Here is an 88,434-nt window from a genome sequence, read left to right as displayed (position 1 = left end):
CCTGTCTTCTTATCGTCCCCGATGTGATAACCCCCGCGCACCGCTATCAGATCATTGTAAAGGTATTCGGCCCCAAGACCAACATTCACGCCGCTGTAATCGGAAGGCATCAGACGGTAAGCCAGCTCCGCATGACCCGTCAGACGGTGCCGGTCAGAAAAGGTATGCCAGTAAGCCCCGCCCGCTTTCAGGCTGGCAGGAAGCTCATAGCTGTCGTAACCGTAATCGATCTTTGAACCCAGGTTCGTTACGGAAAGACCCGCATTCCACGACGGCGCATGATACATCGCACCCAGATCCGCTGCAAAGGCCGAACCCTTCTTCGCTCCGGAGAAATCCCCCAGATCCGAACTGATGTAATGAAGCACGGCCGAAACAGACCAGTGGTCACAAAGCCGGTAAGCATAACCCAGGTCTATCGAAAATTCTTTCGGGGTAAAGCTCCCCGAAGTATTGCCCTCACCGTCCGTTACGACGATATCGCCGTGCGTAAAATAACGGAACCCGGCCAAAAGACCGCTTTTGTTCCCCAGACGGTAATATCCCGAAAGGATATGCAGATTACTGCCGTCTGTCAGCTCCCGCTGCCACGGCAGATACGAATAAGCCACAGCCCCCTTCGAATCCCCGAAAACCGTAGCCGAAGGATTGAGATACAAAGAAAAAGCATTGCTTCCGAGAGCTACACCACCGTCTCCCATACCCGCAGAACGGACATCGGGATTGATATTCAGAAATGAGGCGCTCTGGCCCTGTGCCCCAAAGAAAGAGCACAAAAGAAAGGCCAATAATATATTTGTTCTTTTCATCATTACAGTTTCACTATGTTATTCTTGTATTCTTTACCGTTGTATTTCACTACCACCACATAACTGCCCCCCGGTAATCTGCTCAGATCCACCTGTGCCGGTACGACATACCTTCCATCCAAAACTTTTACGCCTGCCGTATTGTATAAAATAATTTCAACACTCTCTCCTTCTTTCGTGAGAATATTCAATTTATCTTTTACCGGATTCGGATACAAACTGACTTCCTGATCACCTCCACCTCCAACCGAAATTCTGAAAGCGACCGAAGCCGATTCTCCTAAAGCATCTTTAGCCGTTAAAGTTACATCCGTCGCACCTACAGCCAAAGCTGTAATATATAAGTTACCTCTGTTAGGACTCAAATGGGCAACCCGGGAGTCAGAAACCACCGTTGAATAACTGAGCGGTTCCCCATCTTCATCCACAAAATAATCGGCTAACGTCAATGCTATCTGTTCTCCCACCCGCGAAAACACAACATCCTCAGGTTGAAGAATAACATGGGGTGCATGATTCGGTTCCACAACATAAGTAAAACTCAAACCGGTAGATGCTCCGTAAACATCGCTCACATTCAACCGTCCCTGATAAGTTCCGGGAGCCAATTTCGTCGCATTTATAGTCAATGTGATCGTCTTATCATTAAGTATTCCGGTAATTGCCTCTGACGGATTTTCCAAAGCCCATGTCATATCGTGCCCATCGGGATCTGAGATAATAAATGCTAATGACTTGGTCTCAAATCCACGCAAAGTAATGCTATTTCCATTCACCGGAGTAATGACAGGAACTCCGTTCGAACCCGTTTGAAAAGAGAAACGGGGAGAAAGCGCGGAGCGATTACCGGAAGCATCATAAGCATCGACAAAAACATTATAGTTGGTTTCAAATTCCAGTCCGGGCAATACAGCCGTCATCGTGTCACCGACATTCAAATCTCCGGTTGCAAATCCCCGCACACCGACATGCGACGGCAAATTATCCGGATTTAATGAACTGATATCTTCCTGCGTATAATATACAGAAAAACCGGCTGCTTTCACATCGTCCGGATCAGCAGGAACCAACCACTGCAAAGAAGCAATATTGGATGAAACCGTACCCCATAATTTCGTCACTTTCTGAGGCGGTACTGTACTCGTTACAGCCAGGGCAGCCGCAGCATCTATAAGCCCGATACCCAGTTTACTCTGATAACCGCGATTATAGGCATAGATATCTTTAGCCGTATTGAACAAACGTTCTTTTAATTTTTCAGGTGTATATCCCTGTCCGCCGAATTTAGAAACGACCAAAGCAGCTACGCCCGATACATGCGGACAAGCCATGGAAGTACCTTGTAAATAACCGTAGGTATTTCCGGGAGTAGTACTGTATATCCGAACCCCCGGAGCTGAAATATCCACCCATTCGCCGTAATTGGAAAAATCAGCTTTTCTATAATCGCTTGTGAGCGCAGCGACAGCAACAACCTTCTCATAACAGGCCGGATAAGCAAGAGGAAGATTATCATTACCGGCAGCAAAAATTACAATACCTCCTTTCATCGGCCCTTCCTGATTTCCGTGTTCATCCACCCCTGCATAAGTTACAAAATAATCTATAGCAGCCTTTAAAGAGGCCGGAAGTGCAGAACCACCCTTTTCATACCCCCAACTGTTCTGACTGATAACCGCTCCATTGTCGGCACCATATTTGATCGCAGGAGCTCCATCCGCACTAATATCCTTACCACTGGCATCAGTTCCAAAAATCTGACACGACATCAATCTGACACCATTCCCGGAACCGTCCCCTCCGGCAACACCGCAAACCCCTTTCCCATTATTGTTCACAGCGGCAACTGTTCCGGCGACATGTGTTCCATGCTTGCCCGGCTTGATTGTCCCGACCTGATCTACAAAATTGAAACCGTACACATCATCCTTATAACCGTTGTCATCATCGTCTTTATTACGAACTCCGTTCACTTCTGCTTCATTCATCCACATATTGGCAGCTAAATCCTCATGTTCAAAATCAATTCCTCCATCAACCACCGATACAATCACTTCTTTCTTACCTGTTTCTGTTTTCCAGGCTTCAAAAAGATTTATATCAGCCCCGGCAATAGAACCACTGAGAGAACCGTCGTTGTAATAATGCCATTGCTTATCCAACTCGGGATCATTGAAAGGCAATGTCAATTGAACCGTTTTACGGATCGGCTCCACGATTTCAACACCCGGAAACTGCAAGAAATCAGCGGAAGCCCGGGAAACCGGCTTGTCCTCATCAAAAACAATATCGTACCACAAATGCAAGCCTGCAGCACGGGTACGAGCCTCAAAACGACCGGCCGGCGGGAATGTCCGCCGCATAGAACTAGCCCCTAAAGCCGTTAAAACATGATCCATACCGCTTACCCGGGTACGAATACCGACAGAATCTACCGATATTTCGAGAGAATTGGCTAACTCCTGGGATAACTTGATCCGCAACCGCCCTTTTACACTCATCATATCCATTTCTGTCTCGGAAAATTCCCTTTTATCCGGATCGCTTTGTAATTCATCATCCGGATGACATCCGCCTGCTAAGACACATATCATCAAAAATAATAATACTCTCCTTTTCATAACTATTGTGGCATTTCGTCTTTAAAAAAATCCAGCAGCTCATACAGACTGTCCGGATTTTTCCATTTTATTTTATGCTTTTTCAGAAAATTTTTAAAGGCCTGCTGTCGTTCTGTGGATAATTTTTTCTCAATATCTTTTTTGGAAGCCGGATAACATTCACCCTTTACAATAAGCACATACTCCCGAATAGCGGAGAGTGCCTTCCCTCCATCCTTGCTTTCTTTTAAAAACATATGGTTCATATTACTAATCCCACCGATTTCCAAAGAAGACATTTTTTGTACAGATTGAGTATTGGAAGAAGCACCATAAGCCCCGCTGTTATCAAGCAAACTTTCAAAATCTCCCAACACCAGTTCTCCGACAAAACCGCCCTTTTTGGCTTTCAGTAAACGAATGATTCGCCCATCGATTTCCAGATAATTTACTCCATTAATTTCAACCCGGTCAATTTTACCCGGCTCTGCTTCCATAATTTGTTCTCCTTTCAAAAAGTGTAAATGAGATTTTAATAAATGGATATTCAATTGCAAGGCACTCTTCCCTCCATCCTTATAAAATACCGTTCCCGGTTGGAATTCAGAAAAAAGATAAGGCCAATTAGTTGTATATTCCTGTGCAGACACCAAACAAGATATACCCAAACACAAAAAAAACAATAATCTTTTCATAATATTCAGATTTAGCCAAAAAGAGGGAAACCCACGGGTCTCCCTCTCTTCATGTGTTAATATTCAAAATATGGACGTATCTCGTTCATACTTACTTTTTGGGAGCCAACTGCAATGGACGAGTATCAATTTTATAACGAACAGCTTTTGCAGAGATCGCAGCAGGAACACTGTTACTGGTTTTTATAAAAGTAATATCTCCATAAAATAAATTATAGAATCTATCCCCCTCAAAAGCACCCCAGGCATTCGGCATATTCAACCAACCGTTCTCTTGTACATCCATAATCATATCCACATTCATCATTGCATCCGGGTCATCCGGGTCTGCTTTTGAGAATCCAAACACAACAACATCACCATAACCAACCCGTTGTGCCGCAGGAAGTACAATTTGTGTTTCGTCGGCATTTAACATCCCATAAAAATAATTGCCTCTGGGAGCACTAACTCCACCGCTTAAAAAATAAGGTTCTAAATTACTAACCCACACTTTTTTCGGATCATCGGCATCTCTTTTGACTATAATATCCCAATCAAAAGAGCCTCTATTGGCAAAATAAGATTTGGCAGATGCATGATATACACCTTCAATACCCGTACTTTCCAAAAAACGAATATATTTACCATCCAAGGTTAAACCTTTCGTTTCATTACCGTATTTATCCTGAAAAGATTTTTCAGCAATAATAACGTCGATAGAAACATTAAAATCAGGTTCCTCAGGAAGCCCGACAATCAGTGTCGTATCATCGGCAAATCCGAAATGCTGCCTGTATTTCAAATCAATCAAGGTACTCCGGCCCTCTTCATTGTAACGAAGTTGAATTTTACAATTGTCACCGACCTTCACAAGAGTCGCCTTAGAAAAGAATGTCATTTCCAAATTTTCCCAGTCTGTATAATAAGTTATAGTATCACTGGCAGAAACCAAACCGATCGTTTCTGTTGCCATCCGGTAGCTTATACCTTTGAATTTTTTAGTCGCCGCATCATAGCCTTTATTTGTAAAAGCCCCGCTCAGATTGCCTTTCAAATCAGTAAACGCACCCTCATCCCAGGTAATACAAACATTAGCCCCGGCATGGACTTCCGGTGTTGTAAACGTAACATCCGCCCCCTTAATTACAATCGTACTATCCGGCATTTCGAACTCAACGGGCTCTTCATTCAAAGCATTAATAGCATAAACGGTAGCATACACTTTACCTTCGCCTCTCTGTAACTTTTCAGAGAAAGTCACAGCCACAGAAGATGCCCCTGCTTTAAAAGTTAGCGGGGAAGGACGCAAACCGTCGGTCGTTGTCACACTGAACTGTGCCACCTTACCCACCATACCTTGTTCGCTGGCAGCTACGGCATATATCTGATAAGCCGTGTTCGGCATTGCCGCCATTTTTAAAGTATAACTTTGCTCATCTTTATAGTTGACCGTCTTAGCTACACCTTTATCCTTATAAACACACTTCAATATATTCGAAGCACTGTATTCTTTAACTTCATCACTCGTTTCGATAAAGAAAGAATAATAACTCGCCGCTGCCGCGGGAGCAAATGTCACAGTAAAAGAACTGTCGGCTGCCGCATCCAGCGTAATCGCCATCGCAGGTCCCTCTTCCATCGGAATGGAATTGTAAGACTCAAAATCCGTACAGCTAAACAACAAGGCTGTCGCTGCCAGAAATCCATATATCAGTTTTTTCATAATCAATCTTTTTAATTATATGACAATCAATTACTTTTTAGTCATCTTAGCTCCGGCTAATACCAATTCAAACCAACCGGCCGTATCATTAGAACCTAAATCATTATAGACCAATGCTCCGAATATATCCTGAAAGGTCAACGTTCCGTCTGCTGCAATATCGACGGTTAATTTTCCTCCACTTGGGATCCGGCTCTCGTCTCCACCGTAATATCCTTCCAAAAGGACGGCATCATAAGAAGCATGCTCCATCAACGTTTGTTTAATCGGAATAATCAGTTGTGTTTTTTCTTCATTGACAACTCCATACACCGGATTTTTAACACTGGAACCTCCGGGCACCAAATTGGTGATCCAAACTTTGGTGATATCATCGGCGTCTTTAGCAATGGAAACGTCCCATGCCAAACCTCCTCCGAAATTACTTTCTCCGACAGCCGCAAATGTCCCTAAAATGAAACTCAACGGATGATCTTTATCCAAAATGGTAACTTCACATTTAGAAATACTTCCCATATTGACATTTCCGGCATTAGCCAATTCAATTGTAAATACCAGGTCACCGGTATAAGCATCGTTGTTTATCACCTCGATTTCAATGTTTTGTACCGGATTTTCTTTGGTAAAAGAAAGCGTTCCAGTTCCGTTCACGTTGAAATTTGTTCCCTCTTTGGCTGTCCCGTCTTTTACCGTATAGGTTACGACGGAAGAAAGACCGCCTAAAGAAGATAAGGTAACAGGAATAGATAAGGTTCCTTTATTTTCGGCGACATCCAGCGAAGAGCCGCTGAAACCGACAAAAGCATCTCCATCGCTGAATTTAGGACTCTCATTCAAATCACATCCGCTCAGTAATAAGGATGCAATCATCATGGTAAAAATATAATTTAATAATTTCATAATGTTCAGATTTTAAAACGTTAATCAGGGATTCTGTACCATATTCGGGTTAGCATCGCATTCCCCTTTCGGAATCGGCATCGCCCACTTATTGTCCGGGAAATTGATCGTCTTGTTGTCCGTTCCGTCATAATCCACCCGGGTCAGGCTTTTTTTCAGACGTGCATAGTCAAACACGATGTGACCTTCGAAAGCCAGTTCTTTTCTTCTTTCGTTGAAAATTTTTTCAGCATCCGGGGTATCGTAGGGAGAAGCGCCTCTTATCTCTGCAATGGCGTTCAGATCATCAAGCGCCGTAACACCTGTAATCGTAGCCCCCTTATAGATCGCTTCAGCGCGATTCAAATACATTTCAGAAAGCCGTAATACGACGATATTATTTGCATCGGGAGAAGACAAGCCCTTACCCGGATATTTCAATGTCCAGAAATGATCCTGTGCATTTTCATGAGATATAAACAATTTACCGCGTACATCGTCATCTTCATACAAATCACGTAAATCAGAAGTCGAAACCACATCCGCATATCCTTCCGGATTGACAATCCATGAAATTTCTTCAAAACCGGGATAATAAGAGTTACCATTATTACCGTTTATACAGAAAATAATTTCACCGCCTTTGGTTACATCCTCTCCCCATACAGATTTATACTCGTCTTTTTCCCACAGGGAATAACCGGCGTTTTTTATTACCAGCGTGGCATAATCGGCAGCCTTTTGCCAGTTACCCATATACAAATAAACCCGGGACAACAGAGCTTGTATGGCAGGTTTTGTTACAGTGCCTTTCGGATCGGTAACGCCCGAACGCACATATTTATCCGCCATGATCCTTTCCGCCTCCAACAAATCTTCAATGATAGATTCATATACCACGTTTACTTTATCACGGGCAGGTTTAACACCGGATACCGTATGCTTTATATAAGGTACACCCAAATCCGTTTCCGGGTTACGGGAATAAGGTTGTGCATAAACACGAACCAGATCGAAATGCCCTAACGCCCGTAAAAACAAACATTCTGCTTTCAGATTATCGAGATCCTGTTTTGTGATACCTCCGACATCTTTCCCGTCCAGATTATCGATAACGTTATTCGCCGCTGAAATAACATAATAGGCATAATTCCACAATCCGGAAGTTGAACTCGGACTGAAATTCCAGAAATATTCATTTTTATAACGTCCGGATTCAAAATCTGCATTGGTAGAACGCTTGGCATTCCCTCCCCGGAGATCGGCGGAAAGATTGAATTGAGCTCCGTACCAGGATTGTGCATATAAGGGAGAATAAGCCCCGGCAGTCGCTTTATTCAAACCGTCATAGTTTGAAAGTGTCAGCTCGTTACTTTGAGTCAGCTTCGGCTCCTCCGTCAGGAAACCCTCGCATCCGCAAAGTGCCGTAGCCGCAAATAATATATAGAATAATGACTTTTTCATATTTTTCTCTTTTATCATCGTTAGAATGCTATTTCAATACCTCCTACAAAAGTTTTGGTCATCGGATGGATACCGGCTCCGACACCGTCAACACCCCGTTCCGGATCAAAGAAATTCACATCGTGGAACGTATACAAATTCAATGCACTGACATAGAATTTAACATTTGAAATCCCCACCGGTTTGATAATATGGGCAGGCAATGTGTAAGACAAGGTAACGTCTTTTATCCTCAAATAATCCCCTTTTTCAATCCAACGTGTCGAATAAGCTTCATTGGATTTCGTACTGTTACCGGCAATGGGCTTCGGATTACAGCCGGTATCACCCGGTTTCTTCCAATAGTTGGTAGCGCTGGCAAACTGATTGGTTCCCATCTGCGAACCGTCCGATTGCAAATAATAATTTTCATTGATCAGCATCACCTTATTTCCCCCCTTCATTTCAAAGAATGCACTCAATGCTAATCCTTTCCAGGAAAAAGTAGTATTGAAACCTCCGGTATACTTGGGCTCCGGACTACCGGCATACACATAACGGGCATCGTCATAGTTATTGGTAAGTAAGCCCTGCTCATCTCTCCACAAAGCTTCTCCGTTTACAGGATTTACACCGTAGTAATCTTTCAAATAAAAAGTAAATAATCTCTCTCCTTTAATATATTTCAATACCGAACTGTGATTAATCATTTGATCGCCGTCCAGGCTGATCACTTTCGATTTGTTGAAAGCGATATTAAATCCTAAATCCCAATTGAAATCTCCCGATTTCAAAACCGTTCCTTCGATTTGGAATTCAATACCTTTATTCTCCAATTCTCCGACATTTTTCAGGTTGGAAGTAAAACCGGTCGTTCCCGATACCGGCCTGTTCAACAACATATCGGTCGTATTACGTTTATACAAATCGATACTGCCGGAAAAACGATTAAAAAAACCGAAATCCACACCCAGGTTCCAGGATTTATTCTTTTCCCAGGATAATTCATTGTTTGCCGGGGAACTCGGTAACATACCGGTTGTTCCGTTTATCGTTGTCGAACCGTATACACCGTACTGTCTATAAGCTGAGATATCGTTATTACCGTTTACACCGTAGCTGAGACGCAGTTTCAACACATCCAGATAGGCTGTGTTTTCCATAAATTTTTCATTATGCATATTCCAGGAACCACCCACAGACCAGAACATACCCCATTGATTACCTTCGGCAAAAAGAGAACTCCCGTCATAACGCAAAGAAGCCTGTAAATAATACCGGGAAGCATAACTATAATCCAGAATACCGAAGAAAGACATCAACGACCGCGTATTCATTCCATAATCATAAAGACCGTCTTTCGCATCTGTAGATGTAGGTGGATAAGGGATGTTCGGATCTACATCATAAGATTTCCATTGTTCCATATTGTAATCCCTCTTCATCGCTTCCTGACCGGCCAATACACGCAGCGAATGGTCTCCGAATGTATTATTATAAGTAATCGTATTGGAAGTCGTCAGAGTCTGATACTTTACATGTGAGGTCCACAAACGGGCAGAAGCATTCGTATGCAAAGATTGATAAGAACGCCCTTCACCGAAAGTCAGTTCCGCAGCATTCGTCGTTTTTACACTCAAGCCTTTTATCGGTTTCCATTCCAGATACATATTCCCGATAAACCGGTATTGCTTTTCCCAGTTATCATCGTATTTAGCCGTTGCCCTTGGATTACTGTTCGAGTTCTCAGAAATATTCACATTGTGATCCCCGTTTGCATCATAAGCCGGAGTCCAGGGTAAAATCTGTAAGCCCGCCCAGGCCGGATTTACATAATACAGACTTTGCATGGCCACATCACTGCTCTTTATATAAGCGACATTGATACGGGCGCCAAAATCCAACTTTTCATGCAGCTTCTGATCGACATTCACACGGGCAGTCAGCTTATCGTATTCGATACCATAGAAAACACCTTCATTTTTTTGGTATGAAAGCGAACTGTAAAATTTCGTCTTAGCAGATCCTCCCTGAGCCGTAACTTCATATTCCTGCATATTACCCAAGCGTGAAAAATGATCCATCCAATTGGTTTGCGGACGGTTCAACAACTCATACGGACGATAATAAGTACCGGTAGGATCATCCGGATCTACTCCGGCGTTAATAGCTGCCGTACGCTGATAATCTAACAATTCTGCACCGCTCATCACCCGGAAGTTATTGTCATTCGCCAACCAGGACACACCGTATTTGGCCCGGGCTGTAAACTGACTTTTTCCTTCTTTACCTGCCTTTGTCGTAATCAAAATAACACCATTGGAAGCACGGGAACCATAAATAGAAGCAGCGGCGGCATCTTTTAGCACCGTAATCGATTCGATATCGTTCGGATTAAAAGCAGCAATAGCATTACTGGTATTGTTCATCACGCTCTGATCCCCACTTTCAATCGGAATTCCATCGACCACATATAACGGTTCGTTACCGGCATTAATTGAGCTCGTACCCCGGATTCGAATCTGAGAGCTGGCTCCCGGTTGCCCTGAATTAGTGGTAATCATCACACCTGCCATTTTACCTGCCAACATCTTATCAACAGAAATAACAGGTACTTCGGCCAATTTTTCTCCCCCGACGGAAGTAATAGAACCGGTCTTGGCTTCTCTACGCACCGTTCCATACCCAACTACCACCACTTCCTCCAAGGACTCTGTTGCCGGAACCAACTCAACATCGATAACATTCTTACCTGCAACTGCAATCTCCTGATCCTTCATCCCCACAAAAGTGAAAATCAAAACATCATTCTCATTTACTTTAATTGAATACTTACCATTGATGTTAGTCGCAGTCCCAACGGCCCGATTGTTTTTAATAATTACAGACACACCGGGTAGCGGCGACTTGTCACTTTTGTCGACCACCGTACCGGTCACTTCACGCGTCTGCGCAAAACATATCTGCACTCCCCATAACGTGAGAAGGACAAACAGTCCGATTAATTTTCTCATACATTTTAATTTTAAGTTAGACATATTTAGGCTGTTTTTAATTAAATCGTTAATTTTTGTTCCCCACCTCCTAAATTCAAGTTAAAATCCTCATCTATTGTGATTTTCAGGCAAGCTGCACATGCTTAGTAAGCGTGGTATGTCAAGGGAAGCGAAAGGAAGAAAGATGTATGAGAAGGAGAGAAAAAGGTACTATCGGATACGACGAAGATGGTTACATAATATTAAAAAACATCTCATCTGTTTTGCAGCGAAAAAATAGGGTAAAAAGAATTCGTTTTGAAGGGAAGTATAAAGAAATAAAAAAGCCGGTCCATTTCTGAACCGACTTCCAGTCACATTATGATTGTTTGTTTAAAAGCTCCATCCGGCAGAGAGACAGAACGTTCCCTTCACCGGCGAATCACTGCCAGCCAGCCAGTAAGCAAAGTTCACTTCTGCTCCGCGGTACATCAGACCGCAACCCAGAGTGGCGTAACCGGGCCCTGTCTTCTTATCGTCCCCGATGTGATAACCCCCGCGCACCGCTATCAGATCGTTGTAAAGGTATTCGGCCCCAAGACCAACATTCACGCCGCTGTAATCGGAAGGCATCAGACGGTAAGCCAGCTCCGCATGACCCGTCAGACGGTGCCGGTCAGAAAAGGTATGCCAGTAAGCCCCGCCCGCTTTCAGGCTGGCCGGAAGCTCATAGCTGTCGTAACCGTAATCGATCTTTGAACCCAGGTTCGTTACGGAAAGGCCCGCATTCCACGACGGCGCATGATACATCGCACCCAGATCCGCTGCAAAGGCCGAACCCTTCTTCGCTCCCGAGAAATCCCCCAGATCCGAACTGATGTAATGAAGCACGGCCGAAACAGACCAGCGGTCACAAAGCCGGTAAGCATAACCCAGGTCTATCGAAAATTCTTTCGGGGTAAAGCTCCCCGAAGTATTGCCCTCACCGTCCGTTACGACGATATCGCCGTGCGTAAAATAACGGAACCCGGCCAAAAGGCCGCTTTTGTTCCCCAGACGGTAATATCCCGAAAGGGCATGCAGATTACTGCCGTCTGTCAGCTCCCGCTGCCACGGCAGATACGAATAAGCCACAGCCCCCTTCGAATCCCCGAAAACCGTAGCCGAAGGATTGAGATACAAAGAAAAAGCATTGCTTCCGAGAGCTACACCACCGTCTCCCATACCCGCAGAACGGACATCGGGATTGATATTCAGAAATGAGGCGCTCTGGCCCTGTGCCCCAAAGAAAGAGCACAAAAGCAGGGCCAATAATATATTTGTTCTTTTCATCATTACAGTTTCACTATGTTATTCTTGTATTCTTTACCGTTGTATTTCACTACCACCACATAACTGCCCCCCGGTAATCTGCTCAGATCCACCTGTGCCGGACCGAACGGAGAGATCGTCTCTGCCGATTCCCATACCTGTGTCCCTCCTGTATTGTAAAGGGTAACGCCGATCTTCCCCTGTACCTCTTTGCCCATGCGGATATTCATCCTGTCCTTTACCGGATTGGGATAAAGGTCGACAGGCACGCGGTTGTCCCTCGACATCACTACAAATTCGCGGCTGCATGTCTTTCCGAAATAATCGCCGGCAGTAACCGTGACTGTGGCCATCCCGTTTTTGAGGGAAGTAATGGTCAGCTGCCCGTTCTCTACGTCCGTTCTTATAAGTCCGGTGACGGAACTGGTGATATCGTAACTGAGGGCTTCCCCGTCTGCATCCGTAAAGTAGTCCTCCAGGGGGATAACCTGCTTTTCCCCGTTGCGCTCAAAGTACATGTTTTCCCAGGATGCCTGGGTGATAACGGGGGCGTTGTTTTTCTCTATGGCGAACGGGATGCCGACAACCGTTGCAGCTCCGGCTTCATCCGTGACGGTCAGTACGGCCGTACCGCTGTATGCTTCCCCTGCCGAAACTTCCGGGGCTTTGATGGTAACGACAACCGCATTGCCTTCCAGGGCAGCCGAAACGCCTTTCATATCGTTCAGGGTGAATGTATACCCCTGTCCTTCCGGCTCTGTCACGTCGAAGTATTCCTTCCTTGTCTGATAGGCTTTAAGCAGGATGTCCCCTGAATTCCTGCGCGTTACAACCGGGGGTTGGTTGCTCAGAGTTTCACCGCTTTCGAAGGCGGCAGACGAACGGTTTCCGAACATGTCGACGCCAACGACCGCGATATAGTAAACGGTTTTTGGGGTCAGATTGCTGAGCGTGGCAGCCACGCCTTCTCCGGCAGCCTTGTTTCCGACATCCACCCTCCCGGTTACGTCAAGGGTACTGAGGTCCGTGTTCCCGAACGGCTGTGTGCTCAGGTAAATGTCATAGTGGTCAGCCGTCCCGTTGTCCTGGTCGGCCGTAACACTCCAGGCAAGCTCTGCAGAATTTGATTTCCAGACAACCTGCAGGTCATTCACCGGTTCGGGAGCAATCCCAGCATCGGTCTGTACGGCGCGGGCGGCATCAATGTAGCCGACGCCGAGCTTTCCGGCGAACTCCGGATTGTGGGCATCGATATCCCTTGCGGTATTGAGGATGCGCTTGCGCAGGTCCTCCGGGGTAAAGCCGGGATGTCCCACGCCGTATTCGGAAACGATCAGCGCCGCAACCCCGGAGACATGGGGACAGGCCATGGAGGTGCCCTGCATGTATCCGTAGTTGTTGTCGGGCAGGGTGCTCAGGATGGCACAGTTGTCGTTGTATTTGCCGCCGTAGCGGAAACTTCCTCCGGGAGCGGTTATATCAACCCAGTCTGCATAATTGGAATAATAGGCCTTTTTGAAATCCGGAGCCATGGAGGCTACTGAAAGGACTTTATCATACTGGGCGGGATATTCGAGGTAGTCCCGGTTGCTGTTGCCGGCAGAGAAGATCACGATACCGCCCTTCATGGGGCCGGTCTGTATGCCTGTTTCATCTATTCCCGCATAAGTGATAAAATAATCGATGGCTTCTTTGGTAGCCCTGGGGAAGGTCGGGGTAACCCCTTCGTCAAATGTATAGGACCAGCTGTTCTGGCTGATGACGGCCCCGTTGTTGGCTCCGTAAACAATGGCAGAGGGAATTTGCTGGGTGCCGTCGTCCTTGTCTGGGTCCTGTGCATTGGGGGCGAAAATCTGGCAGCTCATGACACGTACTCCGTCGTTGTTCCCGCTTCCTCCTGCAACGCCGCACACGCCGATGCCGTTGTTATTGACGGCGGCAATCGTTCCCGCAACGTGGGTACCGTGTGCGTGAGCCACGATGTTCGGGCTGTCGTGTACGAAGTTCCATCCGTATACATCCCCGTCATAGCCGTTGTTATCGTTGTCGTCCAGGCCTTCCTGCTCGTCTTCGTTTCTCCATACGTTGTCCCGGAGGTCTTCGTGGTTGATATCGATTCCCCCGTCAACGACGGCGACGATCACTTCGCGGGAACCGGCGGTGACGTCCCAGGCCCTTTGCAGGTTGATGTCAGCCCCTTCTACGGAGTACTGGATGCTTCCGTTGTTGTTGTAATGCCATTGTTTTGACAGAAGGGGGTCGTTGAAGGTCCCCGTGGCAGCCGGTTTTACAAGGGCTGCGGCATCAACGGGGACGATGCGGTCGCCGCCTGTGCGGACGGCCCGGCGGACAGGTTCTATGATGTCGATGCCCGCTACGGACGAAAGATCGGCGGCGGCCCTTGTCAGGGGAACATCCTGATTGAAGCGGATGTCATACCACAGGTCAAGTCCGGCGGCGTGTTGCCGGGCTTCGAACTTTCCGGCAGGCGGGAATACCCTCTTGATCTGTGAGGCCCCGAGTTCGGCGGCGATGCGGTCGATTTCGGAAATCCCCATCTGTGCCGTCCCGGCGGCAGAAGAAAGGCGTACTTTTTCAGAACTTCCGGATTGCAGTTTTATCCGGATGACGCCGGGAAGGAAGTTTGTCCGGCTTTCCCGGGTCCATCCGGGTTGCTCCTTGCTTTTATCCTCGTTTCCGAGTTTATCATCCTGACAGCCCAGAAAAAGAAGGCCGAGCAGGAGAAAGAATAGTTTATGGTTCATTGTATGGGGTAGATTAAATTAGCTATAAATATATGCTTTTATTTTATTTCATCATAATAAGTAAAGACTTTTATCAGGTCTTCCGGTTTCATTTTCAGCTTATTGTCTTTGAAATACTTTCCGATAAGATTCGCTTTGTCGCCGAAAACGGATAAGAATTCTTTTTTAGAGCGGGGCAATACCGATGCTTCCTGCTCATCCAGTTGATAATACAAAACTTCTTTGTGCTGGAACTTATCCTTTTCTTTTTCCTGATATCCGTTAGCCGGACGCCCTTTTTCAAGCTGGCAGGTATGGAGATTCAAAAGCTTGCAGCCCGCTCCGTTATACATCACTTCCAGTATACCTGTTCCGGACCTGTTCCCGGTCACATAATCAGTGTAGATAAAATGTCTATTCCCAATCGTTATCCCCGCGATTTTATCCGAAAGATTCAGAGTATAGGTCGAATCGGCTTCATTCTTCAGCCAAATCTGCTCTCCATATACAAAATATCTCATAGAGTATTTTTTTATTTCTCCGGAAATTAGGGTCACACTTCCGGGTTGCCATTCCTTTTCCAGGAAAGGGGTGCCGTCATAGGTTGCTGCAAATTTAGGGGAATCGACATCCATGATATCCGGTAACATACTCAACCGGAAATTGTTCATCGTCGAATTGACACTATTTACATCCTGAGCCTTTAACAAAGGCACGGATAGAAATAGGCATAAAATAAAGATTAATTTTTTCATGGTTGCAGGTTTAGTGAGAAAAAGAAGAGGATGCTGATTTGCATCCTCTCCCGATAAGTTCATCCTAAGAGGATCATTCCTCTTTGACCATTACAGTTATATAAGGAAACCATCCTGAGTACGATGCATTCAAAACACCATAGGATCCGGTTGTTATTCCCCTGAAATTAATATCACAAACAATAGGCTTATTATACAAACTACTTCCGACAACATTAAAAATAAAATAATCAGCTCCTCCCTGAGAAAACATATATTGCTGCATAGGAATTTGTATCTGAGCATTATCGTAGTCAACGATACCCTTGATTAAGGAAGGTGTTCCGAATAATCCGCCTATAGCAATCGTATCTCCATTAATTTGCTCTATGGTCATGTCGTAAGGATCTCCGTCATTGGCTCCATTTTTTGTATCCTGAGCCAACCAGTTGCCTTCCAGCCAGTCCATGGTAATCTCAAAGAAACGACTTAGATTTACGACAACACTTGTGGTTGTTCCTTCCTGTAACATAGACTGATCAGCTACTAAATTAAGAGTTAACTTAACAGCCTCAGGAGTCAGATTGTCATAATTGCCTTTTACTTTAATTACTCCGGTATATTTTCCGGCAGGGATCGTAACGGTTTTATTCACAAACTCATAATCCTGACCTTCTACTGCAGTCGTATTGGCTGCGTCGACAACGACACTGAAAGTACGATCTGCATTGCTTGTTTTGGAAACTCCCAGTGTAATCTCTAAAATTCCGTCTTCGTTCTCTTTAACAACTTTGTTTATAGCTCCTTCGTTGAATGATACGAAGTCAGGACCGCTATAGTGAATGGGATCATTTTCACATCCCATTAAGAAAAATGCGGATAACGCAATAAATAAAATGTATATCTTTTTCATAATTAATCCTTTTTAGTATCCTTCGTTTTGTTGATCTTTCATTTGTGGATTAGCATTGATCTCATGTGTCGGAATCGGCCATACAAAACGGAAATCACTGGCTTCTTTACTGATTTCTGTTGAATTTGCACCACCGTTCTGGTATACATAAGTTCCGTCCTGAGGAGTACGTCCGCTAAGACCTATTCCATAACGCTTCAGATCCCACAAACGGTAACCTTCCATATAAAGTTCTCTTTGACGTTCCTTACGAATTTCATTAGTCAACGCTGTTCCACTATATGTTTGGTCTGTATAACCGGCGATACGTTTTGAACGCAAAGCGTTCAAATAACTCAACGCATTGGTTTCATCATTGGATTCTTTATATGCTTCAGCTAAAATCAGATACATTTCTGCAATACGAAGTATTTTCGGAGCATTTATAAACTGGGTATTACCCGTACAATAAAGCGGATTACCCGGATATTTGGAACAATAATAAAGCTGAGGAGAACCTGAAGAAAAATTCATCGATCCTTTTTTAAAGTAAGCAGCAAAGCGAAGGTCATTCGTTTGATCATATAAATCCAATACTGTTTTCGTCGGAAGAAAATCCGGATTAACTTTGGTATTACTTCCTGATTTATCAATTAAGACCGTACCGGTAGCACTACCCAATTGGCCTGATATGAATATGGGCTGAAAAATAACCTCCGTAGACTTATCGTTTGTCCACATGTCTCTCATAGCAACAGCCGTCGTGACTAATGGATACTTGTCACCATCTACCAATGGTTTTGCAGCATTGATAGCTGCTGTGTAATCTTTCATCTGTAAAGCAACCCGTGCTTTTAGTGCAGCAACAGCATCTTCTGTCAGATAACCGGAGTTTTGTGTTCCGGGTGTCGTTATATATTTGGCTGCTGAGTCAAGATCTGCAGTAATAAGCTCATATGTCTTTGCCAATGACGAGCGTGCCGGATAAGTAGAAGACTGGCTGGAAGGTGCATATTTTGTTACTAAAGCAACACCTAAATCATTTGCTGCCGTAGATGCATTATACGGTTTACAGAAACGGATAGCCAATTCTTCATATGCCAATGCCCGCATAAAATAGGCTTCACCTAAATAATGCTTTAATGTGATTTGATCCGCGTCAGAAAAAGTATGCATCAGTGATACCCCTTTTTCCAATACCAAATTACAATTACTGATCAATGCATAGAAACCGGACCATTGTCCGCCACTCTCTGCTGTGTGCTGCCAGCGGTACCAAGCGCCATAAGTATTAGTAAAGTCAATAACTGCATTTAAACCGTCAGCTTGAACTTCGGGTTGGATAACATAATCACCTGTAAACAGGACCTGTGTATATTCATAAAATCCATTCCGAAAATTTTTAAAGTCACTTACTGTCTGTAAAGCTTCGTCGGTAGGGATTTTATCATACGGGTATTTGTCCATATCGCATGAAGCAAGGGAAAGACCCGTAATACCTATCAAAGTATATAATATCTTTTTCATCTGATTAAATTTAAAATTAGAAGTTCAACTCTACACCGATTTCATACTGTCTGGTATTCGGATATTTACCCATGGACAAGTTAGAGTCAATTTCCGGGTCATATCCTGAATAATCCGTAAATGTCAACAAGTTACGTCCGATAGCATAGATTCGGGCTCCTTCCATAAATCCGGTTTTCTTCAATAATTGTCTGGGGAATGTATAAGACAATGTTACGTTTTTCAAACGAACGAAAGAGGCGTTTTCCACAAAACGGGAATCGAATTGCGGAGCTTCTCCTGCTTTTGGAATATCCGTAATCTGTCCCGGAGTTGTCCACATGTTCAACATCTTTTTCGCTTGATTTTGATCGGCTGCAAACGTTGAATTTTCAACAAAGAAACGGTCGTTGTTCAACATGTATTTTTGAGCTACCCATGTAAAGTCTGCACTCAGAGAAATGCCTTTCCAGGCCACTGTTGTTGCAAAACCTCCGGCCCAAGGAGCAAAACGGGTTTTTCCCATAAATTGCTTCAGATCATCAGAGTAGTTTTCAGTAACACCACCTTCCGGAGTATACCACAACTGTTTACCGTTAGCAGGATTTACACCGGCATATTTTGCATAGAAAAATTCACCGAAAGCATGTCCTTCTGCATATTTAATTCCGGTACCGGCTTGTACGAAATTCTCAAAACCTTCATACAATTTTACAATCTCATTCTTATTGTAGTTGAAGTTAGCACTAACATTCCAATAGAAATCACCTTTACTGAAAATATCGTAATTTACAGATACGTCAATACCGGTATTCGTCATCTTACCAACGTTACCATTAGCAGAAGAGTGTCCTGTCGTATAAGAGAAAGGTACGCTCATCAACATATCTGTCGTCGTCTTTTTGTAAAATTCAATATCCAGGTTTAAAGCATTCATTAAACGGCCGGAAACACCCACATTCCACGATTTCACAGTTTCCCAGGTCAAACCGTCGTTCTGTACTCCGCTGATTGTCCAGCTCGCTTCATTGTTATATTGTCCGTTTCCAATTGAACCGATATATACATAATCGCTGATTCCAGAGTTACCTGTAGAACCGTAACTTACTTTCAAACGTAAATCATCAATCAGATCGACATTCTCCAGGAACGCTTCTTTCTTCATATTCCACATGGCTCCCACTGAATAGAATGTACCCCAACGTTCATCTTTCGGGAAAAGAGAAGAACCGTCCCGGCGGACAGAAGCATCAAAGTAGTATTTGTTCATAAAGTCGTAGTTGAATCTTGCAAAGTAAGAGTTGAATACGGTCTCTGTTAATGAAGAACCGAAAGGATCTGTTGCATATGGAGTCTGGCTGGCAGAAAGCAACATCAAGCGGCTGTCGGAATGTCCCTGAGTACGGGCATTAAATGCCTCATCTTTTTGAATGATAGATTCTTGTCCGATTAAGAAGCTAAGGTGATGATCGTTCTGTATATCGAATTTATATTCGGCTGTATTGGTAAAAGTAAATGAGTAAAAGCGTTGGAAAGCTTCTCTTACATTACCGACATTTTTATTCATTTCATTCAGAGGGTCCGGATAAGCCTTCAATGTTGAACGGTAGTCATAAGCATCTGCCGATTGTTGAGCCCGGACAGTTAAGCCTTTAAGCGGAGTCAACTGAATAAAGGTATTACCCATGATTCGGGTTGTTTTCTGTACTTGTGGTTGCATTTCCATAACACGGGAACAGTTTATCAAACCTCCCATTTCATTATTTATCGTCCACGGTTTTCCCCAATGAATTTTACCATTGTTATCAATAGTATAGGTATAGGGAGAATAAGAAGGATCGGCCCATCTTGCGAAGTTAACCGGATTGTACCAACCATTTGTCGTAGAGAAAGTCGTCCGGTATTTTTCATGAGACAAACCTAAATTAACGCCTACTTTTAACCAATCGGCTATTTTAGTATCTACATTGGAACGTAAAGTCATACGTTTGTAGTCCGAGTGATGAACGATACCGTCCTGACTGAAATAACCGGCTGAGAAATAATAGTTACTTTTTTCTGAAGCTCCCGTTACAGAACCATCCAATTGATAAGTAGGAGAACTACTTTTAAAAAGATAATCTTTCCAGTCTGTATCTACATTGTATTTGGTTGCCCAAGCCTTATGTTCCTGAAAAGTTGAATTGGTAATTAAAGTCGGGTCTACCATTTCACGGAATTTCAGATATTCCTGAGCATTCATCATATCTAAATTATCCATAGCCATTTGTGACCAACCATATTGAGCACGAACCTGCATCTTCGGTTTCTCGCCCATTTTACCACGTTTTGTAGAAATCACCAATACACCGTTGGCTGCACGGGAACCATAGATAGCTGTTGAAGAAGCATCCTTCAGTAATACTACGTTTTCAATATCGTTGCTGTTGATGGCCCGGAAAGCAGAAGCTGTTACCGGTGTTCCGTCTACAATTAACAACGGAGTATTACTTGCATTCATGGAGTTTACACCACGCAAACGCATTGAAAAACTGGCACTCGGCTCACCGGAAGCAGTATATACCTGCAAACCGGCAACTTGTCCCTGTAAAGCATCAGCGACATTAGCAACAGGGCGGTCTCTCAACTTTTCCTCTTTCACCGTTGCGACACTACCTGTAATTGAACCCAATTTTTGAGTACCGTACATACCTTCGACAACGACCTCATCCAACATTTCTGCATCAGGTTCCATTTCCACAGTAAGGTTCGTTTTTCCTGCAACCGCAATTTCCTGCGATTTCATACCGATAAAAGAAAATACTAAAACGTCTCCGTCGTTTACTTTTAATGTAAATTTCCCGTTTACATCTGTTGCTGTTCCCTGGGATGGATTACTTTTTAAAGTGACGGATACTCCCGGGAGAGGCATCTTGTCACTTTTGTCAATAACCGTACCGGTTATCTCCCGCGTTTGAGCAAAACATATCTGCATTCCGACAAAAGTCAGGAAAACAAATAGTCCAATTAATTTTCTCATACATTTTAATTTTAAGTTAGACATATCTAGGCTGTTTTTGATCCAGTTGTTAAATTCTGTTTCCCCTTATTAAATTCAACTTGAGTTCAACTTATAAATGCAACTTTTTGGGTGCGGATAATAAGCAATAAAAACATTTATTTTTCAGAGAGGAAAGAGAGACAATGTCCCCCTTTCTCTCACTCTGAATGGATAAAGTTTGCTATCTTTGCTTTAATTGTCCGTCCAAAGAAAAAAAAGTTGCAGATGAGCAAACATATAACCGAGGAACAAAGGTATGCAATTTCTATGATGTTGCAAATACCGATGAGCAAAAAAGCAATAGCGGAAGCTATCGGAGTAGATAAAAGCACTGTTTACAGGGAGATAAAGCGCAATTGCGACGCCCGAAGTGGTAGCTATAGCATGGAGCTTGCCCAGCGAAAAGCAGACAGGCGCAAGCAGCAAAAACATCGCAAGGAAGTGCTTACACCGGCAATGAGAAAACGGATAATAAAGCTGTTGAAGAAAGGATTCAGCCCGGAGCAGATTGTCGGCAGGAGCCGCTTGGAGGGAATTGCGATGGTATCTCACGAAACGATATATCGCTGGATTTGGGAGGATAAGCGGCGGGGTGGCAAACTGCACAAATATCTTCGCAGACAAGGTCGCAGGTATGCCAAACGTGGTTCTAAAAATGCAGGGCGAGGATTTATCCCAGGCAGGGTGGATATTGATGAGCGTCCCGAGATAGTGGAACTGAAGGAGAGATTTGGTGATTTAGAGATAGATACAATTATTGGTAAGAACCACAAAGGTGCCATTCTTACCATTAACGACAGAGCAACAAGCAGGGTCTGGATACGCAAGTTGTCGGGAAAAGAAGCCATCCCGGTAGCTAAGATTGCAGTATGGGCACTGCGGAAAGTGAAAAACTTAATACACACAATTACGGCTGACAATGGAAAGGAGTTTGCAAAGCACGAGGAAATTGCGCAAAAATTGGAAATAAAATTCTATTTTTGCAAACCATACCACTCATGGGAACGTGGTGCCAATGAAAACACCAACGGGCTTATCAGGCAGTATATCCCAAAGGGTAAGGACTTTAGTGAAGTAACCAACAAACAGATTAAGTGGATTGAAAATAAACTCAATAATCGACCTCGTAAAAGACTTGGATACCTCACGCCAAACGAAAAATTTAAACAAATTATTAATCAGAATTCTGTTGCATTTGCAAGTTGAATTCAGCCAAGTTAAAGTCGAAATATTTTTCTCCTTTTTTGAATTACGCACTCGCTTAGTAAGCGTGGTATGTCAAGGGAAGCGAAAGAATGGGGTAGGTATGAGAAGGAGAGAAAAAGGTACTATCGGATACGGCGAAGATGGTTACATAATATTAAAAAACATCTCATCTGTTTTGCAGCGAAAAAATAGGGTAAAAAAGAATTCGTTTTGAAAGGAAGTATAAAGAAATAAAAAAGCCGGTCCATTTCTGAACCGACTTCCAGTCACATTATGATTGTTTGTTTAAAAGCTCCATCCGGCAGAGAGACAGAACGTTCCCTTCACCGGGGAATCACTACTTGCCAGTAGGTGAAATTTAATTCTGCATAATAGAAAATTGAGGGTATCCAAAAAATATTTGGTACCCTCAATTTATTTGTATCTCTTATCGGAGACTGAAGTCAAATATCCGATTCTACATGGGGAGGATTTTTACTTTTTGAGCTCCCTCTGGTTGTAAAAACGATCGGAATAGACTATCTTTTAAGTGTTAATCTAAGTCTTAATTTGGCATCTCCAAAATCTCATTCATAACTCCAAAAGTACCAATGCTTACGGTAAATTCCAAGCCGAAAGTAATCATTTTACCTTCACGTTTCCAAGAGGCTAATGTAGCAGAAACCATACCATAATCCGCATGTTCGTAACCGGTCTGTTGGGTTTTGAATTCAACTACATTACCGGCATCATCTAAATTGAATATAATACTATAACCTTCAACATAACAGTCAGGTAATTTGTACACATTTGCTTCTTTAGCTTTTTGTACTTCCTGATTCCAGCTTTCTCCGAAGAATTCACTCGTAAATTTCCCAATACCGATTGACTCGAAAGTATAGGTCCGATTCAATACAATATTGGTTTCTTTAAACCCTCCTACAGTAATATTTTCTGCCTCTAAAGCTAAAGTCACAGTATATTCCGGTCCGATCTGTAATTTCTGTATATTTGAAATTTGAATTTTAGCAGAAGCTTCTCCGTCCTTGAATGTCACTGTTTCTGAAATAACCAGTAAACCACTAGGATCTGTCACTGTAAAAGGCATTGTTAATTCTCCTTTCTTACCCGAACGGGTTACAAGTATTTCGAAACTGTTCTGATCAGCAGTTAGTTCCCGTTTCACGTTTTTGGTTAAAAAACCGACCTCTTCGGTTACAGGACTATAAACAGTCCCTTTATTATCGGTATCACAGGCCGTAAGCAGGCAAATAAATATACCGATAAAACTACCATATATTATTTTTTTCATTATTCTCATGAATTATGTAGTTATTAAATACCATCTCCTACTGGATTTTGATCTTTTGATGCATCCATATTTACATTTCCGTCAAATTCAGCCTGTGGGATAGTTAACACCCAAGCATATGTTTCGGGATTTTGAGTATTTGTACCATTCAACAAGGCTGGGATAGGCCATCCCATGTCTTGTGTCCGAGTAAATCCTTGTTTCAAACGCTTAATATCATAAATACGTCCATATTCACCCCACAATTCGATACGGCGTTGTATCAAAATTTCTTCAAGTAAAGAGCCGGTTTCGTCAGAAGTTAGTGCCCCTAAAGTTTTACCAGTCTTGGATGTCTGATAATTAGGATCTCGATACGACATAAATTCCCGAAGTATTGATTGAGCTTTAGCGTCATTATTCATCCTGCATTCAGCTTCCGCTTCTGTCAAATACATTTCTTCCATACGCATCCATATTTTGTCACCCAAATCTGTAATAGGATCTGAAAATCTAAATTTTACTTGAATGTAATTTGAAAGAACATTGCCAGCGTCGTCTTTTATAGTATTATTATTAGGCTCCCACCAGGCTCTACGTACATCATTTTCTCCCATTTTCTTGTATAAGTTTACATTTATGCATTTAGGGGCCTTAAAAGCATAAACCTGAGTACCGTCTATATTGTATTTAGAAAAAGCATCCATGTGAAATAAAAACGGTCCCCAACCTGGCGTCTGATCAGTAATGATTGTGGCTCCCCACATAACATTTCCCAAGTTGACACTATTAAGGCCTCCGGTAAGTTCTTTCCCTGTCCCCGGAGTATAATTGGAACGAGCAATGCGAGCAGCTTTTGCCGCTTCAGACCATTCATTGGTTGTCAGGCAAATCCGGGCTTTAATACCGTTGGCAACATAGTAATCAATATGAGTTTTATCTTTCTGTGTAGGTGCATTTTCCAGTAAATTAACAGCAGTATCTATATCCGCACGAACTTGTTTATAAACTTCACTTAAGCTCGCCCTCGCTTTTCCTGGAGTTCCTGCAGAGGTAGGTTCTGTATACAAGGGTACGCCTGGTTCATTCTCATGTCCTATATACGTACGAGCAAATGTCATAGCTAGATAGTGGTAGGCATATGCTCTGATCGCATACGCCTGTCCTACGACATAATTAACATCTGAAGTGTTGCCTGCCATCGTATTTTGAGCAGCAATGATGTAATTAGCGTTTGCTATTAATTTATAATAGCCGTTCCATGTGTCATAAGAACGCCATCTGCTGGATGTATAATTAGATTTCACATTGTAAATACAATCATACCAATACCATCCACTTCCAGCAGCTTTCATTACCATGTCTTCCCCCATTACATCCCCCATTAGGTTCCAGGCTGTTAAACCGTCGCATTGTTGTGTATTACCTGTTGTTGACCATCCCTGAGTATACATCATACGATAAATTCCATTGAGCGGAACTAAAGCAGCAGTTGCATTACTGAACATCCCTTCGCCGGAGACAGAATCGGTTGGAAGTGTGTTCAAACTTTCATCACTACAAGCTAGCATAAAATTAGATAAGATTATGGCAGCAAGTATATATATAAAATATTTTTTCATATAATTCTTTATTTAAAAATTTATATCTACACCAACAGAAATTGTTTTATTCGGAGCATATTTGTAATCTGTTCCTCCTGAAAAATTGTATTGTGGGTCCATACCATCTAAATGAGTAAATAAAGCAAGGTTATCCAAAGTACAAAAAACTCTTAAGGATTCAATACCAGCTCTATTGAGAATCCGGTTTGGTAATGTATAACCGACAGTGATATTTTTTATGGCAAAATAAGATGCATCCACCAAAAATCGGTCAGTTGGTGTGTTTTTCGGGTTAAGACCAACACGTGGGACATCTGTTATGTCTCCTGGTTTGCTCCAGCGTCTCATAGAATGCTTGTTCCACGTATCACCGGCATACTGAATATTCATACTTCCCTGATACAAGCCATCATACACTTTTCCTCCCACAGAATAGGTTGACAATACAGATACATCAAAATTTTTCAAAAAATTGAATTCCATATTAATACTACCGAAAAGATCAGGAATGCGATTTCCTAAATAATATTTACAATTGGCCGCTACAGAATAATCACTAGTAATGTATTCACCGCTGGCATGACCATTCGCATCCATAGCTTCATAAGCCCAGTAAAGTTGTGCTCCTGTAGCAGGGTCTACTCCTGCCGATTTAGCTATATAGAATGTGTTTATTGCTTTACCCACTTTAATGCTGTATATTCCATTAATCATTTCGTCCGAACTATCCGTTAATTTTTTTACTTCATTTTTTACAGTAGATACCATTAAAGTTGTCTTCCATCTGAAATCAGTCTTGTCAATAATTGTTCCCCCTAGTGTAAATTCGAATCCCTGATTTACCATTTCTCCTACATTGGCAGAATATCCACCAAATCCTGTAGAAAGAGCCATCGGAAATGATAATAACATATCAGTAGTTTTTTTGTTATAATATTCCATCGCAAATTCAAGACGTCCATTAAAAAAGCGGGAATCTAAACCAATATTTAGGTTTTTATTTTTTTCCCAGGTAATATCCTTGTTTTCCAATGAAGAAATAGCTCCTCCTGCATTATTTGCATTTGGCCACGTTAAATCATAAAAACTTTGCCAAGCATAATAGATGGAATATCCCTGAGAATCAAGTAAGTCATCATTCCCTTGTACGCCATAACTTACTTTTAAGGCTAAATTATCTAACCAATCTGTGTTGTGTAAAAAGTCTTCTTGAGAAACTCTCCAATTAGCTCCAACTGACCAAAAATTACCCCAACGATTATCCTGATGGAATCTAGAAGAACCATCTGTACGGAAACTTCCTGATAAATAATATTTTTCTTTATAATTGTAATTCAAACGAGCTAACCATGATTCAATCCTGTAGTCTTGCTGATAAGAACTAGTTCCATTAACTGTAGTTGCGGGAGCCAATTCAAAAATTCCATCAACTAATCCGGTTTTACTCCCATACAAATAATTGTATCTATAATCATAATATTCATGTCCGAGCATCACGTCAAAACTATGATCAGCAAAAGAACGATTATAAGTAAGCAATTGATTAAATGTATAACTTTGGGTACGGGTATTATATTTAGATAACAAGCCTTTACTGGAAGAAAAATTTCCATGATACATATTGTAATAATTCATTTGATTTTGGTTCAAATAATCTACTCCGAAATTCATTGTAAATTTTAATCCTTTTAGTATTCCAGCTTTCTCGTCATCTGATCCCAAAGTAAGATATGTTCTTGCACTTAAGTTATCGTTTTTTAAATCCGATTTATCATCCTCCAATGTAGCGATCGAATTAAAATTACTTAGTTTTGGACGGTTTTTTCCGTAGTCCAATTGTTTTTTACCATTTTCATCTAAAAGATCATTTCCTTTACTGTCTTTCATATATACAGGATAGATTGGAGCCATAAATTGGGCTGTATACCAAACATTGGAATTTGAACTTCCGGTATACATAGAATAATTTTGCTTAGAATGTGAAAATGCTATATTTAAACCGGCTTTTAGCCAAAACTTGGGTTGATTATCCAAATTTAAACGTGCATTGTAACGTTCAAACTTTGTCGTTTCCAAAACACCATCTTCATTTAAATAACCCAATGAAAACAATGTCTGTGTTTTTTCTGTACCTCCGGAAATAGAAAACTGGTATTCCTGTCGTAAAGCATTTTTCCGGTTAATCCGATCCATCCAACTTTCATCCCAAGCTGCTTTGGCATCATCCTGAATTTGCTCTGTACTGGGATCAATAATTGTTTCCCAAGTATAATTTTTAAAAGGGTTATAACTCTCTCCTCCTAATGTGGATGACAAACTATTCATTGCCAATACCTTGGCCGTTTCCCAGTCATAATTACTGTTAAAAATATAATCATTTCGAAGAGCTTCATAGGTTAACTGTACAAATTCTTTTTGGTTTACAAGATTGTAGTTTTTAATTCCTCTGGATGACCATCCCCAGGAGGCTTTCAGATTGACATTCGTCTTTTCAGCTTTTCCTTTTTTGGTATTAATGATTACGACACCATTAGCTCCACGAGCTCCATACAACGCTCCAGCGGAAGCATCTTTTAAAATCGTCATAGATTCAATATCATTCGGGTTGATAGCACTAAGTGTTCCGTCATAAGGAATTCCATCAACTACATACAAAGGATTACTGGATGCATTGATGGAACCATATCCACGTATACGGATTGAAGCGCCGTCTCCCGGTTGTCCTCCTCCAGAAGTAGCTACGACACCTGTTGTCTGACCATCAATAGCTTTAGAAATATTGGCTACCGTTCGCTTTGATAATTTTTTATTATCCACAACTGCGGCAGAACCTGTAAATGATTCTTTTTTTGCTGTTCCATAAGCAACCACCATAACTTCATCCAAAGCTTCTGTTTTCGAAACCATTTTAACATTAATAACATTCTTGCCTGTAACTGCAATCTCCTGATCCTTCATTCCTACAAATGAAAATACCAATACTGCATTCTGAGGAACTTTTAATGAATAATTTCCTTCTATATCGGTAGCTGTCCCGATAGAAGAACCTTTTACCATAATTGTAACTCCAGGAAGCGGCAGACCATCTGTGGCATCCGTAACCTTACCGGTCACTTGCTTTTCCTGAGCCATACTAAATTGTATTCCCAAAAACATTAGGAAAACAAATAGTCCGATTAATTTTCTCATACATTTTAATTTTAAGTTAGACATATTTAGGCTGTTTGTATTATTGTTAAATCTTGTCTCATTCTATTAAATTACACTTAAAATAATGTTTTATAAGTCTTTATTCTAAGTGTAAACCTGCTTAGTAAGCGTGGTATGTCAAGGGAAGCGAAAGAATGGGGTAGGTATGAGAAGGAGAGAAAAAGGCATTATCGGATATGACGAAGATGGTTACATAATTTTATATATTATACAGTACAGTATGATAATCATAGGTATAAAAAAAGGAACGATTTCAAACCGTTCCTTTTTTAATGACGAAATATATTATAGTGTTGAATAATAGTGAAACAGTTTAATTATGTCCTCCTCCTTTCTGTATTTTAATTTATTGATCTTACAGTACGCTCCTACAATAGAGGATTTATCTCCGAATATTTTAAAGAAATCATCTTTTTTTGTAGAAATCGAATATAAGTGTCCTTTTTTATCTTGATAATAAAGTTGCTCTCGAATTTGAAATTTATCTCTTTTTTTTGACTCATAGCCGGTAGATTCAGCTTCTTCTCGTAAAAAAATACACGTATATAATTTGAATAATGGATATTTATCGTTCGTTATTATCTGTAACAATCCCTCTTTTATGTCTTTTCCCAAAGGATATGTTTTTCTGACAAATTTTTTATTATCAAATTCAACATGATCGACATCTTCTGTAAATAATAATAATTTTATTCCTTCTTCCTTTTTTATCCAAAACTCATTTTTAAACACATTGTATAATAGATCATAATTTATTTTTTCTCCGCTTTTTAAGATTACAGAAGAATTTTTCCATTCTTGTAATAAGAAAGGGCTACCTTCAAATCTATTTTGAAAAAGGGAAAAAATTTGGTTGGCTTCAATATTCTGATTATTTCTGAAAGCATCGAACAAATTATTAAGGGAAGAATAATCAACACTGATTTCTCGGTCTATTATATTAAATGGATTGCTGTCTATAAATTCAGCACCAACCGGAGGTTGCGTATATCCGATACAAGGACATAAAGTCAGGAAAAATATGAATATTTTTTTCATGGATTGAAATTTTAGCATTGTATGAAATAACAAAATCGTGCAAATGAAAGCAGAACTCCATTTGCACGATAATGGCAATTAAACTGATCTAGAAAAATATTAAAATCTAGATTTTATTATGCCGGATTCTGATCCTCTTCATTAATATTTTGATTGGCTTCAATTTCTTTTTTAGGAATCTGGAATACCCAGCGATTGTCATTTGGTCCAAATTGCAACTGCGCATCTACACGATGGTTGGTCGCAACACCATTAATTGTATTTTTTCTCTCAATGCTTCCTCCGATACGTTTCAAATCAAACCAAGAACGACCTTCTCCCCACATTTCAATACGTTTTTGAAATAAAATCTCTTCAATTAAATCATTACCTGTTTTTGTTGATTTTGTTGCTTGCGGATCACGATTTTTCACTAATTCGTATAAAACATTTTGAGCAAGACCGTCATTTCCAGCACGCGCCTGGGCTTCGGCTTCAATCAGATACATCTCAGCAATTCTAATGTAGCAAATATCGCCTGTAAAATCTCCGGGAGTCTGATATTTCATACTAATGTATTGATTGTTTGGCAGCGCACATTGGCGTCTTACATCGGTTTGAGGGATTTGTTCATAAAGACGTGCATCCCAGGCTTTGTATACTCCAATACCACAATATCCGTCAATTGTATTATCAAGGTGAGAGTATAAAGAAGCATATAAATTGGTATTTTCACCATTTATATCCATACCCCATATCCATTCACTGGCATTGAGATTACCTTTAAATTGACTCATATAAGTATCTATTGTAGATAAAGTCGCAGATCCTTTACGAGCTTCCTGTGCATATTTTACAGCATCTCCCCAATTATTTATTGTCAATGATACATCCGCTAAAATTGCACATGCAGTATAATAATCCACATTATTGATGCTTTCGCGAGGTTGGCCTTCCAGCAATTTAATCGCGTCTTCCAGATCTTGGACAATTCGTGTATATACAGCACTGATTTTAGCTCTTGGTTGATGATCTGCCGCATCTGTCTCTGCTAACCAAATCGGGACACCCGGCCCATCTTCATTTCCTTTATAGTTTTTAGCAAATAGACGTACCAAATAATAGTAACTATTAGCACGAATTGCTAGTGCCTGACCCGCTAAAATTTTTGCATCATTTGACAAATTATCATATCCTTCACGTGGATAAGATTTCAATACAAGGTTACAATTATAAATCAATGGATAATACAGTTTCGTCCAATAATGACTTGAAGAACGGTAATTGGCCATCCGATTATCATTTTGATAATAACTGTAGAACCAATGATTTGCAAGTTGAACCATGTCATTGGCCATTAAATCTGTAGCTAAAAATACAGTGGGATGTCCGAATTCATCATGCTGACTATAATAACCTACCATTGAATTATACAATCCGGATATGATGGGAGAAAACGCTTTGATAGGGTCTTCTATGGCAACCTCATCCTGCTGATCCTGGGATAAGGATCCTGTAGGTTTTGTATCCAAAAAATCAGAACTACAAGCTCCCGACATGACTAAGATCACAGGAACAATTAAATAGTTTATAAATGTCTTCTTCATAATGTTTACTTTTAGAATTTCATATTAATACCAAACGATACTGTTCTGATTGGGGCAAAATTATAACCTGTCGCACCGGAGATATACTGTCTGGGATCCATCCCCTGACGTTTTGAGAATAATGCCACATTATCTGCCACAGCATAAATTCTAAGGTTTTCAATATGTAATTTGTTGCATATATGTTTCGGGAATGTATATCCCAGCATAATATTCTTTATGGCCAGGAAAGAGGCATCTGTCAAAAACCTATCCGACCGTCCTGTAGCATCCTGGTAATTTTGTTGATGAATTGGAACATTGGTATTAACATTGGTTGGAGTCCATGCTTTTAAAACATCCTTATGGAATCCGCTACCTAAATCATTCCCCATATAAGCAGCATAATTACTATCGTACAGTTTACCTCCAATCTGATAATTCATCATAAAGGAAAGATCGAATCCTTTATATGCCCAATTACTGGTGAAAGCACCGTATACATCCGGAATTGCAGAATCTCCGGTGTATTCTTGTGTCGCATTGGAATTGATATAAGTGAACATCTTACCATTTGCCAAAGTTCCGTTTGCAACTTCTGCATTATTGGTATAATACATCGCTTTACCGTTTGCCGGATCAACGCCTAAATATCTTTCTAAATAGAAATCATAAATGGAATGTCCTTCCATATATTTCTTGTTACCGGATATAATACCCGATTCTTTAAATTCAGGCGGTAATTTGGTAATCTCATTCGTATAGTGTGTTAAATTCAAATTGACAGACCATTTAAATTCGGTTTGTTTGAAAATATTAAAAGTCAAGTCAAATTCTACTCCCTGATTTTTCATAGAACCAATATTGTCTGGATAGGAAGTAAAGCCGGAAGATGGGGGAAGCGGCCGATTAAAAAGTAAATCGTCTGATTTACGGATAAAATATTCTGCATCTAATGAAAACCAGTCAAAAAGGTCTGTTTCAATACCGACATTGAAGTTTTTAGACTTTTCCCAGGTCAGACTCCGGTTGCCTTTATAATAAGAAGGATTCAGACCAAGGTTCGTTCCGTCAGAAGTGATCCCATACTGATCTTGCCAAGCATACCATTGTTCGTATCCAGCTGGATCCAATATGTTCTCAACCCCATTGGTTCCATAACTGGCTTTCAATTTCAGATTTTGTATCCAACTTACATTTTGCATGAAATTTTCCTGAGAAACTCTCCAAGAAGCGCCTATTGCCCAGAAATTACCCCATCTGTTGTCTTTATGGAAACGTGATGAAGCATCTCGCCGGAAAGACAAAGAAGCATAATAACGGTTATCAAAACTATAATCGGCCTTTGCGAAATAGGACTCGATTCTTCTTGAATTCTTGTAAGATGTTGCTCCGGTAATTTTTGCAGCATTTGCCAATTCCGGATTACCTGGATAGTAAAAATTTTCTTTCGATACTTCTAGATAATAGTAATCTTCTTTATAAGCTTCATGGCCGGCTAAAGCACTGATGTTGTGTCTTCCAAAATCCCGATTCCATGATAAAATCTGGTTAAAAGTCATAACATCTCTCTTGTACTGATAATGATATGCACGTCCTCCTACATTTTTAGCATCGCCATATAAAGCATTTTGATAATCGATGTCTTTCCGGTTTGAATTGTTGTAGGCAAAATTAGCCCGGAATTTGAAGTCTTTTAAGAAAGATACTTCCATATATGTGTTCCCGTCAAAAGCATCTGTTTTATAATCATGGATATCTAATATCTGAGTTGCTATCGGATTAGAATTGGATGCATATTTACGAGAGTAACCGAACTCTGATGCTGTTCCGTAATCATATATTACATTTCCGTCTTTATCGTATTGTCTATTCCCTTCACGATCATATAAATATACAGGATAAATAGGAGCAATACCTTGTGAAAACATAAATTGATTTGCATATGCACTTGTACCGGAGTTAGGAAAATTCTGCAATGTATTGGCATACGCTAAATTTGCACCAGCTTTAAACCATGACGTTAATTCCTGGTCCAGATTTACACGAGCTGTATATCTTCTGAATCCTGAATTTTCAACATAACCTTTATCATCCAGAAAGCCCAATGACATGTAATATTTTGTTTTATCACTACCTCCTTGATATGAAAATTGGTATTCCTGACGTAATTTATTTGAAAAAGCTTCATCAGCCCAATCGTCATGATATAATAATTTAGCTGCAGGATTCAATTTCCCATTTATGACCAACTGGTCGTCGGGTACATTATAATTATTATATCCTCCCAGTTCATTTACCAATGTACGGGTTGCTTCTGCATCAGCCTCTGCAGCAGACAATTCCCCATTGTATTGTAAATTATTACGAAGAGCCGTCCATGCTGCTTCATAATATTTTCCAGGATTCTTAATCATATCGTATGATGGAATTCCCCGACTGTTAATTCCCCATTTCATATCCAAAGAGACAATAGGTTTCCCTGCTTTTCCTTTTTTAGTCGTAATTACAATTACACCATTTGCGGCACGAGAACCATAAAGAGAGTTAGCTGCAGCATCTTTTAAAATAGTCATACTTTCAATATCCGCAGGATTGATTGAGTTTAAATAACCAGAAAAAGGAACACCATCAACTACATATAGTGGCGTATTGGAAGCATTAATGGAGCCGACACCACGGATACGAATCGTTGCATTCTCACCCGGTTGTCCGGAAGCACTTACAACCTGTACTCCAGGAGATGCCCCCTCCAATGCCTTTGTAATGCTGGAGGTCTGGATTTTTGCCAGTTTTTCACTACTTACCACTTTAGCAGAACCGGTAAAACTTGAATTTTTAGCCGTACCATAAGCAACAACCATTACTTCATCCAGAGTCTCTGCAGATGGCGTTAATTCAATGGTTAGATTTGTTTTGCCGGCAACACTGACTTCTTGGGTTTGCATACCAATAAAACTTATTACCAAAATGGCATTTTCTTTTATTTTTAATGCAAATTTACCATTGATGTCCGTTGCAGTCCCATTACCCGGTTCACCTTTGACCATGACGGTAACACCCGGCAACGGCATTCGGTCACTTTTATTGATAACCGTACCGGTTATCTCACGCGTTTGAGCAAAACATATCTGCATTCCGACAAAAGTCAGGAAAACAAATAGTCCGATTAATTTTCTCATACATTTTAATTTTAAGTTAGACATATTTAGGCTGTTTGTATTATTGTTAAATCTTGTCTCATTCTATTAAATTGCTCTTAAAATAATGTTTTATAAGTCTTTATTCTAAGTGTAAACCTGCTTAGTAAGCGTGAGATGGGAAATAATGAAGATAGTTGAGGAAATTATGGGAATTGAATTTTAAGAAGATGTTTATCTATTAAACGAATAGTTGTGCACACTGATTTTCATATTAGATTGGAAAAGCGGATATAATGTATTAAATAGATATTTTGATTAAAGTATAATAGGATTTCAATAGGACATTCTATCCCAGAATATGAAAGATTTTCTAAAATTTAGAGATGGGTTTTGAGAGAACAATTACAAAATTACTTACATAATAAAAATAATAGGGCTTGATGTTGCAACTTATAATATTTTACATATATTTGCATTATTGTATTTTTATTGAGTTAAGGTATTCTTAAAAACTCAATTTTTATAGGAAACACAATTTAGCAATTAGGGTTAAAGTGCTGAACAACAAAAATTTAATATGGTGTCACATGCTTACTAAGCATGTGCATTTTCCTTGGAAATGACAAACAGGGAATGATTTTAACCTGAATTTAAGAAGGTGAAAACAAAAATTAACGATAAAATCAAAAACAGCCTAAATATGTCTAACTTAAAATTAAAATGTATGAGAAAATTAATCGGACTATTTGTTTTCCTGACTTTCGTCGGAATGCAGATATGTTTTGCACAGACGCGGGAGATAACCGGTACGGTTATTGACAAAAGCGACAAGTCACCGCTACCCGGTGTATCTGTAATTATTAAAAACAATCGGGCCGTTGGAACTGCAACTAACGTTGACGGTAAATACTCAATTAAAGTGAATGAGAATGATATTTTGATTTTCACTTTCGTGGGTATGAAGGATCAGGAAATTGCGGTTGCAGGTAAAAATGTAATCAATGTAGAAATGGTTCCGGCAACCGAAGCTTTGGATGAAGTTGTTGTGATGGGGTATGGAGCACAAAAAAAAGGTACAGTTACCGGTGCAGTCGGGGTCGTAGACGGTAATAAAATCAAAGAAGTACCAACTGCCAGTTTCGACCAGATTCTTCAGGGTAAGGCAACAGGTATGCAGGTTGTTGCTTCCAGCGGTCGTCCCGGGGCAGGTGCTATTGTGAAAATGAGGGGTATCTCCTCTATTAATGCCAGTTCCTCTCCTTTATATGTAATCGATAATGTGCCCGTTGCTTCGGCAGATTTCAATGCATTGAATCCCGGTGACATTGAAAGTGTATCTGTATTAAAGGACGCATCGGCAACTTCTATTTACGGATCACGCGGAGCAAACGGTGTTATCATGATTACGACTAAAAGAGGACGGATGGGAAAAACGATATTCAATGTAAAAGGCCAATGGGGATTCTCTACCCGTACCCGGGATAAAAATCAAATGATGAACACCAAAGAAAAATTGACTTACGAGCGTCAATTAGGTGTAGGCTATGGAGCAAGCAGCCCCACGACAGGCAAACCCATGACGGATGAAGAGATCAATAACTATCCAATCAATACGGACTGGATGAAGGAAGTTTTCAGAACAGGTAAAACCCAATTGTATGAATTGAGTGCTTCAGGCGGTTCGGAATCCACTAAATTTTATCTGTCGGGACAATATTTTGACCAGGAAGCTATTGCTCCGGGCTCTTACCTGAAGAGATATACATTCCGGGTAAATCTGGATCATAAAATCAGCAGAAAATTAAAATTCGGAATGACAGCTTCTGTAGGTACTTCCAAAGAGGGTAATTTACGTAGCGACCGGAATGTATTGAATCCGTTCAACTATGTATACAGTGTCAACCCGTATACAAAACCATTCAATGAAGACGGTAGCTGGGCATCTGACCCGACATGGGATTACGGCCTGAATATTTTCGAAAACATCGCGATGAACCCGAGTTATTCGAATCTGATAAAAGGGATCGGATCTTTTACACTGGAATACAACATTATAGATGATTTGCGGTTCGTATCGACAGCCGGTGTAGATTATTCACAAGTATTGGACTACCAATATAACAAACCGGAATCAAAATTATCGCAGGTTCTTCAAAGTCCGGGATTCAGAGCCGATAGTTATGCACATCGGGCTACTTTCATTTGGACTAATATGTTAAAATATGCCAAAACATTTAATGATGTCCACAATCTGAGCGCAACTGTCGGTACGGAAGCACAAAAGAGTCAATGGAAAGGCTTTGGTGCTCAAGGAGAGGGATTCTCTTCCGGCAGAATAGATGCTTTGGACAAAGCAGCAAAACCTTTGAAAGTCACCGGCAATGTATCGGACTGGAGACTTTTATCATTCTTTGCCCTGGCAGCTTATGACTTTGATTCCCGCTATTTCGTAGATGCTTCTGTTCGAAGCGACGGTTCTTCACGTTTCGGTAAAGACAATCAGTACGGTACTTTCTGGTCTGCCGGTGCAGGCTGGAATATTCACAATGAAAGTTTTGCAGAAAATTCCGGCTGGCTGAACCAGTTCAAATTACGCGGAAGTGTCGGAACCTCCGGAAACAACAATATCGGGGATTACGATGCACTCGGACTATTCAGTACGGGCTCTTATAACGGAACATCTACAATTTACCCGTCACGTTTGCCCAATAACCAACTGACATGGGAAAAGAATTTCCAGGCATCAGTCGGATTTGATAGTAAATTTTTCAATGAAAGACTGACGGTTGTTTTCGACTGGTATAACAGAAAAACAATAGATATGTTATTGGCAGCCAATCTTTCACTGACCTCAGGATTTGCCAGCCGGAAAGAAAATATCGGAGAAATGAGAAACCGGGGTATAGAGGTTTCTGTAAGTGGGGATGTATACAGATCTTCCGACTTTTTTGTCAATCTTTATGCAATGGTTTCTCACAACAAAAATGAAGTGTTGAAACTGTACAAAGGAAATGACATCAAAAACGGCTGGAACAATGTTATCAGTGAAGGAAAAGAATTGAATGTCTATAAAATGGTACGCTGGGCCGGTGTTAACCCTGTTAACGGAGATGCCTTGTATTATACCAAAGACGGTCAATTAACCAATAAATATTCAGAAGATGATGCTGTTATACTGGATGGAAAATCTCCGTATCCGGATTTCTACGGTTCTTTCGGAACAAATATCAGCTATAAAGGTTTAGACTTCTCGGCAGATTTTTATTTTTCACACGGTAATTACATCTACAACCATGTTGCTTTCTTCAATTTGAGTGACGGAGCCAATGCAAACTCCAATCAGGATAAACGGTTATTGTATGATCAATGGATGAAGCCGGGCGATATAACAAATATTCCGAGACAGGACAAAGGAAATTCCCAGGTTATGAGTACACGCTATTTGGAAGATGCTTCTTATCTCCGTTTGCGTAACGTAAGCCTAGGTTACAGTTTCCCGAAACATTTACTCGACAAAGTTAAACTGTCTAAGTTAAGAGTGTATGCACAAGGCTTGAATTTAGTGACCTGGACCGGTTTTACAGGAATCGATCCGGAAGTCGGAAATGTTACCAGCGGTACTGGCCCTGCAAGCAGTAATGCGGACTTCCAATTCCCGGCATCTCGTACAATTATGTTCGGACTGGAAATAGGCTTCTAATATGTTAAATTTGAAATGACAAGAAATATGAAAACAATAAATACAATTCTAAAATCAGTAGGATTAAGTGTATTGCTTACATTTACTTCCTGCAGTGGTTTTCTGGATGTAACCCCGCATGATGCTACAGATGATAAAAACTCACTGGAAACAATCAGTGACTATGATATGCTTATGAAAGACCCGTATGCAAGCATGCGGGATGTAATGGGAAGCTATTATATTCTGCTGCCGGATATTATGTCTGACAATCTCACGCTTTGTTATGCTGGACGTTTATCGTTCAACGAGTTTTTCAACTTCAATTTCAATTCCACTACCTTCGGTGTCTCTGCCATGTGGAGCGGTGCCTATAATGGAATCATGGCAACCAATAAAATCATCAACACCCTGGAAGGAGAAACGAATAAGTTCACCGGGACGGCAGATGAAGCACAAGCCAAGAATATATTGGCCGAGGCCTTGGCCATGCGTGCCTTTTTACACTTTCAACTGGTACGTCTGTATGGAAAAGACTACAAGGCAGCTTCCGAAACAGACCTGGGAGTTCCTTACAAGACCCTGGCTGATGTGACCTTACCTTCCCGTAATACGGTAAAGGATGTGTATGACAATCACATTGTTAAAGATCTGGAAAAAGCCAAAACTTTAATGACGGCTGAGTACAATCAAAAAGACAATACCCGGCTTAACCGTAAATCACTTTGTGCGATTATGGCAAAAGTATATTTAACAATGGGAAAATATCAGGAGGCCGCCAATAATGCTGCAGCCGCTATCGCCGGAGACGGATCGGATATTGCAACCATCGAACAGTTCCAGAAATTATGGACTTCTCCCATGACCAATGTTTCAGAAATACTTTTGAGATATCCGGTATTGAGCACGGATGATGTCATACCGGGAAATAACTGGGGACAGGGCGAGAGCAAAACTTCGTATAAAGCAGAGTATGTCGCATCGGCAGCATTTGTCGATCTGGTAAAAAACACGGATGTACGTATCACGACATTAACCGGAGTATCGTCAGGGGGTAAAAATTACGTTGCTGTCTGGAAATGGAACGGCCGTCCCGGAGAAGCTGCCGGAAATGTCGATATTACAGCCATTCGCACTTCAGAAATGTATCTTACTCTGGCAGAAGCCCTGACAGAATTGAATGACGATCCCAATGCATTAAAAACCTTAAACTATCTGAGAAGTAACCGTTATGTAAATTTCACCAGCCCGAACGAGACGGGAACAGCTCTGAAAAATGCAATAGCTTTAGAAAGACGACTGGAATTGTCATTTGAAGGAGACCGCTTCTTTGAACTGAAAAGAAAGGGCCTGGACATTGTACGGGATGAAAGAGGCGATGAGGCAAACGGTGGTGGAGTCGCACCTTCTCTTCTGCATCTATCTGCTAACAGTCCTTATTTCTTATTGCCTATTCCACAAAGTGAAATGGATGCCAATAAGAATATGGAGCAGAATAAATATTAATATTTTCTTTAAAATAATCACATTATGAAAAAGTTATATATATTATTAATTTTTCTTTTAAGTATTGGCTTATGGGGGTGTGACGATCATGAAGCAGGCGTATATAAAGGAAATGATTTCGTTACATTCTTGAATAAAACGGAGAACAAAATAATCCGGGAAAACGAAGACGGAATTACTGAAATAAAAATAGGAGTCGCCAAAAAAAGTAATACAGATCGCACTTTCAGCGTAACTGTCGATGCTGCCAATACGACAGCAGTAGAAGGCCAGGATTATGATTTTATCAATAAGAACGTTACCATTCCTGCCGGAGAATTTGTAGGAGTCATAAAAATAAAAGGATATTATGACAACCTGACTCCCGAAGGTGTAAAATTAACCCTCAAGCTGAATGCTGATGAAGCGCTGATTCAAGCCGGTACGACAATTACCACAACCACTGTAAATTTAAGCAGATTCTTTGAAATTACCATGGATTGGCTGGAAGGAGTTTGGGTTTGGACCGATTATGATTATTCAACAGGAGAAACAACTGATGATGATACTTATCTGGTCGAAATAACAAAAGTTTCAGATAACAAAATTACAATTTACAATGTATGGGCTGGAGGTAAGACTATAAATGCGACCGTTGATTTAGAAGAAGGACAGATTATTATTGATCCTGATCAGGTGATATACGTACACAGTTCGTACGGAGACATTACAATGGATTATTTTGACGGACAAACTGTTAAGGATAAGGATATTATCGGACAATGTACTTTCCGTGGTATTTCTATTGCTGGATGGACCGCATATACATGGAGTGGCGGAGGTTATTTCGGAAGATACAAATCAAATATTGTAAAACAAGAATAATCCGTTCTACTTAATTTTAAAGAGGGTGTCTCATTCACAGGGCACCCTCTTTGTCTCTTTTCTATCAAAAATCCAGCACAAGAAGTTTTGTATTATCAACTGGATGAGCAGGAAGCATCGGTATTGCCCCGCTCTAAAAAAGAATTCTTATCCGTTTTCGGCGACAAAGCGAATCTTATCGGAAAGTATTTCAAAGACAATAAGCTGAAAATGAAACCGGAAGACCTGATAAAAGTCTTTACTTATTATGATGAAATAAAATAAAAGCATATATTTATAGCTAATTTAATCTACCCCATACAATGAACCATAAACTATTCTTTCTCCTGCTCGGCCTTCTTTTTCTGGGCTGTCAGGATGATAAACTCGGAAACGAGGATAAAAGCAAGGAGCAACCCGGGTGGACCCGGGAAAGCCGGACAAACTTCCTTCCCGGTGTCATCCGGATAAAACTGCAATCCGGAAGTTCTGAAAAAGTACGCCTTTCTTCTGCCGCCGGGACGGCACAGATGGGGATTTCCGAAATCGACCGCATCGCCGCCGAACTCGGGGCCTCACAGATCAAGAGGGTATTCCCGCCAGCCGGAAAGTTCGAAGCCCGGCAGCACGCCGCCGGACTCGACCTGTGGTATGACATCCGCTTCAATCAGGATGTTCCCCTGACAAGGGCCGCCGCCGGTCTTTCATCCGTAGCGGGCATCGACATCATAGAACCTGTCCGCCGGGCCGTCCGCACAGGCGGCGACCGCATTGTCCCCGCTGATGCCGCAGCGCTTGCAAAACCGGCTGCCACGGGTACCTTCAACGACCCCCTTCTGTCAAAACAATGGCATTACAACAACAACGGAAGCATCCAGTACTCCGTAGAGGGGGCTGACATCAACCTGCAAAGGGCCTGGGACGTCACCGCCGGTTCCCGCGAAGTGATCGTCGCCGTCGTTGACGGGGGAATCGATATCAACCACGAAGACCTCCGGGACAACGTATGGAGAAACGAAGACGAGCAGGAAGGCCTGGACGACAACGATAACAACGGCTATGACGGGGATGTATACGGATGGAACTTCGTACACGACAGCCCGAACATCGTGGCTCACGCACACGGTACCCACGTTGCGGGAACGATTGCCGCCGTCAATAACAACGGCATCGGCGTGTGCGGCGTTGCAGGAGGAAGCGGGAACAACGACGGAGTACGTGTCATGAGCTGCCAGATTTTCGCCCCCAATGCACAGGACCCAAACAAGGACGACGGCACCCAGCAAATTCCCTCTGCCATTGTTTACGGAGCCAACAACGGGGCCGTCATCAGCCAGAACAGCTGGTCCTATACATTTGACGAAGGGGTTACCCCGACCTTCCCCAGGGCTACCAAAGAAGCCATCGATTATTTTATCACTTATGCGGGAATAGATGAAACAGGTATACAGACCGGCCCCATGAAGGGCGGTATCGTGATCTTCTCTGCCGGCAACAGCAACCGGGACTACCTCGAATATCCCGCCCAGTATGATAAAGTCCTTTCAGTAGCCTCCATGGCTCCGGATTTCAAAAAGGCCTATTATTCCAATTATGCAGACTGGGTTGATATAACCGCTCCCGGAGGAAGTTTCCGCTACGGCGGCAAATACAACGACAACTGTGCCATCCTGAGCACCCTGCCCGACAACAACTACGGATACATGCAGGGCACCTCCATGGCCTGTCCCCATGTCTCCGGGGTTGCGGCGCTGATCGTTTCCGAATACGGCGTGGGACATCCCGGCTTTACCCCGGAGGACCTGCGCAAGCGCATCCTCAATACGGCAAGGGATATTGATGCCCACAATCCGGAGTTCGCCGGAAAGCTCGGCGTCGGCTACATTGATGCCGCCCGCGCCGTACAGACCGATGCTGGGATTGCTCCCGAACCGGTGAATGACCTGCAGGTTGTCTGGAAATCAAATTCTGCAGAGCTTGCCTGGAGTGTTACGGCCGACCAGGACAACGGGACGGCTGACCACTATGACATTTACCTGAGCACACAGCCGTTCGGGAACACGGACCTCAGTACCCTTGACGTAACCGGGAGGGTGGATGTCGGAAACAAGGCTGCCGGAGAAGGCGTGGCTGCCACGCTCAGCAATCTGACCCCAAAAACCGTTTACTATATCGCGGTCGTTGGCGTCGACATGTTCGGAAACCGTTCGTCTGCCGCCTTCGAAAGCGGTGAAACTCTGAGCAACCAACCCCCGGTTGTAACGCGCAGGAATTCAGGGGACATCCTGCTTAAAGCCTATCAGACAAGGAAGGAATACTTCGACGTGACAGAGCCGGAAGGACAGGGGTATACATTCACCCTGAACGATATGAAAGGCGTTTCGGCTGCCCTGGAAGGCAATGCGGTTGTCGTTACCATCAAAGCCCCGGAAGTTTCGGCAGGGGAAGCATACAGCGGTACGGCCGTACTGACCGTCACGGATGAAGCCGGAGCTGCAACGGTTGTCGGCATCCCGTTCGCCATAGAGAAAAACAACGCCCCCGTTATCACCCAGGCATCCTGGGAAAACATGTACTTTGAGCGCAACGGGGAAAAGCAGGTTATCCCCCTGGAGGACTACTTTACGGATGCAGACGGGGAAGCCCTCAGTTACGATATCACCAGTTCCGTCACCGGACTTATAAGAACGGACGTAGAGAACGGGCAGCTGACCATTACTTCCCTCAAAAACGGGATGGCCACAGTCACGGTTACTGCCGGCGATTATTTCGGAAAGACATGCAGCCGCGAATTTGTAGTGATGTCGAGGGACAACCGCGTGCCTGTCGACCTTTATCCCAATCCGGTAAAGGACAGGATGAATATCCGCATGGGCAAAGAGGTACAGGGGAAGATCGGCGTTACCCTTTACAATACAGGAGGGACACAGGTATGGGAATCGGCAGAGACGATCTCTCCGTTCGGTCCGGCACAGGTGGATCTGAGCAGATTACCGGGGGGCAGTTATGTGGTGGTAGTGAAATACAACGGTAAAGAATACAAGAATAACATAGTGAAACTGTAATGATGAAAAGAACAAATATATTATTGGCCCTGCTTTTGTGCTCTTTCTTTGGGGCACAGGGCCAGAGCGCCTCATTTCTGAATATCAATCCCGATGTCCGTTCTGCGGGTATGGGAGACGGTGGTGTAGCTCTCGGAAGCAATGCTTTTTCTTTGTATCTCAATCCTTCGGCTACGGTTTTCGGGGATTCGAAGGGGGCTGTGGCTTATTCGTATCTGCCGTGGCAGCGGGAGCTGACAGACGGCAGTAATCTGCATACCCTTTCGGGATATTACCGTCTGGGGAACAAAAGCGGTCTTTTGGCCGGGTTCCGTTATTTTACGCACGGCGATATCGTCGTAACGGACGGTGAGGGCAATACTTCGGGGAGCTTTACCCCGAAAGAATTTTCGATAGACCTGGGTTATGCTTACCGGCTTTGTGACCGTTGGTCTGTTTCGGCCGTGCTTCATTACATCAGTTCGGATCTGGGGGACTTCTCCGGAGCGAAGAAGGGTTCTGCCTTTGCAGCGGATCTGGGTGCGATGTATCATGCGCCGTCGTGGAATGCGGGCCTTTCCGTAACGAACCTGGGTTCAAAGATCGATTACGGTTACGACAGCTATGAGCTTCCGGCCAGCCTGAAAGCGGGCGGGGCTTACTGGCATACCTTTTCTGACCGGCACCGTCTGACGGGTCATGCGGAGCTGGCTTACCGTCTGATGCCTTCCGATTACAGCGGCGTGAATGTTGGTCTTGGGGCCGAATACCTTTACAACGATCTGATAGCGGTGCGCGGGGGTTATCACATCGGGGACGATAAGAAGACAGGGCCCAGTTACGCCACTCTGGGTTGCGGTCTGATGTACCGCGGAGCAGAAGTGAACTTTGCTTACTGGCTGGCAGGCAGTGATTCGCCGGTGAAGGGAACGTTCTGTCTCTCTGCCGGATGGAGCTTTTAAACGAATAGATATCCTGTAATAAAAGAAACCGTCTGACTTTATCAGACGGTTTTTTACATTCCATACAACCCTCTATCTATCAGACAACAAAGAACATGTAGCAATAAATTTTAAAACGATTGTAAAATATTTATCCTCTTTAATAATTTTTTTATTAAGTTTTTTTACTTTTGTAATGGAAATTTGGAAAATAAACAGAAATGCAACTAACTAACAAAAACTCGTTACCAGGTTTAAAAGAAAAAAGATACCAACAAAAAAAGGATATCATTGGTTTCCTTTATAAAATGGGCGAATTATCTAAACCTGAAATATGCAGATTAACGAATATGACCACTCCTACAATCAGTAGGATTATCGAAGAGTTAATCGAGGAAGGCTGGGTCACAGACAGGGGGCAAGGCATGTCTATCGGAGGAAAAAGACCCCATATATTTTCCTTAAATCCGGATGCGGCATACATTATGGGAGTCGATGTAGGACGGGAACATTTGAAAATAGCGATCTTTAATTTACGCAAAGAAATTATCGGAGAAATCAAAGTATACCATTCTATTTTGGAAGAAGGTAGAACAAATGAAGAAAATCTTCAATATATCAAAGACAAGATATATTTAACTTTAAGCGAATTAAATATTCCTTACAACAAGATAAAGGTAGCAGGATTCGCTATTCCCGGACTTATTGATAGTGATGGAAATGCTTTCACTTACTTTGTTTACGAAGATACGAACATAAAGAAAGTGCTTGAAAAAATGTTAGGTATGCCGGTATTTATCGACAATGACTCTAAGACAATGGCATTGGCAGAGCACACATTTGGTGTTGCCAAAGGCATTCCGGATGCTTTATGTATCAGCGTAAACGAATGTATCGGTTTGGGAATGATTCTCAACTCACAGCCCTATACCGGTTATAAAGGTATGGCCGGAGAATTCGGACATATCCGGATTTCCGGGCTTAACGGACAGTGCTATTGCGGTAAAGCCGGTTGTCTGGAAACCGTCGCTTCAGGGCGGGCTATTGTAAAAAGTGCCAATGAAGCAATTAAAAAAGGAGTAAAAACCTCTGTCCAAACCCTGGCAGGAGATAATGAAATTACGTTAAGTATAATCATAAAAGCGGCGAAACAAGATGATATTTTTGCAATCGATCTTTTACAAAAAGCCGGTGAAAAAATCGGGGAAGGTATTTCCACATTAATCCATTTATTTAATCCGCAGGTATTGGTTATCGGAGGTGAAATTGCCGATTCCGGCGACCTTATCATCGCTCCTATACAGCAAATTCTCAACAAATATACACTTACCCGCTTAAAAAATCAATGTGAAATAAAATTGAGTGACTTAAATTCTCATTCCACCATTATGGGAACTTTGATGGTCGTTATGAAAAATTTATATTACGATTCTGAAAGCAACTTTTCCTTATACTAACCGGGATTGTTTGGTTTCCGTAAACGTTTTGAAATTAATTGATAAAAAATATATACGCTATGTTAATGACAACTTATATCGCCAAAGGCGAAGGGGCTGACAGGTTTGAAAAAATACCTGTACAAATATACGAAGCTCCGGCAACTGCTGTTAAGGCTGTTGCTAAAGAGATTGCAGAACTGATTCGCAAGAAGGCTGCAAAAAGTGAAAAGTGTGTATTAGGTTTAGCTACAGGCTCATCTCCCATCAAACTATATGATGAACTGATCCGGATGCATAAAGAAGAAGGTTTGTCTTTTAAAAATGTAATCACTTTCAATCTGGATGAATATTATCCGATGGCGAAAGAATCACAACAGAGCTACCATTATTTCATGCACCATCATTTATTTGATCACATCGACATCGATCCGAAAAATATTCACATTCCGGATGGTACTCTTAAATCGGATAAGGTTGAAGGATTCTGTAAAGAATACGACAAGCAGATTGATGAAGCAGGAGGTATAGATATTCAGGTATTAGGAATCGGCCGTACAGGACATATCGGCTTTAACGAACCGGGTTCCTTACTGACGTCCAAAACCCGGATGGTATATTTGAACGACATCACCATTAATGATGCAGCCGGAGATTTCGGAGGTAAAGATAAAGTTCCGACCCGGGCAATCACTATGGGAGTCGGTATCATTATGAAAGCCAAAAGAATTGTTTTACTGGCATGGGGAGAGAAAAAAGCATCTATTATACAAGAAACAGTAGAAGGCAGTATCAGTGACAAGGTTCCTGCCACATTCCTGCAAACCCACCCGAACGTACAATTTTTTATCGACGACAAAGCCGCAGAAGAATTGACGAGAGCCAATCATCCCTGGTTGGTAAGCAAAGTAGAGTGGAACGATAAACTGATCCGCAAAGCTGTTATCTGGTTGTGTCAGAAAGTCAATAAGCCCATCCTGAAAATTGAAAACAAGGACTATATGGACTACGGCATGAGCGATCTGATCAAAACTTTCGGTTCTGCCAATAAAGTAAATATCCAAGTTTTCAATGACCTGCAACATACAATTACCGGATGGCCGGGAGGAAAACCGAATGCAGATGACTCTACCCGTCCGGAAAGGGCAAATCCATATCCGAAACGGGTGTTGATTTTCAGTCCGCATCCGGACGATGACGTTATTTCCATGGGAGGTACCTTTGCCCGTCTGGTAGAGCAAGGCCATGATGTACATGTAGCTTATGAAACATCCGGAAATATTGCCGTTTTGGATGATTATATCTATCAGCAAATGGATATTGCGGCATCGTTCACCCGTTTGGTCGGCGGAGATACAAAAACCATGGATGCTGCTTTTGAAAAAGTAAAACAGATTATTGCCAACCGGAAGCCGGAAGATGACGAACCGGCAGAACTCCTTCCCTTTAAAGGAGCTCTTCGCCGTGCAGAGGCCCGTGGAGCAGACCGTTACCTGGGTATTCCCGAGAATCATGTACATTTCTTAAATTTACCGTTTTATGAAACCGGTTCTGTAAAAAAGAATCCGTTAGGACAAGCAGATGTCGATATTATTGTCAAATTATTACGTGAAGTAAAACCACATCAGATATACGCAGCCGGAGACTTAGCCGACCCACACGGAACACATGGCGTTTGCCTGGATGCCATTTTACGGGCTTACGATGTTGTATGCAACGATGAATGGTTTAAAGACTGTTACACCTGGTGGTATCGCGGAGCCTGGATGGAATGGGAAATCGAAAAAGTAGATATGGCAGTACCCATCAGTCCGTCGGAACTTTCCATCAAACGGAAATCCATTTACAAGCACGGCTCACAAAATAACGGTCCAGCATTCCCCGGAGACGACCCACGGGAATTCTGGCAAAGAGCAGAGGACCGCAATCGCAATACGGCAAATATATACAATAAATTAGGTATGGCAGAATACGAAGCCATGGAAGTATTTGCCCGTTATATTCACAAGAAAAAATAATTTAAGCACAGGCTTGAAGTAAACGATTCGACGACTTCAAGCCTGTATCTTTAAATACATCTGATATGAAAAATAAAACTACACTTTTAATCATGGCCGCAGGCATGGGGTCACGTTTCGGAAGCTTGAAGCAAATTACTCCGTTGGGGCCTCACAAGAAAGCATTATTACATTATACCATTTACGATGCTGTTCATGCCGGATTTGACAAGATTGTATTTATCATTCGTGAGAGTTTTGCAGAAGAGTTCAAAAACTTCGTAGGAAAATATGCTGAAAATCTGGTAGAAACCGTTTATTGTTATCAGGATATGAATAAGCTTCCCGGTGGCATGCCTCCCATTGACAGAGAGAAACCCTGGGGAACGGCTCATGCGATCTGGTGTGCCAAAGACGCCATTAACGAGCCATTCGCAGCATTGAACGCTGACGATTTTTACGGAAGCGATGCTTTTATCAAAGCGCATGACTTTTTAGCCAATAATCAGGACCCGAAAGAATTCTGCCTGATCGGTTATCGTCTGGCTTCAACTCTATCAGAAAACGGTACCGTTTCCAGAGGTGTATGTGAAGTAGATAAAGACCGATTTTTGACAGCTGTTACAGAATGTACGAAGATCGGAACACAAGCCGACGGTACGATTAAAGATGAAGCGTTAGGTAAAGTACTGCATGCAGATGATGTTGTATCTATGAATTTCTGGGGCTTTACACCAACTGTTTTCGCAGAGATCGAAAAACAATTCGTAGATTTCTATCCGTTAAACAAAGACAACCTGAAATCAGAATTTTATATTCCGAAAGTGGTGGATCAAATGTTAAAGGAAAAAGCCGCTAAGGTTAAAGTAATCCCAACGGATGCAAAATGGTTCGGCGTAACTTACAAAGAAGATACCCCGGGAGTTAATGCAGCATTGGCCGCTTTTGATAAAGAAGGTAAATACCTGGATTTATAATATCCGAATGCTAAAAATAATGCCCGTATCGTTTCCGGTACGGGCATTTCCATTTAATCTATATTATTACTTTTTCCCGTCTTTCTTCTTCCCATCAGTAGCTGCTTTTGAAGGTTCGTCGATCGTCTGACTTCCTGTCACTTTAAATCCGAGTTTCTCAATCGCTTTCTGGATACCTTCTGTTGTATTTTTATCTCCTCTGAAGGTCACTTTCACCGTCTTGGCTTCCAGGTTGACATCCAGATCTTTTACTCCTTTTTCATAAGGGATATTCTTCTCCACTTTTGCTTTACAAGTGGCACAATGTAAATCCACCTGATACAAAACAGTTTTAACTTCTTTTTTCTCAGCTTTCACTGTCGAGGCAAGTCCTAAAACCATTGCCATTACTAAAAATAATTTAAACGCTTTCATAGTTTATTGTATTAATGTTATAAATAGAGTTTCAATCTCTGTCAAAACCGAACCGCAGTCCGACATAAAACTTACGACCGTGGATAGGTCCCCAAATCCGGGACGCATCAAAATCAACACTCCAGGGTGCATCTGCTGCAATTATGGGATGCTTTTGGGTAAAGTCTCCTATATTTTCACAACCGGCATAAATACTCCATTTCCGGAAAAATTTCGTTACCTGAGCATTCATAAGCTGAAACGATTCAAATTGCTGATTGCCTCCAGGCAAACGTCCCGGTCCATTAAATTGTGTCGTAAAGTCAAACTGCCATTTTTTCATATTTGTATAATAAGACAAATTGATCAAGCCTTTATAACGGCTCTGTAACGGAGTCCGGACACGACGCAATCCTTCCGGTGCAGAATAAGTTATCCTGGCATCATTGTAGCGATATGCTCCCATAATATCGAACCGGGGAATCAATTCATACCGAATTTCTACCTGATAACAATTGGAATAGGAATCGCCGTCCAGATTGTAAAAATTTATCATTCCCGGCCTGGTTTCATTGTCGGCAACGACCTGATGTGAAAAATCCGTACGATAATAATCCAGATTTATATTCAGCAACCTATCAAAAAGTAAAAACTTCCGATTTAACAAAACGCCGAAATTCCAGGCCTCTTCCATATCCAAATTCTTTAATGCTCCGGGACGACCGGACAGCAATTGTCCGGCTACATTCACAGACCGGCCGGATGCTAATAAATAAGCATTTTCAGCCAGGACGGCTGCATACCGCCGTCCTTTTCCACCGGAAAACTTCAAGGTCGTCATTTCATCCGGCATATAAGCTATATGAAAACGGGGCGTCACAAAACCTCCGGCCAGATTGTGATAATCATAACGTAAACCGGCCATCAATGTCAGTTTGGTCCAAAATGTACCGGTATACTGGAAAAATACACCTCCTACCCGTTCTTCCCTTTGGGGATTCACAGGTGTATTTTTTACCAATCCGTTCTCGGTACGCTTGTAATCACCGAATATCTCATCGTAATTATCATAATTGAAGGAAGCTCCTGCGGAGAATTTCTGATTCGGATTGTTACCGAAAATCGACTGATAAATATAATTCATAAACAACGAACGTTGTCTGGCATCGTATTCATAGCCACCATAATAAGATTCCTGGTCATGATCCGTATAATTGACAAGCAAGGCCATACTGGTATTTTCATATTGCGGCATTAAATAGCCGACTTTTAAAAAACCTTCATACCGGCGGGTGTTTATACTAATGCCGTATAAATTTCCCTCTCCGATTTGATGCCGCATTTCTTCCCGGAACCCTTTTTGTCCTCCCAAACGATTCTCATCCAAAAATTTACCTCCGAATTGAACAAACCAGGCGTCTGTTTTATAAGCCCAACGGTTCATTAGATTATACTGTGCTTTTTTCGGCATATCCAGGAAACCGTTATGATGCATGCTATGTTCTTTTTCCATCCAGTCTCCGTGTACTAAAAGCGCTGTACTCCATTTGTCATTCAGATGAATACTTCCATTCATATTGAATTCGAACATTTCCTCGTCGCTGCCGTACAAGTTCACATAAAATTTCTCACTGCCCTGGGGTTTTTTATAATCGACACTGATCTGTCCGGCTATGGCTTCATAGCCATTCGTCACAGAACCGACACCTTTCGACACAGAAATAGCACTCATCCAAGGACCGGGCACATAGTTCAAACCATAGAGTACAGACACCCCCCTGAAATTAGGCATATTTTCCGTCATCATCTGCACATATTTCCCATTCAGGCCCAGCAATTGTATCTGTTTGGCACCGGTAACGGCATCCGCATAAGAAACATCAACCGAGGCATTGGTTGTAAAACTTTCTCCCAGATTACAGCAAGCAGCCTTACACAATTCCTCGCCTGTAATCACTTGTTCTATAACAGGACTCTTCGTATTCATGATCGTCGTCTGTCCCCTTTTGAAGACTTTTGCTTCGTCTAATTGATGTCCTGCTTTCAAGACCACTTCTATATAGTGATCTTTCTCCCCTATTTCTAAAGTATCCGAAGCATAACCGACAAAACTAATGATCAACCGTCCGTTCGGTCTTTTCTCTATTGCAAAATTTCCATCCACGTCCGTCGCAACTCCTCCCGGGATTCCAAGCCAATATACATTCGCTCCGGGTAAACCGACATTTCCGTCTTTACCGGCTTCCAATACACGCCCTTTCAGTTGTTGTGCAGACAATGTCCCGGCTAACCACCAGCACAACACAAAAAAAATATATTTCATTTCATTCGAAAATTTAAAGATTAACTATTTGAAAATTCCCCCATTTTCAAATAAACAGACCATGCAAATGTCTCTGACGGACACAGCATATCCTTTTCCGGGCCACACCCGGATTCAACCGTACAAAATGAAATAAATCAACAAAGATAGGTACACAACCACTCCAAAGGAGGAGCTTTAGAAGAAACAATATTCCGATGGTCCGGCATAAAAACGGTAAGAATATCGAAATGCAGGACCTGAAACTCAGTATCTTCAGGCAAAACCGCGACAAAATGGATATCCAGAACAGGTTCTGTCTGAAAAACATCGGTTATTTTATAAAATACATGATCGCAAGCCGAATGGCTATGTGCCTGTTTTTTATGACAGGCGCAACAGCCCTCTACGCTCTTGTTTTTGCAACATTTATCAATGGCCGTGCAGTCTCCCTGCCGGCAAACGTCACAATAACATTTGCCCGGCTGCGGAAAAGTATTGACCAAAATATATTCATGTCCACAAGGCGTACAATAGAAACGACAAACATTCACCCCTGTCAAAGCTACAGCAAGGATGAACAAGACAAAGAAATTCAATATTTTGGCCATTTTCTTTCTCATCTATTGCAAAAATATCTTTTAATTCGCAATTCGCAAAATTTATAGAAAAAATCAAATAAATTTCAATAGAATCATTTGATTAAAATCACAAATCTAAAGCCCGAATGAAAGAATATTTCTCCTATTTTTTTAACTTTGCGCATCGGGATATCCATTCGGGGAAAAATAAGTTACATCAATCCGGAATGATTCTCTGTAAACAGCAAATAAATAATACCGTCATGATTAAACATATTTTCGGAGCCGCTATTGTCATCTTTCTGCTCGCTTCCTGTCAAAGCCACAATGTTGAAATTAAAGGTACGATTAAAGAAGCGGATAAGCAAAAAGTTTATCTGGAACAACTGAATGTCGATAAAACCGTTGTTTCCGATTCGGCCAAAACGAATCGAAAGGGTGAGTTTTCTTTTAAAATCAATGTTACCGAACCGACTTTTTACAACATACGTGTCGGTCAGAAAGAACATATCACATTATTGGCTGAACCCGACAAAAAAATCGAATTAAGCGGTACTTACAATAATTTGAGTAATAATTATTGGGTAGAAGGTTCGGAAGGTTCCCAATGGATAAAATTATTAAATTTTCAATTGAACAGGACCCAAAGGGCTTTGGATTCTTTGAGAAAAATTTATGAAGCTCTTCCTGACGAAAAGGCTAACTTAGCTCAACGTACTGCCATTGCCGCAGAATGGGACTCTGTATTTATGAAGCAATTCCGTTTCTCTAAGGATTTTATCATCAAACATGCTGTTTCTCCGGCATCCTATTACGCATTGTATCAAACAATAGGCAAAGACAATTTTATTCTTACTCCGGAAAACGATCTACAATCCTACAAAATCGTAGCTTCGTCTATGATGGCTATGTATCCGGAATCGCAATACACAAAAGCATTGCTTGCCCATTATGAACAAATCAAAAAGAATATTCAAGCGATGAAAATGCGGGAACTGATTGTAAATTCTGAAAATGATTTACCGGCCATTGATTTACCGGATATCAACGGTACCAATATTTCACTCAAATCATTAAAGGGCAAGTTTATTATACTTGATTTCATTGTATTGGGGACTCCGGAAAGTCAGGCTCATATCAACGAATTAAAAACCATCTACAACAAATATCGCAACAAAGGCGTAGAAATCTATCAGGTTTGCCTGGATCAGAACCAACTCCTTTGGGAAGAATACGTACGTTTATACGATATCAAATGGAAATGTGTCCGGGACCCGCAGGCTCTGAAGAGTTACGTCGCTTCGATCTGGAATGTCCAGAGTATTCCGGCCAATTACATTATCGACCCTAAATTCGATATTGTCGGGAAAAATTTATACGGGCAACGTTTAAGCGACAGATTACAGGATGTCTTAAAATAAATACAGGGTTCCATCCGGCGGCACCTTAATTATTCCGTACCATGAGGTTAGACAAATCGACAATTCAGACTGACGGGAAAAAGATTTACTTTGTCTCGGATGCTCATTTGGGAGCCTCTGCCTTAAACAATAACCGGGAAAGGGAGAAACGCCTGATCGATTGGCTGGAGTCGATAAAAAACGAGTGCGGAACTCTATTTTTACTAGGTGATATTTTTGATTTCTGGTTCGAATATAAACGGGTTGTACCTAAAGGTTTCGTCCGGTTTCTGGCGAAAATCTGCGAATTCACGGATGGAGGCATACCTGTACATTTTTTCACAGGCAATCATGATGTTTGGGTTTTCGATTATTTAACCCAGGAATGTGGTGTAATTGTTCATACCCACGACGAAATATTTGAAATTGACGGTAAAAAATTCTATATCGGCCACGGAGACGGATTGGACCCGAAGGACAAAGGTTACCTTTTTATCCGAAAAATTTTCCACAATCGTTTTTTACAAAAATGTTTCCGTCTCATCCACCCCGATTGGGGAATTGCGCTCGCCCATAAATGGTCATCCCATTCCCGTCTGAAAGGCAACGGGAAGGTCGAAGCAGACAAATACCGGGGAGCCGAACAAGAAGATATCGAACTATTTGCCCGCCAACAATTACAAAAAGAGCATTACGACTATTTTATCTTTGGTCACCGTCATTTACCATTGGACATATCTCTCGGCGGTAACAGCCATTATATCAATACCGGCGACTGGATTACCTGGTACAGTTATGCCGTATTCGACGGAGAAAAAGTCGTATTAATTTCAAATCAAGCCTAAAAGCCCGCCCGGCCCTGAAGAACCGCGATTTCAGATCAGAAGAAAAATCATCATTTCAGCTATTGACAGCACCTATCCCTTGATTTTCTTCTAAAAAAGTGTTAACTTATTCTCGCGTAAATACAATTTCAGGCCTATGTTAGTTAAAATTTTCGGAGGAGCCATTAATGGTATCGAAGCGACTACCATTACAATCGAGGTAAATATTCTCTGGGGGGCAAAATTCATCATTGTCGGCCTTCCTGATAATGCTGTAAAAGAAAGCCAGCAAAGGGTAGATTCAGCCTTACGTGAAATCGGGTCCCGTATACCGGGTAAGCGTATCATTGTAAATATGGCTCCCGCCGACGTAAAAAAAGAAGGTTCTGCCTATGATCTTCCCCTGGCTATCGGCATTTTAGCTGCTAATGAAGAAATACCGACAGAGGGTTTGGAGCAGTTTGTCATCATGGGAGAATTGTCATTGGACGGAACACTTCTTCCGGTAAAAGGAGTACTTCCGATTAGCATCAATGCCCAGACGGCCGGTTTTACAAATATGATCGTGCCTTACGAAAATGCCAATGAGGCATCTGTTGTAAAAGGATTAAAAGTCTACGGGTTCCATCATCTCCGGGAAGTGATCTCATTCCTCAACGGAAAGGACAAAGGCATCCCTTTTATTTTCGATCCCGCACAAACAAATATCGGCGATACAGAACTGACAGCCTGCGATTTCAAAGACGTCAAGGGACAGGAAAACGTAAAACGTGCCATGGAAATAGCAGCAGCAGGAGGTCACAATATGCTTATGATAGGGCCTCCCGGAAGCGGAAAAACAATGCTGGCACGCAGACTTCCCGGTATTTTACCGCCGATGACGACAGAAGAATCTCTGGAAACGACCAAAATACATTCGGTTGCCGGTAAGTTAAAACGCAACAGCGCTCTTATTTCTACACGTCCGTTCCGGTCGCCTCATCATACTATTTCGGACATTGCCTTGATCGGTGGCGGCTCTTTTCCACGTCCGGGAGAAATTTCTCTGGCTTGTAACGGAGTGCTTTTTCTTGATGAACTTCCGGAATTCAAAAGATCTGCGCTCGAGGTGATGAGACAGCCGCTGGAAGACCGGAAGATCAGTGTCAGCCGGGCAAAATTCAGCGTAGAATATCCGGCTAATTTCATGCTGATAGCTTCCATGAATCCATGTCCATGCGGTTATTATACACATCCGACAAAAGAATGTAGCTGTACCGGTCAAACCATTCAACGTTATTTATCGAAGATTTCCGGGCCTTTACTCGACCGTATCGACATACACATTGAGGTCATTCCTGTCGAACTGGAAAAGATCACAGGCACACAGCAAGGCGAACCGACAAAAGACATCCGGGAGCGTGTTATCCGGGCACGTAATATTCAAAACGAACGCTTCAGTCCCTACCCGGGTATTCATAGCAATGCACAGATGAACTCTGCCTTATTGAGAAAATTCTGTCCTTTAGATACGCAATGTATTTCACTTTTAAAAATAGCAATGCAAAAATTCGGATTATCGGCAAGAGCTTATGACCGGATTATTAAATTGTCCCGCACCATTGCCGATCTGGCCGGTACGGGACAAATTACCCCCCATCACATTGCAGAAGCCATCCAATACCGGTGTCTTGACCGCGAAGCTTGGGGAAGCCGGATATCATACCCGACTTAAGATATCTTCCAACCCTTCAAAATGGTTTTTGTAATCTTCCAAACTACGGCGAATGACTTCATGGGCTTCTTCTTTTCCGTATACCCCTACGATCTCAACTTTTTTCTGTCCGTCTTCACCCGGCATATCCTTATAAGTAAGGAAGTAATGTTTCAAACGGTCAACCACAACGTGGGGTAATTCGCTGATATCGTTGTAACCGTGATACGTAGCATCGTGCCTCAATACCGCAATAATTTTGTCGTCTGCCTCATTACCGTCAAGCATACGGAAACCTCCGATAGGTCTTACCCGGGCGATAATATCGCCATGAGCGATCGTTCTTTCAGTCAAGACACAAATATCCAACGGATCGCTGTCTCCGATAATCTCGGTACGGTTCGTTTGTTGCATACAGTATTCTGCCACTAAATCCCCGCAATAACTTTGCGGAATAAAACCGTATAAAGCCGGCACAACATTCGAATATTTTTGCGGACGATCGATTTTTATATATCCGCTTACCTTATCCAATTCATACTTCACGGTATCCGTCGGCACCATCTCAATAAAAGCTGTCAATACTTCCGGAGCATCCTCTCCTACCTCCAAACCATGCCACGGATGAGACTTATATCTCAAACCCATTAATCTGGCTATCGGGTCATTAATTTTATTTCCCATAATTTAAACAATTAAGCCGGGAGTTATCTCCCGGACTTTATAAGACAAAAATATTATAAATGACAATCAATGATTTTTCCATTCTACGATACGTCCTCTCTCTTTATTCAGCATTTGAGGAGGTATGACAGAACAGATTTCTTCACTCAACAAATCAATAAGTTTATGTTTGATATAATAACGGGAGTAAATGACACTGACTTCCCGTAACGGAACATTTTCCTCAAATCTCCTTATTTGTTGCCGATGTTCTTCACTCATATATTGCAAAGCCAATTCAGGTATAAGTGTAAAACCACCCTCCTTGTCTACAATTTTCATCAAGGTTTCCAAGGAATTACTTTCGAAATCAAAAGGCAGGTTACGGTGTTGAAAATTTTTCATCTCACACAAATTGACAACCTGGTCCCGGAAGCAATGTCCATCCCCCAGCATCCATATATCCGGTGTTGCGATATCTCTGACGTTCACCTTATTTTTTTTCAATAAAGAGTGCCCCGGACTGGCATATACGAGCATCTCCTCATAAAAAACAGGCCGCTCGACAATTTTTTCATCGTGGTAAGGTGTGACAAAAAGTCCGACATCTATCGTATCTTGCTTCAGGCTACGGATGATATCTTCCGAAACCATTTCTTCCACTTCAATCCGAACCGCAGGATATTTCCGGATATAGTCTCCGATAAACAACGGAAGCAGGTAAGGCGCCAAGGTCGGTATGATTCCGATTTTCAGCGAACCTGCAACTTCTGCTTTATCCTCCGCTATAATTTCGGACAGACGACCGGCAGCAGCCAATACGACACGGGCCTGAGCGATCAAACGCGAACCTATATCCGTGGGCACAACCGGCTGGCGGGATCTATCGAATAATATCACACCCAGATCATCTTCCATTTTTTTAATCTGCATACTCAAAGTAGGCTGTGTCACAAAACACTTTTCTGCAGCTGTTGCGAAATGGCGATAATCATCGACGGCAACGACATATTCCAATTGGGTAAGGGTAACCACTTTATATTTATTTTAAGAAAATTTATTCTCTACCTTTCATTTTGGCCTTACGAACGTTTTCTATTCAAAAAAATCCTTCACTTTCTTGAAAAATCCGGTTTTGTTATCCGTTTTACCGGGCCTAAAAACCTCATAATCTTTCAATTTTTCCACGATTTTCTTATCTTCTTTCGAAAGCGTTTTAGGAATCCACACATTCACTTTTACCAACAAATCTCCTTTTCCGTATCCGTTTACATCCGGTAATCCCTTTCCTCTCAAACGAAGAATTTTCCCGGGTTGTGTTCCCGGCTCGACCTTCACTTTTACTTTACCTTCAAGGGTCGGTATTTCTGCAGAATCACCAAGGACAGCCTCTGGAAAGCTCACAAAAACATTATACAAAAGGTCATTGCCATCCCTAACCAACTGCAGATGCTCCTGCTCTTCAATCAGGACAATCAGATCTCCATTGATTCCTCCCCGGCGGGCGGCATTTCCCTGACCACTCAAAGACAACTGCATCCCTTCTGCAACGCCGGCAGGAATATTCAATTGAATCACCTCTTCAGACAACTGCACTCCTTCTCCGTTACAATGAGAACATTTCTCTTTGATAATCTTACCTTCTCCTTCACAAGCCGGACAAGTCGATGTTGTCTGCATCTGTCCCAGAATCGTATTCTGCACCCGGGTCACCTGCCCGCTACCGTTACAAGTCGAACAAGTCGTATAGGAGGTACCGTCTTTTGCGCCGCTACCGTGGCAATGTGAACAAGCGACATATTTCTTCACTTTGATTTTCTTTTCTACCCCGGTAGCAATCTCTTCCAGCGTCAATTTGACTTTTACACGCAAGTTAGACCCCCGGTTCACCCGACGAGCACGTCCTCCGCCACCGCCAAAGCCACTGAAACCGCCAAAGCCGCCAAAATTTCCGAAGATATCACCGAAATGAGAGAATATGTCCTCCATGCTCATTCCTCCGCCAAAGCCACCAGCTCCACCGCCAACTCCGGCATGACCATACTGGTCGTATCTCCTGCGTTTATCGTCATTACTCAATACATCATAAGCCTCTGCTGCTTCTTTAAATTTTTCTTCCGCTTCCTTATCCCCGGGATTCTTATCAGGATGATATTGTAATGCCAGTTTCCGATATGCTTTTTTAATCTCAGTAGCGCTTGCACTTCTCGATACACCCAACACTTCGTAGTAATCTCTTTTTTCAGCCATCTTTTAGATTATATTAAAGTTTACGTCTATAGCAGAAGCTATAAACGTAAATTAAAAAATTCAATTCCGTTATTCGCCAACCACCACTTTGGCAAATCGCATTACTTTATCATTCAATTTATATCCTTTCTGAATGCAATCGACAACTTTTCCTTTCAAATCCGGTGTCGGTGCAGGGATCTTGGTCACGGCCTCATGTTCGTCCGTATTGAATACGTTATTTTGGCAGTCGATTTCTTTCACACCATTCCGGCCCAAAAAGTCCTTAAAACCGGCATAAATCAATTTGATACCCTCCCGGATTGCATCGATATCATCCGATTGCTCCATACTTGCCAATGCTCTTTCCAAATTATCCACAACGGGCAATATGTCCGACAATATTTTTTCGCCTGCATTTTTCGTAAGTTCCATTTTTTCTTTCAACGTCCGTTTCCGGTAGTTATCGAACTCTGCAGATAGCCGTAAATATTTATCATTCGCAACCGCAAGCTGTTGTTCCAACTCTTCTGTTTTCACATCTTCTTCTGCAACATTCTCATGTTCAGAATTTTTACATTTTCCAGACTGATCTGTAGTCTCGGATTTACTTTCGGCTTTTGTTTTGGTTTCTTTTGCCTTCTTCTCTTTTTCTTCCGCCATATCTTTATAATTTTGATTATTATTTCTCATTGACAATAACAAAATTAAGCAAAATCTTTGCCAATACAAAAAGCTGCCAGATTGTCGCAATCGATCTGACAGCTTTTCTCAATCCTTTTCAATTTTTTTATCCTTTTTTATCTTCACTTCCGGCAAATGAATCAAATTTTCATCAACAAAACTAAAATAAGAACTCCCTCCGACAATCAGATGATCATAAAGCACAACATCCAACAATTTCCCTGCTTCCCGGATTTTAGCCGTCATCATTTTATCATATTCACTGGGACAGAGCGAACCGCTCGGATGGTTATGGACAATGATAATCGCATTGGATTTCATCTCCAAAGCCTTTCTGAAAAGAATCCGGACATCAATCACCGTTCCGGTCATTCCTCCGGAAGATAATCGTTCACTCCTCAATATCCGGTTGGAACGATTTAAATAGATCACCCAAAACTCTTCATGATCCAAATCTTTCAAAACAGGCGAAATATAATTAAAAACCTCAATACTGGAGCAAAGGGATTGCGTTACATCCACAGCAGCCATCGCCCTTCTTCGACCGACTTCCATCGCAACTACGATAGCGGCAGCTTTAGCTACCCCCACCCCTTTATACTTCGTTCTCAAATCCCTCACACTCATACGAGCCAAAACATTCAAATCGTTATGGCAGTCCTCCAGTATACGGCGCGCCAGATCTAACGCAGATTCCCCCACCCGTCCGGCCCGAAGCAGGACGGCCAGCAACTCATACGTCGACAGAGCCGCAATGCCTTCTTTCTGCAATTTTTCTCTCGGCCTGTTCTCTTTTGACCATGATTTTATCGGGATATATTGTCTATCCATAACACCACGAATTTGGATAAACAAGTTACAACTTTTCCATGAAACAAAAAAGAGTGCAATGATATACCCCTAAAAAGAACTAGAGAGTGTCTTGAGGACACTCTCTTCATATCTGAATTTGAAGAAGTTCTTACAATTTGTTGACGTGTAAAGCCAGCTTAGATTTTATATTGGATGCTTTATTGTCATGAATAACATTTTTCTTAGCCAATTTATCCAACATAGATGAAACTTTCGGCAACAACTCTACAGCCACAGCTTTTTCAGTTGTATTACGCAATTTTTTCACCGCATTTCTGGTTGTTTTTGCATAATAACGATTACTAGCATTCTTCGTCGCAGTTTGTCTGATTCTTTTTTCTGATGATTGATGATTTGCCATCTCTTCAAATATATAATATTCAACTTCTTTTGTGTAGTCCGTACGGGAATCGAACCCGTGTTACAAGAATGAAAATCTTGCGTACTAACCCCTATACGAACGGACCGTATGTGTTCTTTTTTCTTGTAGTCCGTACGGGAATCGAACCCGTGTTACAAGAATGAAAATCTTGCGTACTAACCCCTATACGAACGGACCATTATTTGCTTTAGCGGATGCAAATATACGACATTTTTATTTCACACCAAAAAATAGCTATTTTTTTTTAGAAAAACACCTGCATATCATCTTCAAAATATTGTATAAAAGACATTTAGCAAGAAGAAGTATTTTTTTACTTTACAATTATTGATAAATAAACTATCTTTGAAAGCACAAATAACACGCCTTTAAAAAAGAATAAAACACCGTAAAATGGGGAAATTATATTTAATCCCGACTCCGGTCGGTAATTTGGAAGACATGACTTTAAGAGCCATCCGTCTGTTAAAAGAGGTAAATCTTATCCTGGCCGAAGATACCCGGACAACATCGACATTGTTAAAACATTACGATATAAATACACCTTTGCAATCTCATCATAAGTTCAATGAACATCAGCAGGTCGAAAGAATTGCCGAACGCCTGGAGAAAGGAGAAAATATAGCTTTGGTAAGCGATGCCGGCACGCCGGGGATTTCCGATCCGGGGTTTTTACTAACCCGGACCTGTATTGAACACGGCATCGAAACAGAATGTCTGCCGGGTGCGACAGCCTTTGTTCCGGCCCTTGTCAATTCGGGCTTTCCTTGTGACCGTTTCTGTTTCGAAGGTTTTCTACCACAGAAAAAAGGACGTATTAAAAGATTGACTGCTCTTACCGAAGAAAGCAGGACACTGATTTTCTATGAATCGCCCTATCGTCTTATAAAAGCACTCGAACAGATGGGAGAAATTTTCGGTACAAACCGGATGGCCTGTGTTGCCCGGGAAATCAGCAAAAAATTCGAAGAATTTAAAAGGGGTACATTTACCGAATTAATCGAATATTTTACGGAAAAAGGTGTTAAAGGTGAAATTGTCATCCTTGTAGAAGGCAAAAAGAGACATGATGACGAAGATTTTGAGGAGGAATAAATAAGTTCTAATTGCAGACATTTTCCCGCAAATCGGACGGATTTCTATCCAAAATCGTAAATCTACAATTAAAATCCAGAGTTATTTACCATCGAAGCAATAAAAATAAAAGGAACTGCCTTTTCGGAAGCAGTTCCTTTTTATTTATAATAATTCACCGAATCAGTTATAGCTTATCTCCGTCAACCCGGACTTCAAGTATCAGATTCAATTTTATGGTAGCATCCGGTTTTATCTGAACAGGGACATCACCATTATTACTCGTCGCAGCCTTTACCTGTATTACGATATACTTCATACCATCGATATGACTGATGTTATCCGGAGTCAAACGAATCAGGTTATTACTTTCTGCTACCGTCACCTCCCCATTGTTTCCCACCACCGGAGCATCGATAAACCGATCGACTTTTACAGAATCCATACATGCATGATTTGCATCCAGCAACAAAAGATTTCCGTCCTTCAACTCAAGCGGCACACCGTTTTCTGCTTTTATCCGTATGGCAGCTTCCAATATCTTATCCGACAATTTCTCGTTCAGATCAACGTCAATAGTATCGTTAAATACCAGGTTTTTCGCTTTCAAATCCAAAGGGATCTCAATATAAGCGTCTACATTAGCATTCCCATCTCCCAAAACAACAACCTTTCCATTCCCGGGGTTGATGGTAATCGCTCCTCCGTATGTAATTTTATCCTTAGGAGGCAAAGAAAGTACATCATTGATATTGGAATTGCTTTTATCGTATCCCAGTGTTTCTTTATGGGCTTCGTTACCGTTATTCCAACCGGAAAATACCAGCGGATCGCCTGCAAATTCTTTTACTTTCCCATCACCATAGGCTGTAAATGCCATATTCACGGACATGGGTACTTTAAGTCCGTAATTTGTAACCGTCATTTCGATTTTAGCATCATTAAAACCGAATTCACCATTGAAGTTATTCCAGAAATCGATATCCAAATTAAATTCTCCCGGATCAATATCAATTACCCGGGGATCAATACCCCCTTCCAAGCGGGTAAAACGAACATCTTTCAATTCAAAAGCAAGTAACAAATCTCCTGCATTCGCAATAGTCTGACCACCGTCGACACTTATCAACACATTCCATTTGATTTTATTTGCCTGCGCCGCCATGTCAAAAACCACCTCATCCAACTCCCACTCTCCCGTCTTTCCGTCAAGCCCAACAATAAAATCCTGTACGACAGGAGCACCGTCTGTTTTCACATTTTCCAATGTAAGCTTTACCCGATATGTAAAACCCATTGCCGGCAACACATAGGAGCAAATTACATTTCCCTCTATCCGGTCTATTGTTCCATCCTCAAATTCTATATTTTCCTCCTGATATCCGGATTCCGGAAACCGGATATCAATTCCCTCGTCCGGAATAACAACACCGCCAGGGATACTACCCATTGGCACCCGGGCAGTTAAAGTCGCTACCGTTTCAGGCAAATCGATTACTTTTTTGACATCAAAAGTATAGATACTGTCTTCCTGATAACGAATAACAATCTTGTCTTCTTTCAGTACAATATTCGCATCGGGATCGTTCTGTTCGACCAGTCCCCATACAGTATATGTTGCGGAGGCCACCGGCAGGGCAAAGCTGGGCTTCCAATTCTTAATTTCTTCTATATTACCGAATTTCAAAAGTTCTTCATCCCCACAAGCACCGAAAAGAAGACTACATACAACGATTACACCACAAAGATTTTTCAAAGATTTCATTTCAAATTCCTTTTTATGCTAAGATGCAAAAATATGTTAAAAGAAACAAATATGCAAATATTTACAAGAATATTATCACCGCTGTACTTTGTATTTAATCAAGCTTCCGTTATCAACACCGGCAAAAAGATAGAAATTGCCGTTATCGGCAAAAATGATGGAAAAAGGAGAATCTCCGTTAATCGGAAAACCCTCTGACATCCCGGATTTCAAATTCAGTAACATCATCTGACTCTTTACTTTATCAAGCAAACCGATTCGGACATCGGCTCCTGAAAATCGATACACATAAGGGAAATCCAATCCTGCCGCATCCAATTCTTTCTCATAAAGACATTTTCCATTCAAATCGTAAACACTCAAACGATTACCGGAAGTAAATATAAAAACATCAGAACCGGCATTTATATCAGCGACATTGAAATGGAAACCGGACGCAGGACCGATGCAATTTACCTTTTCTACTTTTCCCTGAAAGTCGACAATATTTACAGCCCCGTCTTTTCCGGCAAATGCCAACACCATTTTACCGTTTCTACGTGTCAGGTAAAGCTCTGTATTTTCCCACAAGTCAAATACATTGGATATTTTTATCCGCTCCTTCCCTTTTCTATCCTGTATATACAAGCGGTATTGATCGGCATACACGATATAATCCTTATCCCCGATTCTATAATGATTCACCCGGGTAACGATATCCTTATCCGTCTTCCCACTTTTCCAATCTTTAATCAATTGCCCCCGAATGTCATACAAATATACCCGCCGGTCCGCACAAGGGACAAATATCCGGTAATTTTTATTTTTATCATAATCGTACAACGCCATTCCTGCTTTAGTATCAGCTTTCAGTGTTACCGGGAAATTGCCAACATATTCACCGTTACGATCCACCAAATGTAACCGGGAGGGCGTCGAAAACAGATATTGCAATTTCCCGTTACAGAAAGCATCGACCTGAACAACATCACTATTTATCGATTCTCCCAGTGCCAAACGCCACAAAACCCGTCCGGCATCATTCAACAAATAGACATCGTTGTTTTCATCCTGTACAAAAATCTCTCTTTCTCCGGTTACATGATTGGTCACCGGCACCGGCTTCATACTTATCCTTGCGCCCAATTTTGTTTGCCAAAGGAGATGCGGTTGTTTACGATCTTTGCTCTTTTCGGTACTCAGAAACGATGTATTATACAAAATTCCTCCCTCATTTGACCATTGCATAGCCAAAGCCGTAAACACCGACAATGCCTCTTCCCGTGATTGCATATATTGCTTCCAATCTTTCTTAACAACAGCTTTATAATAAGGCATCATCATTTCTGTATTTGCAAAATAAGCCAGATTATATTTAGCCGACAATTTGATTTTGATTTTCTTAAACCAATCGGTATCCCGGATAAAATTGCGATGTACATAGCTTCGGATAAAATCTCCGATTACTTTCTCTGAGGAACCGAATATCAGGTAATTGTCCTGTATCAATACATATTTAGCCGGTATTCCTTCGAAAAGATATCCCCAGAAAACAGCAGGCATATCTTCTTCCGGACAAGTGTAATACGTAAATGACTGTTCCCGGTCTACAGCATATTTATGTACATAACGATCCGGATGCACATTTGTCAGGCGAGCGTGGTTTCCGATTATTTTCTCGATCCACGTCTTGCACAAACCGCCGGATTTCAACTCTGCAATCACAATGCCCTCGTTCCTGCTCTCTCTTTCATTAAATGCCATATTGACAAGTACGAATTCGCCTTGCAAAAGCTCTTTCAACTCAGTCTCATAATCTTTCCCCAACAATTTCGTATATTCCTGCTTCCGTTTGCGAATTTGTTCTATTAAACCCGCATTGTACCGGTAATTGTCCAAGGCCGTGAGGTAAGCCTTAAAATCACTTAAATTCAATACAAAAAACGACGCTACATCTGCAGGAATTATTGCATCTATACCCGCTTCCCCCGGCTTTTGCCCTTCCAGCGTCTTCATAAAAGAAGCTTCCAGGCCGGCATAATCCATAAAACCATTCAGACCGATTCCATCTTCCTGCAATTCACCGTCCAAAGCTCCCCATCTAAAGCATGAAGCGATATCCAGGTGCGGAAATAATTTTTTCGTCTGTATAAACATCGGCAACAAATCGGCGAAACAAGAGGCATTCAGAAATACATTCAAACCGGCTGAAGCCGAAAAATACTTATTGATTTGCTGAAATTGTGCCTGTTGCTCAATCCCTTCACTCTTTTGCTCGAATTGTTTTAATGCATCCTCTATATACAATTCAGAATCAGATAATAAGACCATACCTTCTTCTACAGCATAAAAAATCTCTTCTTTTTCAGCCTGCAAACTGTATATTTTATAACGATCATATTTCCGGAATGTCCCTGCACTTTTTCCAAAATTCTTTTGCAAAAAATCGACGATATCACTTCCGGAAAGAACATTTTTATTATCCATGACAAACAAAGACACCAACTTATCTTTGCCTTCGGTTCTGAGGGCCATAACTTTAGATGTGGAAGAAATCAAATCACTGTTGTTCAATGCATAAGCAGCCTTGTACAGCAATAATTTTTCCAATTCCTGTATATCGGAAGCAAAAGCTGTCTTAATTTTGGATGACAGAGCAACTCCCGGGTTGATATTTATCACTAACGCGGAATTGCAAGGGATGAATGAATCTTTGCTGTTATTTTGCAATTCGCCACGCTTATTAATATACCAAAGGGCATAAACAATCACGCCCCCGAACAATATTGCAAGTAACACCAACCAAAACCCCTTCTTCATAAATAGTACGTATTTAAACAGCAAATTTAAAAAATTATCGGGAAAAACAGAAGTAAAGAAGGGATATCCTGATAATCAACTACGGGACTTCGAAGATTTTTAGTAATATTGCAGCGTTACGAAAAAGCGAATGGGCACTCAAAGATAAAATAAAGCCTGATCAAAGGTATATGCAAGTAATTGTTCAAAATCAACTACATATTTCAATACTTTAAGCATCTGTACTCTAAAAGCCCACGAAAATATCAAATAAGTCAACAGACTTACAAATTAAAACCGACATGGATCAAAAAGAACTTTTACATTTATTGACCTGCCAGGGAGAAGAGGAGCAACAACTATATACCCGTGCCGCAGCACAACGCAATCAGGCTATCGGCAACGGAGTACACCTCAGAGGGTTAATCGAAATATCGAATATTTGCCGGAAAAACTGTTTATATTGCGGTATCCGCCACTCTAACCCGAATGTAAACCGATACGAACTAACCGATGAAGAAATTCTGGAGGCAGCCCGTTTCGCCTGGCAACACAATTACGGTTCAGTCGTTTTGCAAGGCGGGGAACGAACGGACAAAACCTATGTCAACCGGATCACCCGGCTCTTACAAGAAATAAAACGTCTCAGCAATAATCAACTCGGCATCACGCTTTCTCTGGGAGAACAAGATAAAGCTACCTACCAACGTTGGTTCGAAGCAGGAGCGCATCGTTATCTCTTACGTATCGAAACATCCAACTCTCAACTTTACCGTAAAATCCATCCGGCAGATTCTTTACACGATTTTGCTACCCGCCTCCAATGCCTCGAATATTTGCAGGAATGCGGCTACCAAACCGGAAGCGGTGTAATGATCGGACTTCCTTTCCAAACAACAGAAGATCTGGTCAATGATTTATTATTTTTAAAGTCTATCGATATCGACATGGTCGGAATGGGACCTTATCTGGAACATCAAGACACACCGCTTTATTCAAGCCGGGAAGTTCTACTACCGATATCAGAGCGATTACGCCTTAGCTTACACATGGTCGCTGCTTTAAGACTTATGATTCCGGATATAAATATCGCTGCAACAACGGCCTTACAAGCCATCGACTCTCTGGGCAGAGAAAAGGCTTTAGCTGCGGGAGCCAACGTTATCATGCCCAATATAACCCCGGAAAGCAACCGGAAAAATTACAAGCTCTATTCCAACAAACCGTTTTCGGATGAAGGTGCAGAAGAAATATTACGGCAACTGATTGAAAGTTGTGCTTCTTACGGATGCCGTGTTAATCTCGGCGAATGGGGAGATTCAAGACACTGGCATACTAAAAACCGGAAATAATTATAATATAACCGGCTGTTTTTATTGTAAATCATCTGACAAACCGATGCGTTGTCAGACTTATTTATGGTAAAGCTGTAAATCAAAAGCCGATGATCAAGTAGCAGGCAACATAGAGCGGAAAGGTTCGAACGCAGCAAGAATAACCAAACCGCCTAATATCGTAATAATAATTCCGGAAACCCGGTTAATTGTAACCAATACTCTCAATTTAAACTTTTTCCGGAAAATATTTACGATTGTGGAAAGTGTATACCACCAGGCACTTCCTCCTAACAATACACCGATCAGCAACATGATCTCTGTTGAAAAGGTCGGCGTTTCTCCCAATACAGATGTTCCTGCAAAAACAGCCATAAAAACGACTACTGTAACCGGATTTGATACGGTTAAAAAGAACAGGGACAAAAAATCTCCCAACAATCCTTTTTTCGTTACTCTACGACGGGCTTTTATCTGTTTCAGAGGATTGGCAAAATAGATATTCAATCCCATAATAAGCAAAAATATCCCCCCTACAATCTGCAGAATTACTTCATGAGTTTTGATTGTATTAATCACAAACCCCAAGCCAAAAGCAGCGACGGTCGCATAAAAAAGATCTGCACAAGCAGCTCCCATTCCGGCGATAAAACCCGATAAGGCCCCCTTGTGTAATGTTTTCTGAATAATCAAGACACCCATAGGACCCAACGGAACCGAAACCATCAGTCCAATCAGCATCCCTCTGAAAATATATACGACATCATACATACGGTCCTAATTTTAACTCATTATAATTCTACATTATCGGATGAAAAACGACTTAAAATCGTATCATCATTTATCTCTTTCGATAAAGATTCAATCGTATTCATCGGTACGTCGAACAAATCCAAAATCAATAAGCCATCTAAACACATATTAAATTTCGGATCGATATTAAAACCGACAATACGGGCATTCAGCGAAATATATTTCTTTAACAAAATCGGTAATTTATCGCTGGAAGGCTCTATATCGCCGATCATCTTATCCAAAACGGTGATATTGTTCTGAGAAGCATCCAACATAACATCCACATCCGGATCCTTTGTCTCCACCCGGTATTTACAACGAGGAGAGATATAGCGTGCCAATTCATTGTTATAATGATTCCGGATAATAAATTTCATGATCAATTCTTTCGAAACGTCCGTATATTTCCCACTAATTGTTACAGGACCTATTAAGTAACGGTATTCCGGATTTTTAATCAGAAAATATAAAATTCCTTTCCATAACAAAAACAAAGGTAAGGGTCTACGCTGATAGTCTTCAACAATAAACGAACGTCCTAATTCTATCGACTCGTATAATACCGGTAACATCGCTTTTTTTATTTTAAAAAGCGTATTGATATAAAATCCTTTAATTCCATAACGATCGATAATTTCTTTGCCTTTACCCACCCGGTAAGCACCGACAATTTTATCCGCATCATTATCCCATATAAACAAATGAAAATAATAAAGATCAAACTCATCCAGATCGATACTCCGGTTTGTACCCTCTCCCACTGCGCGGAAAGTAACTTCCCGAAGACGTCCTATTTCGTTTAAGATATTGGGGATTTTTATCGAAGGCGCACAATATACACTATAATTTTTCATATTGAACAGAAGATAATCTTCTGCAATATCCTGTATTTCCTTTTTCAGTACAGCGACTTCCGCAGCAACAGCTATCGGCTCCGCTTTCGGTTCCGCTTTCGGAGACTTCAAGAAAAAATCTTTCACTTCCAAAGAAGAACCCAACAAATAGGTTTTAGCCCGCAAAAATTTACCGTATTGTACAATATCCGTAAAAGAATTCTGGGTTTCCACAGTAATCGGATTTCCGATTCTCAATTTTATAATCCGATTCTTTTTATTCAGCAACTCAGAAGGCAGCTTCACAGTTCTCAACATGGGATGAATCAAGCCCAGCATATGGAACAGCAAACTGTTAGAGCCTTTAAAATAAATAGGGATAACGGGTACATTCGCCTTCTTTATCAGTTTCAATACGGAAGGCCCCCATTCTTTATCTTCAACATTATTTGAATCAGCCTGATAGGCAGACACTTCTCCGGCAGGAAACAAACCCAAAGGTTTTCCTTCTGACAGGTGCCGCAAGGCTTCCTTTATTCCTCCGGTACTCGATATACTCTTGCGATTTTCAAAAGGATTAACCCCCAAAAAGTAATCTTTAATCGGTACTATTTTCTTTAATAAGAAATTAGCCATCACTTTATAATCCGGCCGTACCTTACTCAACAATTTAATCAGAATAATACCGTCAAGCCCACCGAAAGGATGATTGGAAATTGTAATAAAGGCTCCGTCTGCAGGTATTTTCTGAAAATCTTCTTCATTAATTTCAATCGTTACCCCCAGAGCCTCAATCAACCGATCCAGAAATGCATTCGGATCTTCATCATATACATCTGAATATAACTTATTTATTTTATTCAACCGCATGATGTACATTACCATGCGAGCGACTAAACTTCCCCCGAACCGGTTCAACCCATCAGATGCCTTCAATAAATCACTCGTTTCAATTAAATTCATAGCATTGTTCTTAATGTCTCCATACCCGACCGATCCTATTCTCTCACTTAATAATCATTTCTTTCACCACGTTTTCGCCTAATCGTGTATTTAATGCTGCGATTACCCCTTCTTTTACCATCATAATTTCATTCCGAACGACAGCAGAAGTAAACGATACAAACAACTTGCCCTCCGTCATATAAATATTTTTTGTCCGGGAGGCAATCATTCCACCGACGACTTCCGGCCAGATTTCCGACACTTCATACTCTTTGAGCTTACTTTCCAAGCCCAATTGCTTCAACACCTGGCCGACCAATTCATCCAATTTTTGCGTTTTTCCCTGACTTATCATAGTCTGTTATCTGGTTTTGCAAATATAACACTAATCTTCCCCGAACCTCTTAGTTATCTGCAAAATTAACAAATATCCCGTCTTCTACCCGGAATAAAGAGTAATCTTTATGCTGGGACATTAACATTTTATCGACATGGCCGCGATTGGTATCTGTAATAAATACCTGTCCGAAAATATCTCCTCCGACAAGATGAATAATCTGCTGCACCCGTCCGGCATCCAGTTTATCAAAAATATCATCCAACAAAAGCAATGGCTTAACCCCACTTATACGATATAACCATACATACTGCGCCAGTTTCAAGGCAATCAAAAATGTCTTTTTCTGCCCCTGCGACCCTATTTTTTTTACATCGTATCCGTCGATTTTCATCGTCAGATCATCGCGATGAATTCCAACCGTCGTATACCCCAATACAGCATCCCGCGCCAGGTTTTCCCGCAATGCCTCACAGACATTCTCCACCTTAACGGAACTATTGTATTCAAGAACTACTTTTTCTTTTCCCGAAGAGATCAACTCGTAATATTGTTGAAAGACGACTTTAAATTCATCCAGGAACTGCCGTCTTTTTTTCAGAATTTCTTCTCCATGATCCGCCAATTGTTCATCCCAGATTTCTATGACGTCTGCCTCCGGAATTTTGCCTGCCGTGTTTTTCAGAAGCATATTCCGTTGCATCAATGCTTTATTATAACGGATCAGCCGGTACATATAATCCCGGTCACATTGACTGATGATCCCGTCAATTAACCGCCGTCTTCCTTCGCTGCCCCCTTCAATCAAAGCAACATCTTCCGGAGAAATCATCACCAAAGGCAACAACCCGATATGTTCCGATAACTTGTCATATATCTTCTGATTTTTTCTGAACACCTTCTTTTGTCCCCGCTTTACCCCACAATAAATATCAATATCCTCACCTTCCTGACGTTCGTATTTGCCCTGTAAAACAAAAAAAGGCTCCCCGTGCCGGATATTCTGGGAATCCGATACATTAAAAAAGCTTTTGCACATAGACAACTGGTAGATAGCATCCAACACATTGGTCTTACCGACACCATTGTTACCTATGAAACAATTGAAACCGGAACAGAAAGCCAAAGTAGCTTCTCCGATATTTTTAAAATTGACGATATTTAATTCTTTTAAGGTCATAGACCTCCTGCTTCTATTTGATATTCAAAAAGCTACAATCATATTCTCAGGAATCAACGAAAAGAAAAAACACTTTTGAAATCCCCTTCCGCTGCAAAGATATAAAAAACACACGGCTAACATCCTGTATATATAAGAAGAAAAACAAAAATAAATTCAATTTTTCATTTTCTGTTTTGAATTAAAAAACTACTTTTGCACGTTATAAATAAGTTAATCAAATCTGAAGGATTGCGAATTTTGCTAGATTCCGAATCCCATAACGGTAAATAGAATAATCATGTCAAAACAGAAGAAACACGAAGACAAGTTCGAGAACATTGAAGAGGCGTTAACCCGAGGAGAGCAATTTATCGAATCAAACCAAAAAGTACTGATTAATGCAGTCGTGGTGATACTCGTCCTCATAGCAGCTTTTTTAGGGTATAATAAATTTATCAAACATCCTCGTATAGAAGATGCTTCGAAACAAATATTCGGAGCTCAAAATTATTTCGAGAAAGATTCTTTCAACCTGGCTTTAAACGGGGACGGCAATGTAATTGGCTTTCTGGAAATTGCAGACAATTACGGCTCTACTCCTGCCGGTAATTTAGCCAAATATTATGCAGGTCTTTCCTATTTATATACCGGAGACTACAACAATGCCATCAAATATCTGGAGAAATTTTCTTCCGATGACTTGTTATTATCCAATATGGCCATTGCCAATATCGGAGATGCATACATGCAACTCGGTAATTATAAAAAAGCGGCAGAATACTATAAAAAAGCGACAGCTTCCAAAGTCAATGATTTTTCAACACCGATTTTCCTGATGAAAAATGCATTGGCATACGAAAAAGCGGAAGACTACGCTTCTGCTCTGAAAATTTACGAGCAGATAGAAAAAGAGTTTCCCAATGCACCGGAATCCCGGGATATTGAAAAATACATTACAAAAGCGCAAATGAATCTTAAAAAATAAGACATCACCTAAAAAAAAGCCCCGTTTGGGGCTTTTTTTTTGGCTTATATGTTAGCTTTGTGCAAAATATGTGTCAAACATGAAAAGATATTTCTCTGTGTTATTGATGTTGCTCTGCGCACATCTTCTTTCTGCCCAGTCCCTCGTTATTAACGGTTACATTGTCATCGACGATGACAGTTCCGAAGGAGCCCGCATTACCATACATAAAAACAACGAGAAACTCGAGGAAAAAAATATTTCCAAAAAAGGCAAGTTCGACCTTAAATTCGGTTGGGACGCCGATTATAAACTATCTTTTGAAAAACCGGGATATATCACGAAAATTGTCAGCATCAACACGGATGTTCCACCCGAAATCGTAGAAACCAACCCGAATTTTCCACCTGTAAAACTAATCATCAATCTATTGCCTCAGGTAGAAGGAGTCGATCTGAGTATCTTTGAACAACCGATCGCTATATTATCCTACAATCACGAATTGGACGATTTCATCTTTGACAAGGAATATTCTTCCAAGATAAAGGATAAAATTGCACAGACAGAACAAAAGGTGCGGACAGAACTTGCCCAACGCGGAGCGGCTGCCCGGGAAAAGGAACGTCTGTTTGCCGAGTGGTGTAACAAAGGTCAGGCACATTTCGCCGCCCAAAAATGGCAGGATGCAATCGAGGCCTGGAGCGAAGCACTGAAAATAAAAACAGATGCGCAGGAAATAAAGGAAAAAATCGAGATCGCCCGAAAAGAAAGCGAATTGGAAGCCGCCCGAAAAGCCGTCGAAGCACAAAACGAACGCAATTACCAATTGTTAATCAGTAGTGCGGACAGCCTGTTCCGACTACAAAACTACAACCCGGCCCGGGAAAAATATGTAGCCGCCCGCACAATCAAGAGTGCAGAATCTTATCCGATCCGGCAAATCGAAGAAATCGACAAATTATTGACCCAACTGGCCCAGGCGGAAAAAGCCGCTGCCGAACAAAAAGCATTACAGGAAAAATACAAAGGACTTATTGCAACAGCGGACCTGTCTATGCAACAAAAAAATTATGACGAGGCCGAATTAAAATACAAGGAAGCCCTGGCCTTGAATTTTGAAAAAGAATACCCGGAGAATCAATTAAAAAGTATAGCGGAAATACGGAAACAAGAGGCAGAGCAACAACGAATCGAAACAGAACTCAACAACAAATACGGCAAAATCATCGCCGAGGCCGACAATCATTTTGCCAGTAAGACATATGACAAAGCACTGGAAGGATACCGGCAAGCCGGTCTGATAAAGCCGGCGGAAGCCTACCCCAAAGAAATGATTACCAAGACAGAAAATGCTATCGCATTACAAGAGCAGCAAATAGCTGCAGAAGCCGAGAAACGTCGTCAGGAAGAGCAAAGGAAAGCCGCATTAATGGACAAATACAATAAAATTATTACTGACGCAGACGCAGCATTTAAAAGCGAAAACTATGCCATTGCACGTACGAGATATACAGAAGCGGTACAGCTCAATACCGGCTTAAGCTACCCGCAGGACCAGATAAAAGCGATCGACGGTATTGTCAATTCGACAAAATACCAGCAGAAGCTGACAGAATACAAGAAAAATAAAGAAATGGCGGAAAAAGCTGCTGCCGCCAAAAATTATGCTTCCGCTAAATTTTATTATCAAAAAGCCAAAGATATTTTGCCTATCGACAAAGACGATATTGAAAAACACATCGCCGAAATTGATCAGCTTATTGAAGCCGAACGTCTGGCTACGATCGAAAAAGAATACAAAAAGCAGATCGAAAAGGCTGATCAGGCATATAAAGACAAGTCGTATGCCATCGCCAAATTTTATTACCAAAAAGCTTTAGAGGTAAAAGAAAACGATCAATATGCCAAAGAACGCCTGGCAGAAGTGGAGAAAAACATCGGAGAAAGAACTGAAAAGACATTAGAACTATAAAAAGAAATAAACATGAAAACAATATACTGTTTATTCATTTTTGTATTGATTTCAATTCTCAGTGAAGCCCAATATTATCGTCGTGACGGTGGCTTCCGCCTGGGAGTAAATGCCCAGTATACCTACCCGCTTGGGGATTTCAGCGACGTAGCGAAAAACGGGTTCGGAGGCAATATATCCGGGAAATATCTCATCAACGATGTGATCGGTATCGGTTTTGAAACAGGCTACCACGCTTTCAAGCAAAGCGATAAAATGGATGTCCAATCAGCCAATCAAACGCACGAGACAAAATACAGGCTGATTCCGGTATTGGTGGAGGGGACTTTTTATATTCCGACCTGGGACCGTACGCTATTACCTTATTTAGGCGTACATTTCGGTGCATACATTACCAATATCAACATAAAGCAAAGCGATATTTACAGCCCTGAAAACAATGCAAAAGAAAACTTGTGGCGTTTTTCTCCGGGAGTCGGTGCACATATCGGCCTTTTAATCGAACTTTCCGAATACGTTGATCTGGATATAAAGATCCGGGGAGATTATGTACCGAAGATCAAAGAGGATTACGACCGGGACGAGTTAGGTAATAAAGGATATATCGGATTTAACAAAATGCTGAATATCGGAGGAAACATCGGATTACTGTATAAATTCTAAAAACGGTCCCTGCTTCCTACCGGTACATCTCCGGTAAAATGAATTAAACGTCAAAATAAAAAAGTGCAAATGTTTCGACATTTGCACTTTTTCATAGTATAATCTTCAGTCACATTTGTTATTTCACTTCCCAGGTATCTCCGCTATTTAACAAATCATCCATGCAACGGATTTTAGAAATCTTTTTCACCTCTTCGATTTGTTGATCAAGGGCTTCATCATAAGTATGAGCCTCTACATCGCGGATAACTCCAAGAGCTACGGGAAATTCGGGAGCCTTCATATTCACCAGCATCCAGTGTAAGAACGGATTCGGATTATGGGCATCATGTACCAATATATCCTTTTCAGTTATACCGTCTTTACCGATCTCAACCACCTTCAATTCTCCGCTTTTAGCCAGCACTAAACCTTTGTCTTTATTTTTACCGAAAATCATCGGCTCACCATGACGCAGGACAATCTGACGATCTTCTCTCAGCTCCTTATCGGTTATTGCACTATGGGCTCCGTCGGCAAAGATGACACAATTTTGCAATACTTCCACAACAGATGTTCCACGGTGTTTTACAGCTTCATCCAATATTTGCGTTGTCAGATTAACACTCGTATCTATCGACCGGGCAAAGAATTTCCCCTGTGCACCGATGCAAAGTTCTCCCGGATTAAAAGGATGTTCTATCGTTCCGTAAGGAGAGGTTTTTGTTTTTGTCCCCAGTTTTGTGGTAGGAGAATACTGACCTTTTGTCAAACCGTAAATTTCATTATTAAACAAAAGGATTGTAATATCTACGTTTCTCCGGATAGCATGGATAAAATGGTTTCCCCCGATAGCCAAAGCATCACCGTCACCCGATATTTGTAAAATATTCAGTTTCCGGTTCGCATTTTTAGCACCGCAGGCAATAGCCGCCGCACGTCCGTGAATCGTATGAAAACCGTAAGTGTTCATATAATACGGGAAACGGGAAGAACAACCGATACCAGATATTACAGCCCATGACTCCTTCGGATAGCCGAGTTCTGCCATCGCTTTTTGCACGGAATTTATGATACCGTGATCACCGCAACCGGGACACCATCTTATTTCCTGGTCACTTTTAAAATCTTTGGGAGTATATTTTAATTCGTCCATTTCAATCTTTGATTTTTAATTTTTGATGCCAAGCTTGGAATGCATGCAATCAATAATCGTAAATTTTTAATCTATTAGCTTTTCTCAAATTAATTTACTGATCTGCTCTTTCAGTTCTACCACCGTAAAAGGCAAACCCGCCACTTTATTGACTTGCAAATAATTGAACTGCGGGAATTTACTTCTCAAATATTTAGCGAACTGTCCGAGATTCAATTCACATACCACGATTTTCTTATAACGGGAAAATACATCGGCTGTATTTTTAGGCAACGGATTGATATAATTGAAATGAGCCAGACTGACATCTTTACCTTCAGCACGCATTTCCTTAACAGCCGAATACAAGTGACCGTAAGTACCGCCCCATCCTACTACCAACAGTTCGCCGCCCTCTGCATTTCCGTATACTTCCTGATTCGGAATATCATTGGCAATACGTTCTACCTTCTCTTCTCTCAAATCCGTCATGACCTGATGGTTCTCCGGAACATAACTGATCGTACCGGTAATATTCATTTTTTCCAAACCACCGATCCGATGCTCCAGTCCTTTCGTTCCGGGCAATGCCCAGGTTCTGGCCAATGTCTCCGGATCACGGGCATACGGCTTATAATCATCTCCTTCTTTCGCCAAACGTAATTTTATTTCCGGTAATTCAGACATCGAAGGTATCAACCAGGGTTGAGCTCCGTTTGCCAGAAATCCGTCTGTCAGCAATACAACCGGCGTCATGTGTTCCAAAGCTATTTTACCGGCGATAAAAGCATAGTCAAAACAATTGGCAGAAGTACTGGCTGCAATCACGGGCATCGGAGACTCTCCGTTGCGTCCGTATAAAGCCTGTAACAAGTCAGATTGCTCCGTTTTCGTAGGCAATCCGGTTGAAGGACCTCCGCGTTGAACGTCTACTATAACCAAAGGTAGCTCTGCCATGACAGCCAGACCACAAGCTTCGGATTTCAATGCCAGACCGGGACCGGAGGTTGTTGTACAAGCGAAATTACCGGCATAGCTGGCACCGATTGCCGTACAGATTCCTCCAATTTCATCTTCTGCCTGGTAAGTTTTCGCTCCCAGATCCCGACGTAAAGCCAGTTCATGTAATATATCCGTAGCCGGGGTAATCGGATAAGAACCGCAGAACAGAGGCAAACCTGCTTTTTCAGCAGCAGCCAGCAATCCCCAAGCCGTAGCTTTATTCCCCGTAATCGTCCGGTATTTCCCTTTTTCAATAGTAGCCGGAGCCACTTTAAAATGAGTTGCCAAAGCATGCACATTCGCTGCGTAATTATAACCGGCTCTCAACACAAGTTTATTAGCAGAAGCAATCGCAGGCTTTTTACCGAATTTAATATCAAAAAATGCTTCGGTATGTTCAACAGATTCCTCAAACATCCAATAAATCATTCCCAAGGCAAACATATTTTTACACCGGAGAATAGACTTTTGATCCAACCCCGTCTCCTTCAAAGCCTCAACCGTAAGCTCACTTACTTTCACCGGTATCAGGTTAAAGTCCGCCAACGAACCGTCTTCCAATGGATTAGACGTATATCCGGCTCTTTCAATATGCTTTTCTGTAAAAGCATCGATATCCAGAATAATGGTAGCTGCTTTTTTCACCCACCGTAAATTAGCTTTCAAAGCAGCCGGATTCATGGCAACAAGCACATCGGCGTAATCTCCCGGCGTAGTAATATGCTCTTCCCCGATGTGTACCTGAAAACCGGAGACACCCCCGACAGTACCTTGCGGCGCTCTGATTTCCGCCGGATAGTCCGGAAACGTTGCCACATCATTTCCAAATAAAGCAGCCGTATCCGAAAATTGCTGCCCTGTTAATTGCATCCCATCTCCCGAGTCTCCGGAAAAACGGATGACAACATCGTGTTTCTCGATAACTTTTGTCTCTTGACTCATGATTGAAAAGTAAGTTTGATATTTTAAATAATTTTAATGCTTTGATAGCTTATTTTATGTTGTAAAACATGGTAAAGGTAGCGAATCGTAAATACTAAACAAGTTTAACATGAACTATTTTTCCGCACGGATATCACATTGACTATCAACACAAAAACAGGTGAAAAATCTCATTTACGAGGGGTATAAAATGGACCGGTTCTAAAGAAGGTAAAGAAAAAACGACTTTTTTTCAGTATTTTCCGCTTACGTTTGCGTAATTATCAGCAAAAAAGGAATTTTAGTTACAATCTATAACCTGAAATCTTTTCGATTTTTTGAATCGAAATAATATTATTTACGATATACAATTTAAAATGGAGTCATTATCTTTAAACAATTCTAATAAAATACATACTCATGGCCCGCTTCCTAAAAAACAAACAAAAATCGAAAGGTACAGCCCCCGGTTCTCTGATCTTTATCGGACGGCAAAAAATGGAGGACATAAAAATCAGGGTAGTACAATACAATAAAGATGAATTAAAAATCCTGCATCCGGATTTTTTTTCAGATATAAAGTCTTACCTGTCTGATGACCATATAACCTGGATATCGCTTTATGGGCTGCATAATACGGAATATATCAAAAACATGGGAGAAATTTTCCAGATTCCACCTCTTATTCTGGAAGATATATTAAACACAGACGAACGCCCTAAATTCGATGAAGACAATCAACATATTTTTATCATATTAAAATCACTGTTTTTTCATTCTGACCTCAATAAAGCCCAAATCGATCAGGTTTCCATCATTGTAGGAACAAATTACGTGATTACAATTCAGGAAACGGATTCTCCTTATTTTGCAGATATCGACAAACGCCTGGAGTCAGGAACATCCAAAATCCGTTCTTACACACCCGACTACTTATGTTATGCATTACTTGATACTCTTGTAGACAGCTATATTCTGAATATAGAGAAATTAGGTACACACATCGAAGCCCAGGAAAAAGACCTGCTGACCTCCAATAAACAACTTATTGAAAACATCTACCATTACAAGACCGAACTTTCGTTTATCCGAAAAAACGTGAGGCCGGTCAAAGAAGTCATCACTCGTTTTATAACATCCGAATCCGATCTAATAAATAGCCACACATTCAACTATCTAAAAGATTTGGAAAATCTTATCACTCAGGCGCTCGAAGCCATCGAAATTTACTATGCAATGGTCAACGACCAACACAATATTTACAATACAAACACCAGTAATAGTGTAAACGATGTTATGAAAGTTCTGACGATATTTTCGGCTATATTCATTCCTTTGACTTTTATCGTCGGCGTATATGGGATGAACTTCAACTATATTCCGGAACTACAACATCATTCAGCCTACTTCATCCTATGGGGTGTCATGATTATAATTGCCATTTTTATGCTATTGTTTTTTAAGAAAAAAAAATGGTTATAAAAAGGGCAGGAAGCAGCAGGTGTGATTGTGTGTGTTATTAGGAAAGAATGCCACTCCCAAGCCCTTTTACGATCAATGACTATATCCTGAAAGTACGGTTATATTCCAACCTTTACTTTCTTTAACAGGAAACCGACGTTTTCTCCGTAATTGACAGAATAGCAATTCTCCTACCTGCGATTAACAAAAAACGTGGACCTGCTGTTTCATTTATAGTGGGGCTCCGCCAGGTGCCTAAACACAAATGAGTACAACACAGTCCACGCACAATGCGAAACTGTATTTATTCCTGTGTTTATTGAAATCTGGCGGATTTCACTATCAGAATAAATGCAAATATCTATTATATGGGACGTTTATAATTCCAAGTCATCCCTTGATTGCAAAGGTAAATTAAAAAGTGAAAAGGACGATCAAGAAGCCGGTATTTTTAAAAATAAAAAACAAATCACAAAAAAAGCTTGCCGGAACAGACTCTTTACTATTCCAAACAAGCCTTTTTATGATCCGGCTGAAAAAGTCAGCCGGTCATTTATCTTGAAAATTTTCTTCCGTGGAATACGGCATTTTTTCCTAACTGCTCTTCAATCCGAAGCAACTGATTGTATTTAGCCATACGATCCGAACGGCTCAGAGAACCCGTCTTGATCTGACCTGAATTCGTCGCGACAGCTATATCTGCAATCGTAGCATCTTCAGTTTCTCCCGAACGATGGGATGTTACAGTAGTATAACCAGCACGGTGAGCCATTTCAATAGCGTCCAGGGTCTCTGTCAATGTTCCGATTTGGTTGACTTTGATCAGGATGGAATTAGCACATCCCAATTCAATACCTTTCTGCAAATACTCGACATTCGTTACGAACAAATCATCTCCTACCAACTGGCAACGGTCTCCGATCTTTGCCGTCAACATCTCCCAACCGTCCCAGTCATTCTCAGACATGCCGTCCTCTATCGAATCAATCGGATATTTAGAAATCAATTCTTCCAGATAAAGTACCTGTTCGGCCGAAGTACGTTTTGCTCCTTGCGGCCCCTCAAATTTCGTATAATCATACAGGCCTTCTTTATAAAACTCCGAAGCAGCACAGTCCAACCCGATCATCACATCCTTTCCGGGTTTATAGCCGGCCTTCTCTATAGCCTTTACAATCGAATCCAAAGCATCTTCGGTTCCGGCGAGAGAAGGGGCGAATCCGCCTTCATCCCCGACCGCCGTACTCAAACCGCGGTCATGCAATACTTTCTTTAAAGTATGGAATATTTCTGCCCCCATCCGTAAAGCTTCTTTAAAACAACAAGCTCCTACCGGACGGATCATAAATTCCTGAAAAGCAATCGGAGCATCCGAATGCGAACCTCCATTGATAATATTCATCATCGGCACAGGCAAAACTTTGGCATTACAGCCTCCGATATACCGATACAAAGGAATCTCCAGGTAATTTGCTGCAGCTTTTGCACAAGCCAGAGATACCCCTAACATAGCATTAGCTCCCAAATTACACTTTGTCTTCGTACCGTCCAATTCGATCAAAAGCCGGTCTATTGCGACCTGATCCATTACATCCATCCCCAACAAGGCATCCGAAATAACGGTATTGATATTTTCAACGGCTTTTAAAACTCCTTTTCCCATATACCGGGACTTATCCCCATCCCTCAATTCCAAAGCTTCATTTTCACCGGTAGAAGCACCCGAAGGTACTGCAGCCCGTCCCATTACCCCGGATTCTAAAACAACGTCTACCTCAACGGTTGGGTTTCCCCGGGAATCCAATATTTCTCTCCCGATAATTTCAACAATATGTGTCATAATTTTCTGATTTTTTTTATTAAACGTAGAATTTCAGGGACAAGTTACGACAAAACAATCAAAAAACGAAAAGCAAAAGGGGACAAATTAAGCCGTATCTATAAATAGAATCAATTAATAGAAGATATCTATAATTATTCGGATAAAAATAAAAAAACCGTCTTGCCGGTTGGCAAGACGGTTTCTACATTATCACGGGTAAGCTTATTCTGCTTTCGGAGCCTCTTCTACTGCAGGAGCAGCAGCTTCTTCGGCCTTCGGAGCTTCTTCAACCACCGGTTTCTCAGCAGTTTCAGCAGCTTTCTTGGCACCGGAAGAACGACGACGACGTGTAGCAGTCTTCTTCACTTCCTGTTTAACTTCAGTGTATGTGGCATTGAAATCCACTAATTCAATGATACAGGTCTCTGCATTATCACCGAGGCGATTACCGGTTCTCAGAACACGGGTATATCCGCCGGGACGATTTACAATTTTCGGAGCTACTTCTTTGAATAATTCAGTAACAGCTTCTTTCTGACCGAGGTAGCTGAAAACTACACGGCGAGAATGCATATTATCGTTCTTACTCTTGGTAATCAGAGGTTCTACATAGATTTTCAACGCTTTCGCCTTAGCAACAGTCGTAGAAATTCTTTTATGCAGAATCAGAGAAGCAGCCATGTTAGAAAGTAATGCTTTTCTATGAGCACTCGTTCTATTGAGATGATTAAATTTCTTACAATGTCTCATTTTCTTATTCCTTGTCTAATTTATACTTAGATACATCCATACCGAACTCAAGGTTATTGTTTTCGAGCAAGGCTTCCAACTCGGTCAGAGACTTCTTACCGAAATTACGGAATTTCAACAAATCATTCTTGTTGAATTTTACCAATTCACCCAAAGTTTCAACCTCGGCAGCTTTCAGGCAATTCAATGCACGTACGGAAAGATCCATATCCACAAGCTTGGTTTTCAGAAGTTGGCGCATATGCAAAACTTCTTCGTCAAACTCTTCATTTCCATATTTATCTTCAGTTTCCAAGGTAATCTTTTCATCTGAGAACAACATGAAATGGTGAATCAGGATTTTCGCTGCTTCCTTCAAAGCATCGGTCGGATTAATAGAACCATCCGTTTCAATTTCCAGCAAAAGCCGTTCATAGTCGGTTTTACCTTCAACACGATAGTTCTCTATCTCATATTTCACATTTCTGATCGGGGTGTAAATTGCATCAATCGGAATAAATCCGGCTTCGGCATCTATCGGCATATTTTCTGTACTGGGCACATAACCGCGTCCTTTCTGGATTGTAATTTCCATTTGGAAATTAACGTTCGTATCCATGTTACAGATCACCAAGTCCGTATTTAAAACTTCGAAACCTGTCAGAAAACGGTTGATATCGCCTGCAGTAAAAGTTTCCTGCCCAGAAACAAGAACAGTCAGCTTCTCATCCTCCACATCCTCTACTTTTCTCTTAAACCGAACTTGCTTCAAATTCAGGATAATCTCGGTTACATCCTCGATCACTCCCGGGATGGTAGCAAACTCATGTTCAACGCCATGAATTTTAATACCGGTAATCGCAAACCCTTCCAACGAAGAGAGCAGAATTCTGCGTAGCGGATTACCTATTGTGATCCCATAACCAGGCTCCAGCGGACGAAATTCGAATTTTCCGAATTTGTCTGTAGACTCGAGCATGATTACTTTGTCCGGTTTCTGGAAAGCTAATATTGCCATAAATATTTTATTTATTACTTAGAATACAATTCTACGATTAACTGTTCTTTGATATTTTCCGGAATATCGCTTCTTTCCGGAACATTGAGTAATTTGCCGCTCATGGAAACGGCATCCCATTCCAACCATGAGAATTTGGTAACGCGGTTACTTCTCAAAGAGTCAGCAATCACTTCCAAAGCTTTGGATTTTTCCCGAACAGCTACAATATCACCCGGTTTAACAGAAGCAGAAGGAATATTACATACCTTTCCGTTCACTGTAATGTGACGGTGAGACACTAACTGACGGGCAGCAGCACGTGTCGGTGCAATACCTAACCGATATACCGTATTGTCCAGACGGCATTCGAGCAATTGAAGTAATACTTCACCGGTAATACCTCCACTACGTTCTGCTTTTTCAAATAAATTACGGAATTGTTTTTCCAATAAACCGTAAGTATATTTTGCTTTTTGTTTTTCTTTTAACTGAACACCGTATTCAGAAATTTTCTTCCGGCGGCGAGCTAAACCATGTTGCCCTGACGGATAGTTTCTCCGCTCCAGAGCCTTATCCGGGCCGTAAATCGGTTCTCCGAATTTTCTTGCTATTTTAGACTTAGGTCCTGTATATCTAGCCATTTCAATTTTAAATTTTAGATTTTAGATTTCAGATTGCAAACTACTTGCTATAAGTCGCAAGAATTAAAGATTTACAATTTAAAATTTAAAATACATTACACGTTATGTTTTACACTCTACGTTTTTTCGGAGGACGACATCCGTTATGCGGCAGTGGCGTAACGTCAACAATTTCCGATACTTCAATACCACTTGCGTGGATAGCACGAATAGCTGATTCCCGGCCATTACCCGGTCCTTTAACATATACTTTTGCCTTTCTCATTCCGAGATCGAATGCCACTTTTGCACAATCGGTAGCTGCCATTTGTGCGGCATACGGGGTGTTTTTCTTCGAACCTTTAAAACCCATTTTTCCAGCTGAAGACCAAGAAATCACCTGTCCTGTTTGGTTCGTGATGGAAATAATGATGTTATTAAAAGACGAATGAACGTGCGCTTGTCCAACGGCTTCTACTTTAACTAACCGTTTTCTGTTTGATGTAGACTTCTTTGCCATAATTCAATTCAATTATTTAGTCGCCTTTTTCTTGTTAGCAACAGTTTTCTTCTTACCCTTACGTGTACGGGCATTGTTCTTTGTACTCTGTCCTCTTACGGGCAGTCCGATACGATGACGGATTCCACGGTAGCAACCGATATCCATCAGTCGTTTGATGTTCATCTGAACGCTTGATCTCAACTCTCCTTCAACTTTGTACTCTGCATTAATCACTTTTCGTACAGCTGCGAGCTGATCGTCGTTCCAGTCTTTCACCTTAGTGTCAAAATCGATGCCGGCCTTACTCAGAATGGTCCGGGCACTACTTCTACCTATACCGAAAATATAGGTCAAGGCTATTTCACCTCTTTTGTTTGAGGGTAAATCTACACCTACGATTCTTGCCATAAATCTTTTAAAATTTTAGATTAATGAATCAACCCTGACGCATTTTAAACTTAGGGTTCTTTTTGTTAATGACGTACAAAACGCCTTTTCTTCTTACAATCTTGCAATCGTCATTACGTTTCTTAATGGACGCTCTTACCTTCATGGTTTTTCAATTTATTTTAGATTTCAGATTTTAAATCATCAGACACTTTCCCTGTCACAGGTGAAGGATCTACAATTTAAAATTTACAATTAAATCCTTAGTTTTTATATCTAAACGTGATCCTTCCTTTTGTCAGGTCGTACGGAGACATATCCACCCGAACCCGATCCCCGGGGAGTATCTTTATATAATGCATCCGCATTTTTCCGGATATATGAGCGGTAATAATATGCCCATTTTCTAGTTCAACACGAAACATTGCATTCGACAATGCTTCCGTTATTACTCCATCCTGCTCTATTGACGGCTGTTTTGCCATACTTTATTTTAATTTTAGATTTCAGATTTTAAATTGCTTTTCTCATCGGATGAGAAGAATTTACAATCTAAAATCTACAGTTTACAATCTGCTTAGTTCTTTCTCTACAAACTCAAACGAGGATAAGATATCTGCCCCGTGTTTCCCCACTGCTACTGTATGCTCGAAATGAGCAGACGGCATCCGGTCGCGGGTACGGACGGTCCAACCGTCGGAATCCTGAAAAACATAACGTTTTCCCAAATTAATCATCGGCTCTATAGCGATAACCATCCCCTCTGCCAACTTCACCCCCTGGCCTCTTCTTCCATAATTGGGCACCTGAGGTTCTTCGTGCATATCCCGTCCGACGCCATGCCCTACCAACTCCCGCACCACAGAGTAGCCGTTTTCTTCACAATAACTTTGAACGGCATAACCGATATCTCCGATACGCAGGCCGGCAACAGCCTTTTCAATTCCCTTATACAAAGCTTCCTTGGTAACCCGTAAAAGTTTGCGTACTTCTTCTTTCACTTCTCCTACTTCAAAGGTATAAGCACTATCTCCGTAGTATCCGTTCATCAAAGTTCCACAATCTATCGATACGACATCTCCCTCTTTTAAGAAACAATCTGCAGCCGGAATTCCATGAACGACCGCGTCGTTTACAGAAATACAAAGCGTATTCGGGAAACCACCGTATCCTAGAAAACCAGGGACAGCTCCATGATCCCGGATAAACTCCTCTGCAATACGGTCGAGTTCTAACGTTGAAATCCCCGGACGAATATGCTTAGCCATCTCGCCCAGAGTCTTTCCTACCAAAAGATTGCTTTCCCGAAGCAGCTCAATTTCTTCTGCGTTTTTCAAAAAAATCATGCCGCAAAATTACAAAAAAAATACCAACCCACAAATCCTCTGTTTAATTTGTAAATTTGAAAATTTGAAGACTTGAAAGGATAGTCCAAATCTTCAAATTTCCGAATCTTCAAATATTTTATCAGTAAGCAGCAGGACCTCCTGGTGTCTTACCTTTTATCCGTCCGGTCTTCATCAATCCGTCATAATGACGCATCAACAAATGCGATTCGATCTGTTGCAAAGTATCCAATACGACACCTACCAGAATCAACAGGGAAGTACCGCCATAGAATTGAGCGAATTGATTATTAATTCCTGCGATTACAGCAAATGCGGGCAAAATAGCCACAATGCCCAGGAAGATAGATCCCGGTAATGTAATCCGGGACATAATCGTATCCAGGAATTCCATCGTTTTACGACCCGGTTTTACTCCCGGAATGAAACCACCGTTTTTCTTCATATCCTCGGACATTTGCATCGGATTAACAGTGATAGCCGTATAGAAATAGGTAAATGCAACAATCAAAACAAAGAACGTAAAATTATACCAGAATCCGGTAAAGTTAGAAAATGCAGCAGCAAACCCAGACATAGAATCAGCGGCAGCATAGTTCACAAAGGAAATCGGCAACAACATAATCGCCTGGGCGAAAATGATGGGCATTACACCGGCAGCATTGATCTTCAACGGAATATACTGACGTACACCTCCGTATTGCTTGTTTCCGACAACACGTTTTGCATACTGTACAGGTACTTTACGTGTACCTTGTACCAACATGATCGTACCGCAGAATACCAGGAACAAAACGACCAACTCCACCAATAAAGCGACCATACCACCCCCCTGCTGTGTTACTCTGGAAGAACCTTCAGCAACAAATGCAAAAGGCAAGCGGGCAATAATACCGATCATAATGATGATAGAAACACCGTTTCCAATACCTTTATCTGTAATCTTTTCACCCAGCCACAAAACAAACATTGAGCCGGCAGCCAGGATAAGAACAGAAGAAATTGTAAAGAAAGCCCCTTTCATCACAAATGCCCATTCCGGAATTTGTGCATGTAAGTTGGTAAGATACGCTGAACCTTGTAATACAAGAATAATCAAAGTCAGATAACGAGTAATTTGATTGATTTTACGCCGTCCGCTCTCCCCTTCACGTTGCATTCGTTGAAAATAAGGTACTGCAATACCCAACAACTGAACAACAATAGAAGCAGAGATATAAGGCATAATACCCAATGCAAATACAGAAGCATTCGAAAACGCTCCTCCGGAAAACATATCCAACAAGCCGAGCACCCCGGTTGATGTCTGTGCTTTTAAGGCAGCAAGTCCGGCCGGATCGATACCCGGCAATACAACTTCTGTACCCAATCTATATACAGCGATCAGTCCCAAAGTCATGAGAATCCGGGTTCTCAGTTCTTCAATTTTCCAAATGTTCTTTAATGTATCAAATAACTTCATAAGTTCTTTCTTATTAATAGTTCATAAAGTTTATAAAGTTTGTAAAGTTTATAAAGTTAAAATCCACAACCTTATGAACTTTATGAACCTTATGAACTTTATAAACTCCGTTTTGTATTACAAAACGACTGCTGATCCGCCTGCTGCTTCAATGGCTTCTTTCGCTTTCTGAGAAAAAGCATCTGCTTTTACTTCCAGTTTAGCTTTCAGCACCCCGTCACCCAGGACCTTCAACAAATCATTTTTGGATATCAATCCAGCCTTAACCAGCAGATCCTTATCGATAGCAGTCAGATTATCTCTTTCTGCCAATTCCTGAAGCATGCTGACATTAATGGCTTTGAATTCAATCCTATTTATATTTTTAAAACCGAATTTCGGTACTCTTCTCTGCAAAGGCATCTGACCACCTTCAAAACCGATCTTGGTTTTGTAACCAGATCTTGATTTGGCACCTTTATGCCCTCTTGTAGAAGTACCTCCTTTTCCGGAACCTTGTCCGCGACCGATTCTCTTTTCGTGATGAGTGGATCCGCAGGCCGGTTTTAAGTTACTTAAATCCATTTTATCTTCGTTAAAATAGTTTGACAATTACTTTACTTCCTCCACTTTCACCAGGTGGGCCACTTTAGCGACCATTCCCAATATCTG

Annotated in this window: 67 protein-coding genes and 2 tRNA genes (1 of these 69 only partly in view); 19 read left to right on the top strand and 50 right to left on the bottom strand. The window is 41.5% G+C overall.

The features are described from left to right. The 13 genes from BN8908_RS16110 to BN8908_RS16050 all read right to left on the bottom strand — a co-directional run. On the bottom strand, positions 1-809 hold an 809-nt coding region (locus BN8908_RS16110), incomplete at its 3' end, for a PorV/PorQ family protein (protein WP_161945890.1). Positions 810-811: 2 nt separating this feature from the next. After that, positions 812-3,430 carry a S8 family serine peptidase gene (locus BN8908_RS16105; protein ID WP_082989293.1) on the bottom strand — a complete coding sequence of 873 codons (2,619 nt, stop codon included), beginning with the start codon at positions 3,428-3,430 and terminating at the stop codon, positions 812-814. Positions 3,431-3,432: 2 nt separating this feature from the next. Beyond that, positions 3,433-4,104 (bottom strand): hypothetical protein, encoded by a 672-nt coding sequence (locus BN8908_RS16100; protein ID WP_021987221.1) that lies wholly within the window; start codon positions 4,102-4,104, stop codon positions 3,433-3,435. 91 nt (positions 4,105-4,195) lie between these two features. Continuing rightward, positions 4,196-5,809 (bottom strand): hypothetical protein, encoded by a 1,614-nt coding sequence (locus BN8908_RS16095; RefSeq protein ID WP_068691635.1) that lies wholly within the window; start codon positions 5,807-5,809, stop codon positions 4,196-4,198. A gap of 30 nt (positions 5,810-5,839) precedes the next feature. Beyond that, entirely contained in the window at positions 5,840-6,709 is an 870-nt protein-coding gene (locus BN8908_RS16090; RefSeq protein ID WP_021987219.1) for a Calx-beta domain-containing protein, read from the bottom strand. Positions 6,710-6,733: 24 nt separating this feature from the next. Continuing rightward, positions 6,734-8,152, bottom strand: a complete 1,419-nt coding sequence (locus BN8908_RS16085; protein WP_161945889.1) for a RagB/SusD family nutrient uptake outer membrane protein — start codon at positions 8,150-8,152, stop codon at positions 6,734-6,736. A 20-nt stretch (positions 8,153-8,172) separates the two neighbouring features. Then, positions 8,173-11,145 carry a SusC/RagA family TonB-linked outer membrane protein gene (locus BN8908_RS16080; RefSeq protein WP_068691631.1) on the bottom strand — a complete coding sequence of 991 codons (2,973 nt, stop codon included), beginning with the start codon at positions 11,143-11,145 and terminating at the stop codon, positions 8,173-8,175. Between the two features lie 354 nt (positions 11,146-11,499). Further along, a complete protein-coding gene (locus BN8908_RS16075) occupies positions 11,500-12,438 on the bottom strand; it encodes a PorV/PorQ family protein (RefSeq protein WP_161945888.1) in 939 nt (312 codons plus the stop codon). 2 nt (positions 12,439-12,440) lie between these two features. Continuing rightward, entirely contained in the window at positions 12,441-15,182 is a 2,742-nt protein-coding gene (locus tag BN8908_RS16070; protein ID WP_068691629.1) for a S8 family serine peptidase, read from the bottom strand. 38 nt (positions 15,183-15,220) lie between these two features. Further along, positions 15,221-15,916: a hypothetical protein gene (locus BN8908_RS16065; RefSeq protein WP_068691627.1), complete on the bottom strand. Its 696-nt coding sequence runs from the start codon at positions 15,914-15,916 to the stop codon at positions 15,221-15,223. 73 nt (positions 15,917-15,989) lie between these two features. After that, complete coding sequence (locus BN8908_RS16060; RefSeq protein WP_068691625.1) at positions 15,990-16,808, bottom strand: DUF4843 domain-containing protein; 819 nt, start codon at positions 16,806-16,808, stop codon at positions 15,990-15,992. Positions 16,809-16,820: 12 nt separating this feature from the next. Further along, positions 16,821-18,314 (bottom strand): RagB/SusD family nutrient uptake outer membrane protein, encoded by a 1,494-nt coding sequence (locus tag BN8908_RS16055; protein WP_021987209.1) that lies wholly within the window; start codon positions 18,312-18,314, stop codon positions 16,821-16,823. Positions 18,315-18,330: 16 nt separating this feature from the next. Further along, on the bottom strand, positions 18,331-21,312 hold the full coding sequence (locus BN8908_RS16050; protein ID WP_068691623.1) for a SusC/RagA family TonB-linked outer membrane protein: 2,982 nt from the start codon (positions 21,310-21,312) through the stop codon (positions 18,331-18,333). Between the two features lie 246 nt (positions 21,313-21,558). Here BN8908_RS16050 and BN8908_RS16045 point away from each other — a divergent pair, with 246 nt between their 5' ends. Next, positions 21,559-22,539, top strand: a complete 981-nt coding sequence (locus BN8908_RS16045; protein WP_005794072.1) for an IS30-like element IS4351 family transposase — start codon at positions 21,559-21,561, stop codon at positions 22,537-22,539. Between the two features lie 544 nt (positions 22,540-23,083). On the opposite strand, the gene BN8908_RS16040 is transcribed toward BN8908_RS16045, so the two are convergent. From BN8908_RS16040 to BN8908_RS16015, 6 genes are all read right to left on the bottom strand, one after another. Then, positions 23,084-23,830, bottom strand: a complete 747-nt coding sequence (locus tag BN8908_RS16040) for a hypothetical protein (RefSeq protein ID WP_068691621.1) — start codon at positions 23,828-23,830, stop codon at positions 23,084-23,086. 23 nt (positions 23,831-23,853) lie between these two features. Beyond that, complete coding sequence (locus tag BN8908_RS16035) at positions 23,854-25,431, bottom strand: RagB/SusD family nutrient uptake outer membrane protein (RefSeq protein WP_068691619.1); 1,578 nt, start codon at positions 25,429-25,431, stop codon at positions 23,854-23,856. Positions 25,432-25,443: 12 nt separating this feature from the next. Next, the gene (locus BN8908_RS16030) at positions 25,444-28,602 is read right to left on the bottom strand and encodes a SusC/RagA family TonB-linked outer membrane protein (protein WP_082989290.1); all 3,159 of its coding nucleotides are present in this window, start codon (positions 28,600-28,602) and stop codon (positions 25,444-25,446) included. A 306-nt stretch (positions 28,603-28,908) separates the two neighbouring features. After that, positions 28,909-29,661, bottom strand: a complete 753-nt coding sequence (locus BN8908_RS16025; RefSeq protein WP_021987216.1) for a hypothetical protein — start codon at positions 29,659-29,661, stop codon at positions 28,909-28,911. 116 nt (positions 29,662-29,777) lie between these two features. Then, the gene (locus tag BN8908_RS16020) at positions 29,778-31,247 is read right to left on the bottom strand and encodes a RagB/SusD family nutrient uptake outer membrane protein (protein WP_021987215.1); all 1,470 of its coding nucleotides are present in this window, start codon (positions 31,245-31,247) and stop codon (positions 29,778-29,780) included. Between the two features lie 11 nt (positions 31,248-31,258). Beyond that, entirely contained in the window at positions 31,259-34,408 is a 3,150-nt protein-coding gene (locus BN8908_RS16015; protein WP_068691616.1) for a SusC/RagA family TonB-linked outer membrane protein, read from the bottom strand. Between the two features lie 685 nt (positions 34,409-35,093). Here BN8908_RS16015 and BN8908_RS16010 point away from each other — a divergent pair. The 9 genes from BN8908_RS16010 to BN8908_RS15975 all read left to right on the top strand — a co-directional run bounded on the left by BN8908_RS16010 (position 35,094) and on the right by BN8908_RS15975 (position 48,792). Further along, positions 35,094-38,069, top strand: coding sequence for a SusC/RagA family TonB-linked outer membrane protein (locus BN8908_RS16010; RefSeq protein ID WP_068691614.1), 2,976 nt, complete (start codon positions 35,094-35,096; stop codon positions 38,067-38,069). 27 nt (positions 38,070-38,096) lie between these two features. After that, positions 38,097-39,554, top strand: coding sequence for a RagB/SusD family nutrient uptake outer membrane protein (locus BN8908_RS16005; protein WP_235837450.1), 1,458 nt, complete (start codon positions 38,097-38,099; stop codon positions 39,552-39,554). Positions 39,555-39,578: 24 nt separating this feature from the next. Next, positions 39,579-40,418, top strand: coding sequence for a DUF4843 domain-containing protein (locus BN8908_RS16000; RefSeq protein ID WP_068691610.1), 840 nt, complete (start codon positions 39,579-39,581; stop codon positions 40,416-40,418). A gap of 87 nt (positions 40,419-40,505) precedes the next feature. Continuing rightward, on the top strand, positions 40,506-40,682 hold the full coding sequence (locus BN8908_RS18635) for a hypothetical protein (protein ID WP_154670141.1): 177 nt from the start codon (positions 40,506-40,508) through the stop codon (positions 40,680-40,682). A 38-nt stretch (positions 40,683-40,720) separates the two neighbouring features. Continuing rightward, on the top strand, positions 40,721-43,462 hold the full coding sequence (locus BN8908_RS15995) for a S8 family serine peptidase (RefSeq protein ID WP_068691608.1): 2,742 nt from the start codon (positions 40,721-40,723) through the stop codon (positions 43,460-43,462). A gap of 2 nt (positions 43,463-43,464) precedes the next feature. Continuing rightward, positions 43,465-44,403, top strand: coding sequence for a PorV/PorQ family protein (locus BN8908_RS15990; RefSeq protein WP_161945887.1), 939 nt, complete (start codon positions 43,465-43,467; stop codon positions 44,401-44,403). 200 nt (positions 44,404-44,603) lie between these two features. After that, a complete protein-coding gene (locus BN8908_RS15985; protein WP_021988004.1) occupies positions 44,604-45,839 on the top strand; it encodes an ROK family transcriptional regulator in 1,236 nt (411 codons plus the stop codon). Positions 45,840-45,898: 59 nt separating this feature from the next. Then, on the top strand, positions 45,899-47,836 hold the full coding sequence (nagB, locus tag BN8908_RS15980) for a glucosamine-6-phosphate deaminase (protein WP_068691606.1): 1,938 nt from the start codon (positions 45,899-45,901) through the stop codon (positions 47,834-47,836). A gap of 65 nt (positions 47,837-47,901) precedes the next feature. After that, positions 47,902-48,792, top strand: a complete 891-nt coding sequence (locus tag BN8908_RS15975; RefSeq protein ID WP_021988002.1) for a sugar phosphate nucleotidyltransferase — start codon at positions 47,902-47,904, stop codon at positions 48,790-48,792. A gap of 66 nt (positions 48,793-48,858) precedes the next feature. Here the strand turns inward: BN8908_RS15975 and BN8908_RS15970 are convergent, their stop codons facing one another. The 3 genes from BN8908_RS15970 to BN8908_RS15960 form a co-directional block, all read right to left on the bottom strand. Beyond that, positions 48,859-49,206, bottom strand: coding sequence for a heavy-metal-associated domain-containing protein (locus tag BN8908_RS15970; RefSeq protein ID WP_021988001.1), 348 nt, complete (start codon positions 49,204-49,206; stop codon positions 48,859-48,861). Positions 49,207-49,237: 31 nt separating this feature from the next. Further along, positions 49,238-51,508 carry a TonB-dependent receptor gene (locus BN8908_RS15965; protein WP_068691604.1) on the bottom strand — a complete coding sequence of 757 codons (2,271 nt, stop codon included), beginning with the start codon at positions 51,506-51,508 and terminating at the stop codon, positions 49,238-49,240. 137 nt (positions 51,509-51,645) lie between these two features. Then, positions 51,646-52,110 (bottom strand): hypothetical protein, encoded by a 465-nt coding sequence (locus BN8908_RS15960; RefSeq protein ID WP_068691602.1) that lies wholly within the window; start codon positions 52,108-52,110, stop codon positions 51,646-51,648. Positions 52,111-52,331: 221 nt separating this feature from the next. Here BN8908_RS15960 and BN8908_RS15955 point away from each other — a divergent pair, with 221 nt between their 5' ends. The 3 genes from BN8908_RS15955 to BN8908_RS15945 all read left to right on the top strand — a co-directional run bounded on the left by BN8908_RS15955 (position 52,332) and on the right by BN8908_RS15945 (position 56,006). After that, positions 52,332-53,489, top strand: a complete 1,158-nt coding sequence (locus BN8908_RS15955) for a TlpA disulfide reductase family protein (protein ID WP_068692376.1) — start codon at positions 52,332-52,334, stop codon at positions 53,487-53,489. A 41-nt stretch (positions 53,490-53,530) separates the two neighbouring features. After that, positions 53,531-54,313: a UDP-2,3-diacylglucosamine diphosphatase gene (locus BN8908_RS15950; RefSeq protein WP_068691600.1), complete on the top strand. Its 783-nt coding sequence runs from the start codon at positions 53,531-53,533 to the stop codon at positions 54,311-54,313. A gap of 136 nt (positions 54,314-54,449) precedes the next feature. Then, complete coding sequence (locus BN8908_RS15945) at positions 54,450-56,006, top strand: YifB family Mg chelatase-like AAA ATPase (RefSeq protein WP_068691599.1); 1,557 nt, start codon at positions 54,450-54,452, stop codon at positions 56,004-56,006. On the opposite strand, the gene BN8908_RS15940 is transcribed toward BN8908_RS15945, so the two are convergent. The 8 genes from BN8908_RS15940 to BN8908_RS15905 form a co-directional block, all read right to left on the bottom strand. After that, positions 55,992-56,669, bottom strand: a complete 678-nt coding sequence (locus BN8908_RS15940; RefSeq protein ID WP_021987995.1) for an inorganic pyrophosphatase — start codon at positions 56,667-56,669, stop codon at positions 55,992-55,994. The two genes, BN8908_RS15945 and BN8908_RS15940, sit on opposite strands and share 15 nt — an antisense overlap. Before the next feature lie 66 nt (positions 56,670-56,735). Then, positions 56,736-57,683: a hydrogen peroxide-inducible genes activator gene (locus BN8908_RS15935; protein ID WP_068691597.1), complete on the bottom strand. Its 948-nt coding sequence runs from the start codon at positions 57,681-57,683 to the stop codon at positions 56,736-56,738. 60 nt (positions 57,684-57,743) lie between these two features. Continuing rightward, positions 57,744-58,898, bottom strand: coding sequence for a molecular chaperone DnaJ (gene dnaJ / locus BN8908_RS15930; protein ID WP_068691595.1), 1,155 nt, complete (start codon positions 58,896-58,898; stop codon positions 57,744-57,746). A gap of 69 nt (positions 58,899-58,967) precedes the next feature. Continuing rightward, entirely contained in the window at positions 58,968-59,540 is a 573-nt protein-coding gene (locus BN8908_RS15925) for a nucleotide exchange factor GrpE (protein ID WP_082989344.1), read from the bottom strand. A gap of 108 nt (positions 59,541-59,648) precedes the next feature. Beyond that, complete coding sequence (gene radC, locus BN8908_RS15920; RefSeq protein ID WP_068691593.1) at positions 59,649-60,392, bottom strand: RadC family protein; 744 nt, start codon at positions 60,390-60,392, stop codon at positions 59,649-59,651. Positions 60,393-60,522: 130 nt separating this feature from the next. Next, positions 60,523-60,774 (bottom strand): 30S ribosomal protein S20, encoded by a 252-nt coding sequence (gene rpsT / locus BN8908_RS15915; protein ID WP_021987990.1) that lies wholly within the window; start codon positions 60,772-60,774, stop codon positions 60,523-60,525. 34 nt (positions 60,775-60,808) lie between these two features. Next, positions 60,809-60,880, bottom strand: a tRNA-Glu gene (locus BN8908_RS15910). Between the two features lie 20 nt (positions 60,881-60,900). Further along, positions 60,901-60,972, bottom strand: a tRNA-Glu gene (locus BN8908_RS15905). Between the two features lie 216 nt (positions 60,973-61,188). On the opposite strand from BN8908_RS15905, the gene rsmI reads away from it, so the two are divergent. Beyond that, complete coding sequence (gene rsmI, locus BN8908_RS15900; RefSeq protein WP_068691589.1) at positions 61,189-61,890, top strand: 16S rRNA (cytidine(1402)-2'-O)-methyltransferase; 702 nt, start codon at positions 61,189-61,191, stop codon at positions 61,888-61,890. A 166-nt stretch (positions 61,891-62,056) separates the two neighbouring features. Here the strand turns inward: rsmI and BN8908_RS15895 are convergent, their stop codons facing one another. Both BN8908_RS15895 and BN8908_RS15890 read right to left on the bottom strand, forming a co-directional pair. After that, positions 62,057-63,634, bottom strand: coding sequence for a hypothetical protein (locus BN8908_RS15895; RefSeq protein ID WP_068691587.1), 1,578 nt, complete (start codon positions 63,632-63,634; stop codon positions 62,057-62,059). 75 nt (positions 63,635-63,709) lie between these two features. Beyond that, complete coding sequence (locus BN8908_RS15890) at positions 63,710-66,433, bottom strand: WD40 repeat domain-containing protein (RefSeq protein WP_068691585.1); 2,724 nt, start codon at positions 66,431-66,433, stop codon at positions 63,710-63,712. 242 nt (positions 66,434-66,675) lie between these two features. On the opposite strand from BN8908_RS15890, the gene hydE reads away from it, so the two are divergent. Next, positions 66,676-67,764 (top strand): [FeFe] hydrogenase H-cluster radical SAM maturase HydE, encoded by a 1,089-nt coding sequence (gene hydE / locus BN8908_RS15885; protein ID WP_262361139.1) that lies wholly within the window; start codon positions 66,676-66,678, stop codon positions 67,762-67,764. Positions 67,765-67,860: 96 nt separating this feature from the next. On the opposite strand, the gene BN8908_RS15880 is transcribed toward hydE, so the two are convergent. The 4 genes from BN8908_RS15880 to recF are packed head-to-tail and all read right to left on the bottom strand — an operon-like array spanning position 67,861 to position 71,836. Then, positions 67,861-68,517, bottom strand: coding sequence for a LysE family translocator (locus tag BN8908_RS15880; protein WP_068691580.1), 657 nt, complete (start codon positions 68,515-68,517; stop codon positions 67,861-67,863). Positions 68,518-68,537: 20 nt separating this feature from the next. Continuing rightward, positions 68,538-70,337 (bottom strand): lysophospholipid acyltransferase family protein, encoded by a 1,800-nt coding sequence (locus tag BN8908_RS15875; protein WP_021987984.1) that lies wholly within the window; start codon positions 70,335-70,337, stop codon positions 68,538-68,540. Between the two features lie 43 nt (positions 70,338-70,380). Next, a complete protein-coding gene (locus tag BN8908_RS15870; RefSeq protein WP_021987983.1) occupies positions 70,381-70,674 on the bottom strand; it encodes a DciA family protein in 294 nt (97 codons plus the stop codon). Positions 70,675-70,723: 49 nt separating this feature from the next. After that, a complete protein-coding gene (recF, locus tag BN8908_RS15865; protein ID WP_021987982.1) occupies positions 70,724-71,836 on the bottom strand; it encodes a DNA replication/repair protein RecF in 1,113 nt (370 codons plus the stop codon). A 280-nt stretch (positions 71,837-72,116) separates the two neighbouring features. On the opposite strand from recF, the gene BN8908_RS15860 reads away from it, so the two are divergent. From BN8908_RS15860 to BN8908_RS15850, 3 genes are all read left to right on the top strand, one after another. Continuing rightward, the gene (locus BN8908_RS15860; protein ID WP_021987981.1) at positions 72,117-72,803 is read left to right on the top strand and encodes a tetratricopeptide repeat protein; all 687 of its coding nucleotides are present in this window, start codon (positions 72,117-72,119) and stop codon (positions 72,801-72,803) included. Between the two features lie 79 nt (positions 72,804-72,882). Further along, positions 72,883-74,754 (top strand): hypothetical protein, encoded by a 1,872-nt coding sequence (locus BN8908_RS15855; RefSeq protein WP_148453384.1) that lies wholly within the window; start codon positions 72,883-72,885, stop codon positions 74,752-74,754. Between the two features lie 12 nt (positions 74,755-74,766). Then, positions 74,767-75,417 carry an outer membrane beta-barrel protein gene (locus tag BN8908_RS15850; RefSeq protein ID WP_021987979.1) on the top strand — a complete coding sequence of 217 codons (651 nt, stop codon included), beginning with the start codon at positions 74,767-74,769 and terminating at the stop codon, positions 75,415-75,417. A gap of 118 nt (positions 75,418-75,535) precedes the next feature. Here the strand turns inward: BN8908_RS15850 and BN8908_RS15845 are convergent, their stop codons facing one another. Beyond that, on the bottom strand, positions 75,536-76,552 hold the full coding sequence (locus BN8908_RS15845; RefSeq protein ID WP_021987978.1) for a 2-oxoacid:ferredoxin oxidoreductase subunit beta: 1,017 nt from the start codon (positions 76,550-76,552) through the stop codon (positions 75,536-75,538). 84 nt (positions 76,553-76,636) lie between these two features. Continuing rightward, a complete protein-coding gene (locus BN8908_RS15840) occupies positions 76,637-78,475 on the bottom strand; it encodes a 2-oxoacid:acceptor oxidoreductase subunit alpha (protein ID WP_068691577.1) in 1,839 nt (612 codons plus the stop codon). A 399-nt stretch (positions 78,476-78,874) separates the two neighbouring features. Here BN8908_RS15840 and corA point away from each other — a divergent pair, with 399 nt between their 5' ends. After that, complete coding sequence (gene corA / locus BN8908_RS15835; protein WP_021987976.1) at positions 78,875-79,936, top strand: magnesium/cobalt transporter CorA; 1,062 nt, start codon at positions 78,875-78,877, stop codon at positions 79,934-79,936. 532 nt (positions 79,937-80,468) lie between these two features. Here corA and eno read toward each other — a convergent pair. The 12 genes from eno to rpmD all read right to left on the bottom strand — a co-directional run. Then, the gene (eno, locus tag BN8908_RS15830) at positions 80,469-81,755 is read right to left on the bottom strand and encodes a phosphopyruvate hydratase (RefSeq protein ID WP_021987975.1); all 1,287 of its coding nucleotides are present in this window, start codon (positions 81,753-81,755) and stop codon (positions 80,469-80,471) included. Between the two features lie 204 nt (positions 81,756-81,959). Then, positions 81,960-82,487, bottom strand: a complete 528-nt coding sequence (rplQ, locus tag BN8908_RS15825; RefSeq protein ID WP_021987974.1) for a 50S ribosomal protein L17 — start codon at positions 82,485-82,487, stop codon at positions 81,960-81,962. A gap of 4 nt (positions 82,488-82,491) precedes the next feature. Next, positions 82,492-83,484 carry a DNA-directed RNA polymerase subunit alpha gene (locus tag BN8908_RS15820; RefSeq protein ID WP_021987973.1) on the bottom strand — a complete coding sequence of 331 codons (993 nt, stop codon included), beginning with the start codon at positions 83,482-83,484 and terminating at the stop codon, positions 82,492-82,494. A gap of 14 nt (positions 83,485-83,498) precedes the next feature. Further along, positions 83,499-84,107 (bottom strand): 30S ribosomal protein S4, encoded by a 609-nt coding sequence (gene rpsD / locus BN8908_RS15815; RefSeq protein ID WP_021987972.1) that lies wholly within the window; start codon positions 84,105-84,107, stop codon positions 83,499-83,501. Between the two features lie 109 nt (positions 84,108-84,216). Further along, the gene (rpsK, locus tag BN8908_RS15810; protein ID WP_021987971.1) at positions 84,217-84,606 is read right to left on the bottom strand and encodes a 30S ribosomal protein S11; all 390 of its coding nucleotides are present in this window, start codon (positions 84,604-84,606) and stop codon (positions 84,217-84,219) included. 12 nt (positions 84,607-84,618) lie between these two features. Continuing rightward, on the bottom strand, positions 84,619-84,996 hold the full coding sequence (rpsM, locus tag BN8908_RS15805) for a 30S ribosomal protein S13 (protein ID WP_068691575.1): 378 nt from the start codon (positions 84,994-84,996) through the stop codon (positions 84,619-84,621). A 28-nt stretch (positions 84,997-85,024) separates the two neighbouring features. After that, positions 85,025-85,141 carry a 50S ribosomal protein L36 gene (rpmJ, locus tag BN8908_RS15800; protein ID WP_013612500.1) on the bottom strand — a complete coding sequence of 39 codons (117 nt, stop codon included), beginning with the start codon at positions 85,139-85,141 and terminating at the stop codon, positions 85,025-85,027. Positions 85,142-85,238: 97 nt separating this feature from the next. After that, complete coding sequence (infA, locus tag BN8908_RS15795) at positions 85,239-85,460, bottom strand: translation initiation factor IF-1 (protein WP_009137817.1); 222 nt, start codon at positions 85,458-85,460, stop codon at positions 85,239-85,241. Between the two features lie 81 nt (positions 85,461-85,541). Then, positions 85,542-86,321, bottom strand: a complete 780-nt coding sequence (map, locus tag BN8908_RS15790) for a type I methionyl aminopeptidase (protein ID WP_021987969.1) — start codon at positions 86,319-86,321, stop codon at positions 85,542-85,544. A gap of 121 nt (positions 86,322-86,442) precedes the next feature. Then, the gene (gene secY / locus BN8908_RS15785) at positions 86,443-87,783 is read right to left on the bottom strand and encodes a preprotein translocase subunit SecY (protein ID WP_021987968.1); all 1,341 of its coding nucleotides are present in this window, start codon (positions 87,781-87,783) and stop codon (positions 86,443-86,445) included. A gap of 117 nt (positions 87,784-87,900) precedes the next feature. Further along, entirely contained in the window at positions 87,901-88,347 is a 447-nt protein-coding gene (rplO, locus tag BN8908_RS15780) for a 50S ribosomal protein L15 (protein WP_021987967.1), read from the bottom strand. 27 nt (positions 88,348-88,374) lie between these two features. Continuing rightward, a protein-coding gene (gene rpmD / locus BN8908_RS15775; protein ID WP_068692375.1) for a 50S ribosomal protein L30 crosses the window boundary here: on the bottom strand, positions 88,375-88,434 show its 3' end. It continues 123 nt past the right edge of the window; only the last 60 of its 183 coding nucleotides appear in the window; its start codon lies beyond the right edge, outside the window; its stop codon occupies positions 88,375-88,377.

Source organism: Culturomica massiliensis (assembly GCF_900091655.1).
Taxonomy (GTDB): domain Bacteria; phylum Bacteroidota; class Bacteroidia; order Bacteroidales; family Marinifilaceae; genus Culturomica; species Culturomica massiliensis.
Note: the sequence above shows the minus strand (reverse complement) of the source record. Positions and strands in the feature narration are given on the sequence as shown.

Coding starts and splice junctions, on each gene's coding strand:
- BN8908_RS16105 (WP_082989293.1), bottom strand. CDS start 3,430: ATGAAAAGGAGAGTATTATTATTTTTGATGATATGTGTCTTAGCAGGC.
- BN8908_RS16100 (WP_021987221.1), bottom strand. CDS start 4,104: ATGAAAAGATTATTGTTTTTTTTGTGTTTGGGTATATCTTGTTTGGTG.
- BN8908_RS16095 (WP_068691635.1), bottom strand. CDS start 5,809: ATGAAAAAACTGATATATGGATTTCTGGCAGCGACAGCCTTGTTGTTT.
- BN8908_RS16090 (WP_021987219.1), bottom strand. CDS start 6,709: ATGAAATTATTAAATTATATTTTTACCATGATGATTGCATCCTTATTA.
- BN8908_RS16085 (WP_161945889.1), bottom strand. CDS start 8,152: ATGAAAAAGTCATTATTCTATATATTATTTGCGGCTACGGCACTTTGC.
- BN8908_RS16080 (WP_068691631.1), bottom strand. CDS start 11,145: ATGAGAAAATTAATCGGACTGTTTGTCCTTCTCACGTTATGGGGAGTG.
- BN8908_RS16075 (WP_161945888.1), bottom strand. CDS start 12,438: ATGAAAAGAACAAATATATTATTGGCCCTGCTTTTGTGCTCTTTCTTT.
- BN8908_RS16070 (WP_068691629.1), bottom strand. CDS start 15,182: ATGAACCATAAACTATTCTTTCTCCTGCTCGGCCTTCTTTTTCTGGGC.
- BN8908_RS16065 (WP_068691627.1), bottom strand. CDS start 15,916: ATGAAAAAATTAATCTTTATTTTATGCCTATTTCTATCCGTGCCTTTG.
- BN8908_RS16060 (WP_068691625.1), bottom strand. CDS start 16,808: ATGAAAAAGATATACATTTTATTTATTGCGTTATCCGCATTTTTCTTA.
- BN8908_RS16055 (WP_021987209.1), bottom strand. CDS start 18,314: ATGAAAAAGATATTATATACTTTGATAGGTATTACGGGTCTTTCCCTT.
- BN8908_RS16050 (WP_068691623.1), bottom strand. CDS start 21,312: ATGAGAAAATTAATTGGACTATTTGTTTTCCTGACTTTTGTCGGAATG.
- BN8908_RS16045 (WP_005794072.1), top strand. CDS start 21,559: ATGAGCAAACATATAACCGAGGAACAAAGGTATGCAATTTCTATGATG.
- BN8908_RS16040 (WP_068691621.1), bottom strand. CDS start 23,830: ATGAAAAAAATAATATATGGTAGTTTTATCGGTATATTTATTTGCCTG.
- BN8908_RS16035 (WP_068691619.1), bottom strand. CDS start 25,431: ATGAAAAAATATTTTATATATATACTTGCTGCCATAATCTTATCTAAT.
- BN8908_RS16030 (WP_082989290.1), bottom strand. CDS start 28,602: ATGAGAAAATTAATCGGACTATTTGTTTTCCTAATGTTTTTGGGAATA.
- BN8908_RS16025 (WP_021987216.1), bottom strand. CDS start 29,661: ATGAAAAAAATATTCATATTTTTCCTGACTTTATGTCCTTGTATCGGA.
- BN8908_RS16020 (WP_021987215.1), bottom strand. CDS start 31,247: ATGAAGAAGACATTTATAAACTATTTAATTGTTCCTGTGATCTTAGTC.
- BN8908_RS16015 (WP_068691616.1), bottom strand. CDS start 34,408: ATGAGAAAATTAATCGGACTATTTGTTTTCCTGACTTTTGTCGGAATG.
- BN8908_RS16010 (WP_068691614.1), top strand. CDS start 35,094: ATGAGAAAATTAATCGGACTATTTGTTTTCCTGACTTTCGTCGGAATG.
- BN8908_RS16005 (WP_235837450.1), top strand. CDS start 38,097: ATGAAAACAATAAATACAATTCTAAAATCAGTAGGATTAAGTGTATTG.
- BN8908_RS16000 (WP_068691610.1), top strand. CDS start 39,579: ATGAAAAAGTTATATATATTATTAATTTTTCTTTTAAGTATTGGCTTA.
- BN8908_RS15995 (WP_068691608.1), top strand. CDS start 40,721: ATGAACCATAAACTATTCTTTCTCCTGCTCGGCCTTCTTTTTCTGGGC.
- BN8908_RS15990 (WP_161945887.1), top strand. CDS start 43,465: ATGAAAAGAACAAATATATTATTGGCCCTGCTTTTGTGCTCTTTCTTT.
- BN8908_RS15985 (WP_021988004.1), top strand. CDS start 44,604: ATGCAACTAACTAACAAAAACTCGTTACCAGGTTTAAAAGAAAAAAGA.
- nagB (WP_068691606.1), top strand. CDS start 45,899: ATGTTAATGACAACTTATATCGCCAAAGGCGAAGGGGCTGACAGGTTT.
- BN8908_RS15975 (WP_021988002.1), top strand. CDS start 47,902: ATGAAAAATAAAACTACACTTTTAATCATGGCCGCAGGCATGGGGTCA.
- BN8908_RS15970 (WP_021988001.1), bottom strand. CDS start 49,206: ATGAAAGCGTTTAAATTATTTTTAGTAATGGCAATGGTTTTAGGACTT.
- BN8908_RS15965 (WP_068691604.1), bottom strand. CDS start 51,508: ATGAAATATATTTTTTTTGTGTTGTGCTGGTGGTTAGCCGGGACATTG.
- BN8908_RS15960 (WP_068691602.1), bottom strand. CDS start 52,110: ATGAGAAAGAAAATGGCCAAAATATTGAATTTCTTTGTCTTGTTCATC.
- BN8908_RS15955 (WP_068692376.1), top strand. CDS start 52,332: ATGATTAAACATATTTTCGGAGCCGCTATTGTCATCTTTCTGCTCGCT.
- BN8908_RS15950 (WP_068691600.1), top strand. CDS start 53,531: ATGAGGTTAGACAAATCGACAATTCAGACTGACGGGAAAAAGATTTAC.
- BN8908_RS15945 (WP_068691599.1), top strand. CDS start 54,450: ATGTTAGTTAAAATTTTCGGAGGAGCCATTAATGGTATCGAAGCGACT.
- BN8908_RS15940 (WP_021987995.1), bottom strand. CDS start 56,669: ATGGGAAATAAAATTAATGACCCGATAGCCAGATTAATGGGTTTGAGA.
- dnaJ (WP_068691595.1), bottom strand. CDS start 58,898: ATGGCTGAAAAAAGAGATTACTACGAAGTGTTGGGTGTATCGAGAAGT.
- BN8908_RS15925 (WP_082989344.1), bottom strand. CDS start 59,540: ATGGCGGAAGAAAAAGAGAAGAAGGCAAAAGAAACCAAAACAAAAGCC.
- radC (WP_068691593.1), bottom strand. CDS start 60,392: ATGGATAGACAATATATCCCGATAAAATCATGGTCAAAAGAGAACAGG.
- rpsT (WP_021987990.1), bottom strand. CDS start 60,774: ATGGCAAATCATCAATCATCAGAAAAAAGAATCAGACAAACTGCGACG.
- rsmI (WP_068691589.1), top strand. CDS start 61,189: ATGGGGAAATTATATTTAATCCCGACTCCGGTCGGTAATTTGGAAGAC.
- BN8908_RS15895 (WP_068691587.1), bottom strand. CDS start 63,634: ATGAAATCTTTGAAAAATCTTTGTGGTGTAATCGTTGTATGTAGTCTT.
- BN8908_RS15890 (WP_068691585.1), bottom strand. CDS start 66,433: ATGAAGAAGGGGTTTTGGTTGGTGTTACTTGCAATATTGTTCGGGGGC.
- BN8908_RS15880 (WP_068691580.1), bottom strand. CDS start 68,517: ATGTATGATGTCGTATATATTTTCAGAGGGATGCTGATTGGACTGATG.
- BN8908_RS15875 (WP_021987984.1), bottom strand. CDS start 70,337: ATGAATTTAATTGAAACGAGTGATTTATTGAAGGCATCTGATGGGTTG.
- BN8908_RS15870 (WP_021987983.1), bottom strand. CDS start 70,674: ATGATAAGTCAGGGAAAAACGCAAAAATTGGATGAATTGGTCGGCCAG.
- recF (WP_021987982.1), bottom strand. CDS start 71,836: ATGACCTTAAAAGAATTAAATATCGTCAATTTTAAAAATATCGGAGAA.
- BN8908_RS15860 (WP_021987981.1), top strand. CDS start 72,117: ATGTCAAAACAGAAGAAACACGAAGACAAGTTCGAGAACATTGAAGAG.
- BN8908_RS15855 (WP_148453384.1), top strand. CDS start 72,883: ATGAAAAGATATTTCTCTGTGTTATTGATGTTGCTCTGCGCACATCTT.
- BN8908_RS15850 (WP_021987979.1), top strand. CDS start 74,767: ATGAAAACAATATACTGTTTATTCATTTTTGTATTGATTTCAATTCTC.
- BN8908_RS15845 (WP_021987978.1), bottom strand. CDS start 76,552: ATGGACGAATTAAAATATACTCCCAAAGATTTTAAAAGTGACCAGGAA.
- BN8908_RS15840 (WP_068691577.1), bottom strand. CDS start 78,475: ATGAGTCAAGAGACAAAAGTTATCGAGAAACACGATGTTGTCATCCGT.
- corA (WP_021987976.1), top strand. CDS start 78,875: ATGGCCCGCTTCCTAAAAAACAAACAAAAATCGAAAGGTACAGCCCCC.
- eno (WP_021987975.1), bottom strand. CDS start 81,755: ATGACACATATTGTTGAAATTATCGGGAGAGAAATATTGGATTCCCGG.
- rplQ (WP_021987974.1), bottom strand. CDS start 82,487: ATGAGACATTGTAAGAAATTTAATCATCTCAATAGAACGAGTGCTCAT.
- BN8908_RS15820 (WP_021987973.1), bottom strand. CDS start 83,484: ATGGCAATATTAGCTTTCCAGAAACCGGACAAAGTAATCATGCTCGAG.
- rpsD (WP_021987972.1), bottom strand. CDS start 84,107: ATGGCTAGATATACAGGACCTAAGTCTAAAATAGCAAGAAAATTCGGA.
- rpsK (WP_021987971.1), bottom strand. CDS start 84,606: ATGGCAAAGAAGTCTACATCAAACAGAAAACGGTTAGTTAAAGTAGAA.
- rpsM (WP_068691575.1), bottom strand. CDS start 84,996: ATGGCAAGAATCGTAGGTGTAGATTTACCCTCAAACAAAAGAGGTGAA.
- rpmJ (WP_013612500.1), bottom strand. CDS start 85,141: ATGAAGGTAAGAGCGTCCATTAAGAAACGTAATGACGATTGCAAGATT.
- infA (WP_009137817.1), bottom strand. CDS start 85,460: ATGGCAAAACAGCCGTCAATAGAGCAGGATGGAGTAATAACGGAAGCA.
- map (WP_021987969.1), bottom strand. CDS start 86,321: ATGATTTTTTTGAAAAACGCAGAAGAAATTGAGCTGCTTCGGGAAAGC.
- secY (WP_021987968.1), bottom strand. CDS start 87,783: ATGAAGTTATTTGATACATTAAAGAACATTTGGAAAATTGAAGAACTG.
- rplO (WP_021987967.1), bottom strand. CDS start 88,347: ATGGATTTAAGTAACTTAAAACCGGCCTGCGGATCCACTCATCACGAA.